At 64.5% G+C, this 115,343-nt stretch carries 94 protein-coding genes and 1 tRNA gene (1 of these 95 running past the window's edge); 36 read left to right on the top strand and 59 right to left on the bottom strand.

Annotated features, from left to right (window positions below):
• The 3 genes in view from recG to Q1Y33_RS04080 are tightly spaced (at most 45 nt apart) and all read left to right on the top strand, a layout consistent with a single transcriptional unit that may run on beyond the window.
• Window positions 1–2 carry a 2-nt sliver of an ATP-dependent DNA helicase RecG gene (gene recG / locus Q1Y33_RS04090; RefSeq protein ID WP_300798476.1) on the top strand. 2,107 nt of this gene lie to the left of the window's left edge, so just 2 of its 2,109 coding nucleotides fall inside the window; its start codon lies beyond the left edge, outside the window; the stop codon is cut by the window's left edge — 2 of its three bases fall inside, at window positions 1–2.
• Between the two features lie 45 nt (window positions 3–47).
• Window positions 48–845 (top strand): DUF3108 domain-containing protein, encoded by a 798-nt coding sequence (locus tag Q1Y33_RS04085; protein WP_300798475.1) that lies wholly within the window; start codon window positions 48–50, stop codon window positions 843–845.
• 35 nt (window positions 846–880) lie between these two features.
• Window positions 881–1,816, top strand: a complete 936-nt coding sequence (locus tag Q1Y33_RS04080; protein WP_300798474.1) for a hypothetical protein — start codon at window positions 881–883, stop codon at window positions 1,814–1,816.
• Window positions 1,817–2,008: 192 nt separating this feature from the next.
• Here the strand turns inward: Q1Y33_RS04080 and Q1Y33_RS04075 are convergent, their stop codons facing one another.
• From Q1Y33_RS04075 to murA, 3 genes are all read right to left on the bottom strand, one after another.
• On the bottom strand, window positions 2,009–3,451 hold the full coding sequence (locus Q1Y33_RS04075) for a sulfatase (RefSeq protein WP_300798473.1): 1,443 nt from the start codon (window positions 3,449–3,451) through the stop codon (window positions 2,009–2,011).
• A 243-nt stretch (window positions 3,452–3,694) separates the two neighbouring features.
• Window positions 3,695–4,267 carry a thymidine kinase gene (locus Q1Y33_RS04070; RefSeq protein WP_300798472.1) on the bottom strand — a complete coding sequence of 191 codons (573 nt, stop codon included), beginning with the start codon at window positions 4,265–4,267 and terminating at the stop codon, window positions 3,695–3,697.
• A 117-nt stretch (window positions 4,268–4,384) separates the two neighbouring features.
• Complete coding sequence (gene murA / locus Q1Y33_RS04065; protein WP_300798471.1) at window positions 4,385–5,704, bottom strand: UDP-N-acetylglucosamine 1-carboxyvinyltransferase; 1,320 nt, start codon at window positions 5,702–5,704, stop codon at window positions 4,385–4,387.
• A gap of 181 nt (window positions 5,705–5,885) precedes the next feature.
• Here murA and rpmH point away from each other — a divergent pair, with 181 nt between their 5' ends.
• Both rpmH and Q1Y33_RS04055 read left to right on the top strand, forming a co-directional pair.
• The gene (gene rpmH / locus Q1Y33_RS04060) at window positions 5,886–6,047 is read left to right on the top strand and encodes a 50S ribosomal protein L34 (protein WP_295908153.1); all 162 of its coding nucleotides are present in this window, start codon (window positions 5,886–5,888) and stop codon (window positions 6,045–6,047) included.
• A 118-nt stretch (window positions 6,048–6,165) separates the two neighbouring features.
• Window positions 6,166–6,663: a GNAT family N-acetyltransferase gene (locus Q1Y33_RS04055; protein WP_300798470.1), complete on the top strand. Its 498-nt coding sequence runs from the start codon at window positions 6,166–6,168 to the stop codon at window positions 6,661–6,663.
• 120 nt (window positions 6,664–6,783) lie between these two features.
• On the opposite strand, the gene Q1Y33_RS04050 is transcribed toward Q1Y33_RS04055, so the two are convergent.
• From Q1Y33_RS04050 to Q1Y33_RS04015, 8 genes are all read right to left on the bottom strand, one after another.
• Window positions 6,784–7,347, bottom strand: coding sequence for a DUF4924 family protein (locus Q1Y33_RS04050; RefSeq protein WP_300798469.1), 564 nt, complete (start codon window positions 7,345–7,347; stop codon window positions 6,784–6,786).
• 3 nt (window positions 7,348–7,350) lie between these two features.
• Complete coding sequence (locus Q1Y33_RS04045; protein WP_300798468.1) at window positions 7,351–9,582, bottom strand: inorganic phosphate transporter; 2,232 nt, start codon at window positions 9,580–9,582, stop codon at window positions 7,351–7,353.
• Window positions 9,583–9,933: 351 nt separating this feature from the next.
• A complete protein-coding gene (locus tag Q1Y33_RS04040) occupies window positions 9,934–12,090 on the bottom strand; it encodes an elongation factor G (RefSeq protein ID WP_300798467.1) in 2,157 nt (718 codons plus the stop codon).
• Window positions 12,091–12,402: 312 nt separating this feature from the next.
• Window positions 12,403–13,794, bottom strand: a complete 1,392-nt coding sequence (locus Q1Y33_RS04035) for an aminopeptidase P family protein (RefSeq protein ID WP_300798466.1) — start codon at window positions 13,792–13,794, stop codon at window positions 12,403–12,405.
• A 109-nt stretch (window positions 13,795–13,903) separates the two neighbouring features.
• Entirely contained in the window at window positions 13,904–15,268 is a 1,365-nt protein-coding gene (locus tag Q1Y33_RS04030) for an MFS transporter (protein WP_300798522.1), read from the bottom strand.
• Between the two features lie 251 nt (window positions 15,269–15,519).
• The gene (locus tag Q1Y33_RS04025; protein WP_300798465.1) at window positions 15,520–15,717 is read right to left on the bottom strand and encodes a hypothetical protein; all 198 of its coding nucleotides are present in this window, start codon (window positions 15,715–15,717) and stop codon (window positions 15,520–15,522) included.
• A gap of 224 nt (window positions 15,718–15,941) precedes the next feature.
• Window positions 15,942–17,183: a peptidase U32 family protein gene (locus Q1Y33_RS04020; protein WP_300798464.1), complete on the bottom strand. Its 1,242-nt coding sequence runs from the start codon at window positions 17,181–17,183 to the stop codon at window positions 15,942–15,944.
• A gap of 6 nt (window positions 17,184–17,189) precedes the next feature.
• Complete coding sequence (locus Q1Y33_RS04015; protein ID WP_300798463.1) at window positions 17,190–18,161, bottom strand: polyprenyl synthetase family protein; 972 nt, start codon at window positions 18,159–18,161, stop codon at window positions 17,190–17,192.
• A gap of 117 nt (window positions 18,162–18,278) precedes the next feature.
• Between Q1Y33_RS04015 and Q1Y33_RS04010 the strand changes: the two genes are divergently transcribed.
• Window positions 18,279–19,277 carry an ROK family protein gene (locus tag Q1Y33_RS04010; RefSeq protein WP_300798462.1) on the top strand — a complete coding sequence of 333 codons (999 nt, stop codon included), beginning with the start codon at window positions 18,279–18,281 and terminating at the stop codon, window positions 19,275–19,277.
• A gap of 203 nt (window positions 19,278–19,480) precedes the next feature.
• Here Q1Y33_RS04010 and Q1Y33_RS04005 read toward each other — a convergent pair whose 3' ends face one another.
• The 8 genes from Q1Y33_RS04005 to Q1Y33_RS03970 form a co-directional block, all read right to left on the bottom strand.
• A complete protein-coding gene (locus Q1Y33_RS04005) occupies window positions 19,481–21,676 on the bottom strand; it encodes a glycoside hydrolase family 97 protein (protein ID WP_300798461.1) in 2,196 nt (731 codons plus the stop codon).
• Window positions 21,677–21,689: 13 nt separating this feature from the next.
• Window positions 21,690–23,558, bottom strand: a complete 1,869-nt coding sequence (locus Q1Y33_RS04000; protein ID WP_300798460.1) for a glycoside hydrolase family 13 protein — start codon at window positions 23,556–23,558, stop codon at window positions 21,690–21,692.
• Window positions 23,559–23,760: 202 nt separating this feature from the next.
• Window positions 23,761–25,098 (bottom strand): alpha-amylase family glycosyl hydrolase, encoded by a 1,338-nt coding sequence (locus Q1Y33_RS03995; RefSeq protein WP_300798459.1) that lies wholly within the window; start codon window positions 25,096–25,098, stop codon window positions 23,761–23,763.
• Window positions 25,099–25,111: 13 nt separating this feature from the next.
• Window positions 25,112–27,421 carry an alpha-amylase family glycosyl hydrolase gene (locus tag Q1Y33_RS03990; protein ID WP_300798458.1) on the bottom strand — a complete coding sequence of 770 codons (2,310 nt, stop codon included), beginning with the start codon at window positions 27,419–27,421 and terminating at the stop codon, window positions 25,112–25,114.
• A gap of 105 nt (window positions 27,422–27,526) precedes the next feature.
• Complete coding sequence (locus Q1Y33_RS03985; RefSeq protein ID WP_300798457.1) at window positions 27,527–29,323, bottom strand: SusE domain-containing protein; 1,797 nt, start codon at window positions 29,321–29,323, stop codon at window positions 27,527–27,529.
• Window positions 29,324–29,346: 23 nt separating this feature from the next.
• Window positions 29,347–31,017, bottom strand: a complete 1,671-nt coding sequence (locus tag Q1Y33_RS03980; RefSeq protein ID WP_300798456.1) for a RagB/SusD family nutrient uptake outer membrane protein — start codon at window positions 31,015–31,017, stop codon at window positions 29,347–29,349.
• A 15-nt stretch (window positions 31,018–31,032) separates the two neighbouring features.
• Window positions 31,033–34,059 carry a TonB-dependent receptor gene (locus Q1Y33_RS03975; protein ID WP_300798521.1) on the bottom strand — a complete coding sequence of 1,009 codons (3,027 nt, stop codon included), beginning with the start codon at window positions 34,057–34,059 and terminating at the stop codon, window positions 31,033–31,035.
• A 60-nt stretch (window positions 34,060–34,119) separates the two neighbouring features.
• The gene (locus Q1Y33_RS03970; protein ID WP_300798455.1) at window positions 34,120–35,430 is read right to left on the bottom strand and encodes an MFS transporter; all 1,311 of its coding nucleotides are present in this window, start codon (window positions 35,428–35,430) and stop codon (window positions 34,120–34,122) included.
• A gap of 207 nt (window positions 35,431–35,637) precedes the next feature.
• Between Q1Y33_RS03970 and Q1Y33_RS03965 the strand changes: the two genes are divergently transcribed.
• Together Q1Y33_RS03965 and Q1Y33_RS03960 are read left to right on the top strand one after the other, a co-directional pair.
• Window positions 35,638–37,017, top strand: a complete 1,380-nt coding sequence (locus Q1Y33_RS03965) for a sensor histidine kinase (protein WP_300798454.1) — start codon at window positions 35,638–35,640, stop codon at window positions 37,015–37,017.
• Window positions 37,018–37,024: 7 nt separating this feature from the next.
• The gene (locus Q1Y33_RS03960) at window positions 37,025–37,777 is read left to right on the top strand and encodes a LytTR family DNA-binding domain-containing protein (RefSeq protein WP_300798453.1); all 753 of its coding nucleotides are present in this window, start codon (window positions 37,025–37,027) and stop codon (window positions 37,775–37,777) included.
• 96 nt (window positions 37,778–37,873) lie between these two features.
• On the opposite strand, the gene Q1Y33_RS03955 is transcribed toward Q1Y33_RS03960, so the two are convergent.
• The 4 genes from Q1Y33_RS03955 to Q1Y33_RS03940 all read right to left on the bottom strand — a co-directional run bounded on the left by Q1Y33_RS03955 (window position 37,874) and on the right by Q1Y33_RS03940 (window position 44,406).
• Window positions 37,874–40,489 (bottom strand): 4-alpha-glucanotransferase, encoded by a 2,616-nt coding sequence (locus Q1Y33_RS03955; RefSeq protein WP_300798452.1) that lies wholly within the window; start codon window positions 40,487–40,489, stop codon window positions 37,874–37,876.
• Window positions 40,490–40,675: 186 nt separating this feature from the next.
• Window positions 40,676–42,214, bottom strand: coding sequence for a sulfatase-like hydrolase/transferase (locus Q1Y33_RS03950; protein ID WP_300798451.1), 1,539 nt, complete (start codon window positions 42,212–42,214; stop codon window positions 40,676–40,678).
• Window positions 42,215–42,260: 46 nt separating this feature from the next.
• Window positions 42,261–42,953 carry a tetratricopeptide repeat protein gene (locus Q1Y33_RS03945; protein ID WP_300798450.1) on the bottom strand — a complete coding sequence of 231 codons (693 nt, stop codon included), beginning with the start codon at window positions 42,951–42,953 and terminating at the stop codon, window positions 42,261–42,263.
• The gene (locus tag Q1Y33_RS03940) at window positions 42,934–44,406 is read right to left on the bottom strand and encodes a carbon starvation CstA family protein (RefSeq protein WP_300798449.1); all 1,473 of its coding nucleotides are present in this window, start codon (window positions 44,404–44,406) and stop codon (window positions 42,934–42,936) included. The genes Q1Y33_RS03945 and Q1Y33_RS03940 overlap by 20 nt, the downstream gene beginning before the upstream one ends.
• 133 nt (window positions 44,407–44,539) lie before the next feature.
• Here Q1Y33_RS03940 and Q1Y33_RS03935 point away from each other — a divergent pair.
• Both Q1Y33_RS03935 and Q1Y33_RS03930 read left to right on the top strand, forming a co-directional pair.
• Window positions 44,540–44,611: transfer RNA gene (locus Q1Y33_RS03935), tRNA-Thr, on the top strand.
• Window positions 44,612–44,917: 306 nt separating this feature from the next.
• A complete protein-coding gene (locus tag Q1Y33_RS03930) occupies window positions 44,918–45,358 on the top strand; it encodes a hypothetical protein (protein WP_300798448.1) in 441 nt (146 codons plus the stop codon).
• Between the two features lie 69 nt (window positions 45,359–45,427).
• On the opposite strand, the gene Q1Y33_RS03925 is transcribed toward Q1Y33_RS03930, so the two are convergent.
• Window positions 45,428–46,459 carry an endonuclease/exonuclease/phosphatase family protein gene (locus Q1Y33_RS03925; protein ID WP_300798520.1) on the bottom strand — a complete coding sequence of 344 codons (1,032 nt, stop codon included), beginning with the start codon at window positions 46,457–46,459 and terminating at the stop codon, window positions 45,428–45,430.
• Window positions 46,460–46,760: 301 nt separating this feature from the next.
• Entirely contained in the window at window positions 46,761–48,161 is a 1,401-nt protein-coding gene (locus tag Q1Y33_RS03920; protein ID WP_300798447.1) for a Gfo/Idh/MocA family oxidoreductase, read from the bottom strand.
• A gap of 94 nt (window positions 48,162–48,255) precedes the next feature.
• Between Q1Y33_RS03920 and lnt the strand changes: the two genes are divergently transcribed.
• Window positions 48,256–49,842, top strand: a complete 1,587-nt coding sequence (gene lnt, locus Q1Y33_RS03915; RefSeq protein ID WP_300798446.1) for an apolipoprotein N-acyltransferase — start codon at window positions 48,256–48,258, stop codon at window positions 49,840–49,842.
• 22 nt (window positions 49,843–49,864) lie between these two features.
• Window positions 49,865–51,154, top strand: coding sequence for a folylpolyglutamate synthase/dihydrofolate synthase family protein (locus Q1Y33_RS03910; RefSeq protein ID WP_300798445.1), 1,290 nt, complete (start codon window positions 49,865–49,867; stop codon window positions 51,152–51,154).
• 295 nt (window positions 51,155–51,449) lie between these two features.
• On the opposite strand, the gene Q1Y33_RS03905 is transcribed toward Q1Y33_RS03910, so the two are convergent.
• Entirely contained in the window at window positions 51,450–51,755 is a 306-nt protein-coding gene (locus Q1Y33_RS03905) for a DUF3467 domain-containing protein (RefSeq protein WP_300798444.1), read from the bottom strand.
• Window positions 51,756–51,983: 228 nt separating this feature from the next.
• Here Q1Y33_RS03905 and Q1Y33_RS03900 point away from each other — a divergent pair, with 228 nt between their 5' ends.
• From Q1Y33_RS03900 to yidD, 10 genes are all read left to right on the top strand, one after another.
• The gene (locus Q1Y33_RS03900) at window positions 51,984–52,661 is read left to right on the top strand and encodes a LysE family transporter (protein ID WP_300798443.1); all 678 of its coding nucleotides are present in this window, start codon (window positions 51,984–51,986) and stop codon (window positions 52,659–52,661) included.
• Window positions 52,648–53,352 carry a (d)CMP kinase gene (gene cmk / locus Q1Y33_RS03895; RefSeq protein WP_300798442.1) on the top strand — a complete coding sequence of 235 codons (705 nt, stop codon included), beginning with the start codon at window positions 52,648–52,650 and terminating at the stop codon, window positions 53,350–53,352. The genes Q1Y33_RS03900 and cmk overlap by 14 nt, the downstream gene beginning before the upstream one ends.
• Complete coding sequence (locus Q1Y33_RS03890; RefSeq protein ID WP_300798441.1) at window positions 53,337–54,221, top strand: 4-hydroxy-3-methylbut-2-enyl diphosphate reductase; 885 nt, start codon at window positions 53,337–53,339, stop codon at window positions 54,219–54,221. The genes cmk and Q1Y33_RS03890 overlap by 16 nt, the downstream gene beginning before the upstream one ends.
• Before the next feature lie 69 nt (window positions 54,222–54,290).
• On the top strand, window positions 54,291–54,767 hold the full coding sequence (locus Q1Y33_RS03885; protein WP_300798440.1) for a hypothetical protein: 477 nt from the start codon (window positions 54,291–54,293) through the stop codon (window positions 54,765–54,767).
• Window positions 54,757–56,418, top strand: a complete 1,662-nt coding sequence (locus tag Q1Y33_RS03880) for a S41 family peptidase (RefSeq protein ID WP_300798439.1) — start codon at window positions 54,757–54,759, stop codon at window positions 56,416–56,418. Before Q1Y33_RS03885 ends, Q1Y33_RS03880 begins: the two co-directional genes overlap by 11 nt.
• A 65-nt stretch (window positions 56,419–56,483) precedes the next feature.
• Window positions 56,484–57,677 (top strand): HAMP domain-containing sensor histidine kinase, encoded by a 1,194-nt coding sequence (locus tag Q1Y33_RS03875; protein WP_300798438.1) that lies wholly within the window; start codon window positions 56,484–56,486, stop codon window positions 57,675–57,677.
• Complete coding sequence (locus Q1Y33_RS03870) at window positions 57,674–58,678, top strand: DUF4271 domain-containing protein (protein ID WP_300798437.1); 1,005 nt, start codon at window positions 57,674–57,676, stop codon at window positions 58,676–58,678. The genes Q1Y33_RS03875 and Q1Y33_RS03870 overlap by 4 nt, the downstream gene beginning before the upstream one ends.
• Before the next feature lie 29 nt (window positions 58,679–58,707).
• On the top strand, window positions 58,708–59,571 hold the full coding sequence (locus Q1Y33_RS03865; RefSeq protein ID WP_300798436.1) for a uroporphyrinogen-III synthase: 864 nt from the start codon (window positions 58,708–58,710) through the stop codon (window positions 59,569–59,571).
• A 7-nt stretch (window positions 59,572–59,578) separates the two neighbouring features.
• Window positions 59,579–59,947 (top strand): ribonuclease P protein component, encoded by a 369-nt coding sequence (locus tag Q1Y33_RS03860; protein ID WP_300798435.1) that lies wholly within the window; start codon window positions 59,579–59,581, stop codon window positions 59,945–59,947.
• Window positions 59,904–60,164, top strand: a complete 261-nt coding sequence (gene yidD / locus Q1Y33_RS03855; RefSeq protein WP_300798434.1) for a membrane protein insertion efficiency factor YidD — start codon at window positions 59,904–59,906, stop codon at window positions 60,162–60,164. The genes Q1Y33_RS03860 and yidD overlap by 44 nt, the downstream gene beginning before the upstream one ends.
• 147 nt (window positions 60,165–60,311) lie before the next feature.
• Here the strand turns inward: yidD and Q1Y33_RS03850 are convergent, their stop codons facing one another.
• The 6 genes from Q1Y33_RS03850 to Q1Y33_RS03825 form a co-directional block, all read right to left on the bottom strand.
• Window positions 60,312–61,223, bottom strand: coding sequence for a cation diffusion facilitator family transporter (locus Q1Y33_RS03850; RefSeq protein WP_300798433.1), 912 nt, complete (start codon window positions 61,221–61,223; stop codon window positions 60,312–60,314).
• Window positions 61,220–62,116, bottom strand: a complete 897-nt coding sequence (locus Q1Y33_RS03845) for a helix-turn-helix transcriptional regulator (protein WP_300798432.1) — start codon at window positions 62,114–62,116, stop codon at window positions 61,220–61,222. Before Q1Y33_RS03845 ends, Q1Y33_RS03850 begins: the two co-directional genes overlap by 4 nt.
• 233 nt (window positions 62,117–62,349) lie before the next feature.
• Window positions 62,350–64,185 (bottom strand): alkaline phosphatase family protein, encoded by a 1,836-nt coding sequence (locus Q1Y33_RS03840; RefSeq protein WP_300798431.1) that lies wholly within the window; start codon window positions 64,183–64,185, stop codon window positions 62,350–62,352.
• A gap of 76 nt (window positions 64,186–64,261) precedes the next feature.
• Complete coding sequence (upp, locus tag Q1Y33_RS03835; RefSeq protein ID WP_300798430.1) at window positions 64,262–64,918, bottom strand: uracil phosphoribosyltransferase; 657 nt, start codon at window positions 64,916–64,918, stop codon at window positions 64,262–64,264.
• Between the two features lie 19 nt (window positions 64,919–64,937).
• Window positions 64,938–66,107, bottom strand: a complete 1,170-nt coding sequence (gene hflX, locus Q1Y33_RS03830) for a GTPase HflX (protein ID WP_300798519.1) — start codon at window positions 66,105–66,107, stop codon at window positions 64,938–64,940.
• Between the two features lie 178 nt (window positions 66,108–66,285).
• Window positions 66,286–66,969, bottom strand: a complete 684-nt coding sequence (locus Q1Y33_RS03825) for an energy transducer TonB (RefSeq protein ID WP_300798429.1) — start codon at window positions 66,967–66,969, stop codon at window positions 66,286–66,288.
• 180 nt (window positions 66,970–67,149) lie between these two features.
• On the opposite strand from Q1Y33_RS03825, the gene rlmN reads away from it, so the two are divergent.
• Together rlmN and Q1Y33_RS03815 are read left to right on the top strand one after the other, a co-directional pair.
• Window positions 67,150–68,184: a 23S rRNA (adenine(2503)-C(2))-methyltransferase RlmN gene (gene rlmN, locus Q1Y33_RS03820; protein WP_300798428.1), complete on the top strand. Its 1,035-nt coding sequence runs from the start codon at window positions 67,150–67,152 to the stop codon at window positions 68,182–68,184.
• A 246-nt stretch (window positions 68,185–68,430) separates the two neighbouring features.
• The gene (locus tag Q1Y33_RS03815; RefSeq protein ID WP_300798427.1) at window positions 68,431–68,856 is read left to right on the top strand and encodes a thioredoxin family protein; all 426 of its coding nucleotides are present in this window, start codon (window positions 68,431–68,433) and stop codon (window positions 68,854–68,856) included.
• Window positions 68,857–69,048: 192 nt separating this feature from the next.
• On the opposite strand, the gene Q1Y33_RS03810 is transcribed toward Q1Y33_RS03815, so the two are convergent.
• The 3 genes from Q1Y33_RS03810 to Q1Y33_RS03800 form a co-directional block, all read right to left on the bottom strand.
• Entirely contained in the window at window positions 69,049–69,672 is a 624-nt protein-coding gene (locus Q1Y33_RS03810) for a 16S rRNA (guanine(527)-N(7))-methyltransferase RsmG (protein ID WP_300798426.1), read from the bottom strand.
• Window positions 69,673–69,751: 79 nt separating this feature from the next.
• Entirely contained in the window at window positions 69,752–70,312 is a 561-nt protein-coding gene (locus tag Q1Y33_RS03805) for an RNA polymerase sigma factor (RefSeq protein WP_300798425.1), read from the bottom strand.
• The gene (locus Q1Y33_RS03800; RefSeq protein ID WP_300798424.1) at window positions 70,303–71,457 is read right to left on the bottom strand and encodes a glycosyltransferase; all 1,155 of its coding nucleotides are present in this window, start codon (window positions 71,455–71,457) and stop codon (window positions 70,303–70,305) included. The genes Q1Y33_RS03805 and Q1Y33_RS03800 overlap by 10 nt, the downstream gene beginning before the upstream one ends.
• 60 nt (window positions 71,458–71,517) lie before the next feature.
• Here Q1Y33_RS03800 and tgt point away from each other — a divergent pair, with 60 nt between their 5' ends.
• The gene (gene tgt / locus Q1Y33_RS03795) at window positions 71,518–72,648 is read left to right on the top strand and encodes a tRNA guanosine(34) transglycosylase Tgt (protein ID WP_300798423.1); all 1,131 of its coding nucleotides are present in this window, start codon (window positions 71,518–71,520) and stop codon (window positions 72,646–72,648) included.
• A gap of 107 nt (window positions 72,649–72,755) precedes the next feature.
• On the opposite strand, the gene Q1Y33_RS03790 is transcribed toward tgt, so the two are convergent.
• Window positions 72,756–73,175: a hypothetical protein gene (locus tag Q1Y33_RS03790; protein WP_300798422.1), complete on the bottom strand. Its 420-nt coding sequence runs from the start codon at window positions 73,173–73,175 to the stop codon at window positions 72,756–72,758.
• 226 nt (window positions 73,176–73,401) lie between these two features.
• On the opposite strand from Q1Y33_RS03790, the gene Q1Y33_RS03785 reads away from it, so the two are divergent.
• Genes Q1Y33_RS03785 through Q1Y33_RS03770 form a run of 4 tightly spaced genes read left to right on the top strand, consistent with a single transcriptional unit; the run spans window position 73,402 to window position 78,687 of the window.
• Window positions 73,402–74,505: an LptF/LptG family permease gene (locus tag Q1Y33_RS03785; RefSeq protein ID WP_300798421.1), complete on the top strand. Its 1,104-nt coding sequence runs from the start codon at window positions 73,402–73,404 to the stop codon at window positions 74,503–74,505.
• A gap of 9 nt (window positions 74,506–74,514) precedes the next feature.
• A complete protein-coding gene (locus Q1Y33_RS03780; RefSeq protein ID WP_300798420.1) occupies window positions 74,515–75,480 on the top strand; it encodes a PASTA domain-containing protein in 966 nt (321 codons plus the stop codon).
• Window positions 75,480–76,625, top strand: coding sequence for an RluA family pseudouridine synthase (locus Q1Y33_RS03775; RefSeq protein ID WP_300798419.1), 1,146 nt, complete (start codon window positions 75,480–75,482; stop codon window positions 76,623–76,625). Before Q1Y33_RS03780 ends, Q1Y33_RS03775 begins: the two co-directional genes overlap by 1 nt.
• Window positions 76,626–76,653: 28 nt before the next feature.
• Window positions 76,654–78,687, top strand: a complete 2,034-nt coding sequence (locus tag Q1Y33_RS03770) for a YgiQ family radical SAM protein (RefSeq protein ID WP_300798418.1) — start codon at window positions 76,654–76,656, stop codon at window positions 78,685–78,687.
• A 243-nt stretch (window positions 78,688–78,930) separates the two neighbouring features.
• Here Q1Y33_RS03770 and Q1Y33_RS03765 read toward each other — a convergent pair whose 3' ends face one another.
• The 8 genes from Q1Y33_RS03765 to Q1Y33_RS03730 all read right to left on the bottom strand — a co-directional run bounded on the left by Q1Y33_RS03765 (window position 78,931) and on the right by Q1Y33_RS03730 (window position 92,312).
• Entirely contained in the window at window positions 78,931–80,214 is a 1,284-nt protein-coding gene (locus Q1Y33_RS03765) for a putative sulfate exporter family transporter (protein ID WP_300798417.1), read from the bottom strand.
• A 32-nt stretch (window positions 80,215–80,246) separates the two neighbouring features.
• Window positions 80,247–81,443 carry a porin gene (locus Q1Y33_RS03760; protein WP_300798416.1) on the bottom strand — a complete coding sequence of 399 codons (1,197 nt, stop codon included), beginning with the start codon at window positions 81,441–81,443 and terminating at the stop codon, window positions 80,247–80,249.
• A 168-nt stretch (window positions 81,444–81,611) separates the two neighbouring features.
• On the bottom strand, window positions 81,612–82,292 hold the full coding sequence (locus Q1Y33_RS03755; protein ID WP_300798518.1) for an ABC transporter ATP-binding protein: 681 nt from the start codon (window positions 82,290–82,292) through the stop codon (window positions 81,612–81,614).
• 46 nt (window positions 82,293–82,338) lie between these two features.
• Window positions 82,339–84,741 (bottom strand): ABC transporter permease, encoded by a 2,403-nt coding sequence (locus tag Q1Y33_RS03750; RefSeq protein ID WP_300798414.1) that lies wholly within the window; start codon window positions 84,739–84,741, stop codon window positions 82,339–82,341.
• Between the two features lie 16 nt (window positions 84,742–84,757).
• A complete protein-coding gene (locus Q1Y33_RS03745; RefSeq protein WP_300798412.1) occupies window positions 84,758–87,160 on the bottom strand; it encodes an ABC transporter permease in 2,403 nt (800 codons plus the stop codon).
• A 24-nt stretch (window positions 87,161–87,184) separates the two neighbouring features.
• Entirely contained in the window at window positions 87,185–89,575 is a 2,391-nt protein-coding gene (locus tag Q1Y33_RS03740) for an FtsX-like permease family protein (RefSeq protein ID WP_300798410.1), read from the bottom strand.
• Between the two features lie 12 nt (window positions 89,576–89,587).
• Window positions 89,588–90,853, bottom strand: coding sequence for an efflux RND transporter periplasmic adaptor subunit (locus Q1Y33_RS03735; protein WP_300798408.1), 1,266 nt, complete (start codon window positions 90,851–90,853; stop codon window positions 89,588–89,590).
• A gap of 34 nt (window positions 90,854–90,887) precedes the next feature.
• Window positions 90,888–92,312 carry a TolC family protein gene (locus Q1Y33_RS03730; RefSeq protein ID WP_300798406.1) on the bottom strand — a complete coding sequence of 475 codons (1,425 nt, stop codon included), beginning with the start codon at window positions 92,310–92,312 and terminating at the stop codon, window positions 90,888–90,890.
• A gap of 228 nt (window positions 92,313–92,540) precedes the next feature.
• Between Q1Y33_RS03730 and Q1Y33_RS03725 the strand changes: the two genes are divergently transcribed.
• The gene (locus tag Q1Y33_RS03725; protein WP_300798403.1) at window positions 92,541–93,896 is read left to right on the top strand and encodes a sigma-54 dependent transcriptional regulator; all 1,356 of its coding nucleotides are present in this window, start codon (window positions 92,541–92,543) and stop codon (window positions 93,894–93,896) included.
• Window positions 93,893–95,197: an ATP-binding protein gene (locus Q1Y33_RS03720; protein WP_300798400.1), complete on the top strand. Its 1,305-nt coding sequence runs from the start codon at window positions 93,893–93,895 to the stop codon at window positions 95,195–95,197. The genes Q1Y33_RS03725 and Q1Y33_RS03720 overlap by 4 nt, the downstream gene beginning before the upstream one ends.
• Before the next feature lie 154 nt (window positions 95,198–95,351).
• On the opposite strand, the gene Q1Y33_RS03715 is transcribed toward Q1Y33_RS03720, so the two are convergent.
• The 3 genes from Q1Y33_RS03715 to prmA are packed head-to-tail and all read right to left on the bottom strand — an operon-like array spanning window position 95,352 to window position 97,307.
• Complete coding sequence (locus Q1Y33_RS03715; RefSeq protein ID WP_300798398.1) at window positions 95,352–95,735, bottom strand: hypothetical protein; 384 nt, start codon at window positions 95,733–95,735, stop codon at window positions 95,352–95,354.
• A gap of 14 nt (window positions 95,736–95,749) precedes the next feature.
• Entirely contained in the window at window positions 95,750–96,475 is a 726-nt protein-coding gene (locus Q1Y33_RS03710; RefSeq protein ID WP_300798396.1) for a DNA repair protein RecO, read from the bottom strand.
• A 7-nt stretch (window positions 96,476–96,482) separates the two neighbouring features.
• On the bottom strand, window positions 96,483–97,307 hold the full coding sequence (gene prmA, locus Q1Y33_RS03705; protein ID WP_300798394.1) for a 50S ribosomal protein L11 methyltransferase: 825 nt from the start codon (window positions 97,305–97,307) through the stop codon (window positions 96,483–96,485).
• 70 nt (window positions 97,308–97,377) lie between these two features.
• Between prmA and xerD the strand changes: the two genes are divergently transcribed.
• Window positions 97,378–98,274 carry a site-specific tyrosine recombinase XerD gene (xerD, locus tag Q1Y33_RS03700; protein WP_300798392.1) on the top strand — a complete coding sequence of 299 codons (897 nt, stop codon included), beginning with the start codon at window positions 97,378–97,380 and terminating at the stop codon, window positions 98,272–98,274.
• Window positions 98,275–98,493: 219 nt separating this feature from the next.
• Here the strand turns inward: xerD and Q1Y33_RS03695 are convergent, their stop codons facing one another.
• From Q1Y33_RS03695 to Q1Y33_RS03640, 12 genes are all read right to left on the bottom strand, one after another.
• Window positions 98,494–98,880 (bottom strand): cytosine deaminase, encoded by a 387-nt coding sequence (locus Q1Y33_RS03695; protein ID WP_300798390.1) that lies wholly within the window; start codon window positions 98,878–98,880, stop codon window positions 98,494–98,496.
• A complete protein-coding gene (locus Q1Y33_RS03690) occupies window positions 98,840–99,670 on the bottom strand; it encodes a DUF4296 domain-containing protein (protein ID WP_300798388.1) in 831 nt (276 codons plus the stop codon). Before Q1Y33_RS03690 ends, Q1Y33_RS03695 begins: the two co-directional genes overlap by 41 nt.
• A gap of 2 nt (window positions 99,671–99,672) precedes the next feature.
• Window positions 99,673–100,878: an FtsX-like permease family protein gene (locus Q1Y33_RS03685; RefSeq protein WP_300798386.1), complete on the bottom strand. Its 1,206-nt coding sequence runs from the start codon at window positions 100,876–100,878 to the stop codon at window positions 99,673–99,675.
• A gap of 13 nt (window positions 100,879–100,891) precedes the next feature.
• Complete coding sequence (gene rbfA, locus Q1Y33_RS03680) at window positions 100,892–101,230, bottom strand: 30S ribosome-binding factor RbfA (protein WP_300798384.1); 339 nt, start codon at window positions 101,228–101,230, stop codon at window positions 100,892–100,894.
• Between the two features lie 12 nt (window positions 101,231–101,242).
• Window positions 101,243–102,049, bottom strand: a complete 807-nt coding sequence (locus Q1Y33_RS03675) for an outer membrane beta-barrel protein (protein ID WP_300798383.1) — start codon at window positions 102,047–102,049, stop codon at window positions 101,243–101,245.
• A gap of 6 nt (window positions 102,050–102,055) precedes the next feature.
• Window positions 102,056–104,110, bottom strand: coding sequence for an Ig-like domain-containing protein (locus Q1Y33_RS03670; protein WP_300798381.1), 2,055 nt, complete (start codon window positions 104,108–104,110; stop codon window positions 102,056–102,058).
• On the bottom strand, window positions 104,107–105,102 hold the full coding sequence (locus Q1Y33_RS03665; protein ID WP_300798380.1) for a hypothetical protein: 996 nt from the start codon (window positions 105,100–105,102) through the stop codon (window positions 104,107–104,109). The genes Q1Y33_RS03670 and Q1Y33_RS03665 overlap by 4 nt, the downstream gene beginning before the upstream one ends.
• A gap of 3 nt (window positions 105,103–105,105) precedes the next feature.
• Window positions 105,106–105,600 (bottom strand): 2-amino-4-hydroxy-6-hydroxymethyldihydropteridine diphosphokinase, encoded by a 495-nt coding sequence (gene folK / locus Q1Y33_RS03660; RefSeq protein ID WP_300798378.1) that lies wholly within the window; start codon window positions 105,598–105,600, stop codon window positions 105,106–105,108.
• Window positions 105,601–105,607: 7 nt separating this feature from the next.
• On the bottom strand, window positions 105,608–106,753 hold the full coding sequence (locus Q1Y33_RS03655; RefSeq protein ID WP_300798376.1) for a DNA polymerase III subunit delta: 1,146 nt from the start codon (window positions 106,751–106,753) through the stop codon (window positions 105,608–105,610).
• A 1-nt stretch (window position 106,754) separates the two neighbouring features.
• Window positions 106,755–108,230 carry an oligosaccharide flippase family protein gene (locus Q1Y33_RS03650; RefSeq protein WP_300798374.1) on the bottom strand — a complete coding sequence of 492 codons (1,476 nt, stop codon included), beginning with the start codon at window positions 108,228–108,230 and terminating at the stop codon, window positions 106,755–106,757.
• A gap of 499 nt (window positions 108,231–108,729) precedes the next feature.
• On the bottom strand, window positions 108,730–109,710 hold the full coding sequence (locus Q1Y33_RS03645; RefSeq protein ID WP_300798372.1) for a CorA family divalent cation transporter: 981 nt from the start codon (window positions 109,708–109,710) through the stop codon (window positions 108,730–108,732).
• 70 nt (window positions 109,711–109,780) lie between these two features.
• Window positions 109,781–110,338, bottom strand: a complete 558-nt coding sequence (locus tag Q1Y33_RS03640; RefSeq protein ID WP_300798370.1) for an MqnA/MqnD/SBP family protein — start codon at window positions 110,336–110,338, stop codon at window positions 109,781–109,783.
• Window positions 110,339–110,938: 600 nt separating this feature from the next.
• Here Q1Y33_RS03640 and Q1Y33_RS03635 point away from each other — a divergent pair.
• The 4 genes from Q1Y33_RS03635 to Q1Y33_RS03620 all read left to right on the top strand — a co-directional run.
• Window positions 110,939–111,913 (top strand): hypothetical protein, encoded by a 975-nt coding sequence (locus tag Q1Y33_RS03635; protein WP_300798368.1) that lies wholly within the window; start codon window positions 110,939–110,941, stop codon window positions 111,911–111,913.
• A complete protein-coding gene (locus Q1Y33_RS03630; RefSeq protein ID WP_300798366.1) occupies window positions 111,904–114,273 on the top strand; it encodes a hypothetical protein in 2,370 nt (789 codons plus the stop codon). Before Q1Y33_RS03635 ends, Q1Y33_RS03630 begins: the two co-directional genes overlap by 10 nt.
• Window positions 114,270–114,518 carry a hypothetical protein gene (locus tag Q1Y33_RS03625; protein ID WP_300798364.1) on the top strand — a complete coding sequence of 83 codons (249 nt, stop codon included), beginning with the start codon at window positions 114,270–114,272 and terminating at the stop codon, window positions 114,516–114,518. The genes Q1Y33_RS03630 and Q1Y33_RS03625 overlap by 4 nt, the downstream gene beginning before the upstream one ends.
• A 26-nt stretch (window positions 114,519–114,544) precedes the next feature.
• Window positions 114,545–115,343, top strand: a 799-nt coding sequence (locus tag Q1Y33_RS03620; RefSeq protein ID WP_300798362.1) for a Clp protease ClpP, incomplete at its 3' end; no start/stop codon positions are given.

The raw sequence follows: 115,343 nt of genomic DNA, 5'->3' as shown, positions 1-115,343 counted from the left end.
AATATTTCCGACCAACAACCCGTTAAAAATAAAGACCCCCTCACCTCATGAAACGACTTCTGCTCACGATACTCCTGCTCGCAGCGGCCCTGCCGCTCGCCGCCCAGCTCTACCATCCGGGCGAGAAGCTGCTCTACCGCGTCAGCTACAAGGCCAAGATGTTCCCCAACACCGAAGTCGGGGCCGTCGAGGTCCTTACCTCGTCGGAGCGCACGAACGACCGGAGTTTTTACAAGGTCGTCGGCGCGGGACGCACGCTGCCCACCTACCGCTGGTTCTTCAACATCGAGGACATCTATTCGGTATGGGTCGACACCCTGTCGCTGCGTCCCCAGCGCTTCGAAAGCGACATCCGCGAAGGCGACTACACCTTCCAGAGCCACTACGTCTACGACTGGGAGGACTCGGTAATCTACACGCGCTGGCGTAGCCGCCAGAAGCCCGAGCGGCAAAAGCAGATGGCGCTGACCCCGGAGAGCATGGACCCCATCGCGCTCTTCTTCAACCTGCGGTCGGCCAATGCGGAGGATTTCCGCGTCGGCGAGCCCGCCACGCTGCAAATGGTCCTCCAGGACACAATCCGCCACCTGCGCTACCGCTACCTCGGACGCGAGGAGAAGCGCATCCGCAACATGGGCCGCTTCAAGACCCTGAAGTTCGAGTGCCAGCTGGGTACCACCGAGGGCTACTCGTTCACCGACGGCACGGTCTTCACGGTCTGGATTTCGGACGACCGGAACAAAATTCCGCTCTACATCGAGTCGCCGGTGCGCATCGGCAGCATCCAGGCCTACATTTCCAGCTACAAGGGGCTCAAATATCCGCTTGAGAGCCTGATGAAATGAAAAATTGATTATCTTTGCGCAAAACCGACATTTCTATGGAAGAGAACAGACCGGGTTACGACCCCTCGGAATTCGAAGACGACGACTACGGCAGACAGCCCGATGCGGAGAAGTCCATCCGCGGATACCGCATCGTCATCATCATCCTCTCGGTGATTCTGGTGGCGCTGTCGATCCTCTATTTCAGCATCCACCGCCAGCAGATGCTCGACAACGAACTGCTGCAGGCCGACCGCGACTCGATCCAGAATGATCTGGGACGCCTGATGGACGACTACGACAACCTGCGGGTCTCGAACGACTCGATCTCGGCCAGCCTCTCCGTCGAGCGCGAACGCGCCGACTCGCTCATGACGCGCCTGAAGAAGGAGCGTTCGTGGAACCTCGCCAAGATCAAGCAGTACGAACGCGAGGTAGGCACGCTGCGCACGGCCATGAAGGACTACATCCGGCAGATCGACTCGCTCAATACGCTCAACCAGAAACTCATCAGCGAGAACGTCTCCTACCGCAAGGAGATTTCGTCGGCCAACCTGCGTGCCGAGATGGCCGAGGAGAAGGCCGCCGAACTGGACAACAAGGTCAAGGTCGGCTCGGTGCTCCGGGCCCGCGACATCAGCCTCTCGGCCCTCAACGACCGCAGCAAACCCGTATCGCGGATCAAGAACGCCTCGCGCCTGCGCGTGGACTTCGTGCTCTCGGCCAACGAACTGGCGATGCCCGGGAACAAGGCGATCTACCTGCGCATCATCTCGCCCGACGGCTACGTGCTGACCACCGAGGCGATGCCGTCGTTCGAATTCGAAGGCGAGCGGCTCACCTATTCGGCCATGCGTGAGGTCGACTACCAGAATCAGGACCTCGAGGTGGGCATCTACTTCACCTCGTCGGGCTTCGCGGCCGGCACCTACCGCATGGAGCTCTACACGGAGGGGCGTCTGATCGGCCAGGCACAGGTCGTCATGCGGTAACGACGCCCTCTTGGAGGGGCTCGTCCGCCCGATGGTGGACGGGCCGCGAGACCGGATCACGGGGTCCAGCTGCCGCCAGACAACAACACAGCGGGCGGGAGAGTGACCTCTCCCGCCCGCTGTTTTTATGGCTGCCTTTGCAGAACCTTCCGGGAAGCGGCCGGAGCGAGCGGCCGCAACCATCCCGGCAGACTACTGCCGGGACCGGTTTCGGTGACCCTTCCCCTCCCCATCGGGAGAGATCCGCGTCGGGAGTTGCGCTCCGTTTTCACGAATCCACTGCTGCATCTCCCGGGCCATCCGTTTTACCCGCTCGGGTTGCTCGGCCGACAGGTCGTGCTGTTCCCCGATATCCTCCGACAGGTCATACAACTCATACTGTTTGTCAGCCGGTCGGGCATAAAAGCGCAACAGTTTGTAGTTTCCCTGCCGCATGGCTGTAGCGGGACCATGACCGAAAGCTCCCATCTCGTGCCAGAAAAGCGCCCGGTCGGCAATCGGTTCGCCGCGCAGCAGCGGCGCGATGCTCACCCCGTCGAGAAGCTGATCCACTTCGGCGGGATCGATGCCGGCCCATTCGAGCATCGTGGGATAGAAGTCGATGCTCGAGACGGGCGTATCGATCCGGCGGGCACCCGGATGACGCGGGTCACGGATCACGAGCGGCACGCGGATACCACCCTCATAGAGGAACTTCTTGCCCTGACGCAGCGGTCCGTTGTCGGCATGCTTGACCACGCCGCCGTTGTCGGTGAAGTAGACGATGATTGTATTTTCTTCGATACCTGCCTCTTCGACAGCCTTCAGAATCTTGGCGAAATTCTCGTCCACGGAGTGCTTCATGGCCGAGTAGACCGCCTTGTTCTTACCCTCTTCTGGAGCTCCTTTGGCCCGGTAGTAGGCAGTCAGCGAATCTTTCGCCCGGAGCGGCTCATGCACGGCATAGTGCCACAGATTGAGAAAAAAAGGCCGGTCCGAGTGATTTTTGATCAGTTTGACTGCCTCATCGGCGAGCCGGTCCGTCAGATACTCCCCCTCGGGCCCGTCCTGCAGCGTCTGCAATCCGTAGGGAGAGAAGTAACTCCGAGGGAAGGACCAGGGCCAGTAACCCGTATCGGAGTCGAAGCCCTGATTGCGCGGCGAAAGTTCCCCTTCCCCGATGTGCCATTTCCCGATATGCCAGGTGTCGTAGCCGTGCGCCTTGAGCGCCTCCGAAACCAGTGTCTCCTCAAGCGCTACGCCCCGTGCCTCCTCGGGCATGCGCCAGCCTTTGTACTCGCTGGCCTTGCGGGCACCTTTTTGGGGTATCCAGGTTGTAAGATGCAGCCGGGCAGGATTTTTACCTGTCAGCAGGCTCGCGCGCGTGGGTGAGGATTCGGGGGCCGCATAGGCGTTGGTGAAGACCGACGATTCGGCGGCGAACGCATCAACGGCGGGAGTTTCGACCATGCGGTTGCCCAAATATCCCAGATCGCCGTATCCCATGTCGTCTACCAGATAGAAAATGATGTTCATCGGCCGCTGTTCGGAAGAGGAATCAGGTTCCGTTGCAACCTGCTGTGCCGAAAGCGGATTGAACGGCAGCAGCGCCGTCAGAACAGACGAAGCGCCGCCTATGCGAAAGAGTCTTTTCATGGTTGCGGATTCGAGTTGGTTTCCATTGCAAAGATAGTCCGGAGTCCGATTCCCGGAGTTACCTTTTTTGCTCTTTCGGATACCATTTTTGCACCCGGCCATGCAAAACGGCCGTTTCACAAGGGAAACGGCCGTTCGGAATCCGGATGGCGAGTCCGACGATGCGGGTGCTGCCGGTGCCGCAAACGTTGCCGACAGGCGCGGGAACTACTCCGGTGGAGCCGGGGCGACCGGCGCGGGGACTTACTGGCGGTTGCGGACCAGTTCGTGGAAGCAGTGGCGGCAGATGGGTTCATAGCTGTCCTGCGCACCGAGCATCACCTGCTTCTCGTCGGCCGTCAGGCGGTGCGAGTGGTGCGCAAGGTTGCCGCAGCGCACACAGATAGCATGCACCTTCGTCACATACTCGGCCGTGGCCATCAGATCGGGCATCGGACCGAAGGGCTTGCCCGTATAGTCCATGTCGAGCCCCGCGACGATCACGCGCACGCCGCTGTCGGCCAGCTGCCGGCAGACATCCACGATGCTCGCATCGAAGAACTGCGCTTCGTCGATTCCCACGACGTCGACGTCCGCGGTCATCAGCAGGATATTCTGCGGCGACTCGACCGGCGTCGAGCGGATGGCGTTGGCGTCGTGCGAGACGACCTCCTCCTCCGAATAGCGCACGTCGATGCGGGGCTTGAAGATTTCGACCCGCAGGTGGGCGAACTGCGCCCGTTTCAGGCGGCGGATGAGCTCCTCGGTCTTGCCCGAGAACATCGAGCCGCAGATCACTTCGATCCAGCCCTTGCGGCTGGCATTTTCCAAAAACATAGTCTCTCTATTCTGTTTTGCTTCTTTTGCGTTTTCCGTTGCGCGCGGGACCGCACGCAACAATCACCGCACGGCGGCGTGCCGCGCGGCGCGGGGCGGTACACCGGCGGGGCGGGATCAGCGGCTGCACTCGTCGACACGCGTGATCTTCGCGCCGAGGGCGTTCAGGCGGCGGTCGATATCCTTGTATCCGCGGTCGATCTGGTCGATGTTCTGGATCGTCGAGACCCCGTCGGCCGACATGGCGGCGATGAGCAGCGCCACGCCGGCGCGGATGTCGGGCGAGGTCATGCGCGTGGCCCGCAGCTGCAGGCGGTGGTCATGGCCGATGACCGTGGCGCGGTGCGGGTCGCAGAGGATGATCTGCGCCCCCATGTCGATGAGCTTGTCGACGAAGAACAGACGGCTCTCAAACATCTTCTGGTGGATCAGCACCGCCCCCTTGGCCTGCGTGGCCACGACCAGGAAAATCGACAGCAGGTCGGGCGTCAGGCCCGGCCACGGGGCGTCGGCAATGGTCATGATCGACCCGTCGAGGAAGGTCTCGATGCTGTAGTGGTCCTGCTGCGGGATATGGATGTCGTCGCCCTGCTGCTCGAAATGGATGCCCATGCGGGCAAACTGCGCCGGGATGATGCCGAGGTTCTCGTAGGAGACGTTGCGGATAGTCAGCTCCGAGCGGTTCATGGCGGCCATGCCGATGAAGCTGCCCACCTCGATCATGTCGGGCAGCAGCGTGTGCTCCGTACCGCCCAGCGCCTCGACGCCCTCGATGGTCAGCAGGTTCGAGGCGATGCCCGATATCCGGGCCCCCATGCGGTTGAGCATCTTGCAGAGCTGCTGCAGGTAGGGTTCGCACGCGGCGTTGTAGATCGTCGTCGTCCCCCTGGCCAGCACGGCGGCCATCACGATGTTGGCCGTACCGGTCACCGACGCCTCGTCGAGCAGCATGTAGGTGCCCTGCAGCTTGTCGGCCTCGACCATGAAGAAGTCGTCGGCGACGTCGAAGTCGAACTTGGCGCCGAGTTTCTGCAGCCCGAGGAAGTGGGTGTCCAGACGCCGGCGTCCGATCTTGTCGCCGCCCGGACGGGGGATGAATCCCCGGCCGAAACGGGCCAGCATCGGGCCGATAAGCATCACCGAGCCGCGCAGACGCATGCAGCGCTGGCGGTAGTCCTCCGTGTTCAGGTAGTCGAAATCGATGTCGCGGGCGCGGAACGAGAAGGTGTCCCCGCCGAGCTCCTCGACCTCGACGCCCATGCGGCGCAGCAGCTCGATGAGCTGCAGGACATCCAGAATGCGGGGTATGTTGTGCACGACGACCCGCTCGGGGGTCAGCAGGGTGGCACAGAGAATCTGCAGCGCCTCGTTCTTGGCGCCCTGGGGGGTGATGCTGCCCCGGAGACGGTGGCCTCCTTCGACTTTGAATATTGCCATGGCTGTTGCGGTGTTCGTTGGCGCGAAACGTGTCGCGGTCGTTGACAAAGTTAACAAGATTTCGTGCTTTCGCCCGTCATTTTGAAATATTTTCGTGAAAAATTTTTGCGGATCACTTTTTTGTTGTACTTTTGCAATCCGTAAAAATGTCTGAAACAACAAAAAGGATACAGCTATGGCAATGAAGAGAACTTACCAGCCCTCGCGCCGGAAGAGAATCAACAAGCATGGTTTCCGCAAGCGTATGGCTACGGCGGAAGGCCGCAAGGTGCTGGCTGCACGTCGTGCAAAAGGCCGCAAGAAGCTGACCGTCTCGGACGAGTCGACGTTCAAGTACGCTTAATTCTCGCGCGCGAATGAAACAAAGGCCGGCTGATGTCGGCCTTTTTTCATTACTACCGGACTGCCACCCGCTTCCGGCTTCCGTTATTTTCCCCGAAAAATCTTTGAATCCGTTTCCCATGCTGACGATCCGCGACGCTTCCGCGCATGACATCGACCTGATCCGCCGCCTGGCCGGCGAGGCCTTTCCCGCCACCTACCGCGAGCTGCTCACCCCCGGGCAGCTGGACTACATGATGGAGTGGATGTACTCCGAGGCGAGCCTGCGCCGCCAGCTCGACGAGGGCCACCGCTACTTCATCGCCCAGACCGACGGCGAGCCGTGCGGCTACCTCTCCGTCGAGCAGCAGGGGCCCGACCTGTTCCATCTGCAGAAGATCTACGTCCTGCCCCGCTATCAGGGCATCGGCGCCGGAGCGGCACTCTTCCGCCACGCCGTGGCCCACATCCGCCGCGTGCATCCCGGGCGCTGCCTCATGGAGCTGAACGTCAACCGGCAGAACCGCGCCCTGCACTTCTACGAGCACATGGGCATGCGGCGCCTGCGCGAAGGCGACTTCCCGATCGGCAACGGCTACTACATGAACGACTACATCATGGGGCTGGAGATCGGATAACCCGTCCCGGCGGGCGGCGTCCGACCGCGGCAAGCCTCCTGTTCCGAACAAAACGGGACCGGTCTTGTGACCGGTCCCGTTTTTCCGTTGAGGCTTTTCGTCTCCGCCCCTCCGCTTCGCTTACTGCTCCCGCTCTTTGAAGAGGTCGATCTCGCCGCGCTCGACCTTGCCGTACATGGCGGCCAGCTCGCCGATCACGGGCGAGATGAACTCGATGGTGTCCGTCACGGCGGATTTGTCGCCCTCGCCCTTGATGCGGTAGAGCATCGTGGCGTAGAGCGCCCGGAAGCAGAGCTCCGTGTCGTTCATGCCCGGATTGCCCATCACCTCGCGCAGGCGCGGCAACAGCGGCTCCAGCCGGGCATAGGTCTGGCGGTAGTGCTCCCCCGCGGGCAGCTTCATCAGCTGCAGGTGCAGGTCATGCAGGTCGCGGATCAGGTGCAGCGTGTGCTCGAGATGCCCCTTCTCCTCCTTGCCCTCCTCGCGCAGCAGGTTGGCGATGTCCATGTACCACATGAGGAAGACGGGCCGCTGCCCCTCCTCGAGGTCCCTGCGCGGCGCGATGAGCTGCGAGTAGACCGCCTCGGGACTGAACTGCAACGCCCGCAGCAGGTCCTCCAGCTGCCACAGGTAGAGAATGTACTCGGCGATGTTCTCGCGGCGCTTGGCTTTGGCGATATCCATCTCCTACTGTTTTTTGATCCAGGTCGTGGGGCCGCTGCGGTGCTTGAGGAAGTACTGCTGCGACTTGAGCAGGTTGCGCGACTGGAGCACCATGTTCTTGGTCTCGGTGAGGATCGTCAGGTAAAGCATCGAGGCCTTGGTGTTCGAGCGGGCCTCGTTGATGCGCGTAAGCTCCGACTTGATGGCCTCGGCGATCGACTCGAAGAGCATGTCGCGCAGCGAAAGCACCGTCTCGATATCGGCGAAGTCGCCCTCGCGCAGCATCTGGTTGATGCGCCGGTAGATCGACTCCACGTCGTCGTTGATGGCCATCAGGTCCTTGACCTGCTCCTTCGAGAGCCCCTCATGGTTGTTGTCGATGTGCTCGAACGCCGGGCGCGTGATGTGCATCAGCGCCTTGGTCATCTCGTTGAGATAGTCGACGACCTGCACGTAGTAGTGCGCCGTATTGACGTCGTTGCCCTGCAGCTTCTTGAGCGTCGGCAGCAGCGTGTATTTGCGTTCGCGCGAGTGGTAGAAGAGGTCGTTGGCCTCCTTGACCATGTCGCGCAGCACCTTGCGGTTCTCCTGCATCACGGCGATCAGCGTGCGGTCGTAGATCTTCGTCGCACTCTCCATCGTGGCGCAGACCTCCTCGCGCAGCGATATGATGATGTCCTCGTTGGTCTCCGCGGCGGTATGGACTGCGGCGGCCTTGTCGCCTTTCTTGCGGAAATTGCTGTGGATGAGCATCCAGCCGCAGAGCACCGTGATGATGATGAAGGCCGGAATGCCGCCGTAGATGAGCGCCAGTCCGACGACGAAGGCGATCAGGAAGCCGCCCAGTGCCGTGATGAACCATCCGGCCACCACGGTCATGACGCCCGAGATGCGGTAGACGGCGCTTTCGCGGCCCCAGGCGCGGTCGGCGAGCGACGAACCCATGGCCACCATGAAGCAGACGTAGGTGGTCGACAGCGGCAGCTTGAGCGACGTGGCGATGGCGATGAGCAGAGCCGAGGTGGTGAGGTTCACCGTGGCGCGGATCATGTCGTAGGGGGCGCCGCTGTGCTCGACATCCTCGTATTCGAAGCGGTGCGAGATCGACTCGCGCACGCGCGGCGGGATGGCCCGCTCGACACCGGCGTTGACGTTGAGGGCCGCGCGGACGATCGTGCGCGAGAAGAGCGACGAGCCGTACTGCTCCTGCCCCTCGTCGCCCTGCGCCGAGAGCGAGATTTCGGTCTCGGAGACGTGCATGGCCTTCTTCGAGGTCCAGAGCGTGACGATCATGATGACGCCCGCGGCCAGCAGGATCAGGAAGTTGGCCGGGACGTTCTCGTTGAGCGCCTCCATGAGCATGCCCGCGTCGCCCGAGTGGCGGGCAATCGAGTAGGCGTCGAAGCTGGCCACCGGCACGCCGATGAAGTTCACCAGGTCGTTGCCCGCGAAGGCGAGGGCCAGGGCGAAGGTGCCCGAGAGGATCGTGATGCGCAGGATATTGATCTTCAGCCGCTGGATGAAGAAGAGCAGCAGCGAGCAGACGCCCCAGCAGACGAAGAGCGCGAGCAGCAGGTGCCGGTCGATGAACTCGATGAAGGCGTGGCCCGCAAGGACCGTCTTGAGCCCCTTGAAGAGGGCGAAATAGACGATCGAGGTGAGCGAGGCGCCGCACCAGAGGGCTCCGTAGCGGCGGAACGGCACCGTATAGCGGAACGAGAAGATCAGGCGCGAGACGTACATCACGATGGTGCCGCACGTGAAGGCGATAACCACCGAGAGGAGGATCGCCGAGACGATACCCATGGCCCGCGAGGTGTTGATGTACTCGCCCAGGGCGCCGATGCCCAGCGTCGGGTCGTTCGAGATTTTGTAGATCGACACGGCGATGGCCGAACCGAGCAGGCAGAAGATCAGCGAGACGGTCGTCGAGGTGGGAAGTCCCCAGGAGTTGTAGAGGTCGAGCAGGATGACGTTGGCGAACATCACGCCCAGATAGAGCATCATGACCTCGTGGAACGTAAAGAGCCCGGGGTTGAACATGCCGCTGCGTGCGACCTCCATCATGCCGCTCGACGTCACGACGCCGATGAGGATACCGATGGAGGCGACCAGCAGGATGACCTTCATGGATGCGGCCTTGGAGCCGATTGCGGAGTTCAGGAAGTTGACGGCGTCGTTCGTTACGCCGACGAAGAGACCCGAAATGGCGAGGACACCCAGAATGCCGATGATGACGGTGTAGATTTCGCTCATGTGAAGGTGTTGGTGCAAACTTTGAACAAAGTTACGCCAATTTTTCCGATGAAACGGTTTTGACACCCATTGTTAACATTAATTTAACACTGCCGGGACAATATCGTGATCCGGGACACCCGCCGAAGGCATGCCGCCGGCCCGGGGCGCAGCGTTCGGGAGGGACGGCCGGCCTCCGGAACCGGGCAGGGTGGCAGCAAAGCGGGCGGGACACAAAGTGACGGACAGGGAGCGGGCCGGGCGCAGAAAAAGCGGGCGGGACACAAAATGACGGACAGGGAGCGGGCCGGACGCAAAAAAAGCGGGCGGGGCATGACAGCCCCGCCCGCCGTTGGAATGCGATGCGGCCGCCTACTCCTCGTCGGTGTCGGTGTAGGCCTTGAGCAGCTTCTCCTGCACGTCGGCCGGCACCTGCTCGTAGGAGGCGAACTTCATCGAGTAGGTCGCCGATCCGGAGGTGAGCGACGAGAGGGTCGTCGAGTAGCGGTAGAGCTCGGCCAGAGGCACCGTGGCGTTCAGGCGGTCGAAGCCCTTGTCGGACTCCATGCCGGCGATCATCGCGCGGCGGTTCTGCAGGTCGGACATCACGGCGCCCATGTAGTCGCTCGGCACGAGGATCTCGACATTGTAGATCGGCTCCATGATCTTGGGCCCGGCGTTGCGGAAGGCCTCCTTGAAGGCGTTGCGGGCCGCAAGCTTGAACGAGATTTCGTTCGAATCCACCGGGTGCATCTTGCCGTCGTAGACCACGACGCGGATGTCGCGGGCGTAGGAGCCGGTCAGCGGGCCCTCGTCCATCTTCTCCATGATACCCTTCAGGATGGCGGGCATGAAGCGCGCGTCGATGGCGCCGCCCACGATCGCCGAGTAGAACTGCAACTTGCCGCCCCACGGCAGGTCGTACTCCTCCTTGGTCTTGACGTTGACCACCATCTCGCCCTTGCCCGGCACCTTGTAGTTCTTCGGCTCGGGCATGCCGTCGTAGTAGGGCTCGATGATCATGTGCACCTCGCCGAACTGTCCGGCGCCGCCCGACTGCTTCTTGTGGCGGTAGTCGGCCTGTGCAACCTTGGTGATCGTCTCGCGGTAGGGAATCTTCGGCGCGATGTAGTCGTAGGAGAGCTTGTTCTCGGCGAGGATGCGCGAGCGCAGGATGTTCAGGTGGTGTTCGCCCTGGCCCTGGATGATCGTCTGCTTGAGCTCCTTGGAGTAGTCGACCAGAATCGTCGGGTCCTCGAACTTGGCGTCGTTGAGAATCTTGCCGAGCTTCTCCTCATCGCTCTGCTCCTTGCACTTGAGGGCTGCGCGGTAGCGCGGTTCCGGGAATACGATGGGTTCGATCGTCACGGGCGCCGAGGCGGCCGCGAGCGTATCGTTCGTGCGCGTGCCCTTGAGTTTCACGGTGCAGCCGATGTCGCCGGCCGAGAGCTCCGTCACCTTGATGCGGTTCTTGCCCGCCACGGCGAAGAGCTGCGAGAGCTTCTCCTTGTTGCCCGTGCGGGTGTTCACCAGTTCGGCACCCTCGGCGATCTTGCCGCGGATGACGCGGAAATAGGTGATCTCGCCGATGTGCTGCTCGACCTGGCTCTTGAAGACGAACGCCACGGCGGGTCCCGCCTCGTCGGCAGCCACCTCCTCGCCCTCGGTCGTGAGGAACTTCGGGGCCTTGAGCGGTCCGGGAGCCACGTTGATGATGAACTCCATCAGACGCTTCGTGCCGATATCATACTTGCCGCTGGTGCAGAAGATGGGCATCACCTCGCGGTTGGCCACGCCGATCTTCAGACCCGCGCGGATGTCGTCCTGCGTGAGCGTCCCCTTGTCGAAGTAGAGCTCCATGAGGGCCTCGTCGTGCTCGGCGGCCATTTCGACGAGCTCCTTGTTAAGCTCCTGCGCACGCTCCAGCTCCTCGGCCGGGATGTCGAGCTCCTCGCGGTGTCCGTCGTGGTCCTTGAAGCGGTACATCTTCATCAGCAGCACGTCGATGAAGGCGTTGAATTCCGGGCCCTGGTTGACGGGATACTGCACCAGCACGGGCTTCACGCGCGAAGCGGCCTTGATCGACTCGAAGGCGGCCTCGAAGTTGGCCTTGTCGGCGTCGAGCTGGTTGATGACGCCGATGACGGGTTTCTTGAGCAGGCGGGCGTAGCGGGCCTGTATTTCGCTGCCGACCTCCCAGCCGTTGACGGCGCTGTAGAGGAAGACGCCGACGTCGCCGACCTTGAATGCCGAGAAGAGGCTTCCGCAGAAGTCGTCCGAGCCCGGGCAGTCGATGATGTTCAGCTTGCGGTCCATGAATTCGGTGAAGAGGATCGTCGAATAGATCGAGCGCTTGTATTCGTGCTCGATATCCGTATTGTCCGAGAGCGTGTTGTTCGTCTCGATACTACCCCTGCGGTCGATGACCTTACCCTCAAAGGCCATCGCTTCGGCAAGGGTAGTTTTTCCCGTGCCGGGCGCGCCGATGAGTACGATGTTCTTGATCTCTTTGGCTGAATAGTTTTTCATATTCCCGTTATGGTTTTAAGGTTGTTTTTCGGTAGCTTTTCGTTTAGCCGACTATAAATATACGAAAAATTCCAAAAAAACAAGAAACGGCGCCTCTTTTTCGGGGTGAAACGGCGTTTCGGGCGGGGTGAAGAGGTCCTCCGGGACGGATGGCGGACGGGCAGCGCGGGGTGCGGTCCGTCCGGCACGGGTCACGGGGACGGCCGCCCCGGGTGTCGGAACGGTGCGGCTTCTGCGGCCCCGAGGCTCCTGTGGCAACAAAAAATCCGGAGCCCGCAGGCCCCGGATCGGTCGGATGATATCGCCGGAGGGCTACTTGCCCACGACGGCTTCGAGCTCCTCGGCCGTAACGGGAATCTTCCGGTCGCCGAGAACGCGGCTGCCCTCCTCCGTGACAAGGATGTCGTCCTCGATGCGGATGCCGCCGAAGTCGCGGTAGGCCTCCAGCGCGTCGTAGTCCACGATCCCCTTGTATTTGCCCTCGGCGCGGCACTTGTCGATAAGCGCCGGAATGAAGTAGAGGCCCGGCTCGTCGGTCAGCACCGTCCCCGGCTCGAGCCGCCAGGCGGCGCGGTAGATGCAGGTGCCCGAAGCCGCGGCGCGTTCGCTGATCTGCGAGAAGTCGAACGACCGCTCGCCCATCGCCTCGCAGTCGTGCACGTCCATGCCCAGCCCGTGGCCCAGCCCGTGGGGCATGAGCATCGTCATGGCGCCCGACGCCACGGCATCGGCCGCCGAGCCCTTGAGCAGGCCGACACCGACGAGCCCTTCGGCCAGCGTCATGTAGGCGGCGTTGTGCACCTCGGTATACATCATGTGGGGGCCGACGATGCGGGCCACGTGGTCGTGCGCCGCAAGCACGATGTCGTAGATTTCACGCTGCTGCGGCGTGAACCGCCCGCTGACGGGATAGGTGCGCGTATGGTCCGAGCAGTAGCCCTCGACGCTCTCGGCCCCGGCGTCGCACAGCAGCAGCCGTCCGTCGGTCAGCACGCCGTCGGCGTTGAGGTTGTGCAGCGTCTCGCCGTGCTGCGAGACGATCGACGGGAACGACACGCCCTGCCCCTTCGACTTGGCGACACCCTCGATCGCCCCGGCGATCTCGCGCTCGACGACGCCCGCGCGGCACATCCGCATGGCGAGCGTGTGCATCTCGTATCCGATGCCGAAGGCGCGCTCCATCGCCTCGATCTCCTCGGCGCTCTTCTTCTCGCGCATCTCCGCCACGGCGAACATCAGCTCCACGGACTTGTAGTCGTGCAGCAGCGCGGGCTTGATGCCCAGCAGCGCCGAGAGCTGGAGTTTCGTCTCACCGCGGTAGGGCGGCAGGTAGTGGATGCGGCGTCCCAGCGCAATGGCCCGGCGCAGACGTCCCTCGAGTTCGGCCATCGGGAAGGTCGCCGTGACGCCCACGCCGGCGCCCATCTCGCGCAACGTCGGCTGCGGACCCGTCCAGATGATGTCCTCGACCGTGAAGTCGTCGCCGTAGAGGGCCTCCTCGCCCGAGTCGGCGTCGATCACGCCGACGACCGACGGGACGTTCAGCCCGAAGTAGTAGCGGAACGTGGAGTCCTGACGGAAATAGTAGGCGTTGTTGGGGTAGTTGTTCGGCGTGAGGGGGTTGCCCGGCAGCAGGATGATGCCCGAGCCGATCTTCGTGCGCAGTTCGTGGCGGCGCGCCGTGTAGGTTTTGGCTGAAAACATGGTTTCGGAATTTTGTTTGCCTCAAAGATAGCAAAAAATCGCAGAAATGCGAAGGGGCCTCCGCCGACTTTTCATGCGCAGAGCCCTCCGGCCCTCTCCCTGCGGGCGGTTACACCCCGTTCTTGCGCCGCAGCCCCTCGGGCAGCGGCAGGCGCACCCGCATGAAGCTGACGACGGCTCCGGTGCAGGCGAATCCGCTGGCCAGCAGCAGTGCCGCGTGGGTGCTGCGCCCCGGCACGAAGTGGAAGAGCAGGGCCATGAGCGCCGCGCCGGTGGTCTGTCCCAGCAGGCGGGCCGTGGCGAGCATGCCGCTGGCCGAGCCGCTGCGCTCGGGAGGTGCCGAGGCGATCAGGATGCTGTTGTTGGGCGACTGGAAGAGCCCGAATCCTGCGCCGCAGAGCACCAGCCGCCAGATGATCTCCCTCTGCGCGGGGTGCGGCGGCAGGAAGGCGAGCAGCAGCAGCCCCGAGGTCATTACCGTCAGCCCGATGCCGCCGAGCAGTCCGGCGTGGATGCGTTCGACCAGATAGCCGGCCGTCGGGGCCACGACCATGATGACGGCGGGCCACGCCGTGAGCAGCAGACCGGTCTGCACCTCGTCGTAGCCGCACTCACCCTGCAGGTAGAAGGGCAGGGCCACGAGGGCGAGCATCTGCCCGAGGAACGAGCAGACCGAAGTGGCCACCGAGACCGAGAAGATGGGGATGCGCAGCAGGTCGAACGGCAGGATGGGATACTCCTCGCGGAGCTGGCTGCGGATGAAGAAGAATCCGATGACGAGCAGCGCGGCGACGCCGACCGAGAGGATGCGCGGGTCGAGGCCGTGCGAGAAACCCTCGACCGAGGCCATCATCAGGCCGAAGGTCAGGGCGTTCATCACGGCGTCGCGCCAGCGGAAGTGCCGGCTCGTGACCCGCACGGGGTTGCGGGGCAGGAACCGGTGGCTCAAGGCCAGCGCCACGAGCCCCATGGGGATGTTGACGGCGAAGAGCCACGGCCACGGGGCGACGGCGAGGATGCCTGCGGCGATCGTGGGTCCGGCTACCGCCGAGATGGCCACGACCGTGGCGTTGATGCCCATGCCGCGTCCGAGGCGGGCGCGGGGATAGATGATGCGGATGAGGGTCGTGTTGACCGACGTGATGGCCGCGGCGCCGAAGCCCTGCATCACGCGCGAGAGGACGAGTGTCTGCAGCGATTCGGAGAGGGAGCAGCCCACCGACGCCACGGTGAAGAGCATCAGTCCGCCGATGTAGACCTTGCAGTAGCCGACCAGGTCGCCCAGGGCCGAGAGCGAGAGAATCGAGACCATGATGGCCAGCTGGTAGGCGTTGACAATCCAAATCGAGTCGGCGGGCGAGATGCCCAGCTCGCGCCCGATTGTGGGCAGGGCGACGTTGGCGATCGAGCCGTCGAGCACCGAGAGGCTGACGCCGAAGGCCACGGCGAGGATGGCCCCGAGGCGGCGCGGCATCGGGATGCCGTCGGTCGGGGCGGCCTGCGTGGCGGATATGTGGTTTGGAAACTCCATCTGCGGAGAGACGGGCTGCGGTCTGTACTGCAAAATTAGCAAAAATAACGAAACCCCGGTCATCCCGGGGCTTCATCGCACAACTATGAGTCTTTCGCGCGGAGGGTAAGAGCCCCGCGGTAGGGATCTCCTGTTTGAACTTTTTATTTTAGGTTGTGTCTCTGTTTCGGTCGGTTTTGGTGTCGGCCGCAGGTTCATCGGCCGGCGTTGCGGCTGTCCGTCCGCGCCGTGCCGCGCCAGATGCCGCCCGCGCAGAGCAGCAGGACGATCGCGAGGATGCCGTCGCAGGACGGATCGGCATCGGGGAAGAGCAGCCGCATGGCGATCTGGACGGCAAAGGCGGCCACGACAAGCGTGACGGCGACGATGCGGATGACTTTTTCGATTTCCATGATCGGTCGATTGGTTTTGACGGTGCAAACTTACGAAAGAAATTTTGAAAAACAAATAAATTTTATTGTTTTTCGATAAATTATTTTCGATTGTTAACTGTGGGCCCTTTTGCAGCACCAGGTATGCAGCATAAAAAAGGACGCATGCGCTGCGTCCTTTGTAATATCCTGTGCCGGGCCGGATTACCCGGGAGGCTGTCCGGATGTCGAAAAGGAAAGGGTCCTTATGCGTCGACGAACTTGTAGAGCTGGTCGCCGCGGCGGATGACGCCCGGCGTGCGGATGGCGCAGAGCTCACCCTGCCGCACCTCGCCCGCCGGCGTGCCGTCGGGTCCGTGCAGCTCCTCGAGCCGCTGCTCGGCCACGCCGGTCGTGGCGCCGAGGAAGAAGATTTCATCCCCCACGGCCACGGGCGACGCCTCGACGAGCACCTCGGCCACCGAAAGTTTCTTGTAGAAGTTCACGACCTTGCCCACGTAGACCTTGCGGCGCGTGGCCGAGGAGCCGTAGGCGGGGCTGTGCTCCACGACCGGACGCCCGGCGTAGTAGCCCTCCCAGAATCCGCGGTTGAAGACCGTCGCGAGCCGCTCCTTGAGGCGGGCAGCCAGCCCGGGCGTGTAGCTCCCCGCCTCGATGGCCCGCAGGGCCTCGTCGTAGCACTCCACCACGCGCTTGACATACTCCGCACCGCGGGCGCGCCCCTCGATCTTGAGCACACGCACCCCCGCCGCAAGCATCCGGTCCAGGAAGTCGATCGTACAGAGGTCCTTGGGCGAGAGGACATATTGTCCGTCGGTGTCGAGCTGTGCGCCGGTCTCCTTGTCCGTCAGGGTGTATTTGCGGCGGCACAGCTGGCGGCAGGCCCCGCGGTTGGCCGAGCAGCCCGTCTCGTGGAGCGAGAGGTAGCACTTGCCCGAGATGGACATGCAGAGGGCGCCGTGGGCGAACATCTCGATCTCCACGAGCTCGCCGCGCGGCCCGCGGATGTCGTCCTCGACGATCCGCCGGTGGATTTCTGCCACCTGCTCGAGCGAGAGCTCGCGCGCCAGCACCACCGTGTCGGCCCACTGCGCGTAGAAGCGCACCGCCTCGGAATTCGAGATGTTGCTCTGCGTGGAGATGTGCACCTCCTGCCCGATGCGCCGGGCGTAGAGGATCGCCGCCATGTCGGTGGCGATGATGGCGTCGACACCTTCGCGCCGGGCGCGGTCGATCACCTCGTGCACGGCCGTCATCTCCTCCTCGTAGACGACGGTGTTGACCGTCAGGTAGGCCCTGACGCCCGCCTCGTGCGCCGTGGCGACGATGCGCCCGAGGTCGTCGAGCGAGAAGTTCGCCGCCGAGGCCGCGCGCATGTTGAGTTTCCCGACGCCGAAGTAGACGGCGTCGGCACCGGCCTGAATGGCCGCCGCAAGGGCCTCGTAGGAGCCTACGGGGGCCATGATTTCGATATCGGAACGTTTCATGAAGCGCTATTTTTTGCGGCCCATCAGGCTTTCGGCGAAGGCGCGCAGCTGCTGCGTGCGCTCCTTGGGCGCCGAGAGCGTATCGAGGATCGAGAGAGCCCGCTCGAAGCGCAGCTCGATCTGCTGCTCGGTCAGGCGCGGCACGTCCAGCCGGTCGTAAACGGCCTTCACGGCGGCGATCCGCTCGGCGTCAGTGAGCTCCGGGTCGCGGTAGGCCGTGCGGAGCACCTCGCGTGTGGGTTCGTCAGCGCGGCTCATGGCCGTAATCATCAGGTAGGTCTTCTTGCCCTCGAGGATGTCGCCGCCGATGGCCTTTCCGAGGCGTTCGTCGCCGTAGCTGTCCAGCAGGTCGTCCTGCAGCTGGAACGCCAGGCCGAGCTCGATGGCGAAGCGGCGCAGCTTGCGGCAGTCCTCCTCGCCGGCCCCGCCGATCAGGGCGCCGATGACGGTGGCGCCGGCCAGCAGCACCGAGGTCTTCAGCTCGATCATGTGCATGTACTCCACCACGGAGACCTTCTGCTTGGTCTCGAAATCCATGTCGTACTGCTGCCCCTCGCAGACCTCGAGCGCCATGTCGTTGAAGACGCGCAGGATGTGCGGCAGGATCGGGGCGGGCAGGTCGGCCAGCAGGCGGTAGGCGCAGATGAGCATCGCGTCGCCCGAAAGGATGGCGACGTTCTGTCCCCACCGGGCGTAGACCGAGGGTTTGCCGCGGCGCACTGGCGCATTGTCCATGATGTCGTCGTGCAGCAGCGTGAAGTTGTGGAACACCTCGACGGCGGCGGCGGCGGGCAGCGCCTGCTGCACATCGTCCGAGAAGATGCCGCAGGCGAGCGCCACGAGCATCGGCCGCAGGCGTTTCCCGCCGCCCGCGAGCGAGTAGCCGATCGGGGCGTAGAGGTGGTCGGGTTCGGCCGGGAAATCGGTTTGTGCCAGGTAGTTCTCTATGGTTGCGAGCAGCTGATCGTTGGTTTGCATGGTCGGAAAGGATTTTTTGACGGTGATTCTGTCCCAAAAGTAGCAAAAAAGTTTGGAGTAGCCGAATTTTCCGATTAACTTTGAGGGTAATTCTGAACTTTTAACCTGAAATCAGCCATGAAAAAACTCGCTATCGGCGTGGATATCGGAGGTATCAACACGGCTTTCGGCCTGGTGGACGAAAACGGAGACCTCTATGCCGAATCGGTCATCTCGACCAAGAAATATCCCTATGTGGACGACTACCCTGCCTACGTCCATGACCTGTGCGACTCGATGCGCGCACTGGCCTCGAGCCTCTCGTTCGAATACGAGCTGGCGGGCATCGGCATCGGCGCCCCGAACGCCAATTTCCACAAGGGGACCATCGAAACGCCGGCCAACCTCTGGAAGTTCCGCGCCGGCGAGGAGAACACCGACGAGTCGCGCCGCATCTTCCCGATTGCGGAGGATATTTCGAAATATTTTGACGGCACGAAGGTGGTTGTCACGAACGACGCCAATGCCGCGACAATCGGCGAGATGATCTACGGCAACGCCAAGGGCATGAAGGACTTTGTCATGATCACGCTCGGCACGGGCCTCGGATCGGGCTTCGTGGCCAACGGCGAGATGATCTACGGCAGCGACGGCTTCGCCGGCGAATTCGGCCACGTCATCGTCGAGCGCAACGGCCGCGAGTGCGGCTGCGGACGCCGCGGCTGCCTGGAGACCTACGTCTCGGCAACGGGCATCAAGCGCACGGTCTTCGAGCTGATGGCCACGATGAACGCCCCGAGCAAGCTGCGCGACATCGCCTTCAGCGACCTCGACGCCTCGATGATCTCGGCCGCCGCCGAGCAGGGGGACCTCATCGCCAAGGAGGCGTTCCGCTTCACGGGCGAGATGCTGGGCCGGGCCCTTGCCGACGTGGTGACGGTCACCTCGCCCGAGGCGATCTTCCTCTTCGGCGGTCTGTCGAAGGCCGGCAAGCTGATCTTCGAACCGACGCAGTGGTACATGGAGGAGAACATGCTCTTCACCTACAAGAACAAGGTCAAGCTGCTGCCGAGCGGCATCCAGGGCAAGAACGCCGCCATCCTCGGCGCCTCGGCGCTGATCTGGCAGGAGATGTAATTCTTTCGGACGGAACAGACGAAACGGCGGAGCCCAGGATGTGGCTCTGCCGTTTTTGTAGGGGGGGGGTAGCGGTCGGTTTTGTTTTGCGGGCGCGGCGGCAGCGGGCGGAGACACGAGCAGGGCGGGAACCTTTCGAAGGTTCCCGCCCTGCTCGTTTTCTGCGGATCGAAGACCGGATATCTCCGGCCTGCGTCTTATTTTTATTTCAGCCGTCCGAGCCGCCGGTCTTCGGCCGTGGCCTCGCGGATCGAGAGGGCGAAGCCGCCGCCCGGGGCCATCTCCACCTTCAGCTTCGATTTGGCGGTCACCTTGCCCGTGCGGATTGTGTAGGCCTCGGGGTTGGTCCGGTAGTCGGCATCCGGGGCGTCGGCATAGAGCGTCGCCACGTAGCTCTTCTCCGGATCGAGGAAGTCGAAACTGAACTCGGCCGTGCGGCGGTTCTCGTCCGTCACGCCGCCCACGAACCACTCCGCGGAGCCCTTGGCGCGGCGGGCGATGACGATCAGATCACCCGGCTCGGCCAGCAGGTAGCGGCTCTCGTCCCAGTCGACGGCCACATCCTTGATGAACTGGAAGGCATCCATGTACTGTTCGTAGTGCTCGGGCACGTCGGCCGCCATCTGCAACGGCGAGTAGAGCGTCACGTAGAGCGCCAGCTGGTTGGCAATCGTGGCGTTGACGTGCGAGTTGTTCGCGGGGTTGAGCTTCGAGACCTCCATCGAGAAGATACCGGGCGTGTAGTCCATCGGACCGCCCTGCAGGCGCGTGAAGGGCAGCAGCGTCACATGCACGGGCTTCGTGCCGCCGAAGGCCTGGTACTCCGTGCCGCGGGCCGACTCGTTGCCGATCAGGTTGGGCCACGTGCGGCACAGGCCCGTCGGGCGCACGGCCTCGTGGGCATTGACCATGATGTGGTGGCGGGCCGCCTCCTGCACGGCGTGGAGGTAGTGGTTGACCATCCACTGCCCGTAGTGGTACTCGCCGCGCGGCAGGATGTCGCCCACGTAACCGCTCTTCACGGCGTTGTAGCCGTAGCGGTTCATCAGTTCGTAAGCCTCCTTCAGATGGCGCTCGTAGTTGCGCACCGACGAGGAGGTCTCGTGGTGCATCATCAGCCGCACGCCCTTCTCATGGGCATACTTGTTCAGCGCCTCGATGTCGAAGTCGGGATAGGGCGTCACGAAGTCGAAGACGTGGTCCTTCGTGTGGCCGAACCAGTCCTCCCAGCCGACGTTCCAACCCTCGACGAGCACCTGGTCGAAGCCGTGCTCGGCGGCGAAGTCGATGTAGCGCCGGACGTTGTCGTTGTTGGCCGCATGGCGCCCGCTGGGCTTCACGGCGGCGTAGTCCGTCACGCCGAGATGCACGGAGGGCAGCTCCTGCGTGTAGGCCCAGTCGCTCTTGCCGGTAATCATCTCCCACCAGACACCCACATATTTCACGGGTTTGATCCACGACGTGTCCTCGATGGCGCAGGGCTCGTTCAGGTTGAGAATCAGGCGCGAGGCGAGAATCTCGCGGGCGTCGTCCGTGACCATGACCGTGCGCCAGGGGGTGTGGCAGGGGGTCTGCATGTAGCCCTTCCACCCCTGGGCGTCGGGCGTGAGGTGTGACGTGAAGACCATCCGCTCATCATCCAGATCGAGGTGCATGCAGGGGTAGTCGACGAGCGCCGCCTCGTGGATGTTGATGTAGAGGCCGTCGGCGCTCTTCAGCTGCAGGGCCGTCTGCACGCCCGTGGGCGAGAAGGGGGTCTGCGACGAGTTGGGCGTGATGGCCTGCGGCATGAGCTGCCGGATTTCCGAAAGCTTCGACTCGGTGTAGTCGTACTCCTGCGTGTCGTAGTCGCCCGGAATCCAGAAGGCCGTATGGTCACCCGTCATGGCGAACTGCGTGCGCTCCTCGCGGATTGTGAAATAGGTCATCGCCTCCTGCTCGGGGAACTCGTAGCGGAAGCCCACGCCCTCGTCGTAGAGGCGGAAGCGGATGACCATCTGCCGGCCGCTCTGCGGCTGGCGGAGCGTTACGGCCAGCTCGTTGTAGCGGTTGCGGATCGACGACTCCTCGCCCCAGACGGGCTGCCACGTCTCGTCGAACTCGCTGCGCTGCGCGCCGCACTGCTCGAATCCGTCGTAGAGCGATACGGGCTCGCCGTAGCCGCCCTTCTGAATCTCGGCGCCGAACTCCAGCGCCGGGGCGTCGCCGCGCAGCTCGAGGCCCATGCGGCTGGGCAGCACGGCGGCGCGGCCCTTGTAGTCGAGGACGTAGGTGGGTTCTCCCTTGTCGGAGAGCGAGAAGCGGAGCTCCAGCTCGCCGTCGGGTGAGCGGAGCACCTCCTGGGCCGAGGCGCCGAGCGCGGCGGCCGCGGCGGCAAAAAGCATGAGGTATCTCTTCATGTCGGAATATGGTTTAGCGTTTGAATTCCACAACCAGCGCCTGCCGCGGTCCGACGACGGTGGCATCGCTCACCTCGGCGGCCTCGCCCGTCAGGACGTTGCACCCGTCGTGCAGCCCCGTGGCAATCTCGGCGTAGTGCGACCAGGGCACCTGCTTCTTGCCGCGCGAGTTGTTGATGAAGACGAAGACGGCGTCGGTGTCGTCGTAGCGGAAGTAGGCGTAGGTGTTGTCGCGCGTGAGGAAGTGCATCGTGCGGCCGTTGTGGAGCACCGTCTTGCCCTTGCGCCACTGGAAGAGACGCTGCGCATGGTCGAAGAGCTCCTTCTCGAGGCCCGTGCGTCCCTCGGCCGCGAAGAGGTCGGTTTTGTCGCCGGCCCAGCCGCCCGGGAAGTCCACGCGCAGGCCGCCGTGGCCCTGCGAGAGGTCCTTCGAGGTGAACATCATCTCGTCGCCGGCGAAGATCTGCGGGATGCCGCGCATCGTGGCGAGCATCGTCAGCACAAGCTTCATCCGCTCGGGGTTCTTGCGCACGACGTCGCCGATGCGGTCCGTGTCGTGGTTGCCCGCGAAGATCATCATCTTCGAGAGGTCGTGGTAGACGAAGTCGTGCGACAGGCAGTCGTAGACGCGCGTCATCCCCTCACCCCAGCGCTGCGAGTCGGTCGGCACGCCGCGGCAGATGGCCTCCTGCAGCGGGAAGTCCATGATCGAGGGGAGGTGCGAGTCGAAGCCGTCGCGGTTGGGGTTGCCCGACTGCCAGTAGGCCAGCTGCGGGATCGACGAGGTCCAGCACTCGCCCACGATGTTCAGGTTCGGGTACTCGCGGCGTACCGAGGCGCACCACTCGCTCATCGGGTTCTTCTCGTTGTAGGGGTAGGTGTCGACGCGGAAGCCGTCCAGGTCGGCATACTCGGTCCACCAGGCGGCCCACTGCTGGAAGTAGCGCAGCACGTAGGGGTTGTCGAGGTTCATGTCCGGCATCGAGGGGACGAACCAGCCGCTCTCCTGCAGGTTGAGGTCGTACTTCGAGGCGTTGGGGTCCATGTTCGTCGAGAAGCAGACGTTCGTGCCCGTGTACTCGGGGAACTGGTGGATCCAGTCCTCGAAGGGCAGGTCGCGCATCCACCAGTGCGCCGTGCCGCAGTGGTTGGTCACCACGTCCATGATGACCTTCAGTCCCTTTTCGTGGGCCGCGGCGACGAAGTCGCGGTAGGATTCGTTCGTGCCGAAGCGCGGGTCAATGCGGTAGTAGTCGGCGCAGGCGTAGCCGTGGTACGACCCTTCGGGCTCGTCGTCGAGCAGCAGCGGCGTGGGCCAGATGACTGTGGCGCCGAGCGAGGAGATGTAGTCCAGGTGCTGGCGGATGCCCTCGATGTCGCCGCCGTGCCGGCCGAAGAAGGCGTCGCGGTCGGCCTTCTCCTGCGTGTCGGGCGTCGAGTCGTTCGCGGGGTCGCCGTTGGCGAAGCGGTCCGGCATGAGCAGGTAGATCATGTCGGCCGTGGTGAAGCTCCCGCGCTCGGCGGAGCCTTCGCGGCGTGCCGCGATCTCGTAAGGGGCCTTGAACTCCCGTCCCTCCTTCGAGAAGACGAGGTAGTAGGTGCCTGGTGCGGCATCGGCGTCGACGGCCACGTCGACGAAGAGGTAGTTGGGGCTGTCGGCCTTGTGTACGGCCGTGGCTTTCACGCCCTGCCCGCCCTCGATGCGGACGTCGTAATCGGAGATGCGCTCCCCGGCGACGAGCAGCTGCAGGGGTGTCTGCATGCCCGTCCACCACGAAAGGGGTTCGATGCGTGTCACCTCGCCTGTGGCGTCGGCCACCGTGGCGGGATCGAATGCCGGCTGCGTCGCGCAGGCGACCAGCCCGGCTGCTGCGAGTGTCATCAGAATGCGGTTCAAGGTATTGTCGTTTGTAAAGTTAGTAAAAATCTGCGTTCATGCAACGGCGCCAGGCCTCCGTCCGGGCCGTTCCGTCGCCGAAACCGGCTGCGGCCCCGGCCGGGGCGGTCTGTTTTACAGCCTCATCTGCGGCGGGAGTTCCGGCCGTCGGACCGGAACTCTGCGGACCGGAAATCGGACCGGGCGGCTACTCCGCCTCCGGGGCGAAGACCATCCATCCCCAGGCGGGCAGCGTCACCTGTTCGCCGCCCGGGTGCGCCGCCCCGGTGAAGAACTCGCGGCGCGGCCCCTCGAAGGGAAGCGCAAGGGCCTGCTCCGCGGCCGTGAGGTTCGCCACGACGGTCACCTCCTCCGCCCCCTCGCCGCGCGAGAAGCAGAAGAGGCCTTCGGGCAGCAGCCCCTCGGCCGCAAAGCGCGCTTCGGCGCCCCGCTCACCGGCCGCCAGCACCGGGTTCTCGTGGCGCAGGCGGATCAGCTGCCGGTAGAAATCCGTATATTCGTTCTCGCACCACTGCGGCACGGGGTCCTTCTCGAAGAAGGCGAAGCGGTGGTCGTAGCCGATCTCCTGCCCGGTGTAGACAAGCGGCTGTCCCTTGGGCAGCGTGAAGGTCAACAGGGCCATGACGCGCGCGGCATCGCCCATGCGTTCGAATTCGGTGCCGGCCCAGGAGTTCTCGTCGTGGTTCGAGGTGAACATCAGGCGGAAGGCCTCGCGGGGCGTCGTCGCGGCGTCCTTCCCGAGGTAGGCCTTCAGGTCGGCCGCGCCCTTCTCGCCGCGGGCGATGGCATTCATCAGGTGGTGCAGCTCCCAGCTGTAGGAGGCGTCGAAGGCCTCCTCGTGCAGCGCCGGGTCCTCACCTTCGGCCAGCAGGTAGATCTGCGGATAGTCGCGCCGCAGGGCCGGCAGCGTCGTGCGCCAGAAGTCGATCGGCACCTCGCAGGCCATGTCGCAGCGGAAGCCGTCGATGCCGCGCTCGAGCCAGAAGCGCATCGAGCGCTCCATCTCGCGCCGCATGTCGGCGTTGTCGTAGTTGAGCTTGGCGATGTCCGTCCAGTCGTACTGCACGATGGTGCGGTCCAGCGAGTCGCGCACGTACCAGTCGGCCGGGCGTTCGTCGATCCACCGCGCATCGGGCGAGGTGTGGTTGGCCACCCAGTCGAGGATGACGCGCAGTCCGAGGCGGTGCGCCTCGGCGAGCAGGCGGTCGAAATCCTCCAGCGTGCCGAATTCGGGATTCGTGGCGCAGTAGTCCGAGATGGCGTAGTAGGAGCCGAGCGTCCCCTTGCGCTCCAGCACGCCGATCGGGTAGACGGGCATGAGCCACACGACGTCGACGCCCAGCTCCTTGAGGCGGGGCAGTTCGCGGGCGGCGGCTTCGAAGGTCCCCTCGGGGGTGTACTGGCGCACGTTCATCTCGTAGACGACGGCGTTGTAGCTCCAGTCGGGGTGTGCGGCGGGTTCCGCGGGGGTTGTGCCGCAGGCGGCGCAGGCGGCCACCAGGATCAGTGCAAGCAATCGTTTCATCGCAGGGAAAGGGTTATAAGGTGAAGACAACCGAGGAGTAGGCCCCCAGCGTGAGGAGCGTGCTGCCGCCGTCGCGCTTGATCATCGCCTCGCCCGAGAGGCCCACGGCCTTGCCGAGGGTGTCGTCGAGGGTCAGCGTCCGGGCCTTGTCGCCGAAGTTGTGGGCGACGAACATCCGCTCGCCCTCCTTCTCGCGGTACCAGACCGCCACGGCCTCCTCGTCGGCGTTGTTTTCGTTGTAGATCGGGTGTTTGGTCATCGCCCCCTCGGCCAGCGCCGGGTAGGTGTTGCGCAGGCGGGCGAAGGTGCGGTAGAGGTTCAGCAGCGAGTTCTCCTCCTCGGCCTGCGCCTCAACCGAGATTGACTCCGTCAGCATCTGGCGGTCGACCTTGCCCGAGAGGCTGCCCGAGGCGAGCTCGCGCCCGGCGCGGTCCCAGAGGATCGGCGTGCGGACATACTCGTCGCCGTTGGACTTCGTGCCCCAGTAGCCGAGCTCCTCGCCCTGGTAGATGTAGGGATCGCCCTGCGCCGTGAGCAGCACGGCGGCGGCGACGCGCAGGCGTCCCTCCACGCGGCCGAGCTCCGAGGCGGCGCGGTCCTCGTCGTGGTTCGAGAGCTTCGTGGCCTCGATGTAGTCGGCGCGGTACTGGCGGTAGGCGGGCTGGTACTCGAGGATGTCCTTGACGAAGTAGCGGCCGATGCCGTTCTGCAGGGCCCAGCGCAGCTTGTACCAGAACGAGAACTCGAACAGTGCCGGCAGCCCCTTGTAGTAGGGGGCGACGTTCGCCGCATCGTCCAGCATCTCGCCCACCATGTAGAAGTCGCCCTCGCCGCCGCGGGCGTGGTAGCTCTCGTTCATGCGGTCGTAGAACTTCTTGAGGAAGGTGGGGTTCTCGTCGTTGTAGGCGTTGTGGTAGATGTGCTTCACGGCGTCGAGGCGGAAGCCGTCGACACCCATCTCAACCCATTTGTCGGCCGCTTCGGTCACCGCCTTGAAAGCGGCCGATGCGTCGGCCTCCGAGGCCTTGCCGTAGTTCAGGTCGGCGAAGGCCGCGGTCCAGAAGTGCGAGTGGTACATCGTCGGCAGCGAGAACTGGATGTTGGCCGCCGTCGATGCCGACGTGAGCGTGAAGGGCACGCCCAGTTCGAGGATCGTCCGGTTGTCGGGCGCGCCGTACTTCGTGCCGGCGGCCCACGAGGTGGTCGAGGTGCGGATCAGGAAGCCCCAGTCCGAGTCGAAGTCGAGCGTCAGGCGATAGTGCGTGTCGTCGTCCGTATAGAAGCGGGCCATCTGCTGGTCGCCGTAGTAGAGGTACTTGCCGCCGGCCGAGGTGTCGGTGTTCTCCGCATCGGGCGCGTCGGTCGTCTCGGTGACGGTGACCGTCGGGGCCGAGGCGTTGCTCCAGTCCAACTCGAAGCGGAAGCGGCCCGTGGCCCCGGCGTTCGAGTCGGTCGAGAACCACTGCCCGGCGTCGTAGCCGGCCGCACCCTCCGTCGCGATCTGGTCGATGCGCCCGGCGGCGATGTCGCCCTGCGGGTCCTTCGAGAAGATGTAGTAGCCGCGGCAGGGGCTCTGCTCCGAGGAGACGGCGTCGCGGAACCACGGATGCTCCCTGCCCGTGTGGTTGAGCACGTAGTCCAGGTATACGCGGATGCCGCGGGCGTGTGCGGCGTCGATGAAGGCCTGCAGGTCGGCGTCCGTGCCGAAGGCCGGGTTGACGGCCTCGTAGTCGAGCACGTCGTAGCCGTGGTACGACGACGAGGGGTGGATCGGCGAGAGCCAGACGGCCGAGACGCCCATCTCGTCGAGGTAGTCCAGCCGCTCGGTCAGCCCCTTGAGGTCGCCTTTCGTATCGCCGTCGCCGTCGGCAAAACTGTAGACCAGCACCTGGTAGGAGATGTCGGCGCGCTTGACGCCGTCCCATGCGTCGGGCTCCGCCACGACGGGCTCGCTGCCCGCAGGGGTATCACCCGCCTGCCGCACCGTGAGGGCAACCTCCTCGCAGCCCGGGGCGGTGAAGGTCAGCGTCGCGCTGCGCTCCGTGCCGCCCGTGTTGGCCGTGACGGTAACGTGGAACGAGGTCGAGGTCCGGCCCGAGGTCCGCTCGGGCGTGCACCACGCCGTGCCGTCGCTCTGCGTGAGCGACCACGACCCGGCGTCGGTCTTCAGCTCGATGAGTTCGCTCCCGCCCCCGGTGTCGAATTCGAGTGCCGAGGGGGTGACGGCGAGCAGGCCACCTCCCTTGCCGGAAGTCGAATCCTTGCCGCACGAGACGGCTGCGGCGACGAGCAGCGCCAGCAGCAGGTAGAAAATCCTTTTCATCTTCGAAGTATCGGTTCTTTGGTTTCGTTTTCTGGGGGCCTGCGGTCCGGTCAGGGGCCGCAGGCCAGAACGGGACGGAGGCGCCTCCTCCGTCCCGTGCAGGGGTTACTGTACGTCGGCCGGGGTCTTGCCCTCGCTCATGACGTAGACCGTGCTGCCCGCAAGGTCGAAATAGATGTCGTAGGTGCCGTCGAGCTGCACCTTCATGTTCTGCGATCCGCCACTGGTGATGACGGCGACGGCCGTGTTGATGTCGATCGCACCGCCCGAAGCCGTACCGTAGTTCTTCGAGTCGTCCCACTCGTTGTTGTAGCGGATCTTGAACTCGTCGGTCGTCTTGATCGCCACGCCCCGGCGGACGAGGTAGGCCCCCTCCTCGCTCATCGAGAAGTCGCCCAGATCGCCCCAGCCCGTAATGCTGCCGATGAGGCCCCATGTCTCGGGAACGTACTCGGGCTTCACGCCTGCGGCCATGACGTAGGCGCGGCCCGCCTCGGGCAGCAGCCAGTAGTCGTAGGTGCCCGCTTCGGCAACGACGGCATTCACCTTGTTCGCCGAGACGGCGAAGGCTGCGCCGATCGTGCAGGTGTACTTCCCGTCACCGCCGCCGAGCGAGGCGTCGGCCCCGAGCCACTGCGACTCGTCGCCGCTCTTGAAGAGGAACTCCGAATTGGCCGTCACCTCGACATTGGCCGCCTTGTAGGCCGCGATGCTGCCGCTGGCGCTCTCCATGGCCGTCGGGCCCCACTCGGGCGTGGCGACGGTCTGGCCGTGGATATACCAGTCGGCCGTCTCGGGCTCGGGCTCGTCACCGCCGCCCGTCTGACCGTAATCCCCGGCGTTGAGCTCGTAGGTCATGGCCGCGGAGTTGTTCAGGTTGACGTAGATGCGGTAGTTGCCGGCCGGCACCTTGATGTTGTCGCCGCCGTCGAGCATGCCTTCGGTCGACGATCCGAACGAGGTATCCCAGGCGCCGTCGAGGCGGAACTTGATCTCTCCGGCCACGAGCGTCGCATCGACCCAGAAGCGCTGCGTCTTCGCATCGAACTCCATGACGAGGTCGTTGTCCCAGCTGCCGACGCCGTCGCCCACGATGCCCAGCTGGTCGAACGACAGCCCCTTGGCGAGCGTCAGCGAACTGCGGTCGAAGGCAAAGCGGTAGAAGCGCTTGGAGTAGATGTCGATGTTGGCCGAACCGCCGCTGGAGATGAGCGTGATGGACGAAGCCTCAGCCTCGGGTTTCGGCGCTTCGCCGTCGAGACCCCAGTTGCAGGAGTCGTCCCAGCCGGCAACGCCCGTCAGCTTGAATCCGTTGGCGGCCTTGTCACCGAAGTCGATGACACCCTCGTAGTTGATCTCGTCATCGAGGAAACTGAAGAGAAACTGCGAATTGCCGTGGTTCCAGCCGCAGTAGTCGCCGATGACCCAGACGGTCGGATAGACGCGCTCGGCCTTGGTGACGGTCATCGTCACCGCAACGGGCTCCGAATAGACCTTCTCGTAATCGGTGCCGATCGTGGCGCTGATGTAGAAGTTCACGGTCGTCGGCGTGTCGGGCTCAACCTCCACGTCGTAGACGAGTTTCGTGTTGATGCTCTCGTAGGGCTGTTCGGTCGAGGTGCCCGTGAGGTCCGAGAAGAGAACCACGCGCTCCCCGTCGCCGCAGGAGGCTTCGAGCGAGTAGTTGATCTGCGTGCGGACGCCGAAGTCGGCGGCATCCCACGTAAACGTCAGATTCTCGCCCATGTTTTCCGACGTGATGACGATCTCGGCGGGCAGGCCGTGAAGCACGGGCGCCACCACATCCTCGGGCGCGTAGGCCGTAGCCTCGTCGAGTTTCTGGCAGGCGGCGAAAAGTCCCGCAACGGCTGCCAGCATGGTTGCATATCTTGCGAATTTCATGGTTTCAACGGTTTTAAGGGTCGTTATTTATCGGTTTCGGTTCCGGCCGTGGTTCCGTATCCGGGGTTCTGCTTCAACTCGGGGTTGGAGGCCAGCTCGGATGCCGGGATAGCAAAAATCTTCATGTGGTCGTCGAAGCCCTGGCCGCTGAACGTGCCGCCCTTGTAGGTCCAGAGGAACGACGAGGAGGTGAACTTCCCGTAGCGGATCAGGTCCGTGCGGCGGTGTCCCTCCCACATCAGCTCGCGGGCACGCTCCTCGAGAAGCCAGTCCTGCGTGATGGAGGTCGGGGCCGACACGCCGGCGCGCTCGGCCAGCTCCTGAAGCTTCGGCATCGCCGTGTTGGCCTGTCCGAGATTCATGCAGGCCTCGGCATAGATCAGGTAGATCTCGCCCAGACGGATCAGCGGGAAGTCGACGTCGCTGTAGGCCTTGACAGCGGATGTCTCGATGTACGAGTCGTTGTCCTCATTGTGCGGGATATTGTTGAACTTCAGGCAGCTCCAGCCGTTGAGGAAGACGTAGAGCGCACCGTCCATCGACTCCTTGCGGCCCTTGATGTAGAACATCCCGCCGCGCTTGTCGCGCACGTCGTAGGTGCCGGTCGTGTAGTCCGGGTTGCGCACGTCGAAGTACTTTTCGACATATTCGTAGGGCACGCGGATGCCGCCCCAGCCGTTGTTCACGCCGTTGATCATCTCCGTGGCGGAGACATCGGCCGCCGCGATGGCTGCGAGCGTAAGGTAGGAGGTGCCGCCGTAGGACTGCGTCTGCTCGGCATCGTAGGAGATGCCGAAGATGATCTCCTTCAGGGCGTCGGGGTTCTCGCCGTTGTCACCGCGGAACAGGTCGGCATACTCCGGGCAGAGCGAGTAGCCCATCGAGAAGACCGCCTCGCAGGCCTGCTTGGCCTCCAGCCACATCGGCTCGCCGGTGTAGACCTCGGCGTTGAGGTACATGCGGGCCAGCAGTCCCTGCACGGCACCCTTGTCGGCGCGCGGGTAGTTCGAGCGGGCGGCCGGCATGGCGCTGTCGTCGGCGGCCAGGGCCGTCAGCTCCGAGACGCAGTAGTCGAAGACATCCTTGCGCGAAGCCTGCTTGGGGTTCACGCCGCCGCCGAAGGGCGAGTTCTCGGTCGTGAAGGGCACGTCACCGAAGACGTCGAGGGCGATCCAGTAGAAGTAGGCGCGCAGGAAGCGGGCCTCGGCACGGTAACCCTGGATGCGGGCGGCGAGGTCGCTGCTCACGCCGCGGTCCGAGAGGCGGTCCGAAGCGGTCTGGCGCAGGTACTCGTTGGCATAGGCGATACCCTGGAGCGTGCGGACGTAGACGGCATAGGTGGCGTCGTTGTCGGCATCCGACCAGGTGTTGGTATTCATGGCGCGGACCCAGGCGTCGTTCTCCCAGGCGCACTTGCAGGCGTCGGCCGTCACCTCCTCGACCGTCCAGTAGGCGCGGACGAGCTCCGAGGCGCCGCCGTCGCTGACCTGCAGGTCGGTGGTCTCGTTCGAGACGAAGCAGAAGTAGAGTTTCGTCAGACCGGCGATGTAGCCCGCCTCATCCTTTCCGTAGACCGTCTCGGAGGTCGAATCCGAAGGATTGAGCGGCAGCGTATCCAGGTCGTTGATGCACGCGGTGAGCAGCATGGAGGCTCCCGCCGCGGCCATTGCGATGTGTTTTATGCTCATTTTCATGGTTTTCATTCGGTTTTAGAAGTTGACATTCAGACGCAGCGAGTAGGTGCGCGGACGGGGCCACATCGAACCGTCGATACCGTTCACGTTGTTGATCTCGGGATCGATGCCGCTGTAGTTCGTGATGACAAAGACGTTCTGCACGCCGACGGCCACGCGGACCGAACCCTTCCAGCTGCCGATCTTGTCGAACGTGTAGCCGAGGTTGATGTCGTCCATGCGGAAGAACGAGGCATCCTCGAGGAAGTAGTCCGAATACCACTGTTCACCGCTGTTGGCCTTCGTGAAGCCGGTCTTGTTGACCACCTTGGCGAAGTTGGGCAGGTTGCCGGCGTTCAGGTCGAGGTTCGAGGTCGAGTTGGCCGAGGCGAAGTCGTTGAAGGCCCAGTTGCCCACCGAACCGTGGCCGTTGAAGCCGAAGTCCCAGTTCTTGTAGGTGAGCTTGAGGCATACGCCGTAGAAGAAGTCGGGGTTGGGGCTCTTGTCGGTCATGTAGCGGTCGGCCTGCGTGATCTTGCCGTCCTTGTCGCGGTCGACCAGGGCGTTCTGGATCGGGTTGCCGTTCGCATCGTATACCTGCTGGAAGCAGTAGAAGGTGTAGGGAGCGTAGCCCACCATGTGGCGCTGGAGCATGTTGCCCGTACCCTTCGAGATGCCGCCCGTCTGGATCGAATAGTCGGGATCGTCCGTGTTGTTGAGCTTCGTGAACTCCGTGTGCTGGAACGTGCCGTTCAGTCCGATCTGGAGGTTCCAGTTCTCGGTCTGCACGGGAATGAGGTTGAGGTTGAACTCCAGACCGCGGTTCTCCATCGAGCCGATGTTGGTCATGACCGTGTTGCCGAAGTTCGAACCCATCGGGGTGATGACGCTGTTGAGCAGGTCGTCCGTCTGGCGCAGGTAGGCGTCGACGCTACCGTTGATGCGGCCGTCGAAGAAGCCGAAGTCGAGGCCGACGTTGTAGGTCGTCGTGGTCTCCCACTTGATGTTCGGGTCGTAGGCTGCGGGCGTGAGGTAGAACGAATAGCCGGCGCTGCCCATGTTGTACTGCTTGTAGACGTCGGTCGACATCGAATAGCGGGCCAGGTGGGCGTAGTAGTTGTCGCCGATATCCTGCTGGCCGGTCTGTCCGGCACCCAGGCGCAGCTTCAGGGCCGAGAGCACGCGCACGTCCTTGAGGAACTTCTCCTGGGCGATGTTCCAGGCGAAGGCGGCCGACGGGAAGAGGCCCCAGCGCGTGTTCTTCGAGAAGCGCGACGAGGCGTCGTCACGCAGCGTGAAGGTAAAGAGGTACTTCGAGGCGAGCGAGTAGTTGATACGTCCGTAGAAGGAGAGCAGGTAGTACTCGCGGCGGTTGAACGGATAGCGCGAATCCTCGCCCTTCTGCTCGTGAGTCTCGTTGAAGTAGGTTACCGAGTGGTCCGAGGCGTAGAAGTGCTGCCACGAATAACCGGCCATCACGTCGAGGTGGTGGATGCCCCACTCCTTGTTGAAGTTGGCGTAGAACTCCAGCAGGTGGTTGCGGCGGAAGTTCGTCGTCCACGTGTACTGGCCCCAGCCGCGGGCCTCGGTGTCGGTGTAGGCCTGGAACGATCCGGGATTCACGCCGTCGTAGATCTTGGTCGACGAGATGTCCATACCGAGGTTGAGGTTGAAGCGCAGGGCCTCGAATCCGTGCACCTTGTAGTCGATCTGGGCGTTGCCGATGAAACGCTTGGCGCGGGCCGAGTTGTCGCGGTCATAGAGCTTCGAGAGCGGACCGGCGCCCACCAGCGTGTTGGGGGTGAACTCCTCGCCGCGGCCCGAGCCGTAGTTCCAGAAGCCGTTGGTCGTCGTGTAGTCGATCGAGCCGTCCTCGTTGCGCCAGTAGGGATCGACCGTGGGGTTGAAGAAGGCGGCCGAGCCCACGACACCGCCGTCGGCATACTGCTGCGAGGTCACCACGCCCTTGGCGTTGAGATTGACCGTCAGGTGCTTGTCGAAGAAGTTGGGCGAGAGGCTCAGATCGAGGGTTCCGCGCTCGTACTTCGAGGTCTCGAGCGTACCCTGCTGGTTGGTGTAGCCCACCGAAGCGCGGTAGGGCATGCGGTCGTCGATGTTGCCGATGACGCTGACGTTGTGGTCGTGTGAGATGGCCGTGCGGAAGATCAGGTCCTGCCAGTCGGTGTTCTTGTCGCCCATCATGGCATGTACCTTGTCACCCGTTTCGGTGCCGGCCGGGTAGACGCGGTCGACGTATTCACGGAACTCGGTGGGCGAGAAGACGGGCAGCTCGTCGGAGTTGGTCTGGACGCTCACGCTGCCGCTGTACGACACGCGCGGGGTGTTGCCCTTGCCCTTCTTCGTGGTGATCATGATAACGCCGTTCGAGGCGCGCGAACCGTAGATCGCGGCAGCCGAAGCGTCCTTCAGTACGGTGAACGACTCGATATCGTTCGGGTTGATCGTCTCGAGCGGGTTGGCCATACCGGCGCCGCCGTCCGAAGCGATGGGCACGCCGTCGATGACGATCAGCGGGTCGTTCGAGGCGTTGAGTGACGCGGCGCCGCGGATGCGGATCGTGGAGCTCGAGCCCGGACCGCCGTCACCGGGGATGATGTGCACGCCCGGGACCTTTCCCTTGAGCATGTCTTGCGTCGAAACGACGGCACCGCGGTTCAGCTCCTCGGCCTTGATCGCCACGACCGAACCGGTCATGTCGTTCTTCTTGACCGTACCGTAGCCGATGACCACGACATCGTCGATGCCCATGGCATCTTCCTCGAGCGTCAGGTGCTGAAGCAGCGTCGAGGAGGCCACCAGCGTGACGGTCTTGTAGCCGACATAGCTGATCTCGACGACCGCTTCGGGCGAAGCCACGCGGATGGCATAGTCGCCGTCGATGCCCGTCGAGACACCGTTGGTCGTGCCCTTCTCGACCACCGTGGCGCCCAGGATGGGCATTCCCGACTTGTCGACAACTACGCCTTGAACCTCATAGCCAGCGTTTTGCGCCAACGTGAGGGGGGGGGTAATCAAGCTGGCCAGCAAGATGCCCACACACATAGTCAAAAGTTTTTTCATAGGAATTTTGGTTGGTTTGTAAATAGGTTTCTTACGGAATGGCTATCGGGCGTGCTCCTCGCGGACGAAGCCCACGGAGAGTGCGGCCAACAGCATGAAGAGTCCGGCCAGGGCCAGCATCCAGACCGCCTCGCTGTCGAAGCAGTACTTGACGATGGCGCCGCCCGTGAGGCCGATGACGATCTGCGGAATGGTGATCGTGAAGTTGAAGATGCCCATGTAGACCCCCATGTGGCGCGGCTCGACGGCGCGCGAGAGGATGGCGTAGGGCATGGCGAGGATGCCGGCCCAGGCGATGCCGATACCCACCATCGGAAGCATCAGTGCATACTGGTTGCGCAGCAGGCACAGCCCGGCGAAGCCCGCGGCACCGGCCAGCAGGCAGACGGCATAGACGGGCTTGTTGCCCCAGCGTGCGGCGATACGCCCGAGGAAGAGCGCCGCGATGCAGGCCGGAATCGGATAGGTGCCGTTCAGCACGCCGACCCACGTCTGCGTGGCGCCGTCGGAGAGCACGGCCCCCGTGGCATGGTCGGTCACAACGCCCGTGATGGCGGGTTTGAGGTAGGTCCACATGAGGAAGAGCGCCGCCCACGAGAAGAACTGCGTGACGCCCAGCCGCACCATCGCCTGCGGCACGTTGCGCAGCAGCGTCATGAAGCCCGGACGCGGGGTGTTACCCTCCCTGCGGATGTCGTTGTAGCGGGCGAACTCCTCGGGCGGGTATTCGCGCGTCCTGAACGCGGTGACGAGGACCGTGAGCAGCAGGATCGCACCGCCTATATAATAGGAGTAGGCGATGTGCGCGGGCACCTCGCCCGGCACGACCTCGTCCGAGACGCCGAGCTGCGTCATGAGCAGCGGCAGAATGGCCCCGATGACGGCGCCAAGGTTGATCAGGAAGGTCTGCACGACATATCCCTGCGTCTTCTGCGAATCATCGAGCATGTCGGCCACCAGCGCCCGGAAGGGCTGCATCGTGACGTTGAACGAGAGGTCCATGAAGAGCAGGATGAAGGCCCCCATGGCCAGCGGGGCGAAGGCCAGCAGCCGCGGGCAGTTGGGCATGAGCGCCAGCGCCAGCGTCGAGATGATCGATCCGCCGAGAATGTAGGGAATGCGGCGGCCCAGGCGGGTCCACGTGCCGTCGGAGAAGAGTCCGATGATCGGCTGGACGATCATGCCGGCGAGCGGCGCCGCAAGCCAGAAGTAGCTGAGATGGCTGACATCGGCCCCCAGCGATTCGAAAATGCTCGACGTGTTGGAGTTCTGGAGCGAATATCCGATCTGTACGCCGAGGAAGCCGAAGCTGAGGTTCCAAATCTGCCAAAAGGAGAGTTTGGGCTTGTTCATTCGGGTTTCAGGTTGGTTTTTAGGTCATACAAATTTTAATAAAATATCCTCCGGACGGAACCTCCGGGCGACGAACGGAACAACCGGCACGACGAACGGCGGGATTTTTCCGACGAGCGGTTTGGGGCTCCGATTTGTTTTTTTCGTCGGAAATAGCTACCTTTATTGAGGTCAAAATGCTGCATTCGGGCAGCAGGACCGGTTTTTATGCGCTCACTCAAGGTCTCGGGAATCATCCACCTGTTCGCCGTACTGCACGCGGCGGTGGCGCTGCTGTGCCGCATCGCCGGGGTCAACGACGAACTGGTCCTGACGCTGCTCACCATCGTGCTGATCGTGCTCATCTGCCTCAAGCGGGGGTTGAACGTCGAATTCACCGCTTCGAGCGTCATCATCGTCAACGTGATCGGCTACCTGCTCGGCACGGAAGGCGCCGAACTGATCGAACGGATCATCCGCTCGCCCCTCGCCGTGCACGCCGTCTCGACCTTCCTCACGACCGAACTCCTCGGCTGGGGCCTCGTGTGGTTCACCCGCATCTTCCGCCGGGGCGACGACACGCCGCGTCCCGCAAGCTGGAACCCCCGCATCGGGCTCATGCTGCTCGCCGTGGGGGTGATCTTCGCGCTGCGGCTGGCCTATGTCGAGCTCTTCGCCACGCCGTCGTTCTCGGCCGACCGCCTCTACCAAATGGCCGACCTGCTCGGCTCGAACTCCGTGGCGCTGATCGTCCTGCTCTGCGTCAACATCATCTTCGTGCGCTACATGCGCCGCCACGGCGAACGCCCGGTCTTCGCCAGGGGGCTGGAGCTGTCGGTGTTTGTCGTGCTGACCACCGTTGCCGTGACACTCATTGCGGGGTTCCGCCTGCCGTTCGATTTCGACCGCACCTTTTCATGGCGCGAATTTCTCCAGCTGTCGATTCTCACGCTGCTGGTCGAGGCGACCCTCTATTCGGTGATTTTCATGGTCGACTACGCCCTCGTCGCCCGCTCCGTGCTGCGGACCGAACGCGGCAGGACCCACCAGGCGCAGTTCCTCTACATGAAGCTCAAGCAGCAGCTCAACCCCCACTTCCTCTTCAATTCGCTCAACATCCTCGACTGCCTGGTCTGCGAGCAGCGCACCGAACAGGCCAGCGACTACATCCACAAGCTGGCGGGCGTCTACCGCTACATGCTCCGCAACGAGGAGGAGACGCTCGTGCACCTGAAGGAGGAGATGGATTTCGTGGCGAAGTACGTCGAACTGCTGCAGGTCCGCTTCCCCGACGGGTTCCGCGTGGAAACCGACATCGCCGACGGGGCGCTGACGCGCAACATCGTCCCCTGCTCGGTGCAGCTGCTCATCGAGAACGCCATCAAGCACAACGTCGTGGAGGCCTCCTCGCCGCTCGTGATCCGCATCACGGCGACGGCCGACTCGGTGACGGTGACCAACAACCTGCGGCCGAGGCTCTCGCCCACGGCCTCCTCCACACACGTGGGGCTGACCTACATCCGCCAGCAGTACCTCGACCTGGCGAACCTCCCGATCGGCATCGTCCGCACCGGGGAGGAATACCGTGTAACCTTACCTTTGTTATAGTACATCCATGAAAGTATTGATCGTAGAGGACGAAATCATGGCGCAGCAGAGCCTGGCGCGGACGCTCACGCAGCACTACCCCGACCTGCGGATCGTCGGTATGACCGGCTCGGTGCGCGATACGGTGGAGTGGCTCCGCACGCCCGGCAACGAGGCCGACGTGATCTTCATGGACGTGGAGCTCTCCGACGGGGAGTGCTTCGAAATCTTCCGGCAGGTCGACGTCACGGCCCGCGTCATCATGACCACGGCCTACGACAGCTATGCCGTGCGGGCCTTCGAGGTCAACAGCATCGACTACCTGCTCAAGCCGATCGACCCCGCGGCGCTGAAACGGGCCGTGGAACGGTGCCGGCAGCGCGATGCGGGTATCGACGCCGAGCGGCTGCTGTCGGCACTCCGCACGCCCCGCGAATACAAGCAGCGCTACGTCGTGCGCTTCAACGACCGGATCGTGCCGGTGCGGACCGCCGACATCGCCTATTTCTACTCCGAGGAGAAGAACACCTACCTGGTGACCTGCGACAACAACCGCTACGTGATGGACCTCTCGCTCGACATCCTCTCCGAGGAGCTCGACGAGCGGAGTTTCTTCCGCATCTCGCGCAACTGCATCATCTCGATGCAGGCGATCTCCAGCGTCGTGAAGTACCTCGGCAACCGGCTCAAGGTCATCGCCCGGCCGCGCCCCGACTTCGAGCTGGTCGTAAGCCGTTCGCGCGTCGAGGATTTTCTCCGCTGGCTCGAAGGCGGCAGGTAGCGACCCCGCGGGCCGCAGTCGGCCTGTGCAAAAACGAAAAGAGACGGCCTCCCTTCCACGGGAGGCCGTCTCTTTTCATTTTTGCTTGCGGACGGATCAGCGGCGGCCGCTGACGGCGATCATGTCACGGAGCGTCGTATTGAAATCCACCTCGCCGAGCAGCTGCTCGAGCGACAGGTGCATGCGGTAGCGCCAGTAGTAGCGCGGGATGGCCGGGACGTTGATGCGCTCCTTGTCGGGCATGCGGTAACGCAGCGTGCCGTCCATCGAGAGCCAGTCCTGCAGGGGCAGGATCGTGAACATCGACGGCGACGAGAGGTGCATCTCGACGATGCGGCGGCATATCCACGGCTCGCAGAACCAGGGCACGTCGCCCTCGCCGTGCAGCACCTCGCGGTAGAAGCGCGCCGTGACGGTGCGGTCCTCCTCCCACCAGGCGCGCAGCGGGTTCATGTCGTGCGTCGAGGTGGTGCAGACCGAGAGGTAGGGATAGCGGGCCGGGTCGGCGAAGGTATCGGCCGGCGACTTGGGCATGCGCTGGATTTCGAGCGAGAGAATCTGCAGCATGTGCATCGTCTCGGGCACGCAGTCGGGGATCATGCCGAGGTCCTCGCCGCAGGAGAGCATGTCGGTGGCCGTGAGCAGCATCGGCAGCTTGCGCAGCGCCGACTCCTGCCAGAAGCGGTCGTGACGGCGGTAGAAAAAGTCGTCGTGCAGGCGGTTGAAGGTCTCCTGCTGCCAGTCGGCCAGCAGCCGGAAGGCGCAGGTCGACTGGGCCGCGATGCGGGGATGATAGCACCCCTTGCGGCGCGGGTCCTCGACGAAAAGCACGTCGTCGAGCAACGCCATAAGGCCCTCGCGCAGGCGTTTCGAGCGGTCGTCATCCCCGGGGAAGCGCTCCGCCACCCTGCGCTGCGTGGCGCAGGCGGGGATGAGCCGTCCGTCGCGCAGGCATTTGGTGCGCACCTCGCCGGCCAGGTCGCCGAAGAAGGAGTCGAGAATCCAGTCGTCCGTGCGCGGCGTCGTGTAGCGTCCGTCGCTCATGTCGAACCCGACGCTGCGCAGCTCCTCGGCCGAATAGGGCATTGCGGGGTTGAAGTGCCCCAGCAGCCCGTGCACGGCGTCGGCGGGAATCTCCCAGATGCGGAAGAAGCCGAGGATGTGGTCGATGCGGTAAGCGTCGAAATACTCCGACATCTTCTTCAGGCGGGCACGCCACCAGGCGTAGTCATCCTGCGCCATGCGCTCCCAGTTGTAGGTCGGGAAACCCCAGTTCTGCCCCACGGCCGAGAAGGCATCGGGCGGAGCCCCGGCCTGCGAATCCATGTGGAACAGGCGCGGCGACTGCCAGGCGTCGGCGCTCGTGCGGCTGATACCGATCGGCAAGTCGCCCTTCAGCACGACGCCGCGGCTGTGGGCGTAGCGGCGCACCTCCGAAAGCTGGAGGTGCAGGTGGTACTGCACGTAGCAGTGGAAGGCCACGTCGTTGCGCCGGTCGAGACAGTACGCCTCAACCTTCTGCCGGTCGTAACGGGCGTAACCGCCCCAGCGCGAGAAGTCGGCCGTGCCGTAGTCGTCGCGCAGCGTGCGGAATGCCGCGTAGGGCAGCAGCCACTCGCGGTTGGCCTCCATGAACTCCTTGTAGTCGCGGCGTGCGGCCGTGCGGGTGCCGTGGCGTGCGAAGGCCTTGCGCAGCAGTTCCAGCTTCGAGTGGTTGACCCGTTCGTAGTCGACCTCCGGCAGGGCGTTCAGCTCGTCGCGCAGGCGGCGGTATTCGTCGTCCTCCTCGACCCCGGCCTCCGTCAGGCGGAGGAACTGCGGGTGCAGCGCGAAGGTCGAGTTGGCGTTGTAGGGGTAGGAGTCCTCCCACGTGCCCGTCATCGTCGTGTCGTTGACCGGCAGCAGCTGCAGGATGCGCTGCCCCGTGGCGGCGGCCCAGTCGACAAGCAGCTTGAGGTCGGGGAACTCGCCGACGCCGAATCCCTTTTCCGAACGGAGCGAGAAGACCGGGATGGCCGTGCCGGCGCCGCGCCAGTGCCGCTCGGGGAACTGCGGGACGGGCGTCGAGTCGATGACGGCCTCGTCCTGCGCCGGAAGCGTCTTCCACGTGCGGTTCGGGCCCTCCTCCCAGATGATCGGGGCGAGGGTCCGCCGGTCGGCGATCAGGAACTTGTATTCGAAGCCGCGCGTGACGGTGAGCGGGAGCGTCCATGCGGGAAATTCGGCGTCGTCCATCGGCAGGACACGCTGCCAGTCGCCCAGTTCGCGGCCGCTGCCCGCGATGGCCAGCACCTCGTCGGGCCGCAGCTGCGCCTGCACGGTGCGGATCGCGATGTTGCCGCGGCGGCTTTTCCGTGCCGCTTTCGGGCCTTCGTCGGTGCCTTTGCGGCCGAAGATACCCTGCGTGAAGACCGAGGAGTGGAACGGCGCATCGGACGGCATGTCGAGCCAGCGGTCGCGCAGCCGCAGCGTTGCGGGCGCCTTGCCTTCGGGCAGCTGCAACCGGTGCATGCTCCATTCGCGGCGGCGGCATGCGCCGTCGGCCTCCACCTCGTAGCGGTACTCGAGCGGCTCCGCCGGATCGGTCTTCGGCAGCACGGCGGTCCAGATGCCGGTGTCGGCATACTGCATTTCGAGACGACGCCGTCCGAGGCGCAGGACGAGCCGTTCGCCCCAGCGGGTGCGGTATTCGATACTGAAAACGATTTTCATAAGGTCGGTATGTCGTTAGGTTCGATTCGGGTAGCGGTATGCAAAATTAAAAAATCCGTCCGAATTCCGTTCATGCGCAGCCCGAATTTTTTTGCAGCAACGCAAACTACGGACAAACATCCCGCACACACGACAGCAGCCCGTCTCTGCGAAGAGACGGGCTGCCGGTTTTATGCCAAGAGCGACCTACCGGTTCGCCGGGCGGAGCGCACCGCGCACACCGGCAAGCTGCGCCGACAACGACTTCACGACATCGGGATGCTCCGCCGCCACGTCGTTCAGCTCACACGGGTCCGTCGAGAGGTCGTACAGCTGCGGCTCCGGAGCATTGCCCAGCTCCATCTTCGTCCAGTACTCGAGCGCCGGGCCGTCGCTCGGCTCAAAGTATTTCCAGTTGCCGGAGATGATCGCCAGCGTATTGTTCAGGTTCTGCTGCACGACATACTCGCGGTCCTCATGCGACTCGCCCAGCAGCACCGGCAGGCAGTCGCGGCTGTCGGGTGCGGCCCCGGCCGGTACTTCGGCTCCCGTGAGCGCCGCCAGCGAGCGGTAGACGTCGATCTGCGAGAAGAGCGCCGGCTGCTCGCCCGGACGGACGCGCGCCGGCCACCGCACGATGAACGGCACGCGCGTGCCGGCCTCGTAGAGGCTGTACTTGCCGCCGCGGTAGATACCCATCGGCGTATGGCCGTTGAGCAGTTCGAGCGCCTGATCCTGATAGCCGTCGTCGATGACCGCCCCGTTGTCCGACGTGAAAATCAGCAGCGTATTGTCGGCAATGCCGAGGCTGTCGAGCGTGCGCATCACCTCGCCGATTGTCCAGTCGAGTTGCAGGATCACGTCGCCCCGGGTCCCCAGTCCGCTCTTGCCCGCAAAACGCGGATGCGGCACGCGCGGCACATGTACGTCCTGAGTACCCATGTAGAGGAAGAAGGGCTCGTCGCGGTGGCTTGCGATGAAGCGCGTGGCCTTCGCCGTGATCGTGTCGGCGATGTTCTCGTCGACCCACAGCGCGGCACGGCCTCCCGTCATCCAGCCGATGCGCGGGATGCCGTTGATGATCGTGTTGTTGTGACCCTGGCTCGGCTTGAGCGTCACCAGTTCGGGGTTCTCCTCGCCCGTGGGCCAGTCACCCACCTTGTGCGTGTAGCTCACCGTGATCGGGTCGGCAGGGTCCAGCCCCACGACATGTCCGTCCTCGACGAAGACGCACGGCACGCGGTCGACCGTCGCAGGGATCAGGAACTCGTAGTCGAAGCCGATGTCGCGGGCTCCGGGGCGAATCTCCGCATTGAAGTCCGTGCCGCCCGCAGGGCCGAGGCCGAGATGCCACTTGCCCACGGCACCCGTGGCATAGCCCTCACCGTGCAGGGCGTCCGCCAACGTGTAGCAGGCCGTGTCGATGATCAGCTCCGAGTTGCCCGGGGCGATACCCGTATTCTCCTGCCGCCACGGATACATGCCCGTCAGCAGGCCGAAACGCGACGGCGTACTCGTGGCCGAGGTCGCATAGGCGTTGGTGAAGCGCTGCCCCTGCGCAGCCAGCCGGTCGATGTTGGGCGTCGAGATTTTCGTCGCGCCGTAGCAGCTCAAGTCGCCGATGCCCAGGTCGTCGGCATAAATAAAGATGATGTTCGGCCGCTGCGGAGCCGGAGCAGCCGGCTCGCCGCAACCGTGCAACAGTGCCGCCGAGGGCAATGCCGCCAGAAAGAGGGAAGGTTTCATGGTTATCTTGGTTTTAAGAGGTTTCGATTCGGATCGGAATGGCCGGTCAGCGCGACGCCCGGAGCGCATCGATAAAGCCGGGCCACAGAACCCAGAGATTCTCGGTCCGCAGCCACAACTCGCGGGCCTGCGCCGCCACGGAGGGGCGCTCGCTCTCGATATCGCGCAGGTACACGTCGTCGGCCGGGTGCTCCGCCGCCGTAAATTCGGCGAAGTAGGGGGCGAAGCGCGTGCGGAAGCGTTTCAGCTCGCCCTGCGGCAGGCGGCCGTCGCGCCGGTAGGCCGACCACAACAGCAGCAGTTCGCGGCTGGCGCTCTTGTCCGAAATGTCGTTGATGACCTCGTCGAAGAGCTCCTGCTCGTCCATGGCCAGGTAGTCGAACGCCAGCAGCTCACTCCCTTCGAGGTGGTCTTCGGGGTCGAGTTCCAGCAGCATCTCCAGCAGCGCCGCCGACATCTCGAAGTCGTTGATCAGGAAGTGGTCGATGGCCGAAGCCTCGATCAGCTCGAGCGCCGCGCGCGAATTGCGGTGGTTCCACTCGAGAATCACCTCCTCCTGCTCGGGAATCAGCTCCGCCAGCCGCTGGAAGGCCTTGAAACGTTCGTTGCAGGCCCCCTCCACATCGCCGGACTGCTGCAGCTCCCGGCTGTGGCGCAGCACCCGGACGAAATCGTAGGGGCCCTCGCCGATGACCTCGAAGGTCTGGTCGGGAGTCGGGTTAAGCGATGCCTTTTGCATGGTCGCGGCGCACTTTGATGATAATCCACACGAGCATGGCCAGCGTCAGCACACCGCCCAGCACATAGGCCGCCACGCGGTTGTGCATGCCGAACATGAGCGGCGAGACGAAGATGTAGCTGGCACAGACGTAAGTCATGATAAGGGCGGGAATCAGCCCTACGACCACCCCGCGGCGGCGACGCGCGAAGTAGACGACAATCATCCAAAGCGTCACGACGGCCAGCGTCTGGTTCATCCAGGCGAAGTAGCTCCACATGACCTGGAACGGCAGGGCGAAGATGATGAGAAGCCCCGCGGCGAAGAGCGGCAGACTGATCCAGATGCGCTTGCGCAGCGAGCGCTGCTCGACACCGAGGAAGTCGGCGACGATCAGGCGCGCCGAGCGGAAGGCCGTATCGCCGGAGGTGATGGCGCAGGCCACGACGCCGAAGATGACGAAGGCGGCCAGCACGGGACCGAGCGTTTCGCGGGCAATCAGGTCGATGAGGATGGCCGCCTGCCCGCCGTGCTCGGCGATGGCGGCATTCAGCCCGGCGACATCACCCCAGAACGACATGCCGATGGCGGCCCAGATCAGGGCGACGATCGACTCGGAAATCATCGCGCCGTAGAAGACCGAGCGGCTCTCGCCCTCGCTGCGCATGCAGCGGGCCATCAGGGGCGACTGCGTGGCATGGAAGCCCGAGATGGCACCGCAGGCAATCGTCGTGAAGAGCATCGGCACAATCGGGAACTCACGGGCGTCGGTCAGGCAGTTCTCGAACGACGTGAACTCGGGAATGGTATAGCGGCCGCTGAAGAGCAGGACGAAGAGCACGCCCAGCGCCATGAAGAGCAGCGCGACACCGAACACCGGATAGATGCGCCCGATGATTTTGTCGACGGGCAGCAGCGTGGCCGCCACATAGTAGAGCAGAATCACGCCCAGCACGATGAGCATCAGCCAGGAGAAATCGCCAAAGGCAATCCCCTCCAGCACCGGGATGTCGAGCCGGTTGACAATCAGCGATGCGGGCTGCGAGAGGAAGACCGCCCCGACGAGCGCCATGAGGCCCACCGAAAAGAGGCGCATGAAGAGTTTGGGTCCGCGGCCGAGGTAATGGCCGGCCGTCTCGGGAAGGCTTGCACCGTCGTGCCGCAGGGAGATGACACCCGCGACAAAGTCGTGCATCGCGCCCATGAAGATGCCTCCGAAGGTAATCCACAGGAAGGCCACGGGACCGTAGGCGGCACCGAGCACGGCACCGAAAATCGGGCCCAGGCCGGCGATGTTGAGCAACTGGATGAGGAATATGCGCCAGCGCGGCAGCGGCACGTAATCCACACCGTCATAGAGCTTCCGGCAGGGCGTCTCAGCCGCCGGGTCAACCCCCACGAGCCGCTCCAGATAACGGCCATAAATGAAATATGCCCCCACCAGCAGGGCCAGGCACACCAAAAAAGTAATCATCGTAAATTCAAGAGTATGGGATTATTTCAAACGCGAAGATAAGAAGAAATGAGAGATTTTTTGCAAAATTGTTGCAGGAAAAGAAATTTTTTCAGATATTTGCAGTCCGAAAGGAGACAGGAAGTCTTCCCAGGCCGAAATAGCTCAGCGGTAGAGCACTTCACTCGTAATGAAGGGGTCCCGAGTTCAAATCTCGGTTTCGGCTCGAAAATCAGGAGGTTGCATCGCAGGATGCGACCTCTTTTTCGTATGCGGCAAGGGGCGCGGGCGGGATTCGCCCCATCCGTCACCTGCCGTCCGGATACCCGCCGCGGAAAAAAGACCGCGAGTGCTTGCCTTTACGCCTCATCTGTCGTATCTTTATCCTGTCTTCGGGAGAATCCCCTCGGCAAAGATTCGTTCCGCGCGGTTTCCCCGCCTGATCGGCCGCTGAATCGGCCCGGACAGACGCGAAAAAAGACACACCATTTAATAATCGAGGTGGCAACGCACGGCAAAAACAACTCGACCGATGAAGAAAATCCTTTCAATCCTGCTGGCCCTCGTCGTCTGCACCGGCCCGGCAAGGGGCAAGAGCGACGACAAGATTCTTTACGTGTCCCCCGACGAGGTGGAGGCGGAGATCAACGACTATATCGAGCGCAGGCTGCAATCGGCGGAGCTCAAGTTCTCCATGACCTTATACCGGAAGGGAAACGGCGTCTACGAACTCTTCGTGAACACCGGCCGGGATTACATCGACTGGGCAAAGGCCTCGAACCGGTATGCCGTGATAAACGACAAACAATACCCGCTGCTACTCGATTTAGACTATGATTTCGGGGCCCCCGACCCCTCCCGAATCGGGACATACGGCCACCGAGAGGTCCTCAGGATAATCGCTATCAACGACGGTTTTTGCATCCGGTTTACCAAAGAGGGAATTTGCCCCGAAGAGCCGGAGACGCCATGAGCCGGAGACCATATACCGGCGGCAACACGCTCGCGACAGGGTCGGAGCTCTCCGCAAGAGAAGATTTGACTACCGGCGGAACTCGAAATCGGCGATGACGGCCCGGTGGTCGCTGACCGCATCGGGCAGGGTGCGGTAGTCGACACAGCGCAGGAAGTCGTTGCAGAAGATATAGTCGATGCGCAGCACGCCGCCCAAAGGACGGAACGTACTGCCATAGCCGTGACCGGCCGCCCGGAACCCGTCCCGCAGGCGGCGGGCGATCTGACGGTAGGCATACGACGAGGGGGTATCGTTGAAGTCCCCGGCCAGAACAAGCGGACCGCGGACCGAGTCGATCAGCGCGTGGATCTCCTGCACCTGCCGGGCCCGGATACGGCTGTTGCGCTCCACCTCGCCGAGCAGTTTCTCGACAGGCGCCTCCCGGTTGTGATCCTTCCGGTATCGGGCCCGCTGTGCCGCGATGCCCGTGGTCTGCAGGTGCACAGAAATAACCCGCACCGTATCGTCGCCAACCGCAAGATCGGTCCAAAGATAGGCATTCCAGGAATCAGCATAGCGCGCATAGCGGGACGCCACGATCGGATAACGGCTCAAGATAGCCTCCCAGCCATCCTGCACGCAATAAGGGAAATGCGGAGTAAAAAAGTTGAGCAGGCTGTCTACGGGAGTGTCCGCAAAGACCGGGAACTCCTGCACGCAGAGGACGTCGACCTGTTCCCGGTCCATCATTTCGGCAACGGACTGCGCCGTTTGGTAGCGGGATTCGCCCAGATCGAAATTGAAGGCATTGAGCGTCGCCACGCGCAGGTCGGCACGCTCCGGTGAGTTTTTCAGCCGGGGCGGCTGCACCATGGCCGAGACGTAGCCGCCATTCCAGCCGAGCGCCGCGAGCGGCAGCAGGCAGACAAACCAGCGGCGCCGCAGCAGCCAATAGAGCAGCGCGGCAAGGTTCAGCAGCAGCACACCCGGCATGGCAAGGGCCAGCAGCGCCCAGAAGCGGCCTGTCTCCGGCGAAACATCCGACGCGTAACGACACAGCAGGGCCGCGCCGAGCAGCAGGCCTGTCGCCGCCACCGACAAGAGATCGAACAAGGACACCCGTTTCCGTTTCATTCCGCCTCCGACATTACACGTGAGTAAGTGCAAAGATAATTCCTTTTCTCGAAACCATTGTCCCGGCCGCGCAAAAATCCGCACCCAGTCCGAGCTGCCCGACGTCCAACCGGCATCTCCGACGTATGCGGGCAACAAGGATCCCGACTGCGAAACGCTCAAAAAAAAGCAGGAAGCGGACTCCCGACGGAGATTCCGCTTCCATTTATTATTTTCTCTCCGGTTCCATGCCGCCGCGGGATCCATCGTCCCCACGCATCCGACAAATACCGGACACGGCCGGGCGTCAGTCGGTCACCATGGCGTGGCGGCAGCCGTCGATCTTCGCCCAGTCGCCGCGCGTGAAGTCCGGGACGGCCACCGGAGCGCTGTTGTGCTCGAGCGACATGCGCGTCAGGGCCCCGATGCACGACCATTCGGCCGCGTCGTAGACATCCTGGTCAAGCGGCAGGCCGTGGTGCAGGCAGTAGACCAGCCGGTAGTCCATGATGAAGTCCATGCCGCCATGACCGCCCACCTCGCGGGCCTTCTCCTCGACCTCCAGCAGGATCGGATGCTTGTAACGGGCCATCAACTGCGCCTTCACCTCCTCGGGCACAAAACCGTGTGCCGAGAGGTTCTCGTGGTCCGGAATGCCGCTGCCGGCCAGCTGCTCGGGCCGGAACGCATACCCCTCGACGGGGTACTTGTTGGCGAAGCCCTCCGTACCGGTCAGCTGGTACATGCGGCTGTAGGGCCGCGGCGTGTAGACGTTGTGCTGAAGGTGGATCGTGCGCCCCTGCTCGGTCTTGATGAGCGTGAGCGTATGGTCGGCGTTGGCAAAGGTCTCGGCGCCCATCTTCTCGCGCGCGAGCTTCAGCCCGTTGACCGACTTCGTGTCCATCGCCACGAGGTAGGTCATCCGATCGCCGCGGTGGATGTTCAGCAGCTGGCAGGCGGGGCCGAGCCCGTGCGTGGCGTAGACGTCGCCGCGGTTCTTCTGGTTGAAATCCAGACGCCAGTTGCCCTGATAGTAGTCCCAGAACTCCTCCAGGTTGTGGATGTAGGAGCCCTCGACGTGGAGAATCTCCCCGAAAAGGCCCTGCTGGGCCATGTTGAGCGTCGTCAACTCAAAGAAGTCGTAGACGCAGTTTTCGAGCATCATGCAGTGGCGCTGCGTCCGCTCGGCCGTGTTGACCAGCTGCCAGCACTCCTCGAGCGTCATCGCCGCGGGGACCTCGAGGGCCACGTGCTTGCCCTGCTCCATGGCGTAGACCGCCATCGGGGTGTGCAGCTGCCACGGCGTGGCGATGTAGACCAGGTCGATGTCGTCGCGGCGGCAGAGCTCCTTCCACCCCTCCTCGCCGCTGTAGGCGGCCGCCTCGGGCAGGCCGCGCCGCGCGAGAATCTCCTGTGCGGAGGCCACGCGCTCGGGATAGAGGTCGCACAGCGCCTTGATTTCCACACCGTCGAGGTGTGTGAAGCGCTCCACGGCCCCCGGGCCGCGCATGCCCAGCCCGACAAATCCCACCCGGACGGTGTCAATCGGCGCACAGCGGAGGCCCAGCACCGACTGCTGTCCGGGTTCGCGGGCGGGTTCGTCGAAGACGATCACCCCGTCACGCACCGAATATCCCTCGGGGGCGCCGCATGCGGCAAGCAGCAGGGCGGCCAGGACGCACCCGCATAAAAGCGTAAATTTCTTCATTGTGAACGGGTTTGTAAGTGTTTTGTACAAAAGTAGGAATTATTTTGAAATATGCCCCCGTTTGCGTACTTTTGTCGGCGTAAAATCTCACCCAATGTCTCGAAGATTCGCGGCGGTACTTCTTTCGGCGCTCCTGCTCGTTCCGGGCTGGCTCGGTCTGACGGGATTCACCCTGCCCGCGGCGTTTGTCCCGCTGCTGTGGGTGAGCGCCTCCTACAACGCCTCGCGCCGCGCCTGGTGGGGCATGTTCGGCTGGGCAACCCTCACGTTCGTACTCTGGAACGCCGCCACCGTCTGGTGGATATGGTACGCCACGCCCGTGGGACCCGTCGCGGCGACCCTCGCCTCGACCTTCCTCAACCTGATCGCCTTCATGCTCTTCCATACCGTCTCCAAGCGCGCGCCCAAGCCGTTGGCCTACACGACGCTTGTCGCGGCATGGATTATGACCGAATACTGGTACACGACAGGCGAATTTTCGTGGCCGTGGCTCATCCTCGGCAACGGATTCTCGCACGACGTGTGGGCCGTGCAGTGGTATGAATATACCGGCGTCTTCGGCGGCTCGCTCTGGGTGCTCGTCTGCAACATCCTCTTTTTCGAGGCGTGGCAGCAGCGCCGCAACCTCCGGCGCTGGGTCTCGGCCGCCGCAGCCCTGCTGCTGCCCGTCATCGGCTCGCTCGTCATCGGGCGGTCGTGGAACGACCCCGACGAGGGGAGCGTCACCGTCAGCGTCATCCAGCCCAACGTCGACTGCTACGACAAGTTCCACGACGACGAGGCGCTGCAGGAGCGCAACATCGCCGACCTGTTGGCGCAGGTGCCGTCCAACGCCGACTTCATCCTCCTGCCCGAGACCGCCGTACCGGGCTACTACTGGGAGCCGGGGCTCACGGAGCAGCCCGGCGACACCGCACCGGGCGCCTTCTGGCAGGAGCTGCGCGACACGCTCCGCGCCACGCATCCCGGCGCCCTGCTCGTCACCGGAGCCGGCACGCGCGTGCTCTACACCGGCGGCGTCTATCCCCGCACGGCCCGCAGCATCCCCTTCAGCCCGGCACGCTACGACAACTTCAACTCAGCCGTGGGGCTCGACTCCGCCGGACAGACCCAGATTCACCACAAGGGCAAGCTGGTCATCGGCGTGGAGAACACCCCGACGATTGTCTTCGACCTCATGCAGTTCCTCGTCATCGACCTCGGCGGCGTCGTGGGGCAAATCGGCATGGGACAGCACGGCACGGCCTTCGAGCACGGCGGCGTGCGCATGGGCCCGGCAATCTGCTACGAGGGGCTCTACGGCGACTTCTTCGGCGACTTCGTGCGCCGCGGCGCACAGTTCATGGCCATCGTCTCGAACGACGGCTGGTGGGGCGACACGCCCGGATACCGCCACCTCTTCTCGATTTCGCGCCTGCGCGCCATCGAGCACCGTCGCGCCATCGCCCGCTCGGCCAACACGGGCCGCTCGGGCTTCATCTCCCCGCGCGGCGACGTGGGCGAGACCCTCGGCTGGGAGGAGCGCGGCGTCATCACGGCACGCGTGCCGCTCTGCTCCGCACAGACCTTCTACACCCGCTACGGCGACTACCTGGGCCGCATCGCACAGTATGTGACGTTGCTCTCGGTGCTCTACTTCGTTGCCTACCGTGTCAAACGGCGGAATTACCTCGTACCGTAATACAAACAATCCGCATCCCGATATGAATTACAACCAAACCCTCGAATTCCTCTTCCAGTCGCTGCCCGTCTTCGAAACCAAGGGCACGACGGCCTACAAGCCGGGATTGGAGCGCATCGCCGCGTTCTGCCGCCACCTGGGCAATCCGCAGCGCAACTTCTTCACGATCCACGTCGCCGGAACGAACGGCAAGGGGTCCGTGTCGCACATCATCGCCTCGGTGCTCCAGCAGGCCGGATACCGCACGGGGCTCTTCACCTCGCCCCACCTGCAGGATTTCCGCGAGCGCATCCGCGTCGACGGCGAGATGATTCCCAAGCAGAAGGTCGTCAACTTCGTCGACAAGCACCACGACAAGATGGTCGACCTCGAACTCTCGTTCTTCGAGATGACGGCCGCGATGGCCTTCGACTACTTCGCGCAGAGCGACGTCGAGGTGGCCGTCATCGAGACGGGGCTGGGCGGACGGCTCGACGCCACGAACATCATCGTGCCGATACTGAGCGTCATCACCAACATCGGGCTGGAGCACACGGCCCTGTTGGGCGACACGCTCCAGAAAATCGCCGCCGAGAAGGCCGGCATCATCAAGAAGAGCATTCCGGTGGTCGTCGGCGAGAGCGACGTGCGCTACAACGGCGTCATCGAGCAGGCCGCCGCGGCCAACAAGTCGAAGGTGATTTATGCCGAGCAGCTCTTCACGTGCGAGGAGCAGCACATGGAGGGCGACGGGCAGCGCTTCACCCTGCGCCGCACGCGCGACGGGCACCGCTTCGACCTGACGCTGGACCTGCAGGGCAACTATCAGGCGCGGAACATCATCACGGCCTCGGCCGCCGTGGACTTCCTGCACGAGGAGACGCCGCTGACCATCTCGCGCCGCGCCTACATCGAAGGGGTGCGCTGCGCCGCAGCCAACACCTCGCTCATGGGACGCTGGCAGACGCTCGGCCGCGAGCCGCTCGCCGTCTGCGACACGGGCCACAACGCCCACGGCATCGCCTACGTCGCCGAGCAGCTGAAGGCCACGCCCCACCGCGCGCTCTACTGCGTCATGGGCTTCGTGCGCGACAAGGACCTGGCGCACATCCTGCCCCTGCTGCCCCACGACGCGCACTACATCTTCACGCAGGCGCACAGCGACCGCGCCCTGCCGGCTGCCGAGCTGACGGCCAAGGCGGCAATCTATGGTCTGCAGGGCGAGACGGTCGAGGAGGTGAAGGCCGCCGTGGCGCGCGCCCGCGAGCTGGCCTCGGCCGAGGACATGATCTTCATCGGCGGCAGCACCTACGTCGTCGCCGAGGCGTTGTAGGCCGCAGGGCCATGCCGCCGGAACGCGGACACACAGACGAAAAAAACCGTCCGAATCAGTTTCGAACGGTTTTTTCATGTCATGGCTGCCGGCACCGGGTGCAGGAGGCTTTTCAGTCCGGGGCCGGACCGGACAAGGCTGCGGCGGGTCGCAGCGGCTCCCACCGGCAGGGCCGGAGCCGCATCATGCGGCCGTAAAAACGCGAAGCCCCGGCATGCGGGCTCCGCACAGCACCGCCATCCGGAGCGGAAGTGTCCGCCCCGCGGCAGCCGCCCGCCGCACCCCGGCCCGCGGATCAGGCCTGGCCCATCTTGGGCCCGTTGTCCGAGCCCGCCTGCGGCGTGGGAATCACGATCTTGCCCACGTTGGTCTCGTAGCGCACGATGTTCTCCTGCAGCGAGCGCAGCAGCCGCTTGGCATGTTCGGGCGTCAGGATGATGCGGCTCTTCACGCGGGCCTTCTGCACGCCCGGCAGCACGGTCGCAAAGTCGAGAATGAACTCCGAAGTGGAGTGCGATATGATCGCCAGATTCGAATAGTGGCCCTGGGCCACGTCGTCGCCGAGCTCCACGTCGAGCCCGAATTGTTTTGTATCGGCCATGGTCGGAAAGTGTTGTTTTCACAAAAGTAACGAATTTCGGGCCGCGAAAGAGATGCCGGGTGTCAAAAGTTTTCGATTTTTTATCAACATCCCCGCCTTCGGGTTGAACGGACACGCCCCTTTTTTTGCTCTCCCCGACGCGGAAGTCGGAGCTTTTTCGTATCTTTGTTGCCTGAAGACACACGAGTACTCACCCGCGCACGACAGGCGCACGGCAACAAGGTTAACATGGCATTCGACATTCTGGAAGTTCTCTTCCGCGGCATCTGCGTAGGCGTGGCGGCGTCGATCACGGTCGGCCCTGTGGCGGTGCTCTGCATCCAGCGCACCCTCTCGAAAAGCCGCCGCTCGGGCATCGTCTCGGGAATCGGCGTGGCCTGCGCCGACACCATCATGGCCATGGCGGCGCTCTTCTTCTACTCGATGCTCCAGACCCGCATCGAACAGTACAACACCCTGCTGCGTGTCATCGGCGGCATCTTCGTCGTCATCGTCGGCGTCTACATCTTCTCGCAGAACCCCGTGCCGCAGATCCGCCGCAACCGTGCCGGCAAAAGCTCCCTGTGGCAGGATTTCGTCTCGATCTTCGGCCTGACGATCGCCAACTTCATCATGGTCGTCCCCTACATCCTCGCCTTCTTCGCCGTCTTCAAGATTTCGAGCGGCGACATGACCGACTCGGGATTCGGAGGCTTCATGCGCGCCGTCTTCGTCATCGTCGGCTTCTTCGGCGGCGCCTCGGCCTGGTGGACCCTGCTGGCCTGCGTGGTCAACCTCTTCCGCCGCAAGTTCCGGCCCCGCCACATGCTCACGATCAACCACGTCGCAGGACTCGTCATCGGCGTCCTCGGCATCTACACGATACTATCCACATTTTTTGACATATTCCCCAATGTCGGACACTAAACGCAAGATCATCATCGCCGTGGACGGATTCTCGTCCTGCGGCAAAAGCACCTTCGCCAAGGCCATCGCCGCACGGCTGGGTTATATTTTCATCGACACGGGCGCCATGTACCGCGCCGTGACGCTCTACGCCCTCGAACACGGCGCCATCCGCTCGGGCATGGTCGACGAGGAGGCCGTCGTGCGGTTGCTCGACGACATCTCGATCACCTTCCGCTTCAACCCCGAGCGCGGCGCCAGCGACATCTACGTCAACGGGGACCTGGTCGAGGGCAAAATCCGCACCATCGAGGTCTCGAACTGCGTGAGCCGCGTGAGCGCCATCCCCGCCGTGCGGAGCAAGCTCGTAGCCATGCAGCAGGAGATGGGCCGCCGCCGCGGCGTGGTGATGGACGGGCGCGACATCGGCACGGTGGTCTTCCCCGACGCCGAGCTCAAGCTCTTCATGACGGCCGACCCCGCGGTACGGGCGCGGCGCCGCTACGACGAACTGACGGCCAAGGGCGAGCACGTGACGCTCGAGGAGATCGAGCGCAACGTCCGCGAACGCGACAAGGCCGACATGAGCCGCGCCGTGTCGCCCCTGCGGCAGGCCGACGACGCCGTCGTGCTGGACAACAGCCACATGACCGTCGACGAACAGATGGTGTGGTTCCTGGATAAATTCAAGGAGGCGTGCGCATCGAAATAGACGACAAATCGGGATTCTGCTTCGGCGTGGTCCGGGCGATCACGGAGGCCGAGAAGGCCCTCGCGGAAGGCGGCACGGTCTATTCGCTCGGCGACATCGTCCACAACCGCATCGAGGTGCAGCGCCTCGAACGTCTCGGGCTGCAGACCGTTACGCACGACGAGATGCCCCGCCTGGCGGGATGCCGCCTCTTCATCCGGGCGCACGGCGAGCCGCCGACGACCTATGCGCGGGCCCGCGAGCTGGGCATCGACCTGATCGACGCCACCTGTCCGGTGGTGGCGCGGCTCCAGACGCGCGTCGTCCGGGCCCACGAACTCATGCGCCCCGTCGGCGGACAGGTGGTGATCCTCGGCAAGCGGGGGCACGCCGAGGTCGTGGGGCTCACGGGGCAGGTCGACGCCCCGACGATCGTCATCGAGGGGCCACAGGACCTCGACGCCATCGACTTCACGCGGCCGGTCTACTTCCTCTCGCAGACGACGCAGAGCATCGCCCTCTTCGAGCGGCTGTGCGACGAGATGCGCCGCCGGGCGGCCGACCCCGCGCAGGTGCGGATCGAGGATACGATCTGCCGGCAGGTGGCCAACCGCGAGGAGCACCTGGCGGCCTTCGCCCGGCGCTTCGACGTCGTGGTCTTCGTCTGCGGGCGCAAGTCCTCGAACGGCAAGGTCCTCTTCGAGGTGTGCCGCCGCGCCAACGCCGCGACCTACAACATCGAGGAGGCCGCCGAGCTGGAGCCGCAATGGTTCGCCGGCGCCGCGTCGGCGGGTATCTGCGGCGCCACGTCGACGCCCAAGTGGCTCATGCAGCAGGTCGCCGACGCCGTCGGCCGGATCGCCCCGCAACAGCAGCAACACAAGGCATAGAGGCCGCAGGAGGTCCTGCCGCCGCATCACAACAGACCCTACATAGTTTCAACCGCAAAAAAGACAGTCATGAAAAGGTATCTGATCCGTTCCGTAAAATATTTCGTCGCCCTGTGCGTTCTTCTGGTGGCCGTCATGGCGCTGAACCGCGCCATGGGCTCGACGCTCACCATCCGGGAGACCTTCTACGTGATGTTCCACACGACACGCGGGCTGCTGCTGCCGGTTGTGGTCGTCGTGCTGGCGCTCTGCTACCCCCGCTTCGGCTTCATCGTGCGCCGCGTCGAAGGCGACACGGAACTCGACCGCGAGCAGATCGTCAACGCCTTCCGCTCGGCGGGCTTCTCGCTGCGCCGCGAGGAGGAGGGCGTACTCTTCTTCCGCGCCGACGGCTTCGTGCAGAAGCTGTTGCTGCTGTGGGAGGACGAGATCAGGGTTTCGCAGTACGGACAATGGATCGAGCTGGACGGCATCCGCCGCGGCGTGGCCCGCGTGCAGTACCGGCTGGACTCGTACCTGCAAATGAAACGACGCAATGAAAAGTAAATTCAAGGGCGCGGCCGTCGGCGGCGCACTCGTCGCGGCGGCAGCCCTCACGCTCTTCGCCGCACGAAACGACTTCGGACTGGGGCGCAACATGGAGATCACGGTCAACATGATGCGGGCCCTCTCGCTGGAGTATGTCGACGAGGTAGACCCCGACCACCTGATGGAGGGGGCCGCCCGCGGTATGGTCGAGGACCTCGACCCCTATACGGAGTACATTCCCGAGGAGGGGATGCAGGATTTCGAAATCCTCACGACGGGCAAGTACGGCGGCATCGGCTCGCTCATCCGCCAGAAGGAGGACTACGTGCGCATCGCACAACCCTACCAGCACTCCCCCGCCGACAAGGCCGGGCTCAAGATCGGCGACAAGATCATCGCCATCGACGGCAAGGAGGCCAGGGGCTTCACGACCGAGCAGGTCTCCGAACGGCTCAAGGGCGAACCGGGCTCGACGGTGAAGGTGACGGTCGAGCACCTCGACGGCACGCGGCAGACCGTCGCGATCCGCCGCGAACGGATCGCCATTCCGGGCGTGCCCTACGTCGGATGGGCAGCCGACGGCATCGGTTACATCCGCCACAGCGACTTCACCGAGGGGTGTTACGAGGAGATGCGCGCGGCCATCGAACGGCTGCGCCGCGAGGGCGAACTGAAGGGCCTCGTGCTGGACTACCGCTCGAACGGCGGCGGCATCATGCAGGAAGCGGTGAAGATCCTCTCGATGTTCGTCCCGAAGGGTACCGAGGTCGTGAGCACGAAGGGCCGCACGAAGGAGTCGCGGCAGGCCTTCCGCACCGAATCGGAGCCGATCCTGCCCGACCTTCCCCTGGCCGTACTCGTGAACGGCAATTCGGCCTCGGCCGCGGAGATCGTGGCCGGCGCCCTGCAGGACCTCGACCGTGCGGTGCTCGTCGGGCAGCGCAGCTTCGGCAAGGGGCTCGTGCAGTCGACCCGTCCGCTGGGCTACAACGCCATGCTGAAGCTCACAACGGCGAAGTACTACATTCCCTCGGGCCGCTGCATCCAGGCCGTCGACTACTCCCACTCGCAGCAGGGCAGCGTCCATACGGTGCCCGACTCGCTCATCTCGGAGTTCACGACGCGCGCCGGGCGCAAGGTCTATGACGGCGGCGGCATCATGCCCGACCTCCTCACCGAACCGGAGTACATCTCGCGCTTCGCCATGACGCTCTACGCCCTGGGATTCATCGAGGACTTCGGCGACGAATACATGCGCCGCCATGCGGGCGACACGATCGACGTGCGCACCTTTACGATCACCGATGCCGACTATGCCGATTTCGCGGAGTTCATGAAGGACAAGAAGGTCCCCTACGAATCGGACACGCGGCGGGCGCTCAAGGCGCTGAAGAAGGCCGCCGAGGAGGACCGCTTCGAGGAGCTGGCCGCAAAGTTCGATCGCCTGGAGACCGAGCTGAAGGACGACACGCAGACCAACCTGGAGACCTACCGCAAGGAGGTCGTCGAATCGATCAACAACGACATCATCCTGCGCCACGGCTACACGGCGGGGGTCATCGAGCACTCACTCGCGGACGACGCCGAGCTGCAGCGGGCCGTCGGGGTGTTGCAGTCGCCCGACGAATACCGCCGCATCACCACCGAGCAGGACACGAAGAAAAAATAGCGGCGGCGGACCGGAGAGAGGCCCCGCACCCGAAGCGGCAGAGATTTTGAAAAGGAAGATTCCCTATGAAACTGCGTCGTGACATATTCTCGTTCCGCAACCGCGTGGTGGTAATCATCGTGGGCGTGGTGCTGGGCGGCATCTCGCTGCTCTACACCAACAACATGGCCCAGCAGCTCAAGGAGAAGGAGCAGCACGACGTCGCCCTCTGGGCCCATGCCATGGAGCGCGTGAACCGCGAAGTGCTCAGCGGCAAGCTCCAGGTCCAGGACCCGCTCGTGGAGGACCTCATCTCGAACAACAACAACATCCCCTTCATCATCACCAACCAGAACCTCGAGGTGGTCAACTATTCGCACCTGATCCCCGAGGAGATCATCGACCATCCCGACAAGCTGCGCCGCCAGATCGAGAAGTTCACCGAGGAGAACACCCCGCGCACGGTCCGTTTCTGGTGGAGGCCCGACAACAATTATTACCATATCATCTTCTACGGCAAGTCGGCCCTGCTCAAGTCGCTCTACTACTTCCCCTACATCCAGCTGCTCGTCATTGCGGCATTCATCACGCTGGGGTTCATCGCCTTCCGTTCGTCGAAACACGACGAGCAGAACCGCGTGTGGATCGGGCTGGCCAAGGAGACCGCACACCAGCTCGGCACGCCGACCTCGTCGCTGCTCGGGTGGATCGAGTACCTGCGCGCACAGAACGTCGACCAGACGGCCGTCGACGAGATGCAGAAGGACCTCGCCCACCTGATGAAGATCGTCGACCGCTTCTCGAAAATCGGCTCCGAAACGCCGCTCACCCCGGCCAACATCAACGAGGTGGTGGGCGAATCGGTCATGTACTTCCGCAAGCGCATCCCGCGCAACGTCACGCTCGAATACAACGGGCTGGCCATCGCCCCGGTGCAGGCCAACATCAACTCGGCCCTCTTCGAGTGGGTCGTGGAGAACCTCATGAAAAACTCGCTCGACGCACTGCAGGGACACGGCACGATCGACGTGAAGATCTCGTCGGATGACCGCAACGTGATGATCGACGTGCGCGACACGGGCAAGGGCATTCCCAAAAGCAACTGGAAACGCATCTTCGAGCCGGGCTTCACGACCAAGACCCGCGGCTGGGGCCTCGGGCTCTCGCTCTCGCGCCGCATCGTCGAGGAGTACCACCAGGGCAAGATATTCGTCGTAGACTCCGAGATCGGCAAGGGCACGACCATCCGCGTCCTCCTCAAACGCACCTTCGCAGGATGACCGACTCGCTGACATACCGGCACGCCGGAACGGCGATCCGGCCCGCTGCCGCCGCCAACCCGCCGCAGGGACCGGACAGCGTCTCCACGGCAACGGCCGCGGCCGACACGGCGGGATTCGCACCCCGTCCGGCCGCCGATACCCTCACCGACGACTCGCAGCTGCGCGCACCGGCCGACACCGCAGGATACGGCGACCTCCTCTTCCCGGCCGACACCTGCGCATGCGGACCGGAGAGCAAGCCCGTCTGCTGGCGCGACACGACCGCACAGGCCGTCTTCGGACAGGAGTCGGTCGCGGCGGCACCCGGTCCGGTCACGGTGACACCGGACGACACGCTCATCGAGAACGCCGTATTCCAGGGCTTCGTTCTGCTGCTGGCCGCCACCTACGGCACGCTGCTCTACCGCAACCTGAGCGACGTGAGGGCCCTGATCGGGCGCGTCTCCCGCGATACGGCCACGGGGCAGCGGCTGGCCGAGGGACCCGGGGGCAGCGGATTCTCGCGCTTCCAGAACGTCACGACCGCCATCGGCATGCTCTTCATGGGGGTCGTGGTGGTCAAGTACGGCGACGCGCTCATGCCGCAGCGGCTCGTGGCCATGCTCCCGCACGGCGCCGTGCTCGCCATGAGCCTGCTCGCCACGGCGGCCTGCACGGCCGTGGCGGCGTTCCAGCTGCTCTCCACCCGCCTGATCGGCGCCCTCACCCTCTCGCAGCCCTTCACGTCGCAGCTCGTCCTGCTCAAACGCACCTACTTCGCCCTCGCCGTAATCGTCACCTCCCCCATGCTGCTGCTCTTCGCGCTCTGCCCGCGCGGCACGGGCGGAATCTGGTTCACGGTCATCGTCGCCGAGCTCGCCATCACCGCCATGCTCTACTTTCGGGAGACGCTGAACCTCTTTCTTTCCAAAAAAATTTCGATTTTGCATTGGTTTTTGTACCTTTGCACCGTGGAAATTTTCCCGATCAGCCTCCTGTGGCTGCTGACGGCAAGGTAAAAGAGATAACAAAACTAATTCCCGGAAAGTTGAAAGTCAAGAAAGTATTGGTTTCGCAGCCGAGACCCGCAATCCTCGAAAAGTCTCCGTTCTACGAACTCTCCCAGAAATACGACGTGGAGATCACATACAAACCGTTCATCCGTGTCGTAGGCGTCTCTCTGAAGGAATTTCGCGCTCAACGAGTCGAGATACTCTCCCATACGGCCGTGATCTTCACCTCCCGCACGACGGTCGACAGTTTTTTCCACATCTGCGAAGAGGCCCGCATTACCGTTCCCGAAACCATGAAGTACATCTGCCAGACGGAGGCCGTGGCGCTCTATCTGCAGAAATACATCGTCTACCGCAAACGCAAGATTTCGTTCGGAGATGGTTCGTTTACGTCACTCATCGAGCTGATAATCAAGCATAAGGAAGAAAAATTCATGCTGGCCCTGAGCGAGCCCCACAAGCCCGAGCTGCCCGAGACGCTCGCCAAGCTCAAACTCTCGTTCAACCCCGTCATCCTGGCCCGCACCGTGGCGGCCGACCTCGACGACGTGAACCTCGAGGAGTACGGGCTGCTGGCCCTCTACTCGCCGACGGATGTCGCCACGCTGGTCGGGAAATTCGGTTCCGAGACGCTGCCCGCCATCGCCGTCTTCGGCGAGGGGACGCTCCGCGCGGCCATCGACGCCGGGATCCCCGTGCTGGCGAATGCCCCGACGCCCGTGGCCCCCTCGATGGCCAAAGCCGTCGACATCTACCTCTCGAAGGTGGAGAAGGGAGAGGAGATCCAGCCCGTCGAGCTGACCACCGACACCCGCAAGGAGGAGTTCATCCGCAGCCAGCAGCACAAGCTCGCCAAGAAGAGCCGCACGCGCCGCCCCGCGGCCGAATCCCGCAAATAACACCGCCATGCCCGACCGCTCGCTCCCCCGCACGGAACGGCTCCGCTCGCTCGGGGCCGTGCGCCGGCTGTTCGAGAGCGGCGAGAGCGGCTTCGTCTACCCGTTCCGCTACGTCTGGTTCGCGGAACCCGACCTCGTGCAATCGATCGAAGTACTCTTCTCGGTGCCCAAGAAGTTCCACAAACGGGCCAACAAACGCAACCTGCTGCGCCGCCGCACGAAGGAGGCATACCGGCTGCAGAAGAACCTGCTGCATGCCGACACCCCCGTCAACCTCGATCTGGCGCTCATCTACTCCTCGAAGGAGGTCCTGCCCTACAAAACCATCGCCCATGCCGTCCGCCGGATTCTGGAATCGGTCGTGGAGCATCTGTAAACGGCTCTGCGCCCTGCCGCTGATCGTCCTGGTGCGCTTCTATCAGTTGTGCATCTCGCCCTTCACGCCGCCCTCGTGCCGCTTCACGCCCACCTGCTCGCAGTATGCGCTCGAGGCCCTGCGCAAATACGGCCCGCTGAAGGGCACCTGGCTTGCCCTGCGCCGTCTGGCCCGCTGCCACCCCTGGGGCGGACACGGCTACGACCCCGTTCCCTGAAACGGGCGACACACAAAAAGGGTAATGATGCCAAAACGGGTTGGAGTCTGCAACCAACAAGGGGACAGAACAAGCGGGACGCTCTTCATCGGAAGAGCGTCCCGTTTTCGTATCGGCAGCCGGTGCGCGAAGCGGCGTCGGGCGGGATCAGTCCCGCAGGTCGGCGCAATGCTCCGCCGGCGTCTCGAACTCGAGCGTCGCATGGCGGATGCCCGCCCCGGCAAGCGTCGTCTTGAGCGCCGCCTTGACCTCGCCGAGGCGTTCGGTCGTCGGCACCACGACATGCGCCGTGAGGGCGTTTTCCGTCGTGCTGATCGCCCAGACATGGATGTGGTGCACGGCCTCAACCCCCTCAACGCGGCACATGGCTCCTTCGATCTCCGCCAGGTCGATGCCCGCCGGCACACCGTCGAGCGAGAGGCGCAGGCTGTCGCGCGTAAGCGACCAGACCGAAGCGACGATGACGCACGCGACGGCCAGCCCCACAATCGGGTCGATGAGCGTCCAGCCGGTCCACGAGATGACGAGGCCCGAGACGACGACACCGATTGAGACCAGCGCGTCGGCCGCCATGTGCAGGTAGGCCCCGCGGACATTCAGGTCGCGGTCCTTCTCCTTCATGAAGAGCCAGGCGGTGAATCCGTTGACCGCGACGCCGATGCCGGCCGTCCAGGCGATGGCGCCGCCCTCGATCGGGGCCGGATGCAGCAGGCGGCCGACACTCTCGGCGACGATCACCCCCACGGCCACCAGCAGGATCATCGAGTTGAGCAGCGAAATGAGCACCGTGCTCTTCTTGTATCCGTAGGTGTAGCGCGGCGTGGCGGGCGCCTGTGCCAGCCGGAAGGCCAGCAGGGCCAGAAGCAGGCTCGCCACGTCGGAGAGGTTGTGCCCGGCGTCCGACAGCAGCCCCATCGAGCCGTACCAGATGCCGACCGCGAACTCCACAACGACGAAAGCGACGTTGAGCGCGATGCCCGCACGGAACGAACGGTTGAGCGACGCCACGGAGGGGTCGGCCACATGGTGGTGATGGTGGTGGTGGGGTGCGTGTGTCATGAGGGGGTATCGGTAATGGTCTCCTTGATCTCGGAGAGCACGACCAGCTTGTTGACGATGGCGTAGATCGTAAGCCCGGCGGCGGAGTGTATCTGCAGCTTCGCGGCGATGTTGCGGCGGTGCGTGATGACCGTATGGGCCGAGATGCAGAGCGTGTCGGCGATCTGCTTGTTGGTCATGCCCTTCACGACGTAGACGATGATCTCCCGCTCGCGGGCGCTCAACGGTTCGGGCTTGGCGCTGCGCGGCGCATCGGCCGCCAGCCGCTCCACGGCGGGGATGAAAATCTCGTCCTCGACGGCGTTGTGCGACGCCAGCTCCTGCTCGCAGGTGAAGATGTCGAACAACACGCCGTTCAGCTCGTTCGTGCCGCCCGCAGGGTAATATTTGATGATGATGTTCTTCAGTTCGCGCAGCCGCGTCTCGACCTGGTCGTGGTGGCGGCGGAAAATCTCGATCGAGTAGGCCTCGTTCTTCTCACCGGCCAAGAGCGACTCGACATACGGGAAGACGGTCTTCTCCTCGTAGGCCATGTGACGGTCGACCTCGGCGACATACTCGTCGTAGTAGCGCAGGATGGCGAACGAAACGTCGCTCAAACTACAGTCGACCGCCTCGATGAGCTTGCGGCGGATGGCCGGCAGGCGGAACCCGAGGAAGTAGCCGTGCGAGTTGTGCAGGTAGTCCGTAAGGGCCCGGACCGAGACCCCCTGCGAAAGCTCCGCGCCGTTGCCGAAGTTCATCAGCAGGTTCACCACCGCCAGGAACGTCGCCGTATCGACGCGATTCTCGTCGCACACCTCGGCGATCGTCTTGTCGCCGAAGCCGAGCGATATGCCGAAGCGGCTCATCACCTGCAGGACCGGGTAGCGGTCGCACACCAGGTCGCACATTCTGTCTTCTCCCGTATAACCTCCCGATTTGTACATAGTTCGTTCTGCCGGCGCATCCCCGGCGCTGCGGTTTTCAATCAATCTTCCGGCCGGGCTCTCCGACCGGGGTGCCGGGCCGCCGTCCGGCAGGGCTCGCCTTGCGGCGGTACGGACGGCTCCTATCTTTGCGGCGCAAAGATAAGGCGAGGGGATATGCGGCGCAATACCTACATATAGGTATCCTGCGCGCCCGATCAGCGACGCGAGATGTCGACGTAGGTCGTCTGCAACATCGTGCGGCCGATCTCCAGCAGTGCAGGATCGTCGCCCGAGACGGTCTGCTGCGTCGTGGCGTCCCACACGACCGCTCCCGAGGCGTCGACCACGCCGAAGCCGTCGTTGAAGGTATAGTAGGCGAACTTGCGCGGCGGGGCCGGCGCAAAGATGTCCTTGCTGTAGTCGTAGTCGTCGTGCGGAAGCCCCAGCTGCCCGAGCAGCGTGGCGCAGAGGTCAATCTGCGAGGCGTACTCCCCGACGACGCGCGGGGCGGCGACGGCGCCGCCCGTCCAGATCATCGGGATGCGGTGGCGCAGCGGCTCGTTGTAGGTCAGCGAGCGCGGGTAGGGATAGCCGTGGTCCGCCACGAGCACCAGCAGCAGGTTGTCCCATGCCGGCGAGGCCTTCAGCCGGTCGACCATGCGGCCCACGCACTCGTCCGAGAAGGCGAAGGCGTTGAGCACCTTGTCGTCGAACTTCGCGTAGGGAACGTCGAAGGGCTTGTGGCTGCTCAAGGTGAGCAGCCCCGCGAGGAAGGGCTCACCGCGCCGGCTCAAATCGATCACCCGGTCGGCAAACCAGTCGCACATGACGGCATCGTCGTAGCCCCAGTCGGACGGCGTCGCAGCAAAATGCAGATCCTTCTGCCAGACGAGCTCCTGCCACCCCGTGGCGTACATGTAGGAGGCCTGGTCCGTGAAGTTCAGGTCGCCGCCGTAGGAGAAGCTCGTGGCGTAGCCCGCGCTGTCGAGCGACCGCGCCAGCGAGGGGAGCGAGCGGCTCTTGCCGGGCAGTTTCATGATCGAGGTGCGCGTCTGCGCGGGGAAGCCGCTCAAAAGGGCCACCTCGCCGCGGTCCGTGCGGAAGGAGTTGGCAAAGAAGTTCTCGAACCACACGCCCTCCTCCTTCATCCGCCGCATGTGGGGCATGACGGGCTCGCCACCGACCTGCGCATCCATCACCGTGCGGGCGAAGCTCTCGAGAATCACCACCACGACGTTGGGCCGCTGCGTGCGCAGCACACACTCCGCCGGAGCGCTCCCGGGGCGGTTGCCGCGCAGCGCCTCGAACTTCGCGGCGCGTGTCGGCTCGTCGTAGAAGGGGTATTCGGCCGCATAGTCCCTGTGGTCACCCAGCGAGGCGAGGAACGAGAAGACGGGGTTCGTGGCGGCATGGTTCAGGAAGAGCACCGGGCTGAAGTAGACCTTCGAGACATTGGCCACCGAGGCGCCCGTGCCACCGCGGATCGCCAGGAAGTCGAAGCCCGCGAGCATGACCATGGCCAGCGAACCGAAGAAGGCGCCGAAGCCCGGGACGGGTTCGCCGTCGAAGAGCCGCAGCACGCGGCGGTAGCCCCAGATCATCGCTCCGGCATAGAGTGCGAAGAGCAGCAGCTGCCGCACGCCGAGCCAGAAATCGACGCTTGCCATCGCCTCCTTCGGATCGGCCAGGTAGATCAGGATCGTCGCGTCGAGCCGGAAGCCCCAGTGCTCGTAGAGGGCAATGTCCACGGCGAAGATCGCCGCCGTGACCAGCGAAACGAGGACGAAGTAACCCGTCAGGATACCCCGCCAGAGACGCTGCGGCAGCCGCACCCACAACGACACGAGCGTCGCGAGCAACGGCACGACCGTCACGTAGCCCGCGACGGTCATGTCGAGCGACAGTCCGTGCCAGAGGACACGGCACCAGCCGCCGAATCCCGCTTCGGCGGCTTCGGCAGCGTAGTAGGCCAGGAATACGGGTTTCTGCACGGCCATCATCACGACGGTCGCGGCAAAAACGACAAGGACGAACAACAGCTTCTTCTTCATCTCGGTCTCGTATTACGGTTTCGCACCGCGCGGCGCGGTGTCGCTCCCTGCACCCGGCTTCGCCGGAAGGCGCAGGTCAGATCTTCTCGCCGTAGGCCAGGTCGCCCGCGTCGCCGATGCCCGGAACGATGTACGACCGCGAGGTCAGCTCCTCGTCGACGGCCGCCGCCCAGATCGTCGTCGACTGACGCGGCATGTTCTTCTCGACGTAGTCGATGCCCTGCTCCGAGGCGATGACCGCCGCGACATGCGTATGGTCGGGCACGCCGCCCCGCTCGCACAGCGCATTGTAGGCCAGCACGAGCGACGAACCCGTGGCCAGCATCGGGTCGACCAGCAGCAGCGTCTTGCCCTCGAGCGAGCCGCACGAGATGTATTCGACCTTCACGGTGAACTTGCCGTCCTTCGTGCTCTTGCGGTAGGCCGAGACAAAGGCGTTCTGCGCATCGTCGAAGTAGTTCAGGAATCCCTGATGGTAGGGAAGGCCCGCCCGCAGGATTGTCGCGATGACCAGCCGGTCGTCGATTGTCTGCACGGTCGCCTCGCCCAGCGGGGTCTCCACCATACGGGGCGAATAGGCAAGGGTCCTGGAAATCTCGTAGGCCGTCACTTCGCCGATGCGCTCCATGTTGCGGCGGAAACGCATCGAATCCTTCTGAATCGTGCGGTCGCGGATTTCGGCGATGAACTTGTTGAGAACGGTGTTCTGTTGCGAGAGGATGTGCAAAGTCATATCGGTTGTGGTTTGATGGTCAATAGAGAAAGTTGTTGAAGGGATAACGCCCGGCATGTATCTCACGCACCATGCCGTAGAGGTCCGTGCGGAACTTCTCGATGTTGGCTTTCGTCAGCGCCGAGAGGAAGATGCAGGGCGTATTGGCCCGCGCAATCCAGCTGCGCTTCAGCTCCTCGAGCGAGAGGTTCTCGCGCGTGGCGGGCGTCAGGTCGTCCTCCTCCTTCTTTACATAGGTGTAGGCGTCAACCTTGTTGAAGACCAGGTAGACGGGCTTGTCGCCCGCGCCGATCTCCTGAAGCGTCTGCTTCACGACGTCGATCTGATCCTCGAACTGCGGGTGCGAGATGTCCACCACATGCACGAGCAGGTCGGCCTCGCGCACCTCGTCGAGCGTCGACTTGAACGACTCAATCAGCTCCGTGGGCAGCTTGCGGATGAACCCCACCGTATCCGAGAGCAGGAAGGGCAGGTTGTCGAAAACCACCTTGCGCACCGTCGTGTCAAGCGTCGCGAAGAGCTTGTTCTCGGCGAAGACCTCGCTCTTCGAGATGAGGTTCATGAGCGTCGACTTGCCCACGTTCGTGTAGCCCACGAGCGCCACGCGCACCAGCGCCCCGCGGTTCGAGCGCTGCACGGCCATCTGGCGGTCAATCTTCCTGAGGTCCTCCTTCAGTTTGGCGATGCGGTTGCGGATGATACGCCGGTCGGTCTCGATTTCGCGCTCGCCCGCGCCGCCGCGCGTGCCCGTGCCGCCGCGCTGTCGCTCGAGGTGGGTCCACAGGCCCGACAGCCGCGGCAGCATGTATTCGTAGTTGGCCAGCTGCACCTGCGTCTTTGCATAGGCCGTCTGGGCCCGCGACATGAAGATGTCGAGAATCAGGCGCGTGCGGTCCAGGATGCGGCACGGCATCGCCTTCTCGATGTTGCGCGTCTGCGACGGCGAGAGCTCGTCGTCGAAAATCACCACGTCGATCTCCTCGTCACGGCACCAGGAGGCAATCTCCTCCAGCTTGCCCGGGCCCACGTAGATGCGGGCCGAGGGCTGCGGCAGCCGCTGCGTAAAGCGCTTCACGGCGCGGATGTCGGCCGTTTCGGCCAGAAATTCCAGTTCGTCGAGATACTCCTCGGCCTGACGCGGGTCCTGGTTGTCGCGCACGACGGAGACCAACACGGCACGCTCCCGCATGTCGGGGGCGGCTTCGGATGGAACGTTATGTCTGTTTTCTTCCAATGCGGATAATCGTTTTTCAGGATTCATGGTCCCCGACCGGATGCCGGGGCGGATATGCGGATGCAAACACGATGCTACAAATAAGGGTATCCGCCCGAAAGCAGGATACCCTTCATAGGAATGAACAATCGCATCAGTTCTGCACGCGGAAATCGACGGGCAGGGTGTACTTCACGCGCACCACCTGATTACGCTGCTTGCCCGGCGACCACTTCGGCGACTTGCTCAACACGCGGATGGCCTCCTCCGAAAGCGAACGGTCCGGAGTCTGGAGCACCTGGATGTTGGTCAGACGGCCGTCCTTCTCAATCACGAACGACAGCACCACGCGGCCCTGGATACCGTTCTCGAGGGCGATCTGCGGGAACTTCACGTTCTGCTGCACCCAGTTGCGGAAGGTGTTGAGGTCACCGCCCTGGAACGAAGGCATCGTCTCGGCCACGAGGAACGGCTGGTCGTCCTCGATCACCTCCTCGACGATATCCACCTGCTGGATAATCTCGGCATCCTGGTCGAAATCCGTAAAGGTGAAGTCCGTCTCGATCTTCGTGTCGTTGGTCACGACCTCGAGCATGTCGGCGATCACCTTCACCTCGACCTTCTTGGGGGCCTCGGGCTGCTTCTCCGGCTGGCGGGTGATCTCGGTAATTTCGGTCTCGACCGGAGCGTACTCCATGTCAAGCTTCTCAATCCGGTGCTCCTTCGGCGTGTAGCTGAAGGCAAGAATCACCAGGCCGAGCGCGATGATAAGTCCGACTTCAAGCAAAAGACCGCGTTTGTTCTGCAGGTCCGCTTTGGGCGATTTTTTGATTTCCATCTATCCTAATTTTTAATTATTGTTGTTCCGCCTCGGATCGCTTCGCCGCACGGCGAAGCAGCGTATATGTACGCTATGCACCACAAATATAGGGATAAAAATCCAAAAACGAACTCTTCGCCGCAAAAATATTCATTTTTTGCCTACATTTGCGCTGACAAACGGCCAATGCGCACCGACATGACACCCAAAGAGACCCTGTACGGCAAGAATCCGGACGAACTGGCGGCCCTCTGCGCCGCGGAGGGAATGCCCCGCTTCGCGGCCCGGCAGATCGCCCGCTGGCTCTACGTGCGCCACACCGAGGAGCCGCAACGCATGACCGACCTCTCGGCCGCAAGCCGTGCCCGGCTCGCCGAGCGCTTCACGACAGCACTCCACGCCCCCGAGCGGGTCACCGTCTCGGCCGACGGCACGAAAAAGTACCTCTTCCGCACGGCACAGGGCCACTTCATCGAGTCGGCCTACATCCCCGACGGCGAGCGGGCCACGCTCTGCGTCTCGTCGCAGGCCGGGTGCCGCATGGGCTGCCGCTTCTGCGCCACGGGCCGGCAGGGGCTGCAGCACAGCCTTTCGGCCGCCGAGATTCTCAACCAGATTGTCTCGCTGCCCGAGCGCGACCGCCTGACGAACGTCGTCTTCATGGGCATGGGCGAGCCGCTGGACAACCTCGACAACGTGCTGCGGGCGCTCGGAATCATGACCGCCGACTGGGGCTTCGCCTGGTCGCCGACGCGCATCACCCTTTCGACGGCGGGCGTCGTGCCGGCGCTGCGGCGCTTCCTCGACGAGACGAAGGTCCACCTGGCCGTCAGCCTCCACAACCCCATACGCGAGGAGCGGGCCGCAATCATGCCCGTCGAGCGGGCGTGGCCCATTGCCGAGGTCATCGACATCCTGCGCGGGTACGACTTCACGCACCAGCGCCGCGTATCGTTCGAGTACATCCTCATGAGCGGACTGAACGACTCGCCGCGACACATCCGTGCGCTGTGCCGCCTGCTCGACGGCGTCAAGTGCCGCATCAACCTCATCCGCTTCCACAAGATTCCCGGGTCGCCCTACTTCTCGCCCCCGGACGAGGAGATTGTCCGCTTCCGCGACACGCTCACGGCCAAGGGCATTCAGACGACAATCCGCGCCTCGCGCGGCGAGGACATTCAGGCCGCCTGCGGGCTGTTGAGCACGCAGGAGCTGGAGCGGCGCAACGACTGACGGCGGAGGGCCCGGCAACGGAGGGCGCGGCCGCAAACCTACCGATACGGCGCAAGGGAGGAGGGGCTGCGGAGCGGCTGTCACAAAGGCGCCGGCACGGAGTTTTCGGCACAGGGCCATCGGCACGGAACACCCAGCACCGGACCGTCGGCACGAAGCAAGGAGGCTATGGACCGGCAGTCGGACCCGAAACGAATATCCCGGCGCGGTAGTTGCACGTCGGGAATCAAAAAAACACACGTGAAGATGAAAAAGAGACTGTTGCTGCTCCTGCTGCTGCTCGGCCCGCTCGGCGCCGCGGCACAGGTGCGTTTCGAGACCAAATCCACGGACGCCGTGCGCGAAATGGCCCTGCGCAGCGGCAAGCTGGTGCTTATCGACCTCTACGCCTCGTGGTGCCCGCCCTGCCAACTGATGGAGCGCGAGGTCTTCTCGCTGCGCGAAGTCGGCGAGTTCGTCGAGGCACGCTTCGTCGCGGCGAAATACGATGTCGACAAACACACGGGACGCGAACTCATGCGCCGCTACGGCAGCGGGTCGATTCCGCTCTATCTGGTCTTCGACACCGACGGCAACCTGCTGGGGCGTATCACGGGGGCTTCGGACGCCGAGACCTTCATGCGCAACCTCGCCCGCATCGCCGACAGCGCCCGGAAGCCGGAACAACAGTAAGGCCGCACGCCCGGAATCCGGAATGCGGCCGGCGGCCGCATTGTTGCGCAGGGATACGATCCGACACGGCCCGTCACGCGGAGTGCCGGGATGCGCAGGATGCCGGGACGCGCAGAGGAGGGGGGGGGGTCTGAATGCGCTGGGTGGCAGTAAGTTAGAGCATGCGGGATGCCGGGATGTCGGGATGTGCGGTCAGCGTTTGGGGGTATAGACCACCTTTTTCGTCTCGAAAAACTCCTCGTCGAAGAAACGCGGGATGTCGTAGATGTACCACCGCTTGCCGGTGCGGCCCAGCTCCTCGGCCAGATCGCCCCCCTTCAGGTAGAGGATGCCGTTGGGCAGCGAGCCCCGCTCGCCCGGCTCGATCAGTTTCCACACCCAGCCGACAAACTCGGGCATGGCCGTCACGGCCCGCGAGACGACGTAGTCGAACCGTTCGGCGAGGGTCTCGACCCGCACCGCGCGCGCCTCGAGGTTCTCCAGGCCGAGCGAACGGGCAACCCCCTCGACGACGGTGATCTTCTTGCGGATCGAGTCGGCGGCCAGGAAGCGCGCCCCGGGAAAGAGGATCGCCAGCGGCACCGACGGGAAGCCGCCGCCGCACCCCACATCGAGGATGCGCGCCCCCGGGGCGAAGGTGCAGACCCGCGCGATGGCGAGCGAGTGCAGCACGTGCCGCAGGTAGAGCTGGTCGAAGTCCTTGCGCGAGACGACGTTGATCTTCGCGTTCCAGTCGGCGTAGAGGTCCCACAGCGCCGCAAACTGCTCGCGCTGGCGCGGCGTCAGGTCGGGAAAGTATTTCAGGATCAGTTCCATGGCGGTTGTATTTCCGATTGTGTGCCGGGGCTCGTGCAACGGGCGGTCCGGGCCGTTGCGGTCCCGGGCGCCGCGGTCGTCACTTCTCGCCCTCGGCAATCATGCGGCACATCTGCTCGCGGGCGCGGTGTATCTGCGTCTTGACCGTGCCGAGCGGCAGCGAGAGCTTCGCGGCAATCTCCTCGTAGGAGTATTCGTCGAAGAAGCGCATCAGGATGAGCTGCCGGTAGCGCGGCGCGAGGCGTTCGAGGTAGTGTTCGATCTGCCGGCGCTGCTGGAGGTTGATGAAGCTCTCCTCGGGGGTCGGGGCGTTCGAGGCCGGGGCCGCGAAGCGCTCGTCGATGGGCAGGTCCTCCTGCCGGCGCCGCACGTAGTCGATGAAGGTGTTGCGCGCGATGGTGTAGACCCACTGTCCGAAGGTGTAGTCCGGCCGGTAGCGGTGCAGGTTGATGTAGACCTTGATGAAGGTCTCCTGCAGCAGGTCGTCGGCGTCGTTCACGCCCCCGAGCCGCTGCACGAAGAGCCGGTAGATGGCATCGCGGTAGCGGTTGAAGAGGTATTCGAAGGCCGCGTCGTCGCCCTCGAGCACCCGTGTCACGAGCTGCCGGTCGTCGGCTACGATATAGTCTGCTATCTCCATACGCGGTCGTCCCTGCGCAGCAGCATCACCCCGAGGGCCAGGGCCCACAGCGGGCTCAAAAGGTCATAGATGAAATAGCGGCTCATGAGGCGCTCCTCGCCCAGGCGCTGCGCGATGCGGCGCACCTCGACGAAGACCGTCACATAGCGTGCCACAAGCAGCAGCAGCGCCCCCAGCTTGTACTCGAGCGGCATGACGGCCACGGCGCAGATCACCGCAAGGAAGAAGAGCGAGCGCGACCCCAGCTCCCACTGGATGTAGTTCTTGACCGCCTGCGGGTAGAAGCGGAAGGCCGAGCCGTAGTAGCGCAGGCAGCCCATCCACCAGCTCATGCCGCCCCACGCCTTCTCGCGCAGCGTGGCCCGCGGCGAGAGGATGACGCTCACGTTGTCGCGCGTCATGACCCGCTGCATGAAGAGGTCGTCCTCGCCGATGTTCATGTTCAGGTGGCTGAAGCCGTTGGCGCCGAAGTAGATGCGCTTCGTGAAGCCGAAGTTGTGGAGGATGCCCCGGTAGGGACGCCGCCGCACGGCCCGCGCGATCCAGTCCACGGCGTGCATCATGCGCCACGCCCGCATCATGTAGTTCGTGAAGCCCTTGAGGCGCTCGACGCCGCAGTAGCCCACGACGATGTCACCCCGCATGAAGCCCTTGGCCATGAGCGAGAGCCAGCGGTCGGTCTGCGGGCAGGCGTCCGTCGACGTGAAGACCATGCACTCGTAGTGCGCCGACTTGATGCCCACGTTCAGGGCCATCTTGCGCGAGATGGGGAAGCGCGGGTCGAGGTGGATCTTCGTCGTCGTGATGAGCGGGAACGACTGCTTGAGCCGCACCAGGTCGGCATAGAAGTCGGTGTCATGGCCCACGTAGACGATCACCACCTCGAAGTCGGGGTAGCTCTGCGCCAGGATGAGCGGCAGGCGCTCCTCGACGAACGAGTAGTCCTCCGAGAACATCGGCACGATGACCGACACGGGCGGTTCGGTCTCGCGGACCGTCGGCCGGCGGTTGTTCTTGTAGCCCGGGATGCGGCCGTAGACGAAGATATAGTAGTAGAGCTGCACGCCCAGCAGCAGAAGCAGCGCTCCCGCGAGGGCGGCGCCCTCCCAGCCGTAGCAGGTCAAAATACGTTCGATGAGTTGCATGTTGACGAAATATGCGCCAAAGATAGAAATATTTTGCGTATTTTTGCCGCACAGATGAGCATGAAATTTACAGTCGAACACAAAGACCCGGCGTCACACGCCCGGGCGGGGAGCCTGACGACCGACCACGGCGTCGTCCGCACCCCGATCTTCATGCCCGTAGGCACGGCAGCGACCGTCAAGGGCATCTTCCACCGCGACGTGCGCGACGAGGCGCACGCGCAGATCATCCTCGCAAACACCTACCACCTCTACCTGCGGCCCGGCATGCAGATCATCGAGCAGGCCGGCGGCGTGCACCGCTTCTCCACGTGGGAGGGGCCGATGCTGACCGACAGCGGCGGATTCCAGGTTTTCTCGCTCGCGGCGTGCCGCAAGCTCAAGGAGGAGGGGTGCCACTTCCGCTCGCACATCGACGGCTCGAAGCACCTCTTCACACCCGAGAGCGTCATCGACACCGAGCGCACAATCGGCGCCGACATCATGATGGCCTTCGACGAGTGTCCTCCGGGCGATGCGCCGCGCGACTATGCGGCCCGCTCGCTCGACCTGACGGAGCGCTGGCTCGACCGCTGCTTCGACCGCTACCACCAGACCGCACCCAAATACGGACACTATCAGGCGCTCTTCCCCATCGTGCAGGGGTGCACCTACCCCGACCTGCGGGTCCGCGCCGCCGAGAATGTCCAGCGCTACAACGCCGACGGATACGCCATCGGCGGGTTGGCCGTGGGCGAGCCGACGGAGGTGATGTACGAGATGATCGAGGTGGTGAACGCCGTCCTGCCCGAAGACCGGCCCCGCTACCTGATGGGGGTCGGCACGCCGGTGAACATCCTCGAGGGGATCGAGCGCGGCGTGGACATGTTCGACTGCGTGATGCCCACGCGCAACGGCCGCAACGGCCAGCTGTTCACGGCCGAGGGGGTCATCAACATCCGCAACAAGAAGTGGGAGGCCGACTTCTCGCCCATCGATCCCGAAGGCACGGCCTTCGTCGACACGCTCTACTCGAAGGCCTACCTGCACCACCTCTGCACCTGCGGTGAGATGCTCGCCGCGCAGATCGCCTCGCTGCACAACATCGCTTTCTACCTGCGGCTGGTCACGATGGCCCGCGAGCACATCCTGGCCGGGGACTTCAAGGCGTGGAAGGAGGCGATGGTCCCGCGCCTCACGCGCCGGCTGTAACCGCCGGGGCGAGGCAGGGTCATCCGCACGCAAAAAAAGCGCCGTCAGCCCGACAGGGCCGGCGGCGTTTCCTTATTGAAGGGCGGATCGGGGTGCGGAAGCGGGGATCAGCGGGATGCCACCGCACGCCCCGCCCACAGGCAGAGCAGGTAGACGGCAGCGACCGCCACAAGGCATACGGTCTCCCAGGCGGGTACCGTGCGCAGCAGCCCGGCCGAAGCGCCGTCCATCACCCGGTAGTACACGACAACTCCCGGAACCAGCATCGCCGCAATGCAGGCGGCGAGGAACCAGCCGGAAGCCTTCACCCGGCGGTCGGCGGCCCGGAGCTCCGTGGCGGAAGCCTGCGCGGCACGCAGCTGCGCACGCCGCGTGCGGGTGAGCAGCACGACGACGCTCGGCGGGCAGATCAGGATCGGCAGCAGCCACCACGCCGACCAGCCGTTGCGACCCGCGCCGCGGAAAAAGGTCACCAGTGCATAGAGATACCAGGCGAACAGAACGCAATAGAGAAGAATCGTCCACATAGGCATTCGTTTTTGGTTGCGGAACAGGATGGAAAAGCCCGACACGGGGCTTGTGGCAAATATAAAAAAAACAGAGACAAAAACAAATTCCGCAGGCCGTTTTTTCGCGTCGCGTGCCGAAATCCGGCGGCAAAATTCCCGCCCGCAGGGGCGCGGCACCGCATCCGCCGCCATTTTTTGGAAAAAGCGCACGGATTTCGCGCGAAATGTCGTACATTTGTGGGCTATGAGACTGAAATTCCCCGGATTCAAAATCCTGGACCGCTACATACTCGGCAAGTTCCTCGCCACGTACTTCTTCGCCATCGCGATGATCATCGTCGTCGTCGTGCTCTTCGACTACGTGGAGAAGGTCGATGACTTCACGGAGCTCCACGCCCCCTTCAAGGCCGTGATCTTCGACTACTACCTCAACTTCATCCCCTTCTTCATCAACCAGTTCAGCGGTCTTTTCACCTTCATCGCCTGCATCTTCTTCACCTCGAAGATGGCCTACCAGACCGAGATCGTCGCCATGCTCTCGGGCGGCATGTCCTTCCGCCGCCTCATGTGGCCCTACTTCCTCGGCGCACTGATCATCGGCTCGCTGTCGCTCGCCCTCAACCTCTGGCTTATCCCCATCTCGCAGCGCCACATCGTCGACTTCGAGTCGCAGTATATCCGCCGCAAGCAGAACGCCCGCTACGACCAGCACATCTACCGGCAGATCGAACCCGGCACCTTCGCCTACATCCGCGGCTACAACGGCGGCTCGCACCGCGCCCTCTTCTTCGTGCTCGAACACTACGAGAAGGGCTCGATCACCCACTCGCTCGAGGCCGCCGACGCCAAGGTCGACCCCCAGACCCGCCGCTGGACCGCCCCGCGCTACACCCGCCGCGACTTCGACTCGCTGGGCGCCGAACGTTTCGAACAGTACCGCAACCTCGACACGCTCATCAACCTCGAGGTCACCGAGCTGGGCGAGATCAACGACCTGATCCAGACGATGAACATCTCCGAGCTCAACGACTTCCTCGCCCAGCAGCGCGCCAAGGGATCCGACTCGATCAACATCATCCAGGTCGAACGCCATGCCCGCTACGCCTACCCGCTCTCGACCTTCATCCTGACGCTCATCGGCGTGTCGCTCTCTTCGCGCAAGGTGCGCGGCGGAACCGGTCTGCACATCGGCATCGGAACGGGTCTCTGCTTCTCGTACATCCTCTTCAACCGCTTCTTCGAGGAGTTCGCCAAGAGCGGAACGCTCCCGCCCGGACTGGCCGTCTGGCTGCCCAACATCATCTACCTGGGCATCGCCGTCTACCTCTACCAGAAAGCACCGAAATAACACCGACCCATGAAGAATCCCGCATACTACAAGGAGCGCTGGCCGCTGCTCTTCAACCTCGCGCTGATCGTCGCGATCATCCTCGTACTGGCCGTCGCGGCCCACGTCGTCATGCAGCTCGGCACACGCCACGGCGCCCGCCGCACCGTGCCCGACTTCGCCGGCATGCCCCTCAAGGCAGCCCTCGCCGAGGCGCAGAAACGCGACCTGAAGATACACGTCAACGACTCGCTCTTCGTGCCGGCCTACGAGGGCGGCATCGTCCTCGACCAGCTGCCCGAGCGCGGCGTCGAGGTGAAGCCCGGGCGCACGGTCTACATCACGATCAACTCCTTCCGCCAGAAGATGGTCCCCGTGCCCTATGTCGCGGGACGCTCGCTGCGGCAGGCCAAGAACATGCTCGAGATCGCCGGACTGGAGATCGACGAGCTGGTATACCGTCCCGACATGGCCACGAACTACGTGCTCGAGGAGTACCTCGACGGACAACCCGTGCTGCCCGAGAGCCGCCTCGAGGCCGAGATGGGCAGCGGCGTGACGCTCCACGTCGGCATCGCGGAGGGGGCCGGACCCGCGATCGTGCCCCAGCTCATCGGTTCGCCGCTCCAGGCCGCGAAGGGACGTCTCTGGGAGACGGGGCTCAACGTCGGGCGCATCGACTTCGACGAGGGGGTGAACCTGCTCAACCAGAAGGACGCCCGCGTCTACATCCAGACCCCCTCGGCCGAGCGCAACGCCCAGCCCGGCTCGCGCGTGGACCTCAGGCTGACGCTCGACACGAAAAAGGTGGCCGAAAACCGCGCCGCAGCGGAAAAGGCTGCCCGCGAGATCGCCGAGGAGCGCATGCGCCTCGAGGAGGAGCGGGCCGATTCGCTGGCGCAGGCCGCCCTGGAACGGGGGCTGGCCCTGCCCGCGGAGCAGCCGGCGGCGGAGAGCGATGAAACCGAGTCGGAAACCGACGCATTCTTCTTCTGATGACCGACATGCAACATACGGCGCCCGGACGCGCGGCCGCACGCCCGGAGACGGACGACGAACTGAACGACCTGGCGGACTCGGGCATCGGGTCGGACGAGGAGGCGGACGACGACGAGGGCGCGGGGCTCTACGAGCACTTCGCCGTGGTGGCAGACAAGGGGCAGACGCCCATGCGGCTGGACAAGTTCCTCACCGTGCGCATGGAGCACTGCTCGCGCAACCGCATCCAGGCGGCGGCCGACAGCGGCAACATCCTCGTCAACGGCAAGGCCGCAAAATCGAGCTACAAGGTCAAGCCGCTGGACGACATCCGCATCGTGATGCCCTATCCGCGGCGCGAAGTGGAACTGCGCCCGGAGAACATCCCGCTCGACATCCCCTACGAGGACGACGACCTGCTGATCGTCAACAAGCCCGCGGGGCTGGTCGTGCACCCGGGCGTGGGCAACTACACGGGCACGCTGGTCAACGCGCTGATGTACCACCTGCAGGGCACCGACATCGTCGGCGACGGCGAGCTGCGCGCCGGGCTCGTGCACCGCATCGACAAGAACACCTCGGGGCTGCTCGTCATCGCCAAGAACGAACAGGCGCACGCGCGGCTGGCCAAGCAGTTCTTCGACCACACGATCACGCGCCGCTACGTGGCCCTCGTGTGGGGCAACTTCGAGGCCGACGAGGGGACCATCACCGGGAACATCGGACGCAGCCCCCGCGAACGGCAGAAGATGTATGTCTTCGCCGACGGGTCGGACGGCAAGCACGCCGTGACGCACTGGCGCGTGCTGAAGCGCTACGGCTACGTGACGCTCGTGGAGTGCCGCCTCGAGACGGGCCGCACGCACCAGATCCGCGTCCACATGGCCTGGCAGGGCCACCCGCTCTTCAACGACGAACGCTACGGCGGCGACCGCATCCTCAAGGGCACGACCTTTGCCAAATACCGGCAGTTCATCGAAAACTGCTTCGCGACGATGCCCCGGCAGGCGCTGCATGCCCGGTCGCTGGGCTTCGAACACCCGACGACCCACCGCGAGGTGCTCTTCGAGAGCGAGCTGCCGGAGGATTTCCGCGCCGTGCTGGCCAAGTGGGAGAGCTACACCGCAGGATCATCCCCCGAGGCGGCCGACAAGGAGCCGTAACCCCGACTGTCAGACACAGCAACGAACCATGTTTCTGCCTACGACCATCAAGGAGGTGCGCGCCCGCGGATGGGACGCGCTCGACGTCATCCTCTTCACGGGCGACGCCTACATCGACCATCCGGCCTTCGGCGCCGCGGTCATCGGCCGCCTGCTCGAGGCCGAGGGGTACCGTGTGGCCGTCGTGCCTCAGCCCAACTGGCGGGACGACCTGCGGGACTTCACCAAGCTGGGGACGCCGCGGCTCTTCTTCGGCGTCACGGCCGGGGCCATGGACTCGATGGTCAACCACTATACGGCCAACCTGCGGCTGCGCCACGACGATGCCTACACGCCGGGCGGCAAGGCGGGATTCCGCCCCGACTACGCCGTGACGGTCTACACGCGCATCCTCAAGCGGCTCTTCCCCCACACGCCGGTGGTGGTCGGCGGCATCGAGGCCTCGCTGCGCCGCCTGACCCACTATGACTATTGGAGCGATGCGCTCAAGCCCTCCGTGCTGGCCGAGGCGGGTGCCGACCTGCTGATCTACGGCATGGGCGAGCGCGTCGTCGAGCAGGTGGCCCGCACGCTCCGCAACGGATACAACGCCAAGCTGCTGCGCAAGCTGCGGCAGGTGGCCTTCCTTGCCGACGAGGAGTATGTCGCGCGGCTCGACCCCGCGCGGACGATCCGCCTGCACTCCTTCGAGGAGTGCTGCCGCGACAGGCGCGCCTTCGGCGAGAACTTCACCGTCATCGAGACCCAAAGCAACCTCATGGAGCCCGAGGCGACGCTCGTCGAGGCGGTGGGCGACCGCTATGTCGTCGTCACGCCGCCCCACGCGACGATCACGACCGAGGAGCTCGACCGCTCGTTCGACCTCCCCTACGAGCGGGCGCCCCATCCGCGCTATGCGGGCAAGGGCGACATCCCGGCGTGGGAGATGATCCGCTTCTCGGTGAACATCCACCGCGGTTGCTTCGGCGGCTGCGCCTTCTGCACCATCTCGGCCCATCAGGGCAAGTTCGTCACCTCGCGCAGCGAGCGGTCGATCCTCGCCGAGGTGGAGCGCGTTGTGCGGATGCCGGGCTTCAAGGGGTATCTCTCCGACGTCGGGGCCCCGTCGGCCAACATGTACCGCATGGGCGGACGCGACCGGAGGCTCTGCGCGCGCTGCCGCCGCGCCTCGTGCCTCCATCCGAAGCGCTGCCCGAACCTCGACAACGACCACCGGCCGCTGCTGGCGCTCTACGAGAAGATCCGCGCCGTGAAGGGGATCAAGAAGGCCTTTGTCGGCAGCGGCATCCGCTACGACCTGTTCGACGACTCGCCCTACCTCGAGACGGTTATCCGCCACCACACCTCGGGACGGCTGAAGGTGGCGCCCGAGCACACCGAGGAGCATGTGCTGCAACTGATGCGCAAGCCCCCCTTCGCGCTCTTCGAGCAGCTGAACGCCGATTTCCACCGCATCTGCCGCCGCGAGGGGCTCCCCTACCAGTTGATCCCCTACTTCATCTCGTCGCACCCCGGCTGCACGGAGCAGGACATGCGGGCGCTGGCCGACAAGGTGCTCGGACGGCTGCACTTCAACCTCGAGCAGGTGCAGGACCTCACCCCCACGCCGATGACCCTCTCGTCGGTGATGTTCTACACGGGCGAGAACCCCTATACGCACGAGAAGGTCTACGTCGCCCGCTCGCAGGAGGAGAAGCGGCGGCAGAAGAGCTACTTCTTCGGCGGGAAGATGGCGGCCCCGGGCAGACCGGGTGGACCAAGTGGATCAGGTGGACCAGGTGCTTCGGGGCGGCGCAGCGCGCGACCGGCCGTACACGCGGCAGACGGCGCGGCCCGGCACAACGGAGAGAGAATCTCCCCGGACAAAGGGGAGAGAACCGCTCCGGACAAAGGAGACAGAACTGTTCCGGCCAAAGGGGCGGCCACCCGCAGCGGGGTCGGAAAGAACCCGGCAGGCAGCGCGGGTCGGCAGAACGGAGAAAAGACGGCCTCGCGGCAGGGATTCCGCCCGCCGCGTCACGCCGGATCGGGCACCGGAACGACTTTCCGCAAGAAGCGGTAGCGCAGGCCGGCACCGACTACAGGCCAACTTTTCGGGCACTCCTTCCGACAGTCCTCCGGAGGAACGGCGGGCAATCTTACCGGATGCGGTTCCGACAAAGCGCCCGACCGCTGCCCCGACATTCCACAAGGGAACTCCCATTGAACAAAAATCCCCGCTCCGGGCCGAAGAATCGGTTTCCGGAGCGGGGATTGTGTATCGGATCGGGCAGCGGCCGGAACGCGGCGGCCCTCCTGCGGCCGGTTATGCCCACATGGGCTTCAGCACGCCGAAGAGCAGCACGGCGATTACGAAGGTCACGACGATGTTGAAGCACTGCGCCGTGAGGAAGGCCCACAGGGCGTTGCGGTTCTCCTTCGAGATGATCTCCTTGAGGCGCGTCTCGAGCCCCACGCAGACGAACGCCAGCGAGAAGAAGAGCGTCGAGAACATCTTGGCGACAGCCGGCTCGGCCAGCTTGCCCCGGGCGTCGGGCGTAAAGAGCCCGTAGCTCTGGCAGAGGCTGAAGACGAGCGAGGCGGCGACGAAGCCGAGGATGAACTTCGGGAACTTCTCCCAGACGATGCCCGCCGAGGGGCGGGCGCCGCCCTGCTCGCCGCGCGTCGAGAGGTAGAGAGCGATGAAGAAGGCCACGACGCCGATCAGCACGTTCTGCGCCGCCTTGATGATGACGGCGTGCCGGTTGGCCAGGTCGCTCACCATCATGCTCGAGGCCGCCACGCCCGACGTCGTGTCGATCGTGCCGCCGATCCACGCGCCGGCGACCTCCTGCACCGTCTCCGGGTTGTCGAAGAGCAGCGGCAGCAGCCACGAGGCCAGCCACGGCATGAGGTAGATCATCGGGACGACGACGATCAGCACGAGCGAGACGATGTAGGACAGCTTGCGGTCGTCACCGCCCGCCACGCGCGCCGCGGTGATGCAGGCCGAGACACCGCAGATCGAGACGCCGCTCGAGAGAATCATCGCCGTGCGCCGGTCGACGCGCATGCGCCGCGAGACCCGGTAGGCGAAGAACCAGACGACGGCCACGACAAGGCAGGCCTGCACCAGACCGAAGATGCCCGACTTCATGACGTCGCTGAAGAGGATTGTGGCACCGAGGCAGACGACGCCGATCTTGATGTAGAACTCGCCCTGGATTGCGGGCTTCATCCACGCGGGAACGTGCCACACGTTGCGGATCAGCAGGCCGAAGAGCACCGAGAAAAAGACCGACTCGAAGCCGTAGTAGGCCACCGCGGGAATCTTGGCCACGACCTGCGCCAGCAGCGAGACGGCGAAGACCACGACGAGCGACGGCAGCAGCCCCCGCATCGGACGGCGCAGCAGCGCCATGCCCGCATAGAGGACGATGAGGACGATCACGAACAGCAGGGCGATGTTGTACCAGGCGACCTCGCCCACGAGGGTCGAGGGGATGCCGGGCAGCCGGTCGGGGATCAGCAGGGCCAGGGCCAGCAGCGGGATCGAGACCCAGACGACGACCCAGTCCTCGACACGGAGTTTTTCAAGCAGTGTTTTCATGGATTGCAAGGGATAATTCGGTTGATGAAAAATCAGAAGATACCGGAGAACATCACGGCAACGACATTGCGGTCCGCAATGCCCGGCGCGGCGTAGTGTTCATAGGTGTAGTTGAGCTGGCAGCGCAGGTACTTCACGGGGTGCCACAGGATGCCGGCGGTCCAGTTCGTCTGGCGCGAATCGGCCGAGGCGGTATCCGGGAGCAGCGTGTCGTAGCGCACGACGGGCATCAGCGACGGTGTCACGCGCACGCCGCCCAGCACGTACCAGCCCGAGCTGTCGAACGTTCCGGCGGCATACTCCTCCGTGGCGGCATAGCCCGTGCGGCCGCCGATCCACTCGCCGCGCACCACGCCGCGGCCGTGGTCGTAGCAGACCCCGGCGCTCACGCGCTGCCGCTCGAGGCAGTCGGCACCGTACTCGCCGCCGTACCACGACCCGGAGAGCGTCAGGCCCCGCACGGGACGGAACATCAGCCGCGCCACGACATCCTTCGAGCGGTTGTTGTCCTTGAGGTTGATGCCGGCGCCGTTGAACACACCCACGTCGTAGGAGAGCAGCGCCCGGCCCTCACACTCGACGAGCGTGCCGTAGAGCGTGAGGCCCATGTCGCGGCCCGTATCCTTGAGCGTCTCGCCGCCCTGCATCACGCCGCCGACCATGCGGCCGCCAATCGGCTCGGCAAAGCCCATGAGCCGCTGCAGGGCCAGCGGGTACTCGATCAGCTCGAACTTCAGGGGGACGTAGTCGGTATTTTCAATCGTGAAGGGAATCTTGTACTCGCCCAGCTTGAAGTTCAGCTGCCGGAAGGGCCGGTACTGGAGGTAGGCGTCGACGATCTTGGGCGAGGAGGCGAACTCCAGCTGCACGCGGTAGTCGAGCGTGCGTGCCAGGGCGCCCCGCAGGTCGAGCCGCACGCGCTTGATGAAGAACGACGAGCTCCCGTCACTCCATTCGTAGCCCGCCTGCACGTAGCCCGAGAGGCGGGGAAGGCGGTCGAGTCGTGCGTCGCGAGCCGCAGCCTGCGCCTTCAGCGCCGCGACTTCGGCCGCCAGCGACTCGAGCGAGGGGGTTTCGGCGGCAGGGACTGCCGCGGAAGCCGGGACGGGAGCCGTCCCGACAACGGATGCGCCGGTTGCCGGAGCGGCGGCGGGAAGCTCCGCGGCCGGCTGTCCGGCCCGGGCCCCGAGCGACCACGCGAGCAGCGCAAGGGTCAAAAGAGGTTTCATAAACGGGAGATTGGGGTTTTCACCGCAAAGGTCGCAACTCCGCGCCAAACAGGCAATACGCGAAAATACCTAAAAAGGGGCCGGGCAATGCCCGGCCCCCGCCGCTTGTGGTGAGGGATTGGTGAACTTTTTATTTTACGGACCGGCGGTCCCACCCGCCGGCACGCATCAGAGTCGGTTGGTCAGGTCCTGCACCAGCTCGCCGTCGAACAGGTGCAGCACCCGGTGCGCATAGGTCGAGTCGTGCTGCGAGTGGGTCACCATGATGACCGTCGTGCCGTCGTGGTTCAGTTCCGAGAGCAGCTCCATTACCTCGCGCCCGTTCTTCGAGTCGAGGTTTCCGGTGGGCTCGTCGGCGAGAATCAGCTTGGGGTTCGCCACCACGGCGCGGGCGATGGCCACGCGCTGCTGCTGCCCTCCGGAGAGCTGCTGCGGGAAGTGCTCGGCCCGGTGCGAGATGTTCATGCGGCTCAGGATCTCGTTCACGCGGCGCTTGCGCTCGGCAGCCTTCACACGCAGGTAGATCAGCGGCAGCTCGACGTTCTCAAAGACGTTCAGCTCGTCGATGAGGTTGAACGACTGGAAGACGAAGCCGATGTTGCCCTTGCGGAAGCGCGTGCGGTCCTTCTCGCGCAGCGCGGCCACCTCGCGGTCCAGCAGCCGGTAGCTGCCCGACGTGGGGTTGTCGAGCAGGCCCAGGATATTGAGCAGCGTCGACTTGCCGCAGCCCGAGGGGCCCATGATGGCGACGAATTCGCCCTCGTTCACTTCGAACGAGACGCCGTTCAGGGCAATAGTTTCGATCTCTTCGGTACGGAAAACCTTGCGGAGGTTCTCCACTTTCAACATGGACATAACAGAAAATTTTGAAGGTTATACAATTTTTTATTTATATTTATTCGCTTTTTACCGCGTCGGCAGGGTTTTCGTCGGCCGTGCGCCACGAGCAGAAGGTCACCGTCCCGACCGTGACGGCAAGCACGACGGCCAGCGCCGCGAGGGGAATCCAGACCGAGAAGGGGGCCCGGAAGGCAAAGGTCGAGAGCCAACGGTTGATGATCCAGAGGCTCACGGGCAGGGCGATGAGGAATCCGACGCCGACAAGCACGAGATAGCGGCGGTTGAAGAGCCGCAGCACCTCGGCAGTCGTGGCGCCCATCACCTTGCGCACGGCCACCTCGCGGCGGCGGTGCTGCGCCTCGAACAGCACGATACCGAAGACACCCATCAGCGCGATGGCCACCGACAGCAGCGTGAAGAGCCCCACGACGGTCGCCAGACGCCGCTCCTTGGCATACTCCTCGCCCAGTTCCTCCTCGAAGGTGCGGACCTGAATCTCGCCCGGCGAGAGGTGCGGGTCCGCCTCGGCGATGCACTGCCGCAGGTAGCCGGCCACGCCCTCCACGTCGGCATCGGGGCGGTAGCGCAGGTAGAGCAGCTGCGAGGCGCGGCCGTTTGAATTGCGCGACCACTCTTCCGGGACCACATAAAAGACGAAGGGAACGACGCCGTACTGCATCGGGCGGAAGTTGAAGTCGGCGCAGACGCCCACGAGGGGATCCGATCCGAAGAATCCGCCGATCTCGTCGCCCAGCTCGAAGCCGTATTCGCGGCGGGCCGCCTCGTTGCAGATCAGCATACCGGTGGGCTTGTGCTCGTCCGATTCGAGGAAGTCGCGCCCGTCCGTAACGGGGATACCCATCATCCTGAGGAAGTTCCAACGGACGATATAGGCCTGCATGCTGATCCGCCGCTCCTTGTAGGTGCGGCCCCACGCCATGCGGCTGACGCTGACCAGACGCCCTTCGGCCCCCGTGACGTCGACCACGCGCGGGTCGGCGAGCAGCCGGTCACGCAGGGCATCGTAACTCAGTGCGGCCTTTTCGGAGAGCTGCACGGCCATCAGGTTGCGGCGGTCGAAGCCCATCTCCTGCCGCAGCATGTAGTTGTGCTGGCGCAGGATGTTGCCCGTGGCGATAATCAGCCCCATCGAGATGGTGAACTGGAAGCCCAGCAGCAACAGGCGCAGGCGCCGTCCGCCGGAGGTGCCGGCAAAGGAGCCCTTGACGACCAGCGCCGGGCGGAACGAGGTGATGTACCACGCCGGGTAGAGGCTCGCCACGAGCGCCATGGCCACGGCCACGATCAGCACGAGGCCGAGCACCGGGAAGTTGGCGGCCAGGGCGAGCGACGCGGAGATGTAGCCCGCCAGCTCGGTGCTCTGGATGGCGAAGGAGAGGTACCACGCCAGCAGCAGCGCGATGAAGACCAGCCCCACGGCCTCGAAGACGAAGCTGAAGCGCAGCGCGGCATTCGAGGCGCCGAAGACCTTGAAGGTGTTGACCGTGCGGATGCGGACGGGAACCAGCGCGAAGAAGAAGTTGACGAAGTTGATGAAGGCCAGCACGATGACCAGCAGGGCGATGCCCAGCAGCGAATAGGTCGTCACGGCGGAGCCCTGGGCGCACGGCACGCGGCCGTCGGCCTCGAAGTAGAGGTCGCGGATGCACGACAGGCGGATGGGCTCCGTCTCGAGCACCCCCTCCTCGTTCGCCTCGCCGGGATACATCTCCGCGTAGACCTTCTTCCACTCCTCGATCACCTGCCGGGGGTCGGCGCCCGGATGAAGCCTGACAAAGTAGTTGTAGCTCCACTCCGAAGAATCGTCGATGCAGCGGTCACCCAGGTCCATGGCCATCTGGCAGCCGGAGAGCAGCGAATTGGCGGGAAAATCCTCGAAGACGGCCACCACCTCACAGGCATTTTCGGCCGTGGGCCGGTCGGTGTCGCACCAGAGCATGTCGCCGATGCCGACGCCGAGTTTTTCGGCCGTCGTGCGCGAGATGATGACGCTCTGTGCGCGCTTCAGGTCGTGGACGTCGCCCGCGACGGTCTTGAAGTCGAAGACGTCGAGCAGCGACAGCGAGATCATGCCAAACTCGAAGTTGAAGCGGTCGTAACCCATCTTCGAGGCGTTCTCGCGCAGCACGACCGAGGGGCCGAAGCCGCTCCAGGTGCAGCCGCCGGCCTCGACGGCCGAGGTCGAGGAGATCAGCCGTTCGACCATGGGCCGGCAGACCCAGGCCTGCCAGGCGCCGGGTTCGTACCAGTCGGTGGTTTCGACAAGGTAGATGCGCTCCGAATCGCGGAGCGTCCGGTTGTAGGTCAGCTCCCAGCGCACCTGCACCAGGATGATGTAGAAGGCCGTGAAGGCCAGTGTCAGGCCGATGATGTTGAGCAGCGACGAGAGTTTGTAGCGCCGCAGCGTCGTAAGAAAGTTTCGGAAAGCGATTTTCATATCGGAAGATTGTTGTTTATTCGGATTTGACGGCGTCTGCGGGGTTCTCGCCGGCCGTGCGCCACGAGCAGAAGGTCACCGTGGCGACCGTGACCGCAAGCACGACGGCAAGGGCCGCGGCGAAGACCCACCACCGCAGCGGCGTGCGGTAGGCGAACGACGCCAGCCAGCGGTCGACGATCCAGTAGCCGACCGGCGCGGCAATGACGAAGCAGACGGCGACCAGAGCAACGTAGCGGCGGTTGAAGAGCTGCAGCACCTCGGCGGTCGTGGCGCCCATCACCTTGCGCACGGCCACCTCGCGGCGGCGGTGCTGCGCCTCGAACAGGACGATGCCGAAGACGCCCATCAGGGCGATGACGACGGCCAGCACCGTAAAGAGCCCCACGATGGTCGCGATGCGCCGCTCGCGGGCGTACTGCGCCTCGATCTCCTCGTCCATGAAGCGTATCTCGACCGGGTCACAGTCGGGGTCGAGGCGCTCGACCGTCTGCCGGATATGGTCGCAGGCGGCATCCGGGTCGGCCCCGGCGGCCAGGCGCACGTAGAAGGTCTCCATGTCGCCGGGGATGGTCACGAAGGCGAACGGCACGACGGGGTATTGCAGCGGCCGGAAGTGGATGTCGGGGCAGATGCCGACGACGGTGCCGTCGTCCAGCCGGTCGCCGAGCCCGAGCCCCTTGCGGGCGAGCAGGTCGTTGACGATGTAGTGCAGCGTCGTGTCGCGGTCGTACCCGGGGCGGAAGTTCTCGCCGGCGAGGACCGGGATACCCAGCACCTCGAGGAAGTTGCTGCGCACGGGGCGCACGTGGATCATCACCTCCTCGCCGCCGATCTCCCGGCCCCAGATCGAGTAGTTTCCGACCACGAGCGGACCCTGTCCCGCCGTGACGCCGATGATCTGCGGGTTCTGCTTCAGGGCCGACGCGAACTCATCGAAGCGGTCGGTACGGATCAGCCGCTGCGAGTTCGTCCCGAAGGTCAGCATCCGCTCATGTTCGAAGCCCAGGTCGAAGCGGCGCACGTAGCGCTGCTGCAGGAGCGTAAAGGCCGAGAAGACGATCAGTGCGATCGAGACCGTGAACTGCACGCCGAGCAGCACCGTGCGGAAGCGGCGCCCCGCCGCCGAGCCGACGAACGACCCCTTGGCGGCCATCGCGGGGTTGAACGAGGTGATGTACCACGCCGGGAAGCTCCCGGCAACGAGCGCCGCGACGAGCGACACCGCGAGCGAGATGGCCAGCACGGGGAGGTTGTCGCCGAGGGACAGCGAGCTGCTGACATACGAGGCGAACTCAGTGCCCTGCAGCGTGATGGCCACATACCAGGCGCAGAGCTGCGAGAGGATGACGAAGCCGAGGGCCTCGAACAGGAAGCTGAAGCGCAGCGAGGCGTTCGGCGCGCCGAAGACCTTGAGGATGTTGACCGCCCGCAGCCGCACGGGCAGCAGCGCGAAGAAGAAGTTGACGAAGTTGATCAGCGCAATCACGATGACGAGCACCGAGACGCTCAACAGCGAGTAGGTCAGCGTGGCCGACCCGCTGGGGAAGGTCCCCATGCCGTCGAAGACCCGGCGGTCGAAATAGATTCGGTCGAGCGGCACGAGCAGGCAGTCGCACGGGTCCTCCATATCCTCCTCGGTCAGCTCCTCGCCCCAGATCGGCGCCATGCGCTCGACGTAGGCACGGTAGTTCTCCTCGTGGATACGCTCCCAGCGCCGGGCCACCGCGTCGGGGTCGGCCCCCACACGCAGACGGACGAAATAGCAGTCGTTCCAGTAACTGGCCTGGTTGATATCCCGGTCGCCGACGTCGGTCACGGCGACGATGTGCGCAAAGGAGCTGTTCGCGGGGAAATCCTCGTAGACGGCCACCACTTCGTGCTGTGTGTCGATGCGCTTGCCCTCCCGGTCGCCCAGCCAGAGCAGGTCACCGACATGCACGTCGAGCCGTGCGGCCTGCGAGCGCGAGAGCGCTACGCTGTTGGGCTGCGTCAGGGCTCCGAGATCGCCCTCGACGGCGCGCATGCCCACAGTCGTGAGAAAGCCCGTCGAGACGGTGTTGAGCGACATCCGGAAACGGTGGAACTCGCCGTGGCGCTTCACCCAGACGGGCTGGTCCCAGCGCCAGGGGCGGATGCAGCCCCCGGCCTCAATTTCGGGTGACTGCGCGATGAGCTGCTCGCCGTCGGGGCGGGTCGAGCAGATCGAATAGCCCGTTTCGTCGAACGGCGAGCGGGGCGCCACCAGGCAGATGCGGCCGGCATCGGGGATGGCGCGGTTGAAGGTCAGCTCCCAGCGCACCTGCACCAGGATGACGTAGAAGGCCGTGAAGGCCAGTGTCAGCCCGATGACGTTGAACAGCGACGAGGCCTTGTAGCGCCGCAGCGTCGTGAGAAAGTTATGGAAGGCAATTTTCATGGCAAAGGCAATTTATCCGGACAATCAGTTCTTGAGCGATTCGATGGGGTCGGCATCCGCGGCACGGCGGCTCTGCCACCCGACCGAAAGCAGCGCCACGACGGCCGCGAAGAGCCCGGCGGCAAGGAAAATCCACGGCGAGAGGGCAATGCGCACGCTGTACTCCTCCAACCAGCGCCCCAGTCCCCAGACGGCGACCGGCACGGCGATGACGAAGGCCGCGCCCACGAGCATCATGAAGCGCTGCACGAGGCGCGAGAGCATCTCGCCGCGCGTGGCTCCGAAGACGCGGCGCACGGCGATCTCCTGCCGCCGCTGCTGGATGTAGTAGGCCGCCATGGCGAAGAGCCCCAGCGAGGAGATGAGCAGCGCCACAAGGGTGAACAGCCCGATGATGTGCAGCAGGCGCCGCTGTGCGGCGAAGTCGTCGGCAATCTCGTCGGTGATGTAGCGGGCCGAGAAAGAGGCGCCGTCGGTCGTCTGCCGGAAGAGTTCCCCGACGGCCCGGTAGGCCGCGGCATGATCCCCGCACGTCTTCACGAGGATATTCCAGGGATAGAATCCGTCGGGATCGTTCACCTCGCGCAGCAGCGCCGAGGTCGGGGCATCGAGTGTCGTGCCGATCTGGAAGTCGCGGTAGATGCCCGCAACGGCAATCGGATAGGAGAGGTTCTCACCCAGCCTGAATTCGGGGGCATCCTCCGCAATACCCAGCTCGCGCAGGGCATACTGGTTGATGTACCAGACATTCGAGGCCCAGAAATTCCGGGATGCGGCACGCTCGTTCGCAACGGCCACATGGTTGTCGCGCAGCCGCTCGAGCCCCAGCATGCGGAAGTAGGTCGAGTCGCCGATGAAGACCTGGAACGAGACCATCCGGTCGGGTCCGCACGCGATGGTGTTGTTGTTGCCGCGGTCGTGAGGCGTGCCGCATCCGAGCCCGACGGCCTCGACCTCGGGCAGCGAGTGCAGTTCGTCGCAGAAGCGGCGCATCGAGCTCCGGTCGGGGAAAATGTCGGTTCCGATATTAAGGATGTCGCGCGTCTCGTAACCCAGCGGGGCCTGCACCAGATGGCGGATCTGGAGCCCGATGGTGATCGAGGCGGCGAGCAGCGCGATCGTGATGACGTTCTGCAGGGCGATGAGCAGGCGGCCGTAGAGGGTCCTGGTCCGGCGGCGGAAGGTGCCGCGCACGATGTCGATGGGTTGGTAACGCGAGACGACGAGCGCCGGAGCAAGGCCCGAGACCACGCCCAGCGCGACGACGGCGAGCAGGCTCACACCGGCCACCGGCCACGAGATGTCGTCCCAGACGGCGACCTTCGTACCGAGCAGCCGCGAGGCCCACGGGACGAAGAGCTCGGCAAAGCACGAGGCGACGACAAGCGCTGCGGCGCAGAAGAGCGTCGATTCGAGAATCCACTTGAGGAAGATGTTGCCGCGCGAGGCGCCGAGCAGACGCCGGGCCGCCATCTCGCGGGCCCGGAAGCCGGACTGTGCCACCGTGAGGTTGATGTAGTTCATCACGGCGAAGACGAGCACCACGAGCCCCACGCCCAGCAGGATCAAGAGGAACGAGCGGCTGCCGTGGGCCAGTTTGCTGGAGTCGTTGACCGGCTCGAAGTAAAGTTCGCGCAGCGGGATGAGCCGCACCTGCTGCACGACATTGCCCTGATAGGGCCAGTAAATCTCCCTGAAGAAGGCGAGCATGTCGGGGACCTTGGCCTGCAGGTCGGCCCCCGGGCGGGCGAGCAGGAAGGTCACGCCGGCGCCGCTGTTGGACATGCGTTCGTCGTTGGCCGCATTGGTCTCGGTGATGCGCTCGGCCCGCATGACGATGTCGGCCGCGGGGATCGTCGAGCGCTCGATGTCGCGCATCACGCCGCTGACGACGTAGGTGCGCTCGTCGTTATCGACGCGAAGCGTCTGCCCCAGCGGGTTGAAGGTCCCGAAGACCTTGCGGGCGAACGACTCCGAGAGGACGACGTGCTCACGGGCGGCGAGCGCCTCTTCGCGCGAGCCTTCGAGCAGCGGGAAGTCGAACATCCGGAAAAAGGTCGTGTCGGCATAGAGCACCGAGGCGAGGAACTTCTGCCGGCCGATCTCCACGGGGGTCGTGCCCGCATCCGAATCCTCGAAGAAAACCACGGCGCAGGTCGATTCGATCTCCGGGTAGCGGTCGCGGAGGTGTTTCTGGAGGTAGTAGCCGCTGGAGACCGACTCCTCGGAGCAGACGGCATAGATGCGGTCGGCCCGGGTCTGATAGTTGTCGACGGTGAGCTGCCGGAGCGTATAGTCGGCCACGAGCAGCACGAAGGCCAGCGCAAGGGTCAGGCCGGTGAAATTGACGGCCGTATAGAGGCGGTTGCGCCCCAGGAAGGTGAACCACGAACGGAAATCGAGTTGGCGGAACATGTGCGGCAGGGTTTATTTGTTGAGTATCAGCACGTCGTTGGCGCCGTAGTTCTCGTAGCCCGAGACGATGACGCGCTCGCCCGGCTCCAGCCCCTCGAGCACCTCGTAGTACTGCGGGTTCTGGCGTCCGATGCGGATCGGCCGCTTGTAGGCCCGGTCGCCCTCGGGCGCGAGGACGTAGATCCACGCGCCGCCCGTCGACTGGTAGAACGATCCGCGGGGGATGATGACGGCATCGGTCGGCTGCCCCAGCTCGAGGTGCAGGTAGTAGGTCTGGCCGCTGCGGATGTTGCGCGGATGGGCCCCGGCGAAGGTGAAGTCGGCACGGAACTGGCCGTTGCGCACCTCGGGGTAGACCTTCCGCAGGCGCATCGTAAAGGCCGTGTCCTGCCGCTCGAAGGTCGCCTCGAGCCCCGCGCGCACGCGGTCGATGTAGCTCTCGTCGATCTGCGCCTCGACCTTGTAGTCCGACAGGTCGTTCACCTGCCCGATCTTCTGTCCCGAGGTGACCGACTGCCCCAGCACGACGTCGAGCAGCCCCACCTCGCCGTCGATGGGCGACTTCACGCGCAGGTTGTCAATCCGCTCGCGGATGAGCTGCATATTGCGCTTCATGTTGGCGAGGTTGTCCTCCATCTGCTCGACCTGCACGGTGCGGTAGAGCGAATCCTGCACCTGCCGCTCGATGTTCAGCTCGCGTTTCCTGGCGGCCAGCTCGTAGTCCTCCTTCGACTGGAGCCACTCCTCGCGGGCGATCAGGTTGCTGCGGTAAAGCTCCTCGTTCTGCTGCCACGTGCGGCGCTTGCGCTCGACGTCGAGGTCCAGCTGCACCTTGTCGAGCCGCAGCGTGAGTTTCTCCTGCTCCATCGAGATGAGCGTGTTGCGCAGGATGTTCTGCTTCTCGGCCAGCTCGGCCTCGCTGTTCAGAATTTCGAGCGTCAGCGACGTGTTGCTCAACTCGACGAGTACGTCGCCCTTGCGGACCGAGGCGCCCTCCTCGACGACGAGCCTCTCGACGATGCCCGCCTCGAGCGGGCTCAACTGCACGGTCGTGATGGGCTGCACCTGCCCCGTGACGCGGATGTAGTCGTTGAACTCGCCGCGTGCGACCGTCCCGACGGAGATCGTGCGGGCATCGACGCGCAGCGTCGAGGAGTTGTCGCGCACGAGCAGCCACACGACGAAGAGCAGGAAGAGGGCTCCCGCCAGGTAGGGAAGTCCACGTTTGGTCGTCAGCAGAGCCCGGAGGCCCTTTTTCTTTTCAATGCGAATATCCATGGTTGTATCGGTTTTTCGGAAATGAATGTTCGGGTTATCGGATCAGCGGCTCGCCGTTGTAGTAGGCCACCAGCCGCACCTTGATGATGTATTGCAGCCGGGCGCGCAGCCGCTCCGAACGCGCCTCAAGCAGCTTGTCGGCCGCCGTCTGCAGGTCGAGGGCCGAGACCATGCCGCGCTCGTACTTGCCCGAGACGGCCTCGTAGGCCAGCCGTGCGGCGTCGCTCTTCTTCGAGGCCTGCACGAACTCCTTGCCGTAGCCCAGCATCTGCTGGTAGGCCTGCGCCACCTCGCTCTGGAGGGCGCGGAGGGTCTCCATGCGGTTCTGCTCGGCGATGCGCCAGTTGTTGCGGGCGCGGCTCACCGAGGTGCGGCGCGCAAGCCCCCCGAAGATCGGGATGTTGAGCTGCGCCGAGACGTAGAAGCCCCGGTTGTCGCGGAACTGGTTGGGGAAAGTGGCGTAGAGCGACCGGTCGTCGAGGTTCATGAAGAAGTTGGTCGAATAGCCGCCCCCGACGTAGAGCGACGGGAAGAGGTTGCCCCGGGCGATGGAGAACTGCAACCGCGAATGGCGCACGTCGTGCTGCGCCGCCACGGCCTTGGGGTTGCTTTCCAGCGCGTTGCCGAGCACCTCGTCGAAGGGGGCGACGCCGGCCGGCGTCTCGATCCCGGGGTCGGTGACGATGCGCAGCTGCCGGTCGGCGGGGTAGTTCATCGCCTCGGCCAATGCGATCTCGGCCAGCGCGAGGTTGTTCTCCTGCTGCGTCAGGAGGTAGTCGTCCGAGGCCTGCTGCGACTCGACCTCCGCCACGTCGGCGGCACTCTTCAGCCCCAGTTCGAAGAGCTTGCGGCTCTTCTCGAGCTCGGCCGTGCTGGTCTCCAGCTGCTCGCGGGCAAGACGCACGCTCCCGGTGTAGTAGACCACGTCGAAGTAGGCCTGCATGGTCTTCAGGGCGATCTCGTCGCGGGCCAGTTGCAGCTCCTCAACCCCCTGCAGGCGCATGACGCGGGCGGCACGCACCGTGTTGATGCCGGTCAGCCCGGCAAACAGAGACATCTGACCCGAGACGGAATAGGAGTTGTCGAAGTTCGAGACATCGGTATAGGTGTTGGTCTCGGGGTCGACCGAACGGCCGAAGCTGGTCGAGGCGCCGATGGAACCGCTCACCGACGGGACCAGCGCGGCGATGGATTCGATGTAGTCCTGCCGGTAGTTGCGGTTGGTGTAGTCCTGGCGGCGCACGGCGGGGCTGTGCTCGACTGCATAGCGCATGCACTCGTCGAGCGTGAGCGCCTTATCGGCCGCGGGGACGGCCTCGGCAGCCGCTTCCGCGGCGGAAGGCTCCCCCGCGGAAACGGTCCCGTCCGGGAACTCCCTGACGGAAGTGTCGGCGGCGGGCAGGACAAAGCTGTCGGCGGACTGCTGCGCCGCAGCGGGTGTCCAGAAAATGGACAGCAAAAGCAGCAAAAACGGGTATTTCGGCATGGTATTGCGATTATGCTTCATTCGGGTTCTTTCGTGCCAACAGCGTGCCACAAGATATAATATATTGTATTTCAAATTATTACGATTCACCGAAATGCGGGATATTGTAAAAAAAATGGACACTCGTGTAAAAAAAGTGGACATGCCGGCGCGGTTTTCATCGCGAAAACGCTAATTTTACCCGAAAATAAGACCGGAAAGATGACCAAAGAGGGAACCGTACTGATCGTCGACGACAACCGCAGCATCCTCGCGGCGCTGCGCCTGCTGCTGGAGAAATATTTTGCCCGGGTGCTGACCCTCCCGGGACCCAATGCACTCGATGCGACGCTGCGCGAGGAGCGCGTCGACGTCGTCCTGCTCGACATGAACTTCACGGCGGGAATCAACACCGGAAACGAGGGCATCTACTGGCTGCGGCAGATCCGCGCCCGGCGCCCCGAGGTCCAGGTCGTCCTCTTCACGGCCTATGCCGACATCGACCTGGCGGTGCAGGCCATGCGCGACGGCGCGGTGGATTTCGTCGTCAAGCCCTGGGACAACGAGCGGCTGGTCGCCTCGCTGCGCAACGCCTACAACCTCGCGCGCTCGCAGCGCGAGGTGAAGCAGCTCAAGGAGATCAAGCGCGAACTGACGGCCGAACAGCCGATGTTCTGGGGTTCGAGCCCCGCGATGGCGCGCATCCGCGAGATCGTCGAAAAGGTCGCCGCAACGGATGCCAACATCCTCATCACGGGCGAGAACGGCACGGGCAAGGAGATGCTCGCCCGCGAGATTCACAACCGCTCGCGCCGCAGCGGCGAACTGATGGTCTCCGTGGACATGGGCGCCGTGCCCGAGACGCTCTTCGAGAGCGAACTCTTCGGCCACGTCAAGGGAGCCTTCACCGACGCGCGGGCCGACCGCGCCGGGAAGTTCGAGGTCGCGGACCGCGGCACGCTCTTCCTGGACGAGATCGGCAACCTGCCGCCGCACCTACAGTCGAAGCTGCTGACGGCCATCCAGAGCGGGCAGATCGTCCGCGTGGGCAGCAACACCCCGCGCAAGGTCGACATCCGGCTGATCTCGGCGACGAACCGCGATCTGTTCGGCATGGTGGCCGGGGGAAGCTTCCGCGAAGACCTCCTCTACCGCATCAACACCATCCACATCGACCTGCCGCCCCTGCGCCAGCGCCGCGAGGACATCCTGCCCCTGAGCCGGAAGTTCCTCGAACGCTACGCCGCCAAGTACCAGAAGCCGATCGAAGGGTTCGACGCCGCGGCCGAGCGCGAACTCGCCGAGCATGCCTGGCCGGGGAACATTCGCGAGCTGCAGCACGCCGTCGAGAAGGCCGTGATCCTCTGCGACGGCGGGCCGATCACCCCCGCGGCGCTGCTGCTGCGGCCCGCGGCGGCTCCGGCGCCCGAACCCGGGGACGCGACCCTCGAGCAGATGGAGCGCACGATGATCGCGCAGGCGATGGTGCGCCACGGCGGCAACCTCTCGGCCGTGGCCCAGCAGCTCGGTATCACGCGACAGACGCTCTACAACAAGATCAAGCGCTACGGACTATGAAAAACGAAGGCATCTCATACGGACCGCTCGTCGGGCAGGTGGCGCTGCTCATCGCCGCGGCGGCGGGACTGGGGGCGATCGTCGCAGGCGGGCACTACATCTTCGCCATCCTCTTCGTGCCGCTCATCGGGCTCTCCATCTACCGCATCGTCCGCATCTACGGCGAGTCGATCCGCCGCGTGACCTTCATGTTCAACGCCATCGACAACGACGACCTGACGTTCCGGTTCCGCGACGATGTGGCCGAGACGGACAACCGCCTGCTCAACACGGCGCTCAACCGCATCAAGGAGATCATCGTGCGGGCCAAGCTCCGCGCCGAGGAGCGCGAACGCTACTACCAGCTCATCATGGAGTGCGCACGCACGGGCCTCGTGACGTTCAACGACGCCGGAAGCGTCTACCAGGCCAACGGCGAGGCGCTGCGCATCTTCGGCCTGCCCCGCATGACCCACATCCGGCAAACCGAAACCTCGATGCCCGAGGCCTGCCGCGCCCTGCAGCAGATTCGCCCCGGCCAGCGGCTCCACGTCAAGGAGATGACCGAAGCCGGCGAGGTCAACCTCTCGCTCACCTGCGCCGAAATCATGCTCGACCAGAAGCGGCTGCGCGTCATCGCCGTGAGCGACATCGACGACTACCTCGCCCAGACGCAGATCGAGTCGTGGAGCAAGCTCACGCGCATCCTCACGCACGAGATCATGAACTCGCTCGCCCCGATCACCTCGCTCAGCGACACGCTGCTGCACCTCGGCCGCCCGCTCGATGCCGACGTCGCGCAGGGGCTCGAGACGATCTCGGCAACGAGCCGCCGCCTCACGGCATTCGTCGAGACCTTCCGCCGCTTCACGCGCATCCCCGAGCCGCAGAAGGCACCGGTCGAGGTGCGCGGCCTGCTCGAACGCGCCGCAGCGCTCGTCTCCGCATCGGGCGTCGCCGTCACGGTCGACGTACAGCCCGCCGAAATGCTCGTCTATGCCGACGAGGGGCTCGTCTCGCAGGTCGTGGTCAACCTGCTCAAGAACGCCCGCGAGGCGGTGGCCGCGCAGCCCGACGCCCACATCGACGTCCGGGCCCGCATCGACGAGGGGGAGAACATCCGCATCGACATCACGGACAACGGAAAAGCCATCCCCGCCGCCGTGACGGAAAACATCTTCACGCCCTTCTTCACGACCAAGGCCGACGGATCGGGCATCGGGTTGAGCGTCTCGCGCCGCATCATGCAGCTGCACAACGGATCGCTGCGCCTGACCGCCAACACGGAGCGCCGCGTCACCTTCACCCTGCTCTTCGAGTAACCCCGGCACGAAGGCCGGAGCCCGCCGGGGGCGACCGGAGCTGCCCGGGCATGAAAAAGCCGGAGGCCTTTCGGTCGCCGGACGGGTTGCGGTCGTCCGGACGGGAACGCGCCGGACGAAGATGCGCATCAGGGACGGAGCACCCGCAGCACCGCTACCGGGGCAGCGGGAACGACAGGGTCCGCGCGTCGAGGTAGGCGTCGGGATAGGGGCTCCAGTTCCACGCCTGGCCGTTGCCGATCGTGAAGTGAGGGGTCAGCCGCAGCGTGTTGTTGTCGAGGACCGAAATCCGTTTCGGCATCTCCTCGGGGCCGACCACGACGATCGAGGTCATCGAGACGGCCGGACGCTTCTTCTCCTCGCGGGGAATCTTGCGGTACTCCTCGCGCCACGGAGAGAGGTAGGACAGCGAATCGGGAAGCGAAAAGCTCCTGTCGCGGAGCGAATCGGGACGCACGGTCTGGAACGGGGAGGGCTCCTGCGCACAAACCGCCAGCACGGCACACAGGGCCGCAACTGCAAACAGCATCTTTTTCATGGCTCACACAGCTTTCAAAAAACCTCCCGCAGAATCCGGATCGACTGCACGGCGTTGATCGCATCGAGGTGGTAGCCCAGGTAGACCAGCAGCGCATTCAGAAAGGCGACCCGCTGATCGCGGTTGAGCCCGATGCCGCCCAGCCGGCCGACGTCGCACGCCAGCATCTCGTGCAGGAGGCGGGAGGACTCCTGCGTCATATAATGAACGTGTGCGGGGCGTGTTTTCGTATACAGACCTTCGCAGATATCGAACCAGTCGCCGGGAAGGTAGCCGTTGCCCGGGCAGAAGCCCAGCAGACGGCTCAAATGGGCCAGAAACCAGAGGTGGAAGTTGGCGACGCCCTCCCGCATCGCATCGAGCTCGGCGACCGAGCCCCAGACGAAGTCGAAGAGCGCCTCGTTGGGCTCGCTCTCGCGGACCAGCCGGTAGAGCACCTCCGCCATGAAGAGCGCGACGGTCGACTTGCGCACGTCGAAGGGCAGCGACTGCAGGACGAAACCCGCACGGACCTCGCGGAAGCGGTCCATCTCGCGGTGCGGAGACTCCAGCCCCTCGAACTCGACGGGGAACATCGGCTGGAAAAGCGCCAGCTTCGACCCCCGGCCGCTGCGGCTGCGCACGCCCTGCACCATGTAGGTGCGGCGTCCGCCGACGTCGGTCAGCAGGTAGACAACCATCGACGAATCGCCGTACTTGAGCGTGTGGAGCACCACGCCGCGTCCCTTGTAACTCTTCACGGCCGGGCTATCTGCGCACGTGAACCATCATCCAGCCCTCGCGCGACTGCGTGGCCACGAGCCGCAGCCCCAGTTCGGCGGCCCGCGCCACGAGCGGCTCGACGTCGGGCTCCAGGAAGCCGCTCATCACCAGATCGCCGCCCGGCTGCAGCGCCGCGGCGTAGGAGGGCATGTCCGAAAGCAGGATGTTGCGGTTGATGTTCGCGAGGATGAAGTCGTAACGGCGGCCCGCGATGCGCCGCACGTCGCCCAGCATCGGCGTCACCCGGTCGGCCACGCCGTTGGCCGCGACGTTCTCACGGCAGTTCTCGTCGGCCCAGTCGTCGATGTCCACCGCATCGACATGCGCCGCGCCGCACTTCGCCGCCACGATCGACAGCACGCCCGTGCCGCTGCCCATGTCGAGACCCGAGCGGCCCGCGACCTGCAGATCGAGCACCGCACGCGCCACGAGCCACGTCGTGGCGTGGTGCCCCGTGCCGAACGACATCCTCGGCATGATGACGACCTCCGTCTCGCCCGCCGGGGCGGCCGCATGGAACGGCGCGCGGATGCGCAGCCGGCCCTCGACGTCCACGGCCGGGAAGTTGCTCTCCCAGACGGCGTTCCAGTTCTGCGTCTCGATGGCGATGTAGCGTCCCTGCACGCCGTAGCGCACCAGCAGGGCGTCGACCTGCTCCTTGCAGTCGGCCAGCCGCTCCTGCGGGATGTAGGCCTTGAGCACGCCGCCGCCCGTCTCGAAGCTTTCGAAGGGGTATTCGGCCAGTTCGGCGGTCAGAATCTCGGACTGCGCGTCGTCCGAAACGGGGATATTCAATGCAACATAATCCATAATTATGTAAAATTTTCGTACCTTCGTCCGGACAAAGTTACGGATAAACTTTCGAAAGAGCACCTTTTTCATGGCAGAAAATACCAAAAAGTGGCAGGAGGCCGGACACCACTACCGCACCTATATCCGGCTGGAAAAGAGACTCTCGGAGAACACCGTGGAGTCCTACATGCGCGACCTGCGGCAGTTCGCCCACTACATCCTGCGCCAGTGGGACGTACCGCCCCGCAAGGTCGAACAGTCCATGATCGAACGCTACATGGCGTGGCTCTACGACCGCGGCCGCGAAGGCACGTCGCAGGCCCGGAACCTGAGCGGCATCCGCAGCTTCTTCAACTTCCTGCTCCTCGACGAGCAGATCGACGCCTCGCCCGCGGAGTTCGTCGAGGCTCCCAAGTGCGGGCGCAGGCTGCCCGACGTGCTGACGACCGCGGAGATCGACCGCATCATCGCCGCCGTGGACACCTCGACGGTCAAGGGGCGGCGCGACAGCGCCATGCTCGAGGTGCTCTACTCGTGCGGGCTGCGCGTCTCGGAACTCACGTCGCTGCGCCTCTCGGACCTCTTCTTCGGCGAGGGCTACATCCGCGTCACGGGAAAGGGCGACAAGCAGCGGCTCGTACCCGTCAGCGCCGCGGCACGCGACAAGATACAGCTCTACCTGGAGGAGCGGCGCAGCGCCCGCACCAACGAGGAGGTGCTCTTCCTGAACAACCGCGGCAAGGGGCTCACGCGCGTGATGGTCTTCACGATCCTGCGCGAAGCGGCACGCCGCGCCGGCATCGACAAGCACATCTCGCCCCACACCTTCCGCCACTCCTTCGCCACGCACCTGATCGAGGGGGGCGCAGGCATCCGGCAGGTGCAGGAGATGCTCGGGCACGAGAGCATCCTCACGACCGAAATCTACACCCATCTCGACAACGAACACCTGCGCCGCACGGTCGAGGAGCACCTGCCCGTCTGATACGGGAGAATCGGAGACACGCAGTAATCGGAGACACGCGGCCCGAAGGAGGCGCCGCGGGGCGGAGCGCATCCGCAACAGGCCGAAGCCGGGGGAGGGCTGGCACCGCGGACACGGCAGAGCGGGTCCGGACACGGCGGCAGGAGCGGCTGCGGGAAGGCCACCGGGAAAAAAGGAGGACGCAAGGCCTGAAGACAAGGGAACGGCGCGGCCGGGGAATCAGCGGCCCCGCCCGGCGACAAGCAGGCGTATCTCCGCCCGGTCGGTCAGGCGCAGTGTCGCATAGTCCAGCCCCGAGATGACCACCAGCGCGCCGCCGCGCAAGGCGCCGTCGGCCGGGATCAGTTCGGAAAGCAGCTCCGCAAGCGGCCGTTCGCGCCGCGCAAGCAGTGCGGCGAAGGCCGCACGGTAGTCGTCCGGGAAGGCGGGGACGAGCAGCCCGGCGTAGAACTCCGTCAGGGGAAGCCGGTCGGGATCGGAGCGGCTCTCCACGGCGAGGATGCGGCCGTCGGGCGCGACCTCCACGACCGGATTGCGCACGACACCCGCCGGGGTCCACAGCCGGTTAGAGGCTATCCTTCGGAAGGGCGGCACGGAAGAATTCATCGGCGAAAATCCGCAGGTTGAGTTGCTTGATGTAGAGGCTGTCGACGGCCGTGCGGGTCTCGGGCGTATGCGTGAGTTGCAAATCGTAGACCGTGACCGAAGGCCGCTTGGGCGACTTGTCGGTGAAGGTCAGCAGGTGCAGGTGCAGCCGCCGGTGCGAGGTGTCGATGTGGAACGTGCGCGTGAAGTTCTCCACGCGCCTGCGGCGCAGGGTCGGCGAATAGGGGTAGGCCCGTGTGCTGTCGTTGCGCTCGATCCACATCTGGCTGCGCAGCACCCGGTCGTTGCGGTCCATCGAATCGACCAGATACCGCATGGTCAGACGGTATTCGCCCGGCTCGACGTCGACGACGAAACTCAACCGCGCCGTGTCGCGCAGCGACCGCACGCGGATGAGCGAATCCGAAAGCACCGTGCGCGTAAAGGTGCGCTGCGCCACGTTGTCGATCGTGTCGAGGATCGCCACCTCGCGGTTGTAGCGCTTGCCCTCCTCCTCGAGCAGGTCGATCGCCAGCTCCACCACATCGCCCAGACGCGCACTCTTGCGCTTCGAGAAGTTGCCGATCGTGTACTGCACATCCTCGGTCGTATAGCCGTAACGGGCGAAGATCGGCTCGTAGATGTTCAGCGAGTCGATACGCACGTTCTGGCTGCCGATGTAGGCGTTCGTCAGAAAGGCGTCGTGGAAGATCAGCGCCAGCTCGTCGTCCGGGATGATCGTATGGCGGGCGCAGGCCGCCGCGCAGAGCAGCGTCGCCGTGGCCAGCATCGTGCGGAAAAAGCGTTTCATGGTCATGCGTTTTTTTTGATCGTGGCGTGCACGGTCAGGTTCGACAGCAGGAAGGCGACGGCCGCAAAGGCCGCCAGTACGGCCAGCACGTCCGCAGGGCGGAACTCCACGGGGTAGCTCTTCGTGAGGAAGGTCTCGGCGGGAATCTCGATCAGTCCGAAATGCTGCTGCAGCAGGCACGCCCCGACCCCCAGCACCACGCCCAGCACGGCGCCGCAGCCGCAGATCAGGCAGCCCTCCCGGCGGAAGACGGCCCGCACGAAGCGCGTGTCGGCCCCCAGGGCCCGCAGCGTGGCGATGTCGTCGCGCTTCTCGACGATGAGCATCGTGAGCGCCCCGACCACCGAGAACGAGGCGACGACGAGCACCAGGAAGGCGATGAAGAAGATGCCCCACTTCTCGTAGAGCATGATCCGGTAGAACGAGGCGCGCTGCTCGTCGCGCGTGCGGACAAGGAACTCCCCGCCCGCAACCTGCGTCAGGGACTGCTTCGCCTCGCGCGCATCGGCATCCGGCGCGAGCCGCACGACGAGGGCCGAGGCGCGGCCGGGGTAGTTGAAGAGCGACTGCGCCAGCCGCAGCGACGAGAGCACATACTGCTGTTCGGTCTCCAGATCGAGCGTGAAGGCCCCGCCCACGGGCACCGTGCGCCGCGTATAGTTTTCCAGCGGGAGCAGCGACGAGAAACGGCCCCGCCGCACGGCATAGAGCGTCACGTCGGCATCGGCCAGCGAGCGGATGCCCAGCCGGTAGGCCATGGCCTGTCCGACGACCAGCCGTTCGAGATCGCCCAGCCGCACGCGCCACTCCCCCGTGGTGACGGCATCGTCCAGCGCGAAGACCTCGCCGTAGGCGTCGTCCACACCCCGCACGGTGGCCGTGGCCTGCCGTCCGCCGTGTTCGAGCAGGGCGCTCTGCTCGAGCGTGAAGGAGAGTGCCGCTACGCCCTGCACGCGGCGCATGGCGGCCGTATCGAGCGCCGCCGTGTCGAACGTCCGGCCTCGCTGCGGCGTGATGCTCAAGTCGGCATCGAAGGCCGAATACATCGACCGCACGAGCGTCTCGAAACCGTTGAAGACCGACAGCAGGATGATCATCGCCGCCACGGGCATCGCCACGGCCGCGACGCTCAAGCCCGAGATCAGATTGACAACCGACCGGGACTGTGCCGAGAAGAGGTAGCGGCGGGCGAAGAGCAGCGGCAGCATCGGCAGGGCGTGGCTATCGTTTCAGCGCCTCGTCGATGTGCTCGATGTATTCGAGCGAGTCGTCGAGGAAGAACTGGATTTCGGGAATGTTCTTCAGCTGGTTGCGGATCCGCTGCCCCAGCGCGCCGCGCACGAAGCGGATGTTGTGCTCGAGCTCCTGCATCACCTCCCCGCTCCGCTCGAAGGGGAAGATGCTCACGTAAATCTTCGCATAGCCGAAGTCGGGCGACACACGCACGGCCGTGACCGTGACGAGCGACCCGCGGACGATCGGCGCACCCTCCTTCTGGAGGATTTCGGCCACGTCCTTCTGAATCTGTTTGGCGATTTTCTGCTGACGGGTGGATTCCATAAGCCTGTCGTGTTAAAGTCCGTATTTGAACACCCGGCTGTTCTTCTCCCGCTTCGGACGCGGCTTCCACGTCTCGAAGCCCTCCTTGTTGAAGCGGTAGCTCAAACCGACCGTGATGGTGATGTTGTCCAGCGGCGAACGCATCGGCGTCGTCCAGAAGGGATTTTCGGGCCCGTCGTCGGTGTTGTCGTAGTATTTGTTGCGGTTGCGCACGACGTCCGAAAGCCCGAAGTAGTAGCGCGCCCGGAAATTCAGCTCGTAACGCCCGAACAGCACCGCAATGCCGCCGCCGCCCGCAAGGCCGTAGCCCCAGCGGTTGTCGCGCGGAAGCTTGAACTCGTAGTCGCCCTTCCAGGGCTCCTCGCCCCGGTTGCGGGCGTATTCGTTCTCGTAGGTCGAGGAGAGGTTGTAGCAGAAGGTCGCGGCTGCCTCGAGGTAGACCCGCACGCGGTTGCGCAGCAGGTAGAAGTGCGGCTGCCACACGACGGGCAGCATGATCGAATTGATCCGCCGCGTATACCACTGGTAGTCCTTCTTCTCCTCGACGAGCGAGGCGTTGGGCGCGAGCGAAAAGCCCTGCTGGATAAACTCCAGGTCGAGGCCGAAGCCGCCGACGAAACGCTGCGTGCCGTAATAGCGCCACGAAAGCCCGCCGGTATAGATGCCCCACTGCGCACGCGTCTCCATCTTGGGGTCGAAACGGCCGTTGGTCATGCCGTAACCCGCCATGAAGCCCAGCGTGTGCTGCGCCGTAGCGGCCTGGCACGCCGCAAACAGGGCGACGAGCATCAGGAGGTGTCTTGTCTTGAGTCGGGTCATGATCGTCTATCTTAAGCTGTTGAACATACCGCCCGCCGAGCCGAAACTGTTGGTCATCATGCCGCTCTGCGACTGCGGACCGTTCTGGTTCCGGTTCTGGCCGCGGTTCTGCTGTTTCTGCTTCGCCTTCTCCTCCTCTTCGCGGCGCAGGCGCTGGATCTCGCGCTCGTCGAGCAGGCGCGACAGCGACTGCATCGTCACCGGCGCGAAGATGCGGTTCATGTCCATCGTGAACTCGATCTCCCAGTTGGCCTTCGTGGCGAAGGTGTCCTCGCCCTGCTCGTCGGCATACATCTCCGCACGCTCGGGCTGCCGCCGCTCGATGACGTTGCCCGAGTCCCACTTGCCGTTGCCGTTGCGGTCCTCGATGATGCGGAACTTGATGTTGCCCGCAGGCACGAAGTTGAACTGGATGTCGCCCGTCGCGACGTCTCGCCGCTCCTGCTTCATCGCGTTGCTCTCGTCGAGCAGCTGGACGATGTATTTCGAGCCGTCGTCACGCCCCTTGACGTGCACCTTCACCGTGGCGAACTTCTCGGGATCGAGCACCGTGTACTTGCCGATGATCGAGTCGTTCGAGAATCCCGCCACGTCGGTGATCGCCCCCTCGGGGATCGTCAGCGTGTACTGACCGCCCGTCTGCCACGGCGCCCGGATATACCACCGGCGCAGCTGTGCCGTGTCGCGCTCCATGCGCACGGGAATGTCCTCGATCGACTGGTCCGCATGGGTCAGCGTCAGCAGCAGCGCCGCAGAATCGAGCCGCACAAGCGGATAGTCGAAGTCGACCGTCAGGTCGTTCTCCGGATTGATGTCGCCCGAGAGCGACAGCTTGTAGGCAAAGGGGTTCTCCTTCTCCGGCTCGACCCACTCCTCGCCCGCCTCCTCGGCCTTGCGGCGCTCGCGTTCGAGCTTCTCGCGCTCGCGCTCCTCCTCCTTGGTCTCGATCTTCCGCCAGGCAAGCTTCAGCTGCTCGGTGACCGGCTGCAGGACGTTGAGCGAGTCGTGCTTCAGGTAGGTGATCTCGCCCTTGATCGTGTCGGGCAGCTCCGCGGCGGGAACGTTGAACCACAGCGCCACCGTATCGCGCCCCACGGTCTGCGGATCGACGATCACCCGCCCGGCGGGAATGCTGTCGAAGCGCAGCTGCTCGATCTGCGGATGCGCCGCCGAGAAGTAGAGCATCGCCTTGTGTTGCAGCGGGCGCTCGCTCTCGGAGAGCAGCTGGCGCCGGAACACGGCATCGGTGAACATCCGGAAATAGAGCTGCGGCTCGGCCGAGACGTACATGCGGACCGAATCGTACCAGATGGCGAAGTCGGGCTGCTCGGCCGGGTTGTAGGTCCCCTCGAGGAAGCCGATCTGGTCCGAACCCGGATCGTACATCTGGTTGTCGTTCTTGTCCTGGATGGCATAGATGCGGTAGGGGATCGGCTTGAGGTTCTGCGCGATGAAGATGCCGTTGTTCTCGGCGCGCGCGATCACCGCGGGCTTGTACTTGAAGACCGTCGAGTCGTACTCCGGGACATCCTCCACCGAGTCGGCCGGGAAGAACCAGATGAACGACTTGGAGACCGAGTCGGCCTTGTAGCTGTCGGCCGTATAGCCCGAGAGGATCATCGAGTCGATCTCGGGGCCCGTCGAGAAGACGTAGCGCATCGAGTTGAGCGGATTGCCCTCGTTGTTGTCCCGCACGGCGCTGCCGAAGTTGAGCGCATAGGTCGTGTTCGGGAGCAGCGTGTCGCGCAGCTGGATCACGATGCCGCGGCCGCGGATCGTGATCGTCGGCTTCTTCTTCATGGCCGGCGAGGTGAAAAACTCCTTCTGCTGGTCCTTGAGCTGCACGAACTCGTTGAACTCTACGTAGATCTTCTCGTGGTTCAGCAGCGGACGGTTCGTCGAGAAGTTGTCGGGCGTCATCGCCACAATGACCGGCGGCAGGCTGTCGCGCGGCCCGCCCGTCGGGGTCATCATGCTCGCACAGCGGCTGAAGAAGGCCGGCAGAAACAGCAGGGCCACGGCGGCACGCAGCGCCACGATATGTCGGTTGCGGATTTTCATCGTTCTCTCCGGATTGCGTTTCGGGTCGTTTCGGCGGAATCTTCGGGTGCACGGCTCTCGTCGACGATGCACCAGCCGTCATCGAGCGTGACCCAGGCTCCCAGCCACGGGCGGAAGAGCACGTCGAACGTCTGCGGCTCGCCCGTGAGGTCCACCTGCTTTTCGGTATAGGCGTACATGCGGTCGCTCTCGTCCACGACCACCACCATGAGCGTCGGGCTTGACACGGTCATCTTGTAGAGGTCCGAATCCGACTGCTTGTAGGCCTGGAACGAAGGCACGGTGCGCTTCACGGCGGGGTCGTTCTTCGACGTGATCGTCCCCGCAAGGGCGTCGGCATACGACGCCACACGCCACGAAGTCGTATCCACGTCGTAGGCATAGGCGTTGACCTTGCCCGAGGCAATCGGCGTCGGCGTGCTGCTCTCCTCGTTCTGCACCTCGGGCCGGACGTAGCAGTCGAGGTAGACGGGCGGGACGTAGAACTCGTTGTAGAAGCTCCAGTTGCCGTCCTTGTACGAGTTGCCCTCCTTCCAGTTGCGGAAAACGACCGCCACGTAGAGGTGCGGCAGGTTCTGTGCCGACTTCTGCTGCGTGTAGGCGTAGACCCGCGCGGAGGGGTCGACCACCACGACCATCTGCGACTCCTGCGTAAGCGTCAGCCCGAGCCACGTGGAGGAGGATTCGCTCCCCTCCCCGTCGCCGGGAACGTAGGGTGCGGCCACCGAAGAGGGCGTCGTCCGCCGCTCGGAGGGGTTCTCCTTCGAGGTGATGATGCCGTTGAGGGCATCCTCGTAGGAGGCCACCGTCCACAGCGTCGTGTCGACGTTGTAGGCAAAGGCCTGTGCCCCGGCAATCGGTTCGATGACATCGCCCGACGATTGCTGCACGAGGGGCTTCAGCACGCAGGTCGTCTTGTAGGTCACCTTCGTGAAGCACCCCGTGAGAAGCGATACGGCCAGCAGGCCGCCGATGATGCGTCCCCTCTTCATGCCCTATTCTCCTTTGCGCAGCGCCGCGAGCATCTCGCCCACGGTCTGTCCCGTGACGGGATGGCGGCGCGTCCGCATGATTTCACACAAGGGGACCAGCGCAAACTCCCGCTCGGGAAGCAGCGGATGGGGGATTGTCAGACGCTCGTCCGAGATCACCTCGTCGTCGTAGAAGAGGATGTCGATGTCGACAGGCCGCGACGCATAGCGGTTCCCGCCCGAGGCCCTCTCGAGCGCCTCGGCCGCATGGTTGCGGCCCAGCTGCCGCTCGATCTCCTTCACCGCGTCGAGCACCTCCCACGGCGTGAGGTCCGTCGAGACCTCCAGCGCCTGGTTCGAGAACTTCGACGCCGCGCTGAAGCCCCACGGCTCGCTCTCGTAGCGGTGCGAACAGCGCAATACCGCGCCCACGCGCTCGTTGACGAGCCGCTGCACCGTCTGGAGCGTGCGTTTCACGTCTCCCTGATTTCCTCCTGTCAATAATACCACACGTGCCATAAATCTCCTACAAATGTCTTATCATCTTGCTCACCGCAAGTGCAAAGTGCGTGAATACGATCGTCGGATTGCCGTTCTGCGCGATCTGGGCCGAAGCCTCCTCGATCTGCGCCATGAGCGGCTCGATGTTCCGCGTCCCGACGAACGGCGCGAACTTCGTGCAGAAGGCCAGCTCCTCGCCCCAGAGGTAGCCGATCTGCGGTATGCCCGCATGGAGCATGAAACTCTCGCGCAACAACCGTGCGGCATCGCGCAGAAAGGCCCGCTGCTGCTCGCGCGACAGCTGCGCCGCCTCCTCGGCCCACCCGATCAGCTCGAGGTGCCGGTCGTTGTAGCTCAGGCGCATGAGCGAGCAGAAGAGGTCGAAATCCTCCTTGCGCGAGGCGTCGCCCGAACCGGAGAGCAGGTGCTCGAGCTCCAGCCGGTCGCCGCACGCCAGGCGGGCCAGGTTGCGGGCCTGCGCCGCATCGGTGACGCCGCGGCGGCGGGCCTCCGCTTCGAGAAAATCCTCCCCGAGGCGCGGTACGGCCACCTCCTGCGTGCGCGAGAGGATCGTCGGCAGCAGCCGGTCGGGCTGCTCCGAGACCAGCACGAAGAGCGTGCGCTCCCACGGCTCCTCGAGAATCTTCAGTATCTTGTTCGCCGCCTCCTCGTTCATCGTCTCCGGAAGCCAGACGAGCACCGTCTTGTAGTCGGCCTCGAAGCTCTTGAACGAGAGCTTGCGGATGATGCCGTCGGCCTCGCGCGCCGAGATCATCCCCTTGAGCGTCTTGCCCAGGTCGAGGCGGTCGTACCACTCCTGCGGCGAGAAGCAGCCGTTCCGCTCGGCGAACAGTGCGCGGAACTGCGGCAGGAACTCGTCGCTGACGATCGCCTCGCCCGACTTCTTGCCCTGCTTGTTGACCGGGAAGACCAGGTGCAGGTCCGGGTGCGCCAGGGCCGCGATCTGCCGGCAGTCGGGACACTCGCCGCACGAGTCGCCGTCGTGGCGGTGGCGGCAGCAGAGGTACTGCACGTAGGCCACGGCCAGCGCGAGCCCGCCGCGCCCCGACGGCCCGGTGAAGAGCTGGGCGTGGCTGATGCGGCCGGCATCGGCCGCACGCACGAGGTGCCGCTTGAGCTCCTCCTGACCCGGTATCTCCGCAAATCGCATGCTACACTCCTCCCCGTTTGAGCACCGAACGCAGCAGCGCCCGCACGTCGATCCGTTCGCGACGGACCAGGTAGGCCGCGTAGAGTGCAAACAACAAAATATTGAACGCATAGTCCGCGAACATATTGTCCGCAAGGCGGGTAAACCATTCGCAGGCGAAGAAGACCGCCAGCGCCACGGCGACATACTCGCCGATGCGGCCCCAGGCATAGGGCGTGGGGAAGTAGCGGCGGTTGAGCCACCAGCTGACGGCGACCATCGTCGTCTCGCTCGCCAGGCGCGCCCACGCCGCGCCGTAGTAGCCCCACAGCGGAATGAACCACCCGCCGAAGAGCAGCATCGCCACAAGCCCCGAGCCGGTGACGACGATGGCCAGCGAGGTGCGCTCCTCGCGCTTGTACCAGAACGAGAGGTTCAGCCAGACGCCCGTCAGGACATTGGCCCCGAGCACGACCGGCAGGATGAAGATCCCCTCGCGGAAGTCGCGGCCCACGATCAGCGCGAAGAGGTCGCGGAAGAGGGCGATGCCGAGGAAGATCAGCATCGAGACCATGACGTAGTATTTCAGTGCCGCGGCGTTCATCTGCACGAAGTCCGACTTGCGGAAGTTCGAGAGGAAGAAGGGTTCGGCCGCCAGGCGGTACATCTGGTAGAAGAGCATCATCACGACGGCGATCTTGGTGATGGCGCCGTAGACGCCCAGCTGCGCCAGCGCCCCTTCGGGCAGCAGGTAGACGATCAGCTGGCGGTCGATGAACTCGTTGGCCGTGCCGGCCAGCCCGCCGATGAGCAGCGGCAGCGAGTAGACGAAAATCCGGGCCAGCAGCCGCCGGTCGATGCGCGGCACCGTGCGGTCGGTCGTCGGAAGGATCGCCAGCCACGTGACGGCGCTCGCCGCCAGGTTGGCGACGAAGACCCAGCCCACGCCGAAGGCGGTGTCGAAGAGCCCCGCGGCGCCGAATCCGAAGGCGAGAAGGACGTTCAGCACGACGCTCAAGGTCTTGAACTCCACGTAGCGCAGGGCCCGGCCCTGTTCGCGCAGCCGCGCGAAGGGGATGCAGGTCCAGACGTCGAAGAGGATGATCGCCGCGACGAGGACGACGTACTCGGGATGGGCCGTATAGGCCGCGCCCATCAGCCCCGAGAGCGGGTGGCGGAAGAGCAGCGACAGCAGGAAGAAGACGAGCGCCGCAAGCGACGTGACGCCCCACGTCGTGGCGAAGAGGCGCCGCTTGGCCGCGCGGACGTCGCCGCCCGCCTCGTCAGCCTTGGCCGAGAAGCGGAAGTAGCTCGACTCCATGCCCATGGTCAGCAACGTGAGCACCAGCGGGATAAGCGCATAGACATACGTCACGACGCCGTAGGCCTCCTGTCCGAAGACCCGCGTGTAGTACGGCGTGAGCAGGTAGCTCAAAAAGCGCACCACGATGGTGCTGATGCCGTAGACGGCCGTCTGTTTCGCCAGTTTTTCGAGCATACGCGACTGTTAAGGATGCAAAGATACGAAAATTCGCGGAAAAGCCTCACGGCTTTCTCCTTCTTTCTCCGAAAGAAGAGAAAAAGGGGGTGTCGTCCGCCCCGGAAAGTCACCGGCAGCACGCACACGGAGGACTTACCGGCAGCCAGACAGACCGGCGGCAGCAGAAAGCCGGCTGCGGCAGGCGGCGGGAAGAAGCGGGCCGCCACGGGAAGGGGCTGGCAACCGCAGAAAGAAACGGGCAGCGGAAAGGAGCGGGCCGCGGAAAGAGGAGCGGATGTTCCGCTCCGGTGCCGGGCCGACAGCGAAGGCAACGCGGCGGCGAAGAGCACGGCGGAGTGCGGGCAGCAGAGAGCACGGCGGAGTGCAGCCGACCGGGAGGAAACAGCCGGAAGGGAAGCGGCCGTGAGAGAAGCAACCGGGAGGGAAACAGCCGGGAGGAAAGCGGCCGTGAGAGAAGCAACCGGGAGGGAAACAGCCGGGAGGAAAGCGGCCCGGGTCAGAGCCACTTCTTGTAGCGGAAGAACCAGATGGTCAGCGCCGAGCAGACGATCATCAGAGAGATCGCAAAGAGATAGCCCAACGGGATATCCCACCCCCAGATGGTGGCATGCCAGTCCAGTTCGGGCATCATCTTGAAGTTCATGCCGTAGATCGACGCAATGAGCGTCGCGGGCATGAAGATCACCGCCGCCACGGAGAAGATCTTGACGATCTCGTTCTGCTCGATGTTGATCAGACCCAGCGCCGCGTCCTGGATATAGTCCAGTCGCTGGAAGCTGAAGTCCGCATGGTTGATGAGCGAGTTGACGTCCTTGATCATCAGTTGCAGGCGCGGGTAGATATCGTTCGGGAAGCGCTCCGAGCGCAGGATGCCCGACAGGACACGCTGGCGGTCGAAGATATTTTCACGCAGCAACATCGTCGACTCCTGCAGCGCGCTGATGCGGTGCAGCACCTGCTTGTCAATCGAATCCTCCGAATTGATTGCCTTCGAGAGGGCCGCAACCTGCTTGGCTATCAGCTCCACGAGGTCGGCATCGAAGTCGATGCGCACCTCGAGCAGCGAGATGAAGAGGTGGTAGCCCGTCGAGTAGCTCCGGTAGTTCATCTGCAACCGTTTCTCGGTCTCGCGGAAGGTCCGGAACTCGGCATTGCGCACCGAGACCAGCACGCCCTCGTTCGAGATGATGAACGACACCGGCTCGACCAGGAACGAATCGCCCGTCGGGACGAAGAAGTTCGAGTTCGAGATGATGGCGTTCTCCGTCTCGGAGTACTTCGACGTCGACTCAATCTCCTCGACCTGCTGCTTGGTCTGGAGGCTGATCTCCATGAAGTTCTCGACGGCCTTCTGCTCCTTGATCGTCGGCAGGAGCATGTCAATCCACAGAATGTCGTCGTAACCCAGCTCGTCGAAGAGCTTGGTGTCGGCATTCCGGATAATCTTGTTGTACTGCTTGAGGTAAATGGTAATCATAAAAACGCTCTCTGTGAAATTCCTGAATCCGTGCGGCAGAAGAGAGGCGGAACGACGTCCGCTAACCTCTTCAGCCGGGATTGACCCTCGGGGCAACTTTCAGGCCCGAGTCCCAGAATTCATGGAGCGCCTTGTGCTTCTGATTGTCGAAAATGTAGTCGAAAGCCGCCAGGTCCGCATAGGCCGCCTCGGCTTCGGAGGCGAATTCGGAGTCGAGCAGCGCCTCGTAGAGGTGCTCGAGCCCGTAAGTGAGCGCCTGTTGCAGCTCTTCGATCCGGTCGGGATCAACCTCCGCACGGGCCACCCACACGGCAAAGGCAAAGGGCAGCGGAGCCCCCGCCTCGCGCCACGCGTCGAGCAGCGGATCGACCGCCCCGAGCAGCTCCTCGCTGGATGCGGGGACGCCGCCGACGCAGTATTCGGTGACGATCTTCGCCCCGTCGATCGACGGCACGGCCCAGAACGGCACCAGGGCGATGTCGGCCCTGCGTTCTGAAAATTCGCGGATTACCTCTTCGGGATCGGACAACAGCAACTCGGCGCGCAGATTACCTGCGTGCCTGACACCATAGATGAGCGGCATCGTGCTGAAGCACGACACGGCGGCTATGCGTGGTACTGTGGCCATCGTCCATACGGTGTGAAACGGTTGATTCGATCCGCAAAGATAAAACTTATTCCGAAAAAACGGGAACATTGCACGAAATTTCTTCACGCCGCGACGCGGAAAAACGTAAAAAATACGTCTGTTCGAAACATTTTCGCCGCCGGGCGGGGCGTCGGGAGGCGGCCGCGGAGGTTCGCACGGCATGTGCCGGCGGCACGACCGCCGTTTTTCTACAAAATCCGGAAAAAATGCGCCGGGGTCTTGACAAGGGGGTATCGCCGGACGTATATTTGCAGCACGATTCACAGCAAGGCGCCGCCCGGCGCAAAGTTATCGACAGCGGCAAATCTCATCTTCCCAGCCGCTTGCGGAATAGAATCGACAGCTTTCAACATTTTATCGACGGCTTATCGACAATTTGTCGACAGCACCTGCGGCCCGCAGGGCATTTCCCATCCGCGCAACCCGCGCAATCCGGCAATCCGGCAATCCGGAATTCTGCATTTGCCGCCACCGGACCGGGATACCCGGCACTCCATCCCTCCTGTCCGCACCGTCCCCTCTCCGAAATCCGATCCGGGAGCATCCGCCCCCGGCACAAATCCACAAAAAATCCAACCTATGGTAACATTCACTCAAATTCCGGACAACAACACCCCGCTCGGCGGCGCCGTCGTCTACGCCTTTGCGTGCGACGAGCCGCAGACTGTCGACCTCCGCGTCACGGAGGCGGAGAGCGGGACCCTGCTGGGTGTCAGGCGCTTCGTGGAGGTCTCCGCGGCGGAGTGCGACATCGCGCCCATGCTGCGCCGGGCGCTGCGCACCACGCCCGCCACGGGCGGCACGGGCCTCGTTTCGGCGGCGGACCGGCAGGTCGCGGCGCGCGTGGAGCTCTGTGCCGAGGCCTCCGAAGAGGTGCTCGCCACGGCTCCCGGCCGCATCTTCCCCGGCTGCCGGACGGCCCTGACCGGGCCGATGATCCTGACGACGATGCCCGAAAACCGGCTGATCGCCCCGGGCGAGGGAGACGAACTGCTGTTCTTCACCGCCGCGGCCGGCACGGTGACCGTGACGGAGCGGAGCCACAACTTCCTCATGGTGCACCGCTATCCGGTTTCGGGGGCGGGGCTGTGGCTCTTCCGCCTCGACATGCGCAACTTCTCGACGGCGGAGAGCGTCACGGTCGACGCCGGAGCGTGCGGCACGGTCCGCTACACGGTCGCGGCGGTGCCCGACGGTGCGGTGCGCCTCGCCTGGCGCTCGGGCGAGGGGTCGGTCGAGCAGTGTACCTTCCCGACGGTCCGCAGCGTGAGCGTGGCCGCCGAAAAGCAGCGCGCCGTCGGGCCCGACGGCCATGCGGGAGCCGCGGCGGAGCTGGAGCGGCGCGAGCTGCTCGTCTCGGCCTTCGAGCCGGCGGAGGTGCTGGAGGCGCTCGGGGAGGTGCTCGCCTCGCCCGACGTCTGGCGCGTCGCGGACGGGGAGTACGAAGGGGTGGACGTGCTGACCGAGGAGGCCGTCGTGCGGCGCTGCGGCACGATGAGCACGCTGGAGCTGGAGATTCGTCCCAAACGCAAGAACCGGATGCCATGGAACTGACGATCGACATGCAGCGCTGCGATCTCGGCACCTCCGCGATCCGCATCCCGGGATTCGACGCCGCGGCACTCGCCGATCCGAACGAGGCGCGCGAGGGGCGGGCACTGAAAATCACGATCCCCCCGACGCCGCGCAACGACGCCATCCTCGGCGGCGCACGCGACCTGCGCACCGGCACCCGCTTCAACACGCAGCCGCACACGGCCGCCCTGACGGCCGACGGGGCCCGGCTGCTGGCCGGGACGGTCCGGCTGCTCGCCGTCACCGACGAGGGTTACACGCTCGAAATCCGCGACGGCGGAGCGCAGTGGGCCGAAAACGCCGCACGGCGGATGTTCAACACGCTCGGCGTAGAGTATGCGGCGCAGCTGACCCCCACGGCGATCTGCGACAGCTGGACCGGCGACACGCCCGTGCGCTTCTTCCCGATCCACCGCGACGAGTACGAGCAGCAGAGCGGCGCCACGGACCTGCTGCCGGCCGAGCGGCTCCTCTCGGTGGACGACTACCACCCCTTCCTGCACGTCGCAACGCTCGTCGAGCGCATTTTCGCCGAGGCGGGATACCGCATCCGGAGCCGCTTCTTCGCGTCGGAGTTCTTCCGCTCACTCTACATGAGCGGCGCCTACGTCTCGCACGACACGACGGCCGTCGAGGCCCGCATGGGGTTCAGCGCCCGGCGCCTCGCCCCCGCAACGGCCGCAGCCGACCTCCTCGGCCGGGTTTACGCCAATCCGGCCACGGTGCTCAACTCCGTGGGCAACATCGTCGAAACGGCCACGCCGCAGAGCGTCGACGCCGACGGCGAGGCGGTCGCCGGGCTCTACAACAACGGCAACTGCTTCACGACGGAGAACGGCGCCATCCGCTTCACGCCGCCGACCGAGGTGAGCGCCGGATTCGAATACCGGCTCCGCTACACGACCGACCACCGCATCCGCTCGCGCACGCGCCTCACAGGTTTCAACTCCTTCTACCTCGGGGCCGGGAACCGGATGACCTTCACGCTGGCGAACCGCTACGCCGACCGCCGCGGCGGGCTCTCGCCCAACTACACCTACCTGGCCATCGTCTTCGACCACGAGGCGGGCGCCTCCTACCGGCTCACCTACACGTGCGACGGCGTCGCGGGGACCCTCTGGTGCGAGTTCTCCGCGCGGAGCGCCCGGGTCACGACCCCGATAAGCAAGGCACTCTCCGACCCGTGCCTGTTCATCCGCCGCGGCGAGGTCTGGACTCCCTATGCCGGCGACTGGGCCCTCTACGACGGCTACGTCGGGGAGACGGGGCAGACGACCGTCGACGTGCGCCTGCGCACCGTGGCCGAGAGCCTCTCGCCGTCGTCGCCCAAGCGCTTCCACGACATCTTCTTCTACGGGGCCGAAGAGGGGATGACGCTCACGCTCCACAAGGAGTGCTCGCTCCGGCCGCTCTTCGTGTCGAGCCCCGGATTCGGGTCGCAGATCGCCTTCGCCGACGTCGCCCGCCACGCCGTCCGGCAGATCGAGCTGCTCGAAGCCCTCGCGCACCTGTTCAACCTGCGCTTCTACACCGAGCCGGAGAGCCGCAGCGTCTGGATCGAGCCCGAAGCGGAGTTCTTCGGCGGCGGGCCCGAGGTCGACTGGAGCGGCCGCACCGACTTCGCGCAGGGGGTCGAACGGCACGAGATCGCCCCCGAGATCCACGAGCGGCGCACGTGGGGCTATCAGGCGGGGGACGGCGCCGTGAGCCGATACGAGGCGGAGCAGCAGACGGAGTTCGGGCGCTGGAGCCACGACACACAGAGTTATGCGGCGCTGCAGGGCGAGCAGACACAGCTCAACCCGCTCTTCAGCCCCTCGCTCGACTCCGTCAGGCACTACCTCAACGCCCCGTCGGCCCGCATCCTGCAGGTCGGGGACCGCGACGACGCCGAAAACGACGGCACCAACTTCACGCCGCGCATCGTCCGCTACGCCGGCATGCATCCGCTGCCCGACGGCGAACGCTGGGGCTACCCCTCCGACGAGCAGGCCTATCCGCTCGCGGCCTTCCACTTCGAGGGCGACGCGACGCTGGAGCCCTTCACGCTCTGCTTCGAGGAGCGCGACGGCGCGCAGGGGCTGCACCGCTACTACGACCGGCAGGCGGCGCGTGAAGCCCGCTACGAGCGCATCACCCTCACGCTGCGCATCGACCCCGACGAGTACGAGGCGCTCCTCACGCCCGGGACCGGGGCCGCGGAGCTCCGCTCGGTCTTCCGCATCGACACGGGCGAGGGCGTGGTCCGCGCGACGCTACACGCCCTCGGGGAGTACGACCCCGAGGCCCGGTGCGCCCGCTGCACGTTCAACCGCCTGGCGGAGGAGGGCGCGGCATGACACGCTATGAAACGCTCCTGCACGACGCCCTCGTCGAGGAGGTCGGTGCACTCGGCACGAGGGCCGCCGAGCAGCTGATCCTCCGGGGGCTGCTCAACCGCACGGCCTGCGAACGCCTCGTCGTGCGGCGCGAGGTGGCCCGCCTCGCCCGCGAAGGGGTGCCGCGCTGCGAGGCCCTCGTCGTCACGGCCGACCTGCTCTGCTGCTCCTACGAAAAGGCCCGCGGGCTCTTCTACGGGAAATGAATCACCACCACAAAAACAACAAAACCATGAAATCCGAAATCCAGATCAACAACACGGCCGGGGAGTGCCACATCGACATCGAGGGCACGATCGGCGTCGCCGAAGAGTGGCAGTTCGACGAGCCCGAGGAGCGGGTGGCCACCTACGAGCGCTTCCGCGAGGCGGTGCGGCGCATCGGCGCCGTCGAGGCGCAGCGCATCGTCGTCAACATCCGCTCGACGGGCGGCGACGTCAACGACGCCCTGCTGATCCACGACGCCCTGAAGCAGACCGGCGCACACGTCACGACGCGCTGCTACGGCTACGTCGCCTCGGCCGCAACCATCATCGCGCAGGCCGCCTCGGAGGGGTGCCGCGAAATATCGGCCAACGCCCTCTACCTGATCCACACCTCAGTCTGCGCCACCGAGGGCAACGCCGCAGAGCTGGCCGGGAAGACCGAGCTGCTGCGACAGACCGACGCCCGCATCGCGGCGATCTACGCCGCCCGCTCGGGACGTCCCGTCGAAGAGTTCGAGGCCCTGATGAACGAGAACAACGGCAACGGCCGCTGGCTCTCGCCCGAGGAGACCGTGGCCGCGGGGCTCGCCGACCGCGTGACCGACACGGCGGAGCATCCGGCCGCCTCGCTGGCGAAACAGATCACGCGGGGCTGGCGCCGCCTGCTGGCGAACATCGGCCTGCGCGACGAGACGCCCGACGAAGCCGACCGCAACATCCTCCACTTCGGCGAAGAGGAGGCAGCGGCACGGCAGCAGCGCTCGGCCCTCGCGGCCGAGGAGCTGCGCCGCAGCGTCCACGCCACGCGCACGCTGCCCCGCGAGG

The organism is uncultured Alistipes sp. (assembly GCF_949296715.1).
Classification (GTDB): domain Bacteria; phylum Bacteroidota; class Bacteroidia; order Bacteroidales; family Rikenellaceae; genus Alistipes.
This window is presented reverse-complemented; position numbering and strand designations above follow the sequence as displayed.

Excerpts from the sequence above, each read along its gene's own strand:
- Q1Y33_RS04085 (WP_300798475.1), top strand. The coding sequence starts at position 48 with ATGAAACGACTTCTGCTCACGATACTCCTGCTCGCAGCGGCCCTGCCG.
- Q1Y33_RS04080 (WP_300798474.1), top strand. The coding sequence starts at position 881 with ATGGAAGAGAACAGACCGGGTTACGACCCCTCGGAATTCGAAGACGAC.
- Q1Y33_RS04075 (WP_300798473.1), bottom strand. The coding sequence starts at position 3,451 with ATGAAAAGACTCTTTCGCATAGGCGGCGCTTCGTCTGTTCTGACGGCG.
- Q1Y33_RS04070 (WP_300798472.1), bottom strand. The coding sequence starts at position 4,267 with ATGTTTTTGGAAAATGCCAGCCGCAAGGGCTGGATCGAAGTGATCTGC.
- murA (WP_300798471.1), bottom strand. The coding sequence starts at position 5,704 with ATGGCAATATTCAAAGTCGAAGGAGGCCACCGTCTCCGGGGCAGCATC.
- rpmH (WP_295908153.1), top strand. The coding sequence starts at position 5,886 with ATGAAGAGAACTTACCAGCCCTCGCGCCGGAAGAGAATCAACAAGCAT.
- Q1Y33_RS04055 (WP_300798470.1), top strand. The coding sequence starts at position 6,166 with ATGCTGACGATCCGCGACGCTTCCGCGCATGACATCGACCTGATCCGC.
- Q1Y33_RS04050 (WP_300798469.1), bottom strand. The coding sequence starts at position 7,347 with ATGGATATCGCCAAAGCCAAGCGCCGCGAGAACATCGCCGAGTACATT.
- Q1Y33_RS04045 (WP_300798468.1), bottom strand. The coding sequence starts at position 9,582 with ATGAGCGAAATCTACACCGTCATCATCGGCATTCTGGGTGTCCTCGCC.
- Q1Y33_RS04040 (WP_300798467.1), bottom strand. The coding sequence starts at position 12,090 with ATGAAAAACTATTCAGCCAAAGAGATCAAGAACATCGTACTCATCGGC.
- Q1Y33_RS04035 (WP_300798466.1), bottom strand. The coding sequence starts at position 13,794 with ATGTTTTCAGCCAAAACCTACACGGCGCGCCGCCACGAACTGCGCACG.
- Q1Y33_RS04030 (WP_300798522.1), bottom strand. The coding sequence starts at position 15,268 with ATGCCGCGCCGCCTCGGGGCCATCCTCGCCGTGGCCTTCGGCGTCAGC.
- Q1Y33_RS04025 (WP_300798465.1), bottom strand. The coding sequence starts at position 15,717 with ATGGAAATCGAAAAAGTCATCCGCATCGTCGCCGTCACGCTTGTCGTG.
- Q1Y33_RS04020 (WP_300798464.1), bottom strand. The coding sequence starts at position 17,183 with ATGAAACGTTCCGATATCGAAATCATGGCCCCCGTAGGCTCCTACGAG.
- Q1Y33_RS04015 (WP_300798463.1), bottom strand. The coding sequence starts at position 18,161 with ATGCAAACCAACGATCAGCTGCTCGCAACCATAGAGAACTACCTGGCA.
- Q1Y33_RS04010 (WP_300798462.1), top strand. The coding sequence starts at position 18,279 with ATGAAAAAACTCGCTATCGGCGTGGATATCGGAGGTATCAACACGGCT.
- Q1Y33_RS04005 (WP_300798461.1), bottom strand. The coding sequence starts at position 21,676 with ATGAAGAGATACCTCATGCTTTTTGCCGCCGCGGCCGCCGCGCTCGGC.
- Q1Y33_RS04000 (WP_300798460.1), bottom strand. The coding sequence starts at position 23,558 with ATGACACTCGCAGCAGCCGGGCTGGTCGCCTGCGCGACGCAGCCGGCA.
- Q1Y33_RS03995 (WP_300798459.1), bottom strand. The coding sequence starts at position 25,098 with ATGAAACGATTGCTTGCACTGATCCTGGTGGCCGCCTGCGCCGCCTGC.
- Q1Y33_RS03990 (WP_300798458.1), bottom strand. The coding sequence starts at position 27,421 with ATGAAAAGGATTTTCTACCTGCTGCTGGCGCTGCTCGTCGCCGCAGCC.
- Q1Y33_RS03985 (WP_300798457.1), bottom strand. The coding sequence starts at position 29,323 with ATGAAATTCGCAAGATATGCAACCATGCTGGCAGCCGTTGCGGGACTT.
- Q1Y33_RS03980 (WP_300798456.1), bottom strand. The coding sequence starts at position 31,017 with ATGAAAATGAGCATAAAACACATCGCAATGGCCGCGGCGGGAGCCTCC.
- Q1Y33_RS03975 (WP_300798521.1), bottom strand. The coding sequence starts at position 34,059 with ATGTGTGTGGGCATCTTGCTGGCCAGCTTGATTACCCCCCCCCTCACG.
- Q1Y33_RS03970 (WP_300798455.1), bottom strand. The coding sequence starts at position 35,430 with ATGAACAAGCCCAAACTCTCCTTTTGGCAGATTTGGAACCTCAGCTTC.
- Q1Y33_RS03965 (WP_300798454.1), top strand. The coding sequence starts at position 35,638 with ATGCGCTCACTCAAGGTCTCGGGAATCATCCACCTGTTCGCCGTACTG.
- Q1Y33_RS03960 (WP_300798453.1), top strand. The coding sequence starts at position 37,025 with ATGAAAGTATTGATCGTAGAGGACGAAATCATGGCGCAGCAGAGCCTG.
- Q1Y33_RS03955 (WP_300798452.1), bottom strand. The coding sequence starts at position 40,489 with ATGAAAATCGTTTTCAGTATCGAATACCGCACCCGCTGGGGCGAACGG.
- Q1Y33_RS03950 (WP_300798451.1), bottom strand. The coding sequence starts at position 42,214 with ATGAAACCTTCCCTCTTTCTGGCGGCATTGCCCTCGGCGGCACTGTTG.
- Q1Y33_RS03945 (WP_300798450.1), bottom strand. The coding sequence starts at position 42,953 with ATGCAAAAGGCATCGCTTAACCCGACTCCCGACCAGACCTTCGAGGTC.
- Q1Y33_RS03940 (WP_300798449.1), bottom strand. The coding sequence starts at position 44,406 with ATGATTACTTTTTTGGTGTGCCTGGCCCTGCTGGTGGGGGCATATTTC.
- Q1Y33_RS03930 (WP_300798448.1), top strand. The coding sequence starts at position 44,918 with ATGAAGAAAATCCTTTCAATCCTGCTGGCCCTCGTCGTCTGCACCGGC.
- Q1Y33_RS03920 (WP_300798447.1), bottom strand. The coding sequence starts at position 48,161 with ATGAAGAAATTTACGCTTTTATGCGGGTGCGTCCTGGCCGCCCTGCTG.
- lnt (WP_300798446.1), top strand. The coding sequence starts at position 48,256 with ATGTCTCGAAGATTCGCGGCGGTACTTCTTTCGGCGCTCCTGCTCGTT.
- Q1Y33_RS03910 (WP_300798445.1), top strand. The coding sequence starts at position 49,865 with ATGAATTACAACCAAACCCTCGAATTCCTCTTCCAGTCGCTGCCCGTC.
- Q1Y33_RS03905 (WP_300798444.1), bottom strand. The coding sequence starts at position 51,755 with ATGGCCGATACAAAACAATTCGGGCTCGACGTGGAGCTCGGCGACGAC.
- Q1Y33_RS03900 (WP_300798443.1), top strand. The coding sequence starts at position 51,984 with ATGGCATTCGACATTCTGGAAGTTCTCTTCCGCGGCATCTGCGTAGGC.
- cmk (WP_300798442.1), top strand. The coding sequence starts at position 52,648 with ATGTCGGACACTAAACGCAAGATCATCATCGCCGTGGACGGATTCTCG.
- Q1Y33_RS03885 (WP_300798440.1), top strand. The coding sequence starts at position 54,291 with ATGAAAAGGTATCTGATCCGTTCCGTAAAATATTTCGTCGCCCTGTGC.
- Q1Y33_RS03880 (WP_300798439.1), top strand. The coding sequence starts at position 54,757 with ATGAAAAGTAAATTCAAGGGCGCGGCCGTCGGCGGCGCACTCGTCGCG.
- Q1Y33_RS03875 (WP_300798438.1), top strand. The coding sequence starts at position 56,484 with ATGAAACTGCGTCGTGACATATTCTCGTTCCGCAACCGCGTGGTGGTA.
- Q1Y33_RS03870 (WP_300798437.1), top strand. The coding sequence starts at position 57,674 with ATGACCGACTCGCTGACATACCGGCACGCCGGAACGGCGATCCGGCCC.
- Q1Y33_RS03860 (WP_300798435.1), top strand. The coding sequence starts at position 59,579 with ATGCCCGACCGCTCGCTCCCCCGCACGGAACGGCTCCGCTCGCTCGGG.
- yidD (WP_300798434.1), top strand. The coding sequence starts at position 59,904 with ATGCCGTCCGCCGGATTCTGGAATCGGTCGTGGAGCATCTGTAAACGG.
- Q1Y33_RS03850 (WP_300798433.1), bottom strand. The coding sequence starts at position 61,223 with ATGACACACGCACCCCACCACCACCATCACCACCATGTGGCCGACCCC.
- Q1Y33_RS03845 (WP_300798432.1), bottom strand. The coding sequence starts at position 62,116 with ATGTGCGACCTGGTGTGCGACCGCTACCCGGTCCTGCAGGTGATGAGC.
- Q1Y33_RS03840 (WP_300798431.1), bottom strand. The coding sequence starts at position 64,185 with ATGAAGAAGAAGCTGTTGTTCGTCCTTGTCGTTTTTGCCGCGACCGTC.
- upp (WP_300798430.1), bottom strand. The coding sequence starts at position 64,918 with ATGACTTTGCACATCCTCTCGCAACAGAACACCGTTCTCAACAAGTTC.
- hflX (WP_300798519.1), bottom strand. The coding sequence starts at position 66,107 with ATGCGGGAGCGTGCCGTGTTGGTCTCCGTCGTGCGCGACAACCAGGAC.
- Q1Y33_RS03825 (WP_300798429.1), bottom strand. The coding sequence starts at position 66,969 with ATGGAAATCAAAAAATCGCCCAAAGCGGACCTGCAGAACAAACGCGGT.
- rlmN (WP_300798428.1), top strand. The coding sequence starts at position 67,150 with ATGACACCCAAAGAGACCCTGTACGGCAAGAATCCGGACGAACTGGCG.
- Q1Y33_RS03815 (WP_300798427.1), top strand. The coding sequence starts at position 68,431 with ATGAAAAAGAGACTGTTGCTGCTCCTGCTGCTGCTCGGCCCGCTCGGC.
- Q1Y33_RS03810 (WP_300798426.1), bottom strand. The coding sequence starts at position 69,672 with ATGGAACTGATCCTGAAATACTTTCCCGACCTGACGCCGCGCCAGCGC.
- Q1Y33_RS03805 (WP_300798425.1), bottom strand. The coding sequence starts at position 70,312 with ATGGAGATAGCAGACTATATCGTAGCCGACGACCGGCAGCTCGTGACA.
- Q1Y33_RS03800 (WP_300798424.1), bottom strand. The coding sequence starts at position 71,457 with ATGCAACTCATCGAACGTATTTTGACCTGCTACGGCTGGGAGGGCGCC.
- tgt (WP_300798423.1), top strand. The coding sequence starts at position 71,518 with ATGAAATTTACAGTCGAACACAAAGACCCGGCGTCACACGCCCGGGCG.
- Q1Y33_RS03790 (WP_300798422.1), bottom strand. The coding sequence starts at position 73,175 with ATGTGGACGATTCTTCTCTATTGCGTTCTGTTCGCCTGGTATCTCTAT.
- Q1Y33_RS03785 (WP_300798421.1), top strand. The coding sequence starts at position 73,402 with ATGAGACTGAAATTCCCCGGATTCAAAATCCTGGACCGCTACATACTC.
- Q1Y33_RS03780 (WP_300798420.1), top strand. The coding sequence starts at position 74,515 with ATGAAGAATCCCGCATACTACAAGGAGCGCTGGCCGCTGCTCTTCAAC.
- Q1Y33_RS03775 (WP_300798419.1), top strand. The coding sequence starts at position 75,480 with ATGACCGACATGCAACATACGGCGCCCGGACGCGCGGCCGCACGCCCG.
- Q1Y33_RS03770 (WP_300798418.1), top strand. The coding sequence starts at position 76,654 with ATGTTTCTGCCTACGACCATCAAGGAGGTGCGCGCCCGCGGATGGGAC.
- Q1Y33_RS03765 (WP_300798417.1), bottom strand. The coding sequence starts at position 80,214 with ATGAAAACACTGCTTGAAAAACTCCGTGTCGAGGACTGGGTCGTCGTC.
- Q1Y33_RS03760 (WP_300798416.1), bottom strand. The coding sequence starts at position 81,443 with ATGAAACCTCTTTTGACCCTTGCGCTGCTCGCGTGGTCGCTCGGGGCC.
- Q1Y33_RS03755 (WP_300798518.1), bottom strand. The coding sequence starts at position 82,292 with ATGTTGAAAGTGGAGAACCTCCGCAAGGTTTTCCGTACCGAAGAGATC.
- Q1Y33_RS03750 (WP_300798414.1), bottom strand. The coding sequence starts at position 84,741 with ATGAAAATCGCTTTCCGAAACTTTCTTACGACGCTGCGGCGCTACAAA.
- Q1Y33_RS03745 (WP_300798412.1), bottom strand. The coding sequence starts at position 87,160 with ATGAAAATTGCCTTCCATAACTTTCTCACGACGCTGCGGCGCTACAAG.
- Q1Y33_RS03740 (WP_300798410.1), bottom strand. The coding sequence starts at position 89,575 with ATGTTCCGCCAACTCGATTTCCGTTCGTGGTTCACCTTCCTGGGGCGC.
- Q1Y33_RS03735 (WP_300798408.1), bottom strand. The coding sequence starts at position 90,853 with ATGGATATTCGCATTGAAAAGAAAAAGGGCCTCCGGGCTCTGCTGACG.
- Q1Y33_RS03725 (WP_300798403.1), top strand. The coding sequence starts at position 92,541 with ATGACCAAAGAGGGAACCGTACTGATCGTCGACGACAACCGCAGCATC.
- Q1Y33_RS03720 (WP_300798400.1), top strand. The coding sequence starts at position 93,893 with ATGAAAAACGAAGGCATCTCATACGGACCGCTCGTCGGGCAGGTGGCG.
- Q1Y33_RS03715 (WP_300798398.1), bottom strand. The coding sequence starts at position 95,735 with ATGAAAAAGATGCTGTTTGCAGTTGCGGCCCTGTGTGCCGTGCTGGCG.
- prmA (WP_300798394.1), bottom strand. The coding sequence starts at position 97,307 with ATGGATTATGTTGCATTGAATATCCCCGTTTCGGACGACGCGCAGTCC.
- xerD (WP_300798392.1), top strand. The coding sequence starts at position 97,378 with ATGGCAGAAAATACCAAAAAGTGGCAGGAGGCCGGACACCACTACCGC.
- Q1Y33_RS03695 (WP_300798390.1), bottom strand. The coding sequence starts at position 98,880 with ATGAATTCTTCCGTGCCGCCCTTCCGAAGGATAGCCTCTAACCGGCTG.
- Q1Y33_RS03690 (WP_300798388.1), bottom strand. The coding sequence starts at position 99,670 with ATGAAACGCTTTTTCCGCACGATGCTGGCCACGGCGACGCTGCTCTGC.
- Q1Y33_RS03685 (WP_300798386.1), bottom strand. The coding sequence starts at position 100,878 with ATGCTGCCGCTGCTCTTCGCCCGCCGCTACCTCTTCTCGGCACAGTCC.
- rbfA (WP_300798384.1), bottom strand. The coding sequence starts at position 101,230 with ATGGAATCCACCCGTCAGCAGAAAATCGCCAAACAGATTCAGAAGGAC.
- Q1Y33_RS03675 (WP_300798383.1), bottom strand. The coding sequence starts at position 102,049 with ATGACCCGACTCAAGACAAGACACCTCCTGATGCTCGTCGCCCTGTTT.
- Q1Y33_RS03670 (WP_300798381.1), bottom strand. The coding sequence starts at position 104,110 with ATGAAAATCCGCAACCGACATATCGTGGCGCTGCGTGCCGCCGTGGCC.
- Q1Y33_RS03665 (WP_300798380.1), bottom strand. The coding sequence starts at position 105,102 with ATGAAGAGGGGACGCATCATCGGCGGCCTGCTGGCCGTATCGCTTCTC.
- folK (WP_300798378.1), bottom strand. The coding sequence starts at position 105,600 with ATGGCACGTGTGGTATTATTGACAGGAGGAAATCAGGGAGACGTGAAA.
- Q1Y33_RS03655 (WP_300798376.1), bottom strand. The coding sequence starts at position 106,753 with ATGCGATTTGCGGAGATACCGGGTCAGGAGGAGCTCAAGCGGCACCTC.
- Q1Y33_RS03650 (WP_300798374.1), bottom strand. The coding sequence starts at position 108,230 with ATGCTCGAAAAACTGGCGAAACAGACGGCCGTCTACGGCATCAGCACC.
- Q1Y33_RS03645 (WP_300798372.1), bottom strand. The coding sequence starts at position 109,710 with ATGATTACCATTTACCTCAAGCAGTACAACAAGATTATCCGGAATGCC.
- Q1Y33_RS03640 (WP_300798370.1), bottom strand. The coding sequence starts at position 110,338 with ATGGCCACAGTACCACGCATAGCCGCCGTGTCGTGCTTCAGCACGATG.
- Q1Y33_RS03635 (WP_300798368.1), top strand. The coding sequence starts at position 110,939 with ATGGTAACATTCACTCAAATTCCGGACAACAACACCCCGCTCGGCGGC.
- Q1Y33_RS03630 (WP_300798366.1), top strand. The coding sequence starts at position 111,904 with ATGGAACTGACGATCGACATGCAGCGCTGCGATCTCGGCACCTCCGCG.
- Q1Y33_RS03625 (WP_300798364.1), top strand. The coding sequence starts at position 114,270 with ATGACACGCTATGAAACGCTCCTGCACGACGCCCTCGTCGAGGAGGTC.